This is a genomic window from Halobacillus trueperi, assembly GCF_003386945.1.
Classification (GTDB): domain Bacteria; phylum Bacillota; class Bacilli; order Bacillales; family Halobacillaceae; genus Halobacillus; species Halobacillus aidingensis.
Genome location: NZ_QUAE01000007.1, coordinates 1 through 115,343 on the forward strand (window position 1 = coordinate 1; position 115,343 = coordinate 115,343).

At 43.9% G+C, this 115,343-nt stretch carries 107 protein-coding genes and 1 riboswitch; of the genes, 35 read left to right on the forward strand and 72 right to left on the reverse strand.

The features are described from left to right. Nucleotides 1-238: 238 nt before the first annotated feature. Together DYE48_RS10375 and DYE48_RS10380 are read right to left on the reverse strand one after the other, a co-directional pair. Complete coding sequence (locus DYE48_RS10375) at nucleotides 239-1,684, reverse strand: carbon starvation CstA family protein (RefSeq protein WP_115823560.1); 1,446 nt, start codon at nucleotides 1,682-1,684, stop codon at nucleotides 239-241. A gap of 361 nt (nucleotides 1,685-2,045) precedes the next feature. Further along, nucleotides 2,046-2,213, reverse strand: coding sequence for an aspartyl-phosphate phosphatase Spo0E family protein (locus tag DYE48_RS10380; protein WP_115823561.1), 168 nt, complete (start codon nucleotides 2,211-2,213; stop codon nucleotides 2,046-2,048). 278 nt (nucleotides 2,214-2,491) lie between these two features. Between DYE48_RS10380 and DYE48_RS10385 the strand changes: the two genes are divergently transcribed. Then, nucleotides 2,492-2,872 carry a RidA family protein gene (locus DYE48_RS10385; RefSeq protein ID WP_089653413.1) on the forward strand — a complete coding sequence of 127 codons (381 nt, stop codon included), beginning with the start codon at nucleotides 2,492-2,494 and terminating at the stop codon, nucleotides 2,870-2,872. A 99-nt stretch (nucleotides 2,873-2,971) separates the two neighbouring features. On the opposite strand, the gene DYE48_RS10390 is transcribed toward DYE48_RS10385, so the two are convergent. Continuing rightward, nucleotides 2,972-3,202 carry an excisionase family DNA-binding protein gene (locus DYE48_RS10390; protein ID WP_115823562.1) on the reverse strand — a complete coding sequence of 77 codons (231 nt, stop codon included), beginning with the start codon at nucleotides 3,200-3,202 and terminating at the stop codon, nucleotides 2,972-2,974. Between the two features lie 116 nt (nucleotides 3,203-3,318). Here DYE48_RS10390 and DYE48_RS10395 point away from each other — a divergent pair, with 116 nt between their 5' ends. From DYE48_RS10395 to DYE48_RS10415, 5 genes are all read left to right on the forward strand, one after another. After that, nucleotides 3,319-4,167 (forward strand): DUF1206 domain-containing protein, encoded by an 849-nt coding sequence (locus DYE48_RS10395; RefSeq protein ID WP_115823563.1) that lies wholly within the window; start codon nucleotides 3,319-3,321, stop codon nucleotides 4,165-4,167. A gap of 231 nt (nucleotides 4,168-4,398) precedes the next feature. Continuing rightward, complete coding sequence (locus DYE48_RS10400; protein WP_115823564.1) at nucleotides 4,399-4,854, forward strand: hypothetical protein; 456 nt, start codon at nucleotides 4,399-4,401, stop codon at nucleotides 4,852-4,854. A 97-nt stretch (nucleotides 4,855-4,951) separates the two neighbouring features. Beyond that, entirely contained in the window at nucleotides 4,952-5,701 is a 750-nt protein-coding gene (locus tag DYE48_RS10405; protein ID WP_115823565.1) for a VCBS repeat-containing protein, read from the forward strand. A 258-nt stretch (nucleotides 5,702-5,959) separates the two neighbouring features. Further along, nucleotides 5,960-6,781, forward strand: a complete 822-nt coding sequence (locus DYE48_RS10410; protein WP_115823566.1) for an STAS domain-containing protein — start codon at nucleotides 5,960-5,962, stop codon at nucleotides 6,779-6,781. A gap of 12 nt (nucleotides 6,782-6,793) precedes the next feature. Then, nucleotides 6,794-7,786 carry a Gfo/Idh/MocA family protein gene (locus DYE48_RS10415; protein WP_115823567.1) on the forward strand — a complete coding sequence of 331 codons (993 nt, stop codon included), beginning with the start codon at nucleotides 6,794-6,796 and terminating at the stop codon, nucleotides 7,784-7,786. Between the two features lie 35 nt (nucleotides 7,787-7,821). On the opposite strand, the gene DYE48_RS10420 is transcribed toward DYE48_RS10415, so the two are convergent. Further along, the gene (locus tag DYE48_RS10420) at nucleotides 7,822-8,304 is read right to left on the reverse strand and encodes a GNAT family N-acetyltransferase (protein ID WP_115823568.1); all 483 of its coding nucleotides are present in this window, start codon (nucleotides 8,302-8,304) and stop codon (nucleotides 7,822-7,824) included. 100 nt (nucleotides 8,305-8,404) lie between these two features. Next, nucleotides 8,405-9,706: a Na+/H+ antiporter NhaC family protein gene (locus DYE48_RS10425; protein WP_115823569.1), complete on the reverse strand. Its 1,302-nt coding sequence runs from the start codon at nucleotides 9,704-9,706 to the stop codon at nucleotides 8,405-8,407. A gap of 315 nt (nucleotides 9,707-10,021) precedes the next feature. Between DYE48_RS10425 and DYE48_RS10430 the strand changes: the two genes are divergently transcribed. Beyond that, nucleotides 10,022-13,048, forward strand: coding sequence for an efflux RND transporter permease subunit (locus tag DYE48_RS10430; protein ID WP_115823570.1), 3,027 nt, complete (start codon nucleotides 10,022-10,024; stop codon nucleotides 13,046-13,048). 186 nt (nucleotides 13,049-13,234) lie between these two features. On the opposite strand, the gene DYE48_RS10435 is transcribed toward DYE48_RS10430, so the two are convergent. Further along, the gene (locus tag DYE48_RS10435) at nucleotides 13,235-14,617 is read right to left on the reverse strand and encodes a YjiH family protein (RefSeq protein WP_115823571.1); all 1,383 of its coding nucleotides are present in this window, start codon (nucleotides 14,615-14,617) and stop codon (nucleotides 13,235-13,237) included. A gap of 188 nt (nucleotides 14,618-14,805) precedes the next feature. On the opposite strand from DYE48_RS10435, the gene cypC reads away from it, so the two are divergent. Beyond that, a complete protein-coding gene (cypC, locus tag DYE48_RS10440; RefSeq protein WP_115823572.1) occupies nucleotides 14,806-16,056 on the forward strand; it encodes a CYP152 family fatty-acid peroxygenase CypC in 1,251 nt (416 codons plus the stop codon). A 50-nt stretch (nucleotides 16,057-16,106) separates the two neighbouring features. On the opposite strand, the gene DYE48_RS10445 is transcribed toward cypC, so the two are convergent. Together DYE48_RS10445 and DYE48_RS10450 are read right to left on the reverse strand one after the other, a co-directional pair. Continuing rightward, on the reverse strand, nucleotides 16,107-17,168 hold the full coding sequence (locus DYE48_RS10445) for an AI-2E family transporter (protein WP_115823573.1): 1,062 nt from the start codon (nucleotides 17,166-17,168) through the stop codon (nucleotides 16,107-16,109). 358 nt (nucleotides 17,169-17,526) lie between these two features. Then, nucleotides 17,527-18,276, reverse strand: a complete 750-nt coding sequence (locus tag DYE48_RS10450; RefSeq protein ID WP_115823574.1) for an STAS domain-containing protein — start codon at nucleotides 18,274-18,276, stop codon at nucleotides 17,527-17,529. Nucleotides 18,277-18,551: 275 nt separating this feature from the next. Between DYE48_RS10450 and DYE48_RS10455 the strand changes: the two genes are divergently transcribed. The 3 genes from DYE48_RS10455 to DYE48_RS10465 all read left to right on the forward strand — a co-directional run bounded on the left by DYE48_RS10455 (nucleotide 18,552) and on the right by DYE48_RS10465 (nucleotide 19,721). Continuing rightward, entirely contained in the window at nucleotides 18,552-18,707 is a 156-nt protein-coding gene (locus DYE48_RS10455; protein ID WP_089653454.1) for a Fur-regulated basic protein FbpA, read from the forward strand. 28 nt (nucleotides 18,708-18,735) lie between these two features. Next, the gene (locus DYE48_RS10460) at nucleotides 18,736-19,038 is read left to right on the forward strand and encodes a MerR family transcriptional regulator (protein WP_115823575.1); all 303 of its coding nucleotides are present in this window, start codon (nucleotides 18,736-18,738) and stop codon (nucleotides 19,036-19,038) included. A 152-nt stretch (nucleotides 19,039-19,190) separates the two neighbouring features. After that, nucleotides 19,191-19,721, forward strand: coding sequence for a YceI family protein (locus DYE48_RS10465; RefSeq protein ID WP_115823576.1), 531 nt, complete (start codon nucleotides 19,191-19,193; stop codon nucleotides 19,719-19,721). A 49-nt stretch (nucleotides 19,722-19,770) separates the two neighbouring features. Here DYE48_RS10465 and DYE48_RS10470 read toward each other — a convergent pair whose 3' ends face one another. The 17 genes from DYE48_RS10470 to DYE48_RS10545 all read right to left on the reverse strand — a co-directional run bounded on the left by DYE48_RS10470 (nucleotide 19,771) and on the right by DYE48_RS10545 (nucleotide 37,865). Next, a complete protein-coding gene (locus DYE48_RS10470) occupies nucleotides 19,771-21,075 on the reverse strand; it encodes a DUF4179 domain-containing protein (RefSeq protein WP_115823577.1) in 1,305 nt (434 codons plus the stop codon). Beyond that, nucleotides 21,062-21,580, reverse strand: a complete 519-nt coding sequence (locus DYE48_RS10475) for a sigma-70 family RNA polymerase sigma factor (RefSeq protein WP_115823578.1) — start codon at nucleotides 21,578-21,580, stop codon at nucleotides 21,062-21,064. Before DYE48_RS10475 ends, DYE48_RS10470 begins: the two co-directional genes overlap by 14 nt. 239 nt (nucleotides 21,581-21,819) lie before the next feature. Then, complete coding sequence (locus DYE48_RS10480) at nucleotides 21,820-22,143, reverse strand: CHY zinc finger protein (RefSeq protein ID WP_115823579.1); 324 nt, start codon at nucleotides 22,141-22,143, stop codon at nucleotides 21,820-21,822. A 24-nt stretch (nucleotides 22,144-22,167) separates the two neighbouring features. Further along, nucleotides 22,168-22,341 carry a hypothetical protein gene (locus DYE48_RS21145; protein ID WP_167449485.1) on the reverse strand — a complete coding sequence of 58 codons (174 nt, stop codon included), beginning with the start codon at nucleotides 22,339-22,341 and terminating at the stop codon, nucleotides 22,168-22,170. A 96-nt stretch (nucleotides 22,342-22,437) separates the two neighbouring features. Next, a complete protein-coding gene (locus DYE48_RS10485) occupies nucleotides 22,438-23,631 on the reverse strand; it encodes an MFS transporter (RefSeq protein WP_115823580.1) in 1,194 nt (397 codons plus the stop codon). Between the two features lie 15 nt (nucleotides 23,632-23,646). Continuing rightward, on the reverse strand, nucleotides 23,647-25,278 hold the full coding sequence (locus tag DYE48_RS10490; RefSeq protein ID WP_115823710.1) for an SLC13 family permease: 1,632 nt from the start codon (nucleotides 25,276-25,278) through the stop codon (nucleotides 23,647-23,649). 213 nt (nucleotides 25,279-25,491) lie between these two features. Further along, a complete protein-coding gene (locus DYE48_RS10495) occupies nucleotides 25,492-26,772 on the reverse strand; it encodes an exo-beta-N-acetylmuramidase NamZ family protein (RefSeq protein ID WP_115823581.1) in 1,281 nt (426 codons plus the stop codon). Between the two features lie 62 nt (nucleotides 26,773-26,834). Beyond that, nucleotides 26,835-28,937 (reverse strand): glycoside hydrolase family 3 protein, encoded by a 2,103-nt coding sequence (locus DYE48_RS10500; RefSeq protein ID WP_425269298.1) that lies wholly within the window; start codon nucleotides 28,935-28,937, stop codon nucleotides 26,835-26,837. A gap of 331 nt (nucleotides 28,938-29,268) precedes the next feature. Then, the gene (locus tag DYE48_RS10505; RefSeq protein WP_115823582.1) at nucleotides 29,269-30,588 is read right to left on the reverse strand and encodes a Na+/H+ antiporter NhaC family protein; all 1,320 of its coding nucleotides are present in this window, start codon (nucleotides 30,586-30,588) and stop codon (nucleotides 29,269-29,271) included. Nucleotides 30,589-30,724: 136 nt separating this feature from the next. Then, nucleotides 30,725-30,832, reverse strand: a riboswitch (SAM riboswitch). Nucleotides 30,833-30,903: 71 nt separating this feature from the next. Continuing rightward, a complete protein-coding gene (locus tag DYE48_RS10510) occupies nucleotides 30,904-31,980 on the reverse strand; it encodes an ABC transporter substrate-binding protein (RefSeq protein WP_115823583.1) in 1,077 nt (358 codons plus the stop codon). Nucleotides 31,981-32,004: 24 nt separating this feature from the next. After that, nucleotides 32,005-32,778, reverse strand: a complete 774-nt coding sequence (locus DYE48_RS10515) for an ABC transporter ATP-binding protein (protein ID WP_115823584.1) — start codon at nucleotides 32,776-32,778, stop codon at nucleotides 32,005-32,007. Nucleotides 32,779-32,800: 22 nt separating this feature from the next. Next, nucleotides 32,801-33,622: an ABC transporter permease gene (locus DYE48_RS10520; protein ID WP_115823585.1), complete on the reverse strand. Its 822-nt coding sequence runs from the start codon at nucleotides 33,620-33,622 to the stop codon at nucleotides 32,801-32,803. A 205-nt stretch (nucleotides 33,623-33,827) separates the two neighbouring features. Continuing rightward, complete coding sequence (locus DYE48_RS10525; RefSeq protein WP_115823586.1) at nucleotides 33,828-35,342, reverse strand: coiled-coil domain-containing protein; 1,515 nt, start codon at nucleotides 35,340-35,342, stop codon at nucleotides 33,828-33,830. A gap of 22 nt (nucleotides 35,343-35,364) precedes the next feature. Then, the gene (locus tag DYE48_RS10530; protein ID WP_115823587.1) at nucleotides 35,365-35,670 is read right to left on the reverse strand and encodes a hypothetical protein; all 306 of its coding nucleotides are present in this window, start codon (nucleotides 35,668-35,670) and stop codon (nucleotides 35,365-35,367) included. Further along, nucleotides 35,648-36,229, reverse strand: coding sequence for a hypothetical protein (locus DYE48_RS10535; protein WP_115823588.1), 582 nt, complete (start codon nucleotides 36,227-36,229; stop codon nucleotides 35,648-35,650). The genes DYE48_RS10530 and DYE48_RS10535 overlap by 23 nt, the downstream gene beginning before the upstream one ends. Nucleotides 36,230-36,296: 67 nt before the next feature. Continuing rightward, a complete protein-coding gene (locus tag DYE48_RS10540) occupies nucleotides 36,297-36,989 on the reverse strand; it encodes a BMQ_0737 family morphogenetic spore coat protein (protein ID WP_115823589.1) in 693 nt (230 codons plus the stop codon). Between the two features lie 216 nt (nucleotides 36,990-37,205). Then, nucleotides 37,206-37,865, reverse strand: coding sequence for a BMQ_0737 family morphogenetic spore coat protein (locus DYE48_RS10545; RefSeq protein WP_115823590.1), 660 nt, complete (start codon nucleotides 37,863-37,865; stop codon nucleotides 37,206-37,208). A gap of 173 nt (nucleotides 37,866-38,038) precedes the next feature. Here DYE48_RS10545 and DYE48_RS21010 point away from each other — a divergent pair, with 173 nt between their 5' ends. Continuing rightward, entirely contained in the window at nucleotides 38,039-39,103 is a 1,065-nt protein-coding gene (locus DYE48_RS21010) for a hypothetical protein (protein ID WP_147299275.1), read from the forward strand. Further along, nucleotides 39,100-39,540 carry a M67 family metallopeptidase gene (locus tag DYE48_RS10560; RefSeq protein WP_115823593.1) on the forward strand — a complete coding sequence of 147 codons (441 nt, stop codon included), beginning with the start codon at nucleotides 39,100-39,102 and terminating at the stop codon, nucleotides 39,538-39,540. Before DYE48_RS21010 ends, DYE48_RS10560 begins: the two co-directional genes overlap by 4 nt. A gap of 308 nt (nucleotides 39,541-39,848) precedes the next feature. On the opposite strand, the gene DYE48_RS10565 is transcribed toward DYE48_RS10560, so the two are convergent. The 4 genes from DYE48_RS10565 to DYE48_RS10580 are packed head-to-tail and all read right to left on the reverse strand — an operon-like array spanning nucleotide 39,849 to nucleotide 42,556. Continuing rightward, nucleotides 39,849-40,550, reverse strand: a complete 702-nt coding sequence (locus DYE48_RS10565) for a hypothetical protein (protein ID WP_115823594.1) — start codon at nucleotides 40,548-40,550, stop codon at nucleotides 39,849-39,851. Continuing rightward, the gene (locus DYE48_RS10570) at nucleotides 40,547-41,296 is read right to left on the reverse strand and encodes a hypothetical protein (RefSeq protein WP_147299276.1); all 750 of its coding nucleotides are present in this window, start codon (nucleotides 41,294-41,296) and stop codon (nucleotides 40,547-40,549) included. The genes DYE48_RS10565 and DYE48_RS10570 overlap by 4 nt, the downstream gene beginning before the upstream one ends. Further along, entirely contained in the window at nucleotides 41,265-42,182 is a 918-nt protein-coding gene (locus DYE48_RS10575; protein WP_115823596.1) for an ATP-binding cassette domain-containing protein, read from the reverse strand. The genes DYE48_RS10570 and DYE48_RS10575 overlap by 32 nt, the downstream gene beginning before the upstream one ends. Continuing rightward, the gene (locus tag DYE48_RS10580; protein ID WP_115823597.1) at nucleotides 42,179-42,556 is read right to left on the reverse strand and encodes a GntR family transcriptional regulator; all 378 of its coding nucleotides are present in this window, start codon (nucleotides 42,554-42,556) and stop codon (nucleotides 42,179-42,181) included. The genes DYE48_RS10575 and DYE48_RS10580 overlap by 4 nt, the downstream gene beginning before the upstream one ends. A gap of 167 nt (nucleotides 42,557-42,723) precedes the next feature. On the opposite strand from DYE48_RS10580, the gene DYE48_RS10585 reads away from it, so the two are divergent. Continuing rightward, nucleotides 42,724-44,058, forward strand: coding sequence for a short-chain fatty acid transporter (locus tag DYE48_RS10585; RefSeq protein ID WP_115823598.1), 1,335 nt, complete (start codon nucleotides 42,724-42,726; stop codon nucleotides 44,056-44,058). A gap of 202 nt (nucleotides 44,059-44,260) precedes the next feature. Further along, nucleotides 44,261-45,394, forward strand: coding sequence for an alcohol dehydrogenase catalytic domain-containing protein (locus DYE48_RS10590; RefSeq protein ID WP_115823599.1), 1,134 nt, complete (start codon nucleotides 44,261-44,263; stop codon nucleotides 45,392-45,394). Nucleotides 45,395-45,532: 138 nt separating this feature from the next. Here DYE48_RS10590 and DYE48_RS10595 read toward each other — a convergent pair whose 3' ends face one another. Continuing rightward, nucleotides 45,533-46,885, reverse strand: coding sequence for a hypothetical protein (locus DYE48_RS10595; RefSeq protein ID WP_147299277.1), 1,353 nt, complete (start codon nucleotides 46,883-46,885; stop codon nucleotides 45,533-45,535). 465 nt (nucleotides 46,886-47,350) lie between these two features. Between DYE48_RS10595 and DYE48_RS10600 the strand changes: the two genes are divergently transcribed. The 3 genes from DYE48_RS10600 (at nucleotide 47,351) to DYE48_RS10610 (ending at nucleotide 50,222) form a co-directional block, all read left to right on the forward strand. After that, a complete protein-coding gene (locus DYE48_RS10600; RefSeq protein WP_115823601.1) occupies nucleotides 47,351-48,151 on the forward strand; it encodes a CAP domain-containing protein in 801 nt (266 codons plus the stop codon). A 418-nt stretch (nucleotides 48,152-48,569) separates the two neighbouring features. Beyond that, on the forward strand, nucleotides 48,570-48,833 hold the full coding sequence (locus DYE48_RS10605; RefSeq protein WP_089651428.1) for a hypothetical protein: 264 nt from the start codon (nucleotides 48,570-48,572) through the stop codon (nucleotides 48,831-48,833). Nucleotides 48,834-49,124: 291 nt separating this feature from the next. Beyond that, nucleotides 49,125-50,222, forward strand: coding sequence for an oxidoreductase (locus tag DYE48_RS10610; RefSeq protein WP_115823602.1), 1,098 nt, complete (start codon nucleotides 49,125-49,127; stop codon nucleotides 50,220-50,222). A 64-nt stretch (nucleotides 50,223-50,286) separates the two neighbouring features. On the opposite strand, the gene DYE48_RS10615 is transcribed toward DYE48_RS10610, so the two are convergent. The 4 genes from DYE48_RS10615 to DYE48_RS10630 form a co-directional block, all read right to left on the reverse strand. Next, nucleotides 50,287-51,507 (reverse strand): hemolysin family protein, encoded by a 1,221-nt coding sequence (locus tag DYE48_RS10615; protein WP_115823603.1) that lies wholly within the window; start codon nucleotides 51,505-51,507, stop codon nucleotides 50,287-50,289. A gap of 299 nt (nucleotides 51,508-51,806) precedes the next feature. Further along, nucleotides 51,807-52,577, reverse strand: coding sequence for a SurA N-terminal domain-containing protein (locus tag DYE48_RS10620; protein WP_115823712.1), 771 nt, complete (start codon nucleotides 52,575-52,577; stop codon nucleotides 51,807-51,809). 193 nt (nucleotides 52,578-52,770) lie between these two features. Continuing rightward, nucleotides 52,771-53,241, reverse strand: coding sequence for an NUDIX hydrolase (locus DYE48_RS10625; RefSeq protein WP_115823604.1), 471 nt, complete (start codon nucleotides 53,239-53,241; stop codon nucleotides 52,771-52,773). Beyond that, on the reverse strand, nucleotides 53,234-54,283 hold the full coding sequence (locus DYE48_RS10630) for a MerR family transcriptional regulator (protein ID WP_167449486.1): 1,050 nt from the start codon (nucleotides 54,281-54,283) through the stop codon (nucleotides 53,234-53,236). Before DYE48_RS10630 ends, DYE48_RS10625 begins: the two co-directional genes overlap by 8 nt. 257 nt (nucleotides 54,284-54,540) lie before the next feature. On the opposite strand from DYE48_RS10630, the gene DYE48_RS10635 reads away from it, so the two are divergent. Then, nucleotides 54,541-54,801 carry a hypothetical protein gene (locus DYE48_RS10635; protein WP_089651434.1) on the forward strand — a complete coding sequence of 87 codons (261 nt, stop codon included), beginning with the start codon at nucleotides 54,541-54,543 and terminating at the stop codon, nucleotides 54,799-54,801. Between the two features lie 638 nt (nucleotides 54,802-55,439). Here DYE48_RS10635 and DYE48_RS10640 read toward each other — a convergent pair. The 3 genes from DYE48_RS10640 to DYE48_RS10650 form a co-directional block, all read right to left on the reverse strand. Then, on the reverse strand, nucleotides 55,440-57,866 hold the full coding sequence (locus tag DYE48_RS10640) for an EAL domain-containing protein (protein WP_167449487.1): 2,427 nt from the start codon (nucleotides 57,864-57,866) through the stop codon (nucleotides 55,440-55,442). Between the two features lie 115 nt (nucleotides 57,867-57,981). Beyond that, the gene (locus DYE48_RS10645) at nucleotides 57,982-60,177 is read right to left on the reverse strand and encodes a Z1 domain-containing protein (protein WP_115823607.1); all 2,196 of its coding nucleotides are present in this window, start codon (nucleotides 60,175-60,177) and stop codon (nucleotides 57,982-57,984) included. A gap of 88 nt (nucleotides 60,178-60,265) precedes the next feature. Next, complete coding sequence (locus DYE48_RS10650) at nucleotides 60,266-60,703, reverse strand: YkvA family protein (protein ID WP_115823608.1); 438 nt, start codon at nucleotides 60,701-60,703, stop codon at nucleotides 60,266-60,268. Between the two features lie 268 nt (nucleotides 60,704-60,971). On the opposite strand from DYE48_RS10650, the gene DYE48_RS10655 reads away from it, so the two are divergent. After that, nucleotides 60,972-62,231 carry an ATP-grasp domain-containing protein gene (locus tag DYE48_RS10655; protein WP_115823609.1) on the forward strand — a complete coding sequence of 420 codons (1,260 nt, stop codon included), beginning with the start codon at nucleotides 60,972-60,974 and terminating at the stop codon, nucleotides 62,229-62,231. 29 nt (nucleotides 62,232-62,260) lie between these two features. Next, nucleotides 62,261-64,222 (forward strand): hypothetical protein, encoded by a 1,962-nt coding sequence (locus tag DYE48_RS10660; RefSeq protein ID WP_115823610.1) that lies wholly within the window; start codon nucleotides 62,261-62,263, stop codon nucleotides 64,220-64,222. 364 nt (nucleotides 64,223-64,586) lie between these two features. Here the strand turns inward: DYE48_RS10660 and DYE48_RS10665 are convergent, their stop codons facing one another. The 3 genes from DYE48_RS10665 to DYE48_RS10675 form a co-directional block, all read right to left on the reverse strand. Next, entirely contained in the window at nucleotides 64,587-64,784 is a 198-nt protein-coding gene (locus tag DYE48_RS10665) for a cold-shock protein (protein ID WP_089651440.1), read from the reverse strand. 172 nt (nucleotides 64,785-64,956) lie between these two features. Then, the gene (locus tag DYE48_RS10670; RefSeq protein ID WP_115823611.1) at nucleotides 64,957-65,277 is read right to left on the reverse strand and encodes a hypothetical protein; all 321 of its coding nucleotides are present in this window, start codon (nucleotides 65,275-65,277) and stop codon (nucleotides 64,957-64,959) included. A 51-nt stretch (nucleotides 65,278-65,328) separates the two neighbouring features. Then, the gene (locus DYE48_RS10675) at nucleotides 65,329-66,540 is read right to left on the reverse strand and encodes a GNAT family N-acetyltransferase (protein WP_167449488.1); all 1,212 of its coding nucleotides are present in this window, start codon (nucleotides 66,538-66,540) and stop codon (nucleotides 65,329-65,331) included. Nucleotides 66,541-66,676: 136 nt separating this feature from the next. On the opposite strand from DYE48_RS10675, the gene DYE48_RS10680 reads away from it, so the two are divergent. Then, on the forward strand, nucleotides 66,677-67,639 hold the full coding sequence (locus tag DYE48_RS10680; RefSeq protein ID WP_167449489.1) for a GGDEF domain-containing protein: 963 nt from the start codon (nucleotides 66,677-66,679) through the stop codon (nucleotides 67,637-67,639). A gap of 15 nt (nucleotides 67,640-67,654) precedes the next feature. Here the strand turns inward: DYE48_RS10680 and DYE48_RS10685 are convergent, their stop codons facing one another. Further along, a complete protein-coding gene (locus DYE48_RS10685; RefSeq protein WP_425269299.1) occupies nucleotides 67,655-68,518 on the reverse strand; it encodes a pirin family protein in 864 nt (287 codons plus the stop codon). A gap of 48 nt (nucleotides 68,519-68,566) precedes the next feature. Beyond that, nucleotides 68,567-68,995, reverse strand: a complete 429-nt coding sequence (locus tag DYE48_RS10690; protein ID WP_115823615.1) for a MarR family winged helix-turn-helix transcriptional regulator — start codon at nucleotides 68,993-68,995, stop codon at nucleotides 68,567-68,569. A 144-nt stretch (nucleotides 68,996-69,139) separates the two neighbouring features. On the opposite strand from DYE48_RS10690, the gene DYE48_RS10695 reads away from it, so the two are divergent. Beyond that, nucleotides 69,140-69,574: a hypothetical protein gene (locus tag DYE48_RS10695; RefSeq protein WP_115823616.1), complete on the forward strand. Its 435-nt coding sequence runs from the start codon at nucleotides 69,140-69,142 to the stop codon at nucleotides 69,572-69,574. Between the two features lie 180 nt (nucleotides 69,575-69,754). On the opposite strand, the gene DYE48_RS10700 is transcribed toward DYE48_RS10695, so the two are convergent. From DYE48_RS10700 to DYE48_RS10730, 7 genes are all read right to left on the reverse strand, one after another. Continuing rightward, on the reverse strand, nucleotides 69,755-71,200 hold the full coding sequence (locus DYE48_RS10700) for a protein adenylyltransferase SelO (protein ID WP_115823617.1): 1,446 nt from the start codon (nucleotides 71,198-71,200) through the stop codon (nucleotides 69,755-69,757). A gap of 118 nt (nucleotides 71,201-71,318) precedes the next feature. After that, a complete protein-coding gene (locus tag DYE48_RS10705; RefSeq protein ID WP_115823618.1) occupies nucleotides 71,319-72,167 on the reverse strand; it encodes an amidohydrolase family protein in 849 nt (282 codons plus the stop codon). 1 nt (nucleotide 72,168) lies between these two features. Further along, complete coding sequence (locus DYE48_RS10710) at nucleotides 72,169-75,246, reverse strand: GNAT family N-acetyltransferase (RefSeq protein ID WP_115823619.1); 3,078 nt, start codon at nucleotides 75,244-75,246, stop codon at nucleotides 72,169-72,171. Between the two features lie 262 nt (nucleotides 75,247-75,508). Then, nucleotides 75,509-76,246, reverse strand: a complete 738-nt coding sequence (locus tag DYE48_RS10715) for an amino acid ABC transporter ATP-binding protein (RefSeq protein WP_115823620.1) — start codon at nucleotides 76,244-76,246, stop codon at nucleotides 75,509-75,511. A gap of 9 nt (nucleotides 76,247-76,255) precedes the next feature. After that, nucleotides 76,256-76,954, reverse strand: coding sequence for an amino acid ABC transporter permease (locus DYE48_RS10720; RefSeq protein WP_115823621.1), 699 nt, complete (start codon nucleotides 76,952-76,954; stop codon nucleotides 76,256-76,258). Continuing rightward, entirely contained in the window at nucleotides 76,941-77,768 is an 828-nt protein-coding gene (locus tag DYE48_RS10725; RefSeq protein WP_115823622.1) for an amino acid ABC transporter substrate-binding protein, read from the reverse strand. Before DYE48_RS10725 ends, DYE48_RS10720 begins: the two co-directional genes overlap by 14 nt. A gap of 176 nt (nucleotides 77,769-77,944) precedes the next feature. Next, the gene (locus tag DYE48_RS10730) at nucleotides 77,945-78,931 is read right to left on the reverse strand and encodes a DUF3231 family protein (RefSeq protein WP_115823623.1); all 987 of its coding nucleotides are present in this window, start codon (nucleotides 78,929-78,931) and stop codon (nucleotides 77,945-77,947) included. 169 nt (nucleotides 78,932-79,100) lie between these two features. Here DYE48_RS10730 and DYE48_RS21150 point away from each other — a divergent pair, with 169 nt between their 5' ends. After that, nucleotides 79,101-79,274 (forward strand): hypothetical protein, encoded by a 174-nt coding sequence (locus DYE48_RS21150; RefSeq protein ID WP_160916167.1) that lies wholly within the window; start codon nucleotides 79,101-79,103, stop codon nucleotides 79,272-79,274. 134 nt (nucleotides 79,275-79,408) lie between these two features. Here DYE48_RS21150 and DYE48_RS21155 read toward each other — a convergent pair whose 3' ends face one another. Next, nucleotides 79,409-79,552, reverse strand: a complete 144-nt coding sequence (locus tag DYE48_RS21155; RefSeq protein ID WP_167449490.1) for a hypothetical protein — start codon at nucleotides 79,550-79,552, stop codon at nucleotides 79,409-79,411. Between the two features lie 43 nt (nucleotides 79,553-79,595). Then, entirely contained in the window at nucleotides 79,596-80,060 is a 465-nt protein-coding gene (locus DYE48_RS10735) for a divergent PAP2 family protein (protein WP_115823624.1), read from the reverse strand. Nucleotides 80,061-80,206: 146 nt separating this feature from the next. Between DYE48_RS10735 and DYE48_RS10740 the strand changes: the two genes are divergently transcribed. Then, entirely contained in the window at nucleotides 80,207-80,986 is a 780-nt protein-coding gene (locus tag DYE48_RS10740) for a DUF5995 family protein (protein ID WP_115823625.1), read from the forward strand. 48 nt (nucleotides 80,987-81,034) lie between these two features. On the opposite strand, the gene DYE48_RS10745 is transcribed toward DYE48_RS10740, so the two are convergent. From DYE48_RS10745 to DYE48_RS10760, 4 genes are all read right to left on the reverse strand, one after another. After that, nucleotides 81,035-81,463, reverse strand: coding sequence for a cell wall hydrolase (locus DYE48_RS10745; RefSeq protein WP_115823626.1), 429 nt, complete (start codon nucleotides 81,461-81,463; stop codon nucleotides 81,035-81,037). A 73-nt stretch (nucleotides 81,464-81,536) separates the two neighbouring features. Then, complete coding sequence (locus DYE48_RS10750) at nucleotides 81,537-82,232, reverse strand: phosphatase PAP2 family protein (protein WP_115823627.1); 696 nt, start codon at nucleotides 82,230-82,232, stop codon at nucleotides 81,537-81,539. 558 nt (nucleotides 82,233-82,790) lie between these two features. Next, nucleotides 82,791-83,846: a M14 family metallopeptidase gene (locus DYE48_RS10755; protein WP_115823628.1), complete on the reverse strand. Its 1,056-nt coding sequence runs from the start codon at nucleotides 83,844-83,846 to the stop codon at nucleotides 82,791-82,793. A 203-nt stretch (nucleotides 83,847-84,049) separates the two neighbouring features. Continuing rightward, nucleotides 84,050-84,511, reverse strand: a complete 462-nt coding sequence (locus DYE48_RS10760; protein WP_167449491.1) for a UPF0158 family protein — start codon at nucleotides 84,509-84,511, stop codon at nucleotides 84,050-84,052. Between the two features lie 331 nt (nucleotides 84,512-84,842). Between DYE48_RS10760 and DYE48_RS10765 the strand changes: the two genes are divergently transcribed. Next, nucleotides 84,843-85,901: an SDR family oxidoreductase gene (locus DYE48_RS10765; RefSeq protein WP_115823630.1), complete on the forward strand. Its 1,059-nt coding sequence runs from the start codon at nucleotides 84,843-84,845 to the stop codon at nucleotides 85,899-85,901. A 98-nt stretch (nucleotides 85,902-85,999) separates the two neighbouring features. Here DYE48_RS10765 and DYE48_RS10770 read toward each other — a convergent pair whose 3' ends face one another. Continuing rightward, nucleotides 86,000-86,455 carry a flavodoxin gene (locus DYE48_RS10770; RefSeq protein ID WP_115823631.1) on the reverse strand — a complete coding sequence of 152 codons (456 nt, stop codon included), beginning with the start codon at nucleotides 86,453-86,455 and terminating at the stop codon, nucleotides 86,000-86,002. Beyond that, on the reverse strand, nucleotides 86,452-86,844 hold the full coding sequence (locus DYE48_RS10775) for a hypothetical protein (RefSeq protein ID WP_115823632.1): 393 nt from the start codon (nucleotides 86,842-86,844) through the stop codon (nucleotides 86,452-86,454). Before DYE48_RS10775 ends, DYE48_RS10770 begins: the two co-directional genes overlap by 4 nt. Before the next feature lie 225 nt (nucleotides 86,845-87,069). Between DYE48_RS10775 and DYE48_RS10780 the strand changes: the two genes are divergently transcribed. Beyond that, nucleotides 87,070-88,854 carry a S9 family peptidase gene (locus DYE48_RS10780; RefSeq protein ID WP_115823633.1) on the forward strand — a complete coding sequence of 595 codons (1,785 nt, stop codon included), beginning with the start codon at nucleotides 87,070-87,072 and terminating at the stop codon, nucleotides 88,852-88,854. Between the two features lie 40 nt (nucleotides 88,855-88,894). On the opposite strand, the gene mmuM is transcribed toward DYE48_RS10780, so the two are convergent. The 5 genes from mmuM to DYE48_RS10805 form a co-directional block, all read right to left on the reverse strand. Continuing rightward, a complete protein-coding gene (gene mmuM, locus DYE48_RS10785) occupies nucleotides 88,895-89,833 on the reverse strand; it encodes a homocysteine S-methyltransferase (RefSeq protein ID WP_208639652.1) in 939 nt (312 codons plus the stop codon). Between the two features lie 38 nt (nucleotides 89,834-89,871). Further along, entirely contained in the window at nucleotides 89,872-90,435 is a 564-nt protein-coding gene (locus DYE48_RS10790; RefSeq protein WP_115823635.1) for a hypothetical protein, read from the reverse strand. A gap of 130 nt (nucleotides 90,436-90,565) precedes the next feature. After that, complete coding sequence (locus DYE48_RS10795) at nucleotides 90,566-90,946, reverse strand: DUF4870 domain-containing protein (RefSeq protein WP_115823636.1); 381 nt, start codon at nucleotides 90,944-90,946, stop codon at nucleotides 90,566-90,568. Between the two features lie 229 nt (nucleotides 90,947-91,175). After that, nucleotides 91,176-91,790: a class D sortase gene (locus DYE48_RS10800; protein ID WP_115823637.1), complete on the reverse strand. Its 615-nt coding sequence runs from the start codon at nucleotides 91,788-91,790 to the stop codon at nucleotides 91,176-91,178. A gap of 343 nt (nucleotides 91,791-92,133) precedes the next feature. Continuing rightward, on the reverse strand, nucleotides 92,134-94,341 hold the full coding sequence (locus DYE48_RS10805; protein WP_115823638.1) for an ATP-dependent helicase: 2,208 nt from the start codon (nucleotides 94,339-94,341) through the stop codon (nucleotides 92,134-92,136). A 197-nt stretch (nucleotides 94,342-94,538) separates the two neighbouring features. Between DYE48_RS10805 and DYE48_RS21160 the strand changes: the two genes are divergently transcribed. Further along, the gene (locus DYE48_RS21160) at nucleotides 94,539-94,712 is read left to right on the forward strand and encodes a hypothetical protein (RefSeq protein ID WP_167356014.1); all 174 of its coding nucleotides are present in this window, start codon (nucleotides 94,539-94,541) and stop codon (nucleotides 94,710-94,712) included. Nucleotides 94,713-95,335: 623 nt separating this feature from the next. Here DYE48_RS21160 and DYE48_RS10815 read toward each other — a convergent pair. Beyond that, the gene (locus DYE48_RS10815) at nucleotides 95,336-95,833 is read right to left on the reverse strand and encodes a hypothetical protein (protein WP_115823640.1); all 498 of its coding nucleotides are present in this window, start codon (nucleotides 95,831-95,833) and stop codon (nucleotides 95,336-95,338) included. 127 nt (nucleotides 95,834-95,960) lie between these two features. Here DYE48_RS10815 and DYE48_RS10820 point away from each other — a divergent pair, with 127 nt between their 5' ends. Then, the gene (locus DYE48_RS10820) at nucleotides 95,961-97,127 is read left to right on the forward strand and encodes a DUF4317 domain-containing protein (RefSeq protein WP_115823641.1); all 1,167 of its coding nucleotides are present in this window, start codon (nucleotides 95,961-95,963) and stop codon (nucleotides 97,125-97,127) included. Between the two features lie 211 nt (nucleotides 97,128-97,338). Here DYE48_RS10820 and DYE48_RS10825 read toward each other — a convergent pair whose 3' ends face one another. Continuing rightward, complete coding sequence (locus DYE48_RS10825; RefSeq protein WP_115823642.1) at nucleotides 97,339-97,938, reverse strand: class I SAM-dependent methyltransferase; 600 nt, start codon at nucleotides 97,936-97,938, stop codon at nucleotides 97,339-97,341. A 164-nt stretch (nucleotides 97,939-98,102) separates the two neighbouring features. Between DYE48_RS10825 and DYE48_RS10830 the strand changes: the two genes are divergently transcribed. Next, the gene (locus tag DYE48_RS10830; RefSeq protein ID WP_115823643.1) at nucleotides 98,103-99,287 is read left to right on the forward strand and encodes a cation:proton antiporter; all 1,185 of its coding nucleotides are present in this window, start codon (nucleotides 98,103-98,105) and stop codon (nucleotides 99,285-99,287) included. Nucleotides 99,288-99,373: 86 nt separating this feature from the next. Here the strand turns inward: DYE48_RS10830 and DYE48_RS10835 are convergent, their stop codons facing one another. The 6 genes from DYE48_RS10835 to DYE48_RS10860 all read right to left on the reverse strand — a co-directional run bounded on the left by DYE48_RS10835 (nucleotide 99,374) and on the right by DYE48_RS10860 (nucleotide 105,716). Beyond that, the gene (locus tag DYE48_RS10835; protein ID WP_115823644.1) at nucleotides 99,374-99,700 is read right to left on the reverse strand and encodes a four-helix bundle copper-binding protein; all 327 of its coding nucleotides are present in this window, start codon (nucleotides 99,698-99,700) and stop codon (nucleotides 99,374-99,376) included. A 73-nt stretch (nucleotides 99,701-99,773) separates the two neighbouring features. Beyond that, entirely contained in the window at nucleotides 99,774-100,445 is a 672-nt protein-coding gene (locus DYE48_RS10840; RefSeq protein WP_115823645.1) for a response regulator transcription factor, read from the reverse strand. After that, entirely contained in the window at nucleotides 100,420-101,817 is a 1,398-nt protein-coding gene (locus DYE48_RS10845; RefSeq protein WP_167449492.1) for a sensor histidine kinase, read from the reverse strand. The genes DYE48_RS10840 and DYE48_RS10845 overlap by 26 nt, the downstream gene beginning before the upstream one ends. Before the next feature lie 82 nt (nucleotides 101,818-101,899). Continuing rightward, nucleotides 101,900-103,927: a heavy metal translocating P-type ATPase gene (locus DYE48_RS10850; RefSeq protein ID WP_115823647.1), complete on the reverse strand. Its 2,028-nt coding sequence runs from the start codon at nucleotides 103,925-103,927 to the stop codon at nucleotides 101,900-101,902. 23 nt (nucleotides 103,928-103,950) lie between these two features. Continuing rightward, entirely contained in the window at nucleotides 103,951-105,435 is a 1,485-nt protein-coding gene (locus tag DYE48_RS10855) for a multicopper oxidase family protein (protein ID WP_244199411.1), read from the reverse strand. Between the two features lie 26 nt (nucleotides 105,436-105,461). Next, on the reverse strand, nucleotides 105,462-105,716 hold the full coding sequence (locus tag DYE48_RS10860; RefSeq protein ID WP_167449494.1) for an SHOCT domain-containing protein: 255 nt from the start codon (nucleotides 105,714-105,716) through the stop codon (nucleotides 105,462-105,464). Between the two features lie 267 nt (nucleotides 105,717-105,983). On the opposite strand from DYE48_RS10860, the gene DYE48_RS10865 reads away from it, so the two are divergent. Further along, a complete protein-coding gene (locus tag DYE48_RS10865; protein ID WP_115823650.1) occupies nucleotides 105,984-106,619 on the forward strand; it encodes a YdhK family protein in 636 nt (211 codons plus the stop codon). Nucleotides 106,620-106,851: 232 nt separating this feature from the next. On the opposite strand, the gene DYE48_RS10870 is transcribed toward DYE48_RS10865, so the two are convergent. After that, on the reverse strand, nucleotides 106,852-108,222 hold the full coding sequence (locus tag DYE48_RS10870) for a hypothetical protein (RefSeq protein WP_115823651.1): 1,371 nt from the start codon (nucleotides 108,220-108,222) through the stop codon (nucleotides 106,852-106,854). Nucleotides 108,223-108,591: 369 nt separating this feature from the next. Between DYE48_RS10870 and katG the strand changes: the two genes are divergently transcribed. The 3 genes from katG to DYE48_RS10885 all read left to right on the forward strand — a co-directional run bounded on the left by katG (nucleotide 108,592) and on the right by DYE48_RS10885 (nucleotide 112,424). Beyond that, the gene (gene katG, locus DYE48_RS10875; RefSeq protein ID WP_115823652.1) at nucleotides 108,592-110,826 is read left to right on the forward strand and encodes a catalase/peroxidase HPI; all 2,235 of its coding nucleotides are present in this window, start codon (nucleotides 108,592-108,594) and stop codon (nucleotides 110,824-110,826) included. A gap of 166 nt (nucleotides 110,827-110,992) precedes the next feature. After that, nucleotides 110,993-111,295: a hypothetical protein gene (locus DYE48_RS10880; RefSeq protein WP_425269300.1), complete on the forward strand. Its 303-nt coding sequence runs from the start codon at nucleotides 110,993-110,995 to the stop codon at nucleotides 111,293-111,295. Between the two features lie 175 nt (nucleotides 111,296-111,470). Beyond that, nucleotides 111,471-112,424 (forward strand): calcium/sodium antiporter, encoded by a 954-nt coding sequence (locus tag DYE48_RS10885; protein WP_115823653.1) that lies wholly within the window; start codon nucleotides 111,471-111,473, stop codon nucleotides 112,422-112,424. Nucleotides 112,425-113,123: 699 nt separating this feature from the next. On the opposite strand, the gene DYE48_RS10890 is transcribed toward DYE48_RS10885, so the two are convergent. Further along, on the reverse strand, nucleotides 113,124-113,552 hold the full coding sequence (locus DYE48_RS10890; protein WP_115823654.1) for a hypothetical protein: 429 nt from the start codon (nucleotides 113,550-113,552) through the stop codon (nucleotides 113,124-113,126). Nucleotides 113,553-113,858: 306 nt separating this feature from the next. On the opposite strand from DYE48_RS10890, the gene DYE48_RS10895 reads away from it, so the two are divergent. Continuing rightward, nucleotides 113,859-114,584 carry a polyphosphate kinase 2 family protein gene (locus DYE48_RS10895; RefSeq protein WP_115823655.1) on the forward strand — a complete coding sequence of 242 codons (726 nt, stop codon included), beginning with the start codon at nucleotides 113,859-113,861 and terminating at the stop codon, nucleotides 114,582-114,584. Nucleotides 114,585-115,343 lie beyond the last annotated feature (759 nt).

Below are 115,343 nucleotides of genomic sequence, written 5' to 3' on the forward strand. Positions count from 1 at the left end.
ACGGTAAAGGGGCGGAGGGGAATGGGGAGACTCCTGTGGGAAAAAAGTGCATGGTGAGACCCCGCAGGACGCAGTCCGAGGAGGCTCACCGCGCTCCCACGGAAAGCGACTCATTCCCCGCAGCCCCCATCCACTCAACAAAAGTCTCGAAACTGAGTCTTCCACAATCCTGCCATTATCTTTAATAAGATGGAAAATAATAAAAGCCGCTTAGCCTTGGGGCTAAGCGGCTTTTGTATCATCCTGCTTTTGAGGTGATGACCGTATCTTCTTTTCTCACTTTCTGTTTGATCACTTGCCATACGAACCATGTTAGTACGACTAGCCAGATGATGGATCCTAAAATCATGGATGTGGAATACTCCATCCCAAATCCTTCAGGAGCGTAGAAAATATACGAACTTACTACAGCTGTCATGAACAGGGCGGGAACACTGCAGATCCAGTGGAACTTGTGATTTTTCAACAAGTACATGGCTCCTGTCCAAAGCATAACTGTCGCAACAACCTGATTGGACCAACCTACATACCTCCAAAGAAAGCTGTAATCCATTTGCGTTAACAGGAACGTCGGAATTGCAACCGGGATTGCGAATAATAGAGGTGTCCATTTTCCTTCGAATTTCTTTTTACTGACCTGACGAGCAAAATCAACGAGCATCATACGTGAAGAGCGCAACGCTGTATCCCCCGTAGTGATTGGAAGAATGATGACCCCAAGAACGGCAAGAACTCCACCTAGCGTACCAAGGGTAGTACTGCTGATTTCGTTAATAACTCCGGCTGGTCCTCCCTCTGCTAGTGCCGTTTGCAGACCTCCTGTGTTTCCGAAGAATGTCATACCGGCTGCTGCCCAGATCAAGGCAATAATTCCTTCAGCGATCATGGCACCATAGAACACTTTTCTTCCTTCACTCTCTTTTTTCAACGTCCGGGCAAGAATCGGGCTTTGTGTACTGTGGAAGCCGGATATAGCTCCACATGAAATTGTCACCATCAGCATCGGCCAGATCGGTAATTCATCTGGATGGAGATTGCTGACCGTCAGATTCGGAATCGGGTGATCAAAGAAGAACATCCCTATTCCAATGGATACAGCCATGAAGATTAAGATTGCCCCGAATAACGGGTACACTTTTCCGATGATTTTATTTATAGGTAGAAGAGTGGCAATTAAAAAATAGGCAAAAATGATAATCACAGATGTAAAGAATCCGAGTGGCGTAATTTCTGCCATCAGTTGAGCCGGGCCTGCCGTAAATGCTGCGGCTACCAGGATCATAAGGCCGATAGATAAAAGATTGATAACCGAACGGGCAGGACGGCCTAAGTATTTCCCAACAAGCGTCGGGTATTGGGCTCCGTCATGCCGAAGGGAAAGCATTCCTGAGAAATAATCATGCACAGCTCCTGCAAAGATGGAGCCGACAACGATCCAGATAAATGCCACAGGGCCGTACAAAGCTCCCATTACTGCTCCGAATATAGGACCAAGCCCAGCGATGTTTAATAGCTGTATGAGACTCGCTTTCCACCAGCTCATTGGCACATAGTCAAAACCATCGTTTCTTTCAAATGCAGGGGTCTTTTTCTGATCATTAATGCCGAAAATTCGTTCAACCACCTTTGCATAAAAAAGATATCCGACGACAAGTAAAACAATAGATGCGATAAACGTGATCATCGCTGAGCCTCCTTTCAAATTTGAATGTAAGAAGTATTCTAGCGTTGTTCTTGTCGAATCACAACCCATTATCTGAATATTTATTTTTTTATCTTTTTTTTCTTAAAAATAAAGCGATTCCAAGAGTATTCACTAATGTTATTTCTCTACAGTCTTTTATAAGTCTGAAACCGAAAATTAAACATAAAAAAACCTCCTGCGCAACTCGCAGGAGGTCCATGATTGTTATGTAACCTGCCACCCTATAGAAATGGTTAAGTTTCCCGCAGTCGTTTCGATTGCTAGGGTGGCATTGATATTAAGATACCATAGTGGCTGTAGGGATTCAAACACACATGGCCCTATGTACATTTCATCTAATTTAATTGGAACATTGGTATTTTCTCTGTTCACTAAAACGATTCAATAGATCATCTAATTCTTGTGAAATTTTCAATAGCTCATCATCCGTAGGGTTATTGTTATAGATTTCATACATGCGCGTTCTTAATTCTTCTATTTGTTGCTCTAACCGTACTTTATAAGGCATAATTTCATCTCCTCCACTCGTACCTTACCCTAAATAAACGAATCTAAACTACTATTTTAAAATAATTTTAAAACATAATAATTTTTCTGATTATTTAACTACGCTATACGTATTATATCGGACAAAAATATTTCGAAATAAGTCTTTCTCGTCATTTTCTAGTTGTTCTACGGAGGTTCTTTAGGTATATTGTCGATATTTCCCGGGTAATGATTCTATTTCTCTATCACAAAAATCGTGATAGGATGAATGAAAACCTACATAAAGGAGTGTCAGTCATGTTTAAAGCTGTTTCAACGAATCAAGCACCAAGTGCGATTGGTCCATATTCTCAGGCCACAGACCTTGGACATATCATTTTTATTTCTGGGCAAATCCCTCTGGATCCGGAGACGATGGAATTTGTCTCTAACGATATTAAAGAACAGACACACCGTGTGATGAAAAACATTCGTGCGATACTTGAAGAGGTAGATCTCTCTTTCAATAATGTTGCGAAAATGAACATCTACTTAGACTCGATGGATGATTTTGCTGTAGTCAATGATGTGTATGCAAGTTATTTGAGTGAGCCTTATCCTGCTCGCGCAGCTGTAGAAGTCAGCAAACTTCCTAAAGGTGCAAAAGTGGAAATAGAAGCCATTGCTACGCGAGATTAAGTCTATATTCATAATATTCGAAAATCATAATGTTTTTCTGTCCACATTCTTCTAATAGAAGCAGAGCTGAAAAAGCTCTGCTTCTTTTATTTCATTTCACTAATCTTCATCTTTAACATCCGGATCTTCCGGGAGAGGTTCGCTCAGGTATTCCTGAATCATTTTCCGGTAGTTTTCCATCTGTTCCAGATGGTTGTGGAATTGATTTTTATTGATCAGATACTGCCGCCCATCATGAATGGTCTTAATTTTATGATTCAAGATCAACTGCCGGACATAGTCTTCAGGAAGCTCAAGGAATTCTGCTGTTTCTTTAACTGTTAGATACATGATCCGTCACCTTTCTTTCCCTTGCATTATATCATTTCTCTTTTTACGGAAAGTTTCTTTTTCTACAAATGTGGGAATTACATTAAAAACTATTCTAGCGAAATGAGAGGGATACTATGGCTTCTACGATAACAACAAACAAGAACAAGCGCTCAGAAGCAAGCGAAGAAATCAAACCATGGGTGCGGAGATTCGGAAGGACCGGTTTCATGGCCAAGGGGATTGTTTATGCCCTTATCGGAGTATTGACCCTGATGGCCGCTCTTGGATTCGGCGGGAAAACAACCGGAACGACAGGGATGTTCCGCTCTCTTGCCGGCGTCGCTTTTGGAGAAATATTACTTTGGATTATTGGCATCGGTTTGATCGGATATATCTCCTGGCTCGCGATAAAAGCCATCATGGACCCCAACCATGAAGGAACAGATGGGAAAGGGTTGATTACTCGAATTGGTTACATTGTAGGTGCCATTATTTATGGTTCCCTGGCTTTCAATGCAATTAAATTTGCCCTCAATGCTGGTTCCAGCAGTGGAAATTCAGAACAGACGCTTTCAGCTAAACTCTTGTCTCAGCCTTTTGGTCAATGGCTTGTCGGGATTGTTGGAGCTATTGTCATAGGGTATGGTATTTATGAAATTTATCAAGGAAGTACAGGACGCTTTATGAAAAAGATGAATACACTGGAAATGGACCGCCATAAAAGGAATGTAGCAGAAAAACCAGGTAAATTTGGATTATCAGCAAGAGGAATTGTACTTGCACTCATCGGATTCTTTTTCATTCAAACTGCCTTGTCCGCAAATCCTGATGAAGCCAAAGGTCTGGACGGAGCACTTTCTGAAATTGCCCAGCAGCCTTACGGACAAGCCTTACTAGGTATTGCCGCCATTGGATTGATTTTATATGGTATCTACCAAATGGTACGTGGACGATATGCTCGTATGAATTTTGGGAAAAAATAATTTCCATCAAAAAAAGCCTTTCCTCCAGTGAGGAAAGGCTTTCGACTTTTGTCGCGAATATACCGACGACCACATTCGTCGTTTAGCTTTTATAAAAAGCATGTACTTCGTCTTACACAAACAGCTCATCGCTCATATAATATACCACGATTCTTCCTGAATAGCAAACCAAGGCGTTCATTCGTCTTCTTGTGCTATACTAGGGCTACAAAAATACCTCAGGAGGAACTTATGCTTACATTTGAAGAAAAACTGAACATCATTGAAGAATTTCCTGAACTTGAAAAGAAAGAAATCTCCCTTGGAAGAGTGAATTTCCATTATGAAGAAAGCGTGTATGATAAAAAAATTGTCGTTTACCGGCTCCATCCGAATGGCAACGGATTTGTTTATGCAGGTGAGATGGATGACTATGCTACGGACGACAAAGGGATGGTCAATATTAAGGAGATGAGCGCCGATGAACTCCGCACGTTAATCCGGGAAGCGATCGAATCTTTGTCCCTCTCCCCTGCCGAGAAAAATCCAGTGATGGAGGAATGGCTGAACGCCAACGATCAGTCGCTTGTTCTTATGCGTGAAGAAGATGGTTTTCATGTGTACGCTGAAGAACAGTTGGAAGGTACGTTCAATTCCTATGAAGAAGCCGTGAACTTCCTGGAGCAAGAAGGCTTCAGCCGTCTTTAATATACCAAGAGCCGTTTTATACGGCTCTTTTTTAAGGTACAGTACTGTCACACCTCGCCCATTCTGCATAAAGTATTGAAAAAAGGTGGCTTTTTTCATGTACACGTACCCCTATTTCTACAGGCAGCAACAGCCCTCAGCAACTTCGAACATCCTCTCCTATGCCAAAGGGGATGTGAATGGGGACTTCATCGAAGACCAAGTTTTTCTAGTCGGAGAAAAAACACCGGATAGTCCGTATATCACGAACATTACTCTGGTCATTCAGGATGGACAAACGAACCTTTTCTATAATGTCCCATTAAAAACGAACATGGGATATCAACCGCGTCTTTTTCTTGGGGACTTCACAGGTGACGGCGTCGATGACATCTTGATTAGCATGGATTCTGGTGGGAGTGGCGGTTTTGGATACTACTATTTGTTTTCATTTATAAACAACCAACCACAGGTCCTCTTTGACTATGAAACGTTCGATGAAGCTTATGAATATGAAGTCAATTATCAAAATCAGTATAAAGTTGAAGTTCTAAACAAAACGCTCGGTCTTTCTTTTCTCATCGACCTCAGCAACAGGGACTCTGAGTATCTATCAGAAATTTATAATGAGAACGGAACATTAAAAGCACCACTACAAGGCTCCGTATCTGGTTTGAACACCCTTTACCCCATCGATTTTGACGGAGATGGGGTTTATGAATTGTTCGCTTTTCAACGTATTATCGGCCAGTATAATGCGGATGGATTAGGATCTGTTCAAACCCCGCTTACGTGGAAGGGCAATGACTTTGTCCCCTTCTTTGATAATCAATATGTGGCTGTCCTAGGAATGAGTACAGACGCTTAACAAGCAATATCTTTTCTAAACCTGGCATGCTTCCTATCCTTTGGGGTACCAGGTACGTTGATTCTATCCTACTGTACCTGGTACCACATTCACTACATTCAACCGGTTTGGTACCAGGTACATGATGGGCGTTCCTTGGAACCTGGTACCTTTTCATTTCTGTATCCACGGAAAATTCTGATGAAAATCTCCCAATAATCGTTATACTAGGATAAAATGGGGTATAAGAAAGACTAACGTTAATGGAAGGAGAACGATATGGATCGATTAAATGAACGTTTAGCCCAATATTTTCATGATAACCAAACCGCATTAGTAAACGAGTTACTCCCGAAAACCTTGGACAAGCTGCAAATCAACTATACAGATCAAGATCTGAATTATCATTTTGAAATGCTTCGTCTACTTCTTGACCGCGTAGCTAAAAGCCTTTTGCAGCATCCAGATGAAACAAATGCAGCTGCCATCGGCTATGACACCGAAAATTACCTCTACTCTAAAGGAGTTCTTTTGAAACAGACCGTGGATGTGTTGAGTGTCTTCCGTCTTTCTCTCATGAAGCATATGCGGAGTTCGAACTTGATCCAGGAAGCCAAAATTGAAGAAGGGTTCGTCGTTGCAGAAGAAGTTGTCACAGCATTTGACGCGGCTATTCGAGCGACGACAGACAGTTATAACAAAACCAAAGAAAGAGAACATGAAGAAATGGAGAAGCATTTGAATGCTGTCTCTACCCCCGTCGTCCTTATCGATGAATTTCAAGCTGTTCTTCCATTGGTTGGGGAATTTTCCACGGAACGTTTCGATGTGGTGAAAGATCACACGTTACATAAAGTCAAAGAGCATGGATTACGGCTATTATTCATTGATTTTTCAGGGATCGCTACGTTCAATGAAGTTTTTATTAATGACTTGTTCAATTTAACAAAAACCATTAAGCTGCTGGGAACAAGAACGGTGCTGACCGGAATTCGTACAGAGATGGCCATTGCGGCGATCCAGTCTGAAATGAATTTTGAGGAACTGGAGACCTTCAATGATCTCAAGCAGGCGCTGATTACAATTAATGATAACCAGTAAGGAGTTGGACCGATGATTCGTGTAGCTTTATTAAGCAAGTGGCACGTACATGCCGTGGATTATGCACGAGAAGCTTCTGAAAACCCCAATATTAGCATCTCGAAAGTTTGGGATGAAGATGTGGAGCGGGGCCAAGTGTGGGCCAAGGAACTCGAGGTACCTTTCGATGATCAACTCGAACGCGTGCTTTCAGACCCTGAAATCGATGGTGTCATTGTCACAAGTCCAACAAATCTTCATAAGGAAATCATCATGGCAGCTGCCAATCACGGAAAGCATATTTATACAGAAAAAGTCCTCTCTTTCAGTAGAAAGGACGATGAAGAAATTTTCTCTAGTTTGGAGAATGCCGGCGTTAAATTTATGATTTCTTTACCTAGATTGACTTCTCGTTTTTATCTATATGCCCAAAAGGTCATAGATGACGGGGTGCTCGGGACCGTAAATATGATCCGTTGCCGTGTTGCACATAATGGAGCCGTACCAAATGAAGACCATCCGAATGGGTGGCTTCCTGAACGCTTTTTTGACAAGAATCAATGCGGAGGCGGGACGTTGATCGACCTCGGTGCCCACCCGATTTATTTGGCGAACCGCCTCGCCGGAAAACCTACGGCCGTATCTGGCCGTCTTCATTCGCTCATGGGGCGGGGTGTAGATGACCACTCTGTCGCCACCGTAGAGTATGAATCTGGTATTCTTGCGGTGTTGGAAGCGAGTTTTGTCTCAACGGGAAGCCCTTTTCAGCTCGAGATTTACGGGACGGACGGGACACTTATGGTTGAGGGAAATGAAACGCGAATTAAAAGCAGCACCCATGGGATGAATGAATGGACGTATCCTGACCTCCCAACGGCAATCCATTCCCCTCTGCAACAATGGGTGGACGACATCCTCCATCAAGAGAAACCGACCATTAAGAAAGAAGATGCCTTTCAGTTGACCGCTGTCAACGAAGCAGCCGCTCTTTCACACAAACATGAAAAAAGAATCACGAACAAATAAAAATGCCTGCCCATCATTGCCGTGATGGACAGGCTTTATTTAAGCTCTTTTTTCAATGTAACCAATGGCCTTATTTTACCTCTGAACCATTCTTCTGTGACTTCCCCTGTGGGTACAAATCCGTTCTTTTCAAAAAAACGCAGGCTCCCTTGGTTATCCTCGTACACTTCTGCAAAAACGTTCTCCATACCAAAAAGAATATAAATCTCTTCCAAGAATAATTGAAGCGCCTCCGTTCCTACACCACAATTCCTCTTTTCTGCGATGACCATTCCGATAAAATCTCTTTCTGGGGTGCGGAACAATTCTAACTTACCAATTAAGCGACCATCCAGAACCACAGCTTTCATAAATAGATTCGGCTTTTCACCATTGAAGTAGGCTTCATACGCTTTTAAAAATTGTTCATATGTACGCGGGACATCCACACCTGTTTGAACTTGTAATTTTTCATCCATTTCCCACTCATGCAACACTGCGACATCACTGCTGTTAATGTCCTCGATGGAAACTTCCATAAATCAATCTCCTCTTTAAAAATAGACCTTAATTATAAATTCAGTACCAGACGGAACGCCTGGTACTGTAAATATTCCCTATCCTATTATTTTGAACCCATTAATTTCGAACCGTAAACCTTGGAAATCGAAACAGGATAGCCAGAACTCCTGAAAGAGCAAGCAGAATCGGATAAAAACAGTATGGGACAATACTGACTGGCGATATACTTGCCACCCCTGCCACGGACAAAATTTGAGCGCCATACGGAAGCAAGCCTTGGACAGAACTTGAGAAGATGTCCAAAAGGCTCGCTGACCTTTTAGAGTCAATCTCAAACCGTTCTGAGATTTGTTTAGCAAGCGGACCAGCTGTCATGATGGAAATCGTATTATTGGCAGTAGATACGTTCACGGCGCTTACCAATCCTGCGATACTAAATTCTCCACCTCTATTCGAATGAGCGCCTCGACTTATTTTGTGAATCAGAAAATCAATGCCTCCATTTTGCCGAATCAGTTCAACAAGTCCTCCTAGCAGGATGACAAGCAAGGCCAATTCCTGCATGCCGGCAAAACCATCCCCTAATAGGGTCACGAATTCCATCCCTGAAAATTCTCCCATAAAGAGGCCGATCAAGCCTGCAAAGCCGATGCCTCCCATAAGGACATAGATGACATTGATGCCCATAATAGCAAAAATAAGAACTCCTAGGTACGGCAACACTTTTACAATGTTAAACGGATGTTCATCCTGAAGCGTAGACGCTGCATCCATTGTGAGAACACCAAAAATAATAGCCGTCACAACCGCAGCCGGAAGAACGATAAAGAAGTTTGCTTTAAATTTGTCCTTCATTTCTGTCCCTTGTGTACGGACAGCGGCAATTGTCGTATCAGAAATAATGGATAGATTATCTCCAAACATCGCTCCACTGACGATTGCTCCCATTGTCAGGGCGGCTGCGACATCTGTCTGCTCTGCAATGCCCATTCCAACAGAGGCCAGAGCAACAATCGTCCCCACAGAGGTCCCCATCGAGATGGAAATGAAACAAGCGATGATAAACAAACCGACAATGAGCAAGTTCCCTGGCAATATACTCAAACCTAAGTTGACAGTTGAATCAACAGCTCCCATCCCTTCAGCGACCGTAGAAAAAGCACCGGCCAATAAGAAGATGATCACCATCAAAATAATGTTGGAGTGACCTCCGCCTTCCGTCAATTGTTGTAATTTCGTTTGGAAAGCTGTTTTTCTATTCATGAAAAGGGCAACAAGAATCGCGGCGAAAACAGCCACCAATACAGGCATTTTATAGAAGTCACCGGTCAGTATTCCAGACCCGATGAACAACAGGATGAATACCCCGAAAGGAATCAGCGCCCATCCGTTCCCCTTATTCAACTCTTTCGTTTCCATAAAAATCCTCCTTAGTCAGGATTCGTTCATAAGGTCTAGTAAGAAGCAGAGAGACCTTAATAAGCTCTTTCATACTCTACAACACACGAAGATGAGATATCAAGTTCTAAGAAGTGTTCTGGCCAAATGGAAAAAATAGGTCCAGAGACGTAAATGAAATACGCCCAAAGCTAAAGGTGAAAATTATCTAAGTCGCCTATGCTTAGAATGTGCAGGAACTATTTGTAAAATTTTTATCTGAATGAAAAATTTCCCTCATGTTTACATGAGTTCAGGATATAATTAATTTCGTGTCACGATAAGGAGGAGAAGGATATGAGAGTACTGAAGTTTATTTTGCAAAGGAAAATCTTAATTGGACTTGTAATGATGCTCATCCTCATCATAGGTGGTTATGCCATGTTGAACATGGACGAAGAGCTTCTTCCACCTCTTTCTATGGATAGCGGATACATCAATGTTGATGCTGGCAGCCAACCGGCAGCAGAAGTCGAACGTACGATTACAAACCCCCTCGAGAGGCAGCTGGAAAGTATAAAGGAAGTGGAAGAAATACGGTCCACCTCTTTTGACGGACGAAGTTCCATTCAAATGACCTTTGAACGCGGGGAAGGTCCCGAGGCCATAAAAGAGGCAGAAGCCATAACCAATCAAGTCACATCTTCCCTTGCTGTGGATCGGGTAGAGGCTGGGCAGTATGGGACGACTCAAAGCTATCAATTCTTTCTAGATCTTTCAGGTGGAGAAATGGAAGAAATGAGTGAGTTTGCTACAAATACGCTCGAGCCAAGACTCGAAGAGCTCCCTGAAGTACGCGATGTTGACCTCATGGGCATTCAAGAAAATGAAATGGTCGTCCAATTTAACCAGCAGGAGTTAACAAATAGAGGGTTACAATTGGATCAAATCATTCCCCTTTTACAACAAGCGGATGAGGAGGTTACTTTAGGTGAATTATCTAAAGAAGAGAACACTCCATCCCTCCGGTGGAAATCATCGATTGAACAAGTCAGTGACTTAGAAAACATCAGCATTCCTACCCAAGCAGGATTCATCCCACTTCAAGAAATCGCTACAGTGACACTACGACCTCAAGAGCAATCATCCTTTGTATGGAAAAATGGCGCGAAAGATTTTCTTTTTATCCAAGTCGGAGGATCCGATAACTTCACCGACATTGAAACGGCCTCTGCTGTAAGGGAAGAAATAAAATCAATGGAAGACGAAGGTCTCTTTGAGCGTTTTCAAATAAACGAAGTCGTCGCTCAAGCCGACTATGTAGAAGAGTCCATTAGCGGCGTGACAAGCAACATCCTCGTCGGAGGTTTGATTGCCATTGCCATCCTGTTCATTTTCCTACGAAACTTAAGAGCCACTTTAATCATCAGTATATCCATTCCTACTTCTATTCTGCTTACACTCGCTTCCATGTGGATGCTCGATTACAGCTTGAACATGCTGACACTCATCGGCCTTGGGCTTGGAATCGGGATGATGGTCGACTCTTCTATTGTCATTTTGGAGTCCATTTACAATAAGAAAGAAAGCGGAATGAAAGGGATGGAAGCCGTTACTTCGGGTATAAAAGAAGTCGCTACCGCTGTTCTTGCTTCCATGATGACAACGATTGTCGTTTTCCTCCCTATTGGTCTCCTTGGAGGAGAAATGGGGCAATTCATGATTGTTTTGTCGATTGTCGTTGCTATTACTTTAATCAGTTCTGTCATCATTTCTTTTACGTTGATTCCATCTCTGGCAGAGAAATTTATGAAGCTGAGCAATAAGAAACAGATCAGGCATGAAGGACCTATTCTAAAGTTCTATGATCGACTGGTTTCCTGGACCGTTAGAAAAAAACGTCACAGTCTTGGCGTCCTACTTCTTTTTGTGACATTGTTCGCAGGATCCCTTTTCCTAATTACGAAAATTCCAATGACTATTATGCCAGACGTTTTCAATCGCTATGCCGAATTGATGATTGATGTGGAGGAAGGATTGTCCCAAGAAGATAAACAAGAACTTGTGATGGCGGTCCACGAAGAATTGGAGAAGATTGATGATGTCGAATCAGATTATGTCATGGATAACGGTGGGATGCTATACACCATTATCAACATGACGAAAGAAGACGACATTACCACAGAGCAAAAAGAAGTGAATGAACAGATTTTCAAATCCCTTCGTTCTTTAGAAGAAAAGTACCCAATCAATCAAGTATCTAGTGTGATGGATGGAGGCGGCGGGAGTCCTGTCCAAGTCCAAATAAAAGGAGAATCTTTCGAAGAATTACGAGCAATATCTCAGGATTTCAAAGAAAATTTAGAAGAAATCGATGGAATTGTGGCCAGCCAAACTTCCATCGATCGAACTGCAGAAGAAGAGCTCATTCAAATTGACCAGAAAGCACTTGAGGATGCAGGCTTGAATGAATGGCAGGTACGTCAGACGATTCAGCAAGCATTCCTTGAACAGCCGATCAGTGAGCTTACTATTGATGAGAAAGATGTACCATTACTCGTGAAATGGGAAGAACCGACAACGTCTAAAGAGTCCTTGCTTGGTATCACGATTCCTACAACAGACGGAGAACAACCCCTTTCAACCTTCCTAACCCTTGAGACAATCGATACACCGAATGAAATCAATCATGTAGATGGAGAACGATATATTTCAGTGACTGCTGATATTGAAGAGCGCGATCTTGGATCCATCAACCGTGACGTTCAAGAGCTTATCGATGAATTTGTTACACCTACTGGATATAATGTGACGCTTGCGGGTGATTTAGAGGCCCAACAAGAAGCTATACAGGAAATGCTTCTCATTTTGGGCATTGCTATTTTCCTTGTCTATCTCGTTATGGCTGTCCAGTTCAACCACCTGTTCCACCCGCTCATCGTCATGTCCGTCATTCCAATGACAGTGGTCGGTGTCATCCTTGGTTTATTCCTAACTCAAAGAGAACTTAGCGTCATGTCTGCCATGGGCATTGTTATGCTGATCGGAATCGTCCTGAACAATGCAATTCTTTTCATTACGAGAACGAATCAGCTAAGAAAACTTGGATGGGACGTAGAAACCTCCCTCACCCAATCCGGGAAAGACCGATTGCGCCCGATTTTCATGACCAGTCTGACCACAGCAGGCGGAATGTTGCCTCTTGCTCTTGCCACCGGATCTGCAGGCAACTACCAAGCACCGATGGCTACAGTCATTATATCCGGGCTTCTTTTTGCAACATTCATTACTTTGTTACTGATTCCGGCCATCTATCGCTTATTCACAAGATCAAGAAAAAAGAAAACAAAGATCAACGCTTACCCAAAAGAATCAGCTATGTAATAACCCCCAAAAACAAGAAAGGATGAGCGAAACCTATCCATGTAATGACCTCCCCTATTGTAAATAAATGAGGCGCAGCTGAATTTTCAGCTGCGCCTTTTTATTACCTAATCCTACTAGGAATAATCCAATTCATGATTCAAGCTGCAGGAACCCCACATCATCAAAACCATCCCTTTTCTATTTCTAAAAGAATAAGAGATGAGCGAGTAGTGCTGCAATCGGTAGAGTAATGACCGTACGCTGCAGGAAAATTACAAAAAGCTCAAAGAAGTTGATCGGAATTTTCGACTTAATTAAAAGGATGCCGATCTCAGACATGTAAATGAGCTGCGTCAGTGACATGACCCCAATAATGAAACGGGTCAGTTCTGATTCAATTCCGCTTCCAACCACAGCGGGTAGGAACATATCTGCGAATCCAACAATCATCGCCGGTGCGGCCTCTGCAGCTTCTGGTATTTGCAGCAGATTCAAAAACGGAATGAACGGGTAGGAAAGCCATGTGAATATTGGTGTGAATTCCGCAATAACGAGCGCGATGGTTCCAAGTGCCATCACGAGTGGGATCAATCCGAACCAAATATCCGCCACATTGAACATTCCTTTTCTCACGATGGATCCAGCGCTTTTCACCTGATCCGCTTTGGCTACCGCCTGGTCGAGACCGAATTTGAACGTGGATGTCCCTTCTGGCACGATTTCATCAATCTGTTTCCCTACCGGCTCGTGATACGTTTCTTTTTTCAAGGAAAGCGGTGGAATTCTCGGGCAGATAACAGCGGCTACCACCCCACAAACCACGACCGTGAAATAAAAGGATACAAACATATGGTCAATCGATAAAAACTTCGCAATCACAAGACTGAACGCAATCGATGCAATCGAAAAGTTACTCGCAACGACTGCCGCTTCACGTTTGGAATAGTAACCATTTTCATACTGCTGGGTGGTCAATAGCACACCTACCGTCCCACTCCCCATCCACGATGCCATCGCATCTACAGATGAACGACCAGGCAGCTTGAACAGTGGATGCATCACTTTTCTTACGACCGTTCCAATCAAGTCCATCAAACCGAATTCTAGCAACAGCGGCATAAATAAACTGGCAAATAGAAACCAGACCATAAGTACAGGAATTAAATCATAGAGGACAACGCCCCCTGTCAGTTCAGAACCGATAAAGGAAGGGCCCGCCTCGAGGAGCGTCAGGATAGCAAAAGCTGCTCCAAGGAAACGCAAACCCATCCAGAACGGCCCGACATCAAAAACATTCGCAATGAATGGATGGTTTCTTATTTTGCTGTTCGAGACTTTGACCCCGACACTCCCTATCGCAGAAAGCGAGATCACAATGGTCATGAACAAAGGAATCCAGGGGCCGATCGTCGCTTGAAGCCCATCTGCCATCAAACCGAGTCCGATCGTCACCCGTCCATCGACAGAGATAGGGACGAGGAATAGTAGAACCCCGACCAAAGATGGTAGAAAAAATTTCATCCATTGCTTCGTTGTATAGGATGTAGATGTTTGAATACTGCTTACTTTTGACTGTTGAATAGCCATGATTCGTCCTCCTCTGTCATTTTTATGCATAATTAAGTATAAATAAACAGCGTGTGATAGTTAGTAACTATACATTTTCATGCATGAAAATTCAATAGTTTTTATGAAGTTTTGTAAGACGGTTTATCCAGGTAAAGAAAAAGGAATAAAGAAGACTACGAGATTGCTAGTAAAGGAGGCGTTACATAATGACGGTCAAAGTGCCGAAAGACAAGACGATCGACAATACACTCGCGATTTTTAAAGACGGGTACAACTTCATACCAAAGCGGGTTCAAAATCACCATTTGGATGTGTACGAAACGAGAGTTCTAGGAGAAAAGGTGGCCCTTCTCAGCGGAATCGAGGGGGCAAAGCTGTTTTACGACACCAGTCGTATGAACCGGAAAAATGCTCTCCCCAAGAGAGTCTTGAAAACTTTATTTGGTGAAGATGCCATACAGACGATGGATGGGGATGCACACACTCATCGCAAATTACTATTCATGTCATTGATGACTCCTGATGCCCTGCAGGAACTGTATGAAATCACAACGAAAAACTGGGCACGTTTCACAAAAAAGTGGAGCAGCATGAAAAAGGTGACGCTTTACGACGAGTCTCGGGAACTACTTTGCCGGACAGCGTGCGAATGGGCCGGCATCCCATTAGAAGAAAAAGAAGTGAAGAAAAGAACGAGAGATTTGAGTAACATGATCGATGGATTCAGTGCGGTCGGGCCGAAGCACATTGAAAGCCGGAGAGCACGCAAACGGTCGGAGGACTGGATGGAAGATCTAATATTACAAGTCCGGCAAGGGAAACTTGAAGCAGAAAAAGGAAAAGCCATTCACGAGATGGCTATGCATCAAGATTTAGAGGGCCAACCCTTAGACGCAAGAATGGCGGCAATTGAGGTGTTGAATGTGATTCGTCCACTTGTAGCCATTTCTAAATTCATCGCATTCGGCGGTGTTGCCCTTCATGAATATCCAGAAACACAAACGCGCGTCTCTCTCGATGATGAATATTTATTTCGATTCGCACAGGAAGTCCGTCGTTATTTCCCTTTCGTTCCTTTTCTCGGAGCGAGGGTCGACCATGATTTCACATGGCAGCAATACCCGTTTAAGAAAGATCAACTTGTCCTGATCGACATTTATGGAATTAACCATGATCCCAAAATTTGGGAGAATCCGGATCAATTCAATCCTGAGAGATTCATCGACTGGGATGGAGGATTGTTCGACTTGATTCCTCAAGGCGGAGGCGGATATTATAAAGGACACCGTTGTCCAGGAGAATGGCCGACCATTGAAGTATTGCAAGCCAGTTTCCGATACATGACCAAACACTTGGGTTATGATGTGCCGAAACAAGACTACAGCTACAGTTTGAAAAAGATGCCTTCCCTGCCGAAGAGCGGTTTTATCATAAGCAATGTCCACTTCAACAATTGACTATTAAAAGCTAAAAAACGTCCAGGAATAAATCCTGGACGTTTTTCTATTCAGGGATGATAGAGTCGGTAAAAATCATACCCGTGTTTCAGCAATACTTTCAATACGGAATAAGTAGGTACAGCGATAATCATTCCGACCACCCCATACAATGGTGCTGCCACAACAAGTAACAGAATGACCGTTAACGGATGGATATCCAAGCGTTCTCCAAAGACCAAGGGGGCAACCAAATTCCCCTCTAATTGTTGGACAACAATGAACGTGATAATCACATAAATAGCCATCGAAGGTTCCTGCATGAGAGCGACTACAATCGCCGGAATCGCACCAATGACAGGCCCGACAAATGGGATGACACACGTTAACATCACAAAGATCCCAAGTACCAAAGCATAATCAAGCCCGATGATGACGTAACCGATATACGTCAGCACACCATCCACAGCAGCGATTGTCGCTTGTCCGATAATATAAGAAGAAACCGTATAGTCTAAATCTTTGAGCACCTTTTCCCCGCGTGGTTTATGTTTCTCAGGCAAGGCCCTTTTTAAGAAAGGAATCAGTTTGTGACCATCTTTTAAAAAGAAAAACAAAACGAACGGAACGATAATCAAGACGGTAGTCGCCCCCGCGATGGTCGAGAAAACACTCATCATGTGTTCCCCGATCTGTTGAGTCAATCCACCGAAGTATTCCGTTACTCGCTGCTTAATGGAAACAACGGACACCATCCCCATATCGTTTTGCTCCAGCTTTTGACCCGCCTCTTCTGCTGTCTGTTTTATTTTTTCAGGTAGCTTCGATATATCCGTAATCTGTTTTTTTATGGTATCTGCTAAAAATCGGATTCCCCCATAAATGAGAACCCCGATCAGTGCAAAAACAAGCAGAATGGCAACAGGGAGAGGTAAAAACTTTGATTTTGCCATAAAATGCACGGCAGGTCGCAAAATATAAAAAAGGAACCCAGCAATTAGCAATGGATAAAATAACGTTCCAAAGATCGTCTTGATGGGATTCAAGAGCTCTAGTTTTTCTAAGAAATAATACAGGATGAGTATAAGTATAGCTGCTGTGATGTACTTAAAGAATGAATGTCTGATCCACATGTTCCTTCACCGTCCTTTTACACCATTCATTCACTAAATGGACGGATCGTAAACTATTGATCCGAAGTGATGACGAAAAATCCACCATTTCATTATAGCTTCCGATTGTTGAAGACTCAGTTTCGGGACTCTTTCGGGTTTCGTTGCTGGGTTGAGCGTCAGGGGTGGTTGGGAAGCTACTCGCTTTCCTGTGGGGGAGTGGCGCGCTCCCACGGAAAGCGACTCATTCCCCGCAGCCCCCATCCACTCAACAAAAGTCTCGAAACTGAGTCTTACACAATCCTGCCAATTAGTTGAATAAGCAACCTAACCAGGTTCACTTCCTATGTAAAAAAGACCTGCCTGCTGGCAAGTCTCTTTAAGAATCGTGCTGTATGATGTACCGTAATCCTGCATACGTATTTTTGAATGTTTTAAGCCCTTTGCCAAAGTATTGGAACGAAAGGGCAAGCTTTGGTGTAATACCTACCACCAGACATTCTGTTCCTACCAATTGCAACGATTGATTCAGTTGCCTTAAGTGTCTGCTGAACTGGTCATTGAATTTATGGATTCCACTCAAATCAATCAAGGCGTATTGAATATCACCTTCTGTACATTCTTTCAGGAGAGAAGAAATGAGATGATCCACTCTTTTTTCATCCAAATCACCAATAAGCGGAACAGCTACTGCATGATCCCAAACTTTTAAAATAGGAATCGAAAGCGACTCAATGAGATGGTCCTTTCGCTCCTCTTCTTCAGCCTTCGTCGTTACATCCATTAACATGATGGTATAGTAGCTTGTTTCCCCCTCGTTATTTTTCATTGGGGTAATTACCGTATCTGCGACGAATTTATTCTTAATATTAATTCTCACTTGATGTTTCTCAGTCAGCCTCTCCATACGATCCCGTTGTCTTTCCGGGTTGGTATGAAACTTGTCCATATTCTCTCCAATTAAATCATCCGCGCGCTCGTATCCGAATAACGGAGCAATTTTCGTGAAAAGATTTTTGGCCTCATCATTCATCCACACCAGATCATAATTGAGATCTGCAAGCAAGATGCTCTCTCCTATGCTATTCAGCGCATCTGTCATCGTTAGAGCTGAAGTCATCAAAGCCATCCATGCTCCCACCTATCCAATTATTTTTTCTTTATTATAATATCAATACCTTCCCAGAGGTAGAGGTGAAAAAAGTCGAATGTGTTTATGTCATGAAACATAACATTATCATTATTTTATGTTAGATTTTCTAACATATTAAGTGACATACAAATAAATTTCCGCTATTCTATATTCATCAGATAAGAATAGGAGGAGAGCATGGTCCTTTTTCCAACCCGACGATTCGTTATGCCAAAGAAGCAAATATTTCACACATACGGGAGTGAACCTTAATGAAAAACCATCTGAGGACCGCCGTTGAAAGTATGAAAGAACATTACATTCAAAAACTTATTGATGCAGGGATGTATCAAGCCTCTGATGAAATGCTCCAGTCGTTAACATTAACGGAGCTCGAAGCTCTCGCTTCAAGGGTCGAACGACCATAAGGAGGTGTAACATCGAGGAGGAGAAGTGATGTCATCTTACAAGCACAAAAAAGTCATTTCGATTGGTACGGTCAACGAACTCACAGGCCTCTCCCTCAGGCAAATACGTTATTATGAGGAGCGGATATTGATTTATCCCGAACGTACCAAAAGAGGAACACGCAAGTATTCTTTTTCTGATGTTGAAACCCTCTTGCAAATTGCTGACAAACGAGAGGAAGGTGTACAAACGTACGAGATCCGAAAAGATTTACAGTCTTCCAACAAAGGAAAGGTGATGGAACGGATGCTTCGCGGGCAATTAAATGCCCATTTTCGAATGAACAAATGAATTCACTTACAGGCAGCCCGGACACCCCTAGGTCCAGGGCTTTTTTTTGCACACTTTCAATATCTCGATATAAAATATCTTGACTTCGAAATAAATAGAGCGTATAGTTTTATTTAGAATTCAAACTATTTTATTTCAAAGGAGAATGTAAAATGACTAATTTAACGTTGGATCAAGTCCACAGCAGCTTGAATTTCCAAATTAAACATATGATGGTATCAAAAGCGAAGGGTGAATTTGAAACGTTCGACGTGGAATTTTCCGGTGACCTCAATGATCTACCTTCAGCTCAAGTGACCGTTACTATTCCGGTAACTTCTATCAATACAGGAAACGAACAACGCGACGGCCACCTTCGTTCCGGCGACTTTTTCGAAGCCAATCAATACCCAAACCTCGTGTTCCGCAGCACTTCCATTAAGAAAGTATCGGGTGATGAATTCGAAGTGACCGGTGACTTCACAATTAAAGGGATGACACATCAGGAAACCTTCACGGTTGAATATAACGGGACGTCCAAGAGCCCGATGGATGGCAGCACGATTGCAGGCTTCGATGTGAGCGGAAAAATAGATCGTGAAGCATATGGGTTAACCTATAATGCGGCTCTTGAGACAGGCGGTGTGCTGTTAGGGAAAGACGTTAAATTCGAAGGAAACTTTGAGTTTGTTGTAGGAGAATAAATTTACACCATCTAAAAAAGCTGAGTCTAACTAGAGACTCAGCTTTTCTTCATTCTAATGGGATTTTAATTTCTTTTTCCAACCAATGAGGGTAGGAGGAGAAATCGATCCGGATGGGACCTTTCACTTCTTCATCAAAGAATGTATGAACTGTTTTCGGTCCTTCCACCAGTGATTGCACTTGTTGACTTGATGGATGAAGAGTGTTCCTTTTCTCATCCTTTACGCTTGAGAATCCAATATTTCGTGAGACTTCTTCATCAAATTTTATTTCAAAAGCGGAAGTGGATGCTTCAGTCAGTTCAGCGATTTCTCCAGGTTGATAGAGAATTTTCTCCGACTCAAGGTCAATCTCCATATACTCTTTTTCCTGATCTGCAACCATCACTTTTGAAAAAGTGATCGCTAAAGATTCCGGTTGTTCAAAATAATTACTCTGTATATAAAACGTCATCTCATCATTTTCCGGTCCACCGGATGCAGTAACTCCGTTGTTAATCCCGGACCAAACCTCTCCATTTTCTCCTTTTAACTCCAGGTCTTCGATTGATAGAAGTTCGGTTTCATTTTCTGGATGTTCTCTCACTTTAATGGCTGTTCTTAGTGGGTGGATCTTCACATTTTCAATAACGAATTGTTCTCCCTCTATGGATACCGTTTCTTCTAAGGTGTACTCTTTTGATTGTGCATCATTTTTGGCCGTGAAACTCACAGCGAATTCCTCTTTTACAAAAGAACCATCGATGATCCCACTTCCTGAGATGGATAAATGGAAGTTCTCTATCCCGCCCATTCCCTCTTGCGTATAAACCTCCATCATTTGCATGTCCTTGTTTTCTTCTAACTCCCTGCTGTTATAGGAAACAGACTTTGGTGGCAGCTCTTCACCGGCTCCAGTCGTTAACTTCGGAGTACCTAACCTAAGGTTTCTATGTTCCCCGACAGCTTCCAAAGTGTAAAAAATCACCATGCCGTAGTCATCCCGAATCACACCTTCCAGGGAGAGTGTCAAATCACCCTTTTCATCAGTAATCCCTAGAGGCTGAAAGTGATCGGCATCAATGGCAGCCTGTTTACTCTGATCTCCTTGAATAAGTTGAACAATTTTTTCCATACCGGGGACTTGGGAGACTTTTTCAGCAAAAGCCGGAGAAGCACGAACTCCGCCAAATAGAACAAAAAGAGCCGCCACAGCGGTAAGAACGGGCCAAGCAAATTTCCTTAACCGTCGTGTCGGACGCTTCGTAGCCTGATGAAAACCAAGGTCTACCGCTTCGTCTAATTGTTCATCATCGATATGTACCTGGTCATACATTTCTTTCCAATTAGTCAATTCTCTATCAAGCTTGCTCATGTTGCTCCTCCTCTCCCAGTTCTTGTTTTAGCTTAGCCAGCGCTGTATAAAGGCGTGTCTTCAACGTATTTTCTTTTACATTCATAATCTTGGATAACTCCCGGAACGTAATGCCATGAAAATACTTTAAGTAAACAAGCTCTTGCTCTTTAGGTTGAAGAGAAGAAATGGCCTCTTCCAAAGCAATCCTTTCTGTTTCATCTCTTCGTTCTTGGACAGGGTCAACATACTCTCGGGTATGAATGCGTTTCTTGTGCGTTAAGAGATCTTGGCAATAGTGAATCGTGATACGAACGAGCCAAGTCTTCACGTACAGGGGTTTCCTCAATTGATGGCGCTTCTGGTACGCACGAGCGGTCACTTCCTGCAAGGCCTCTCTTGCATCTTCTTCATTTTTCAAAAAAGCGAGCGCCGTTTTATAGATGTCCGTTTTATAGTTCTTCATCATGATGAGAAAGGATTCATCATCGCCGTTGATTGCTTTTTCTATGATGGAAACTTCCAAAGAGTCCCCCTCCCTTTTCTTTTTCTATCTATTAGACAAAGTATTTCAAAAAAAGTTTGGATTTTTTGTGAGGATTTTTTTAGAGGGGTTTAAGTCACTTTGATTTCAAGTTAGGTCACTATTAACGCAGATAGGGCACTTTGAGTCTGAGATAAGTCACTTTCACCTCCCTTGAGTTAGGACACTTTCCCCTGACTCCTTGCCGCAGATATGAAAAATCCGCCCACGAAGATGGACGGTTACATCTCAAAATATAGAGGATAATGCAGGCGGCAGCCCTCATTGAATCCATGATGACACACGGGGCATCGGGGCGAATTCATATATTCTTGAATGGTCAACTCATGGTTGCAGCTGCCACAAAGAATAGCGCGTTCTTCCCACAAGCGCTTCGGCCAACGCAACGGTTCATGATCCGCCCGTTCCTGATGGCATGAATAACACGCATAATATTCCCCACAACAATGAAAACGGATGGCGATGACATCCACCTCACTGTGATAGTGTACACACCGCGTCTGGTTATCTACCTGGTTCCCTTTTACGAGAGGTACCCTTTCCATTTGAACTCTCCCCTTTACACACCTTTATCTATCTTCACGATGGGAAGCATGATCCATTTTCTCATGCAGTCGGTCCAATGAAACTTTCATTTCATTACGTTCAACCTCTTGCTTTTCCATCATTTCCTCTAGCTTTCTTACTTTAAAAAATAAATAAAGCATGATGGCAAATTCAGCCACATAGATGATCCAACCCACAAAAAGCTTCCTACCATTCATTTTCCTCGATTATAACATGGACAATTACCAAAAAAAGGTGTACCAGGTCATCCAGAATATGGATGACCTGGTACCTCATTCGTCTTTATAGAGTGGTAAGAAGATAAATAAAATGATGAGCAGAAGGGTGACACTCAATACTCCTGTCCATTGGTAGCTTTCCCAGAGGGTTCCGATGGCTGTACTGCCGATGGCTACTCCTAAGTAATAGCTGATCAAGTAGAAACCTGACGCTCCACTCTTATGGTGGGTGGCGGATTTGCTGACAAGGGCAGCGGCCATGGAATGAGCGACAAAGAATCCCATGCAAATGAGAGACAGTCCTACGAGTACAAATGTCCCAGATGGAAGCGCAGTTAGTGCCGCACCAACGATAAGGATGGTCACACCAGTGAACATCACTTTCTTCAAACCAATCACATCAGAAACCCGGCCGGCAAGTGGAGGCGCGAGTACTCCGAAAACATAAGCAAAGTATGTGAAGGCAATCCATTTTAGGGACCAGTTGAACGGATCTCCCTGTAAATGAAAAGGGATATAAGTCCAAATCGCCGTAAAGACAATTTGAAGGAGAACCCCCATCAAGAACAAGACGAGCATCGAACGGCTCTTCAAATGGACAAGCATCCCTTTCAAATCATCACTGATGGCCTGATCTGTTTTTTCGAAGAAGCGCTCTTTTGGAAAAAGGACTAAAAATAGAAGAGCAGATAGCAGTCCGAAGGCAGCAAAGATATATAACGTCGACTGCCAGTTAAACAAATCCGTCACGTACCCACCTACGACTCTTCCTCCCATTCCTCCCAAGGCATTGCTGGAAATATATAAGGTCATAGCCAGACCCAAGTGTTTATGAGCCACCTCTGCTCCTAAATATCCCATCGCCGCAGCAGGGATACCAGCTAAAAAGAACCCCTGTATAAATCTCACTACAACCATCCACCCGAATGTCGGAGTGAACGGCAAAAGGATGAGGGTTCCTGCTGTTATAAACAAGGAAACCTTCATGACGGCCGCACGGCCATATCGATCGGCAGAAAAACCAAGAATGAATAGACCGACGACCATGGCGATGACACAAGCTGACATGAGTAAACTGGACTCTGTTGCCGACACTTGGAATTGGTCTGTAAACACAGGGAGTAAAGGCTGAAAAACGTACAACGTTGAGAAAATGGATAAGGAAGCCAACATTAAGGCAATGGTGACGCGCCAAAATTCACTTTGTCCTGGCGTATAGGGTTGTCTGTTTTTTTGTAAGGCTTCCATATCCATCATCCTCTGTTATGAGTTAAAACGGTCGGGAAATGTTGTGAGATCGATGCCCCAAACGAATGGCAGGTAGAAATAAATAGCGATTGTGATCAAAATGACGGCTGCAATATTCAGCCACAGCCCGGCTTTTGCCATGTCTGGAATTCTCAGATAGCCACTTCCGAAAACAACGGCGTTCGGTGGGGTTGCAACAGGCAGCATGAAAGCACAGCTTGCTGCTACACCCGCTGCAATCATCAAGCTGTAAGGGTGGACCGAGATAGCACTGGCTAAAGAGGCCATAATCGGAAACATCATCGTCGCTGTAGCTGTATTGGATGTAATTTCCGTTAAGAAGATGACTAGTGCTGCAACGATGACAACGATCAAAATTAAACTGACGCCCTCTAAAATCGTTAGCTGCGTCCCAATCCATTCGGCAAGCCCTGTTTCCTGAAATCCTGCGGCAATAGCAAGACCCGCCCCAAACAGAAGCAGGATTCCCCACGGGAGTCCTTTCGCTGTGTCCCAATCCAGGAGGTAATCCCCTCTTTTGTTCTTGGAAGGAATGAGAAAAAGGAGAATCGCAGCACTCATCGCGATCATCGTATCGTTGATATTTTCATTGATGTGTACTAGGAAAAATGATCGGGATATCCACGCCACCGCTGTCACAGCGAACACGGTCATGACGATTTTTTCTTCTACACTCATTAGCCCGAGCGCACGCCTCTCTTCCCCAATCACTTTTCTGCCACCAGGCAGTTCTTTAATTTTCATAGGGAAAGCAATTTTCACTAAATAAAACCAGGCAAGTGCTAAGAATAGAATCGTCAACGGAACACCGAACGCCATCCAGCCAGCAAAGCTGATCTCAATTCCATAGGTTTGTTCAACAACAGCTTTGAAAATCGTGTTGGGAGGTGTTCCGATTAGTGTGGCAAGTCCACCAATAGAAGCACTATAGGCGACCCCGAGCATGACAGCTTTTCCGAAATTGAAATTGTCGTGATCGACCGTTTCCCCTTTTTTCTTCAACTGCTCAGAAGCTTGGTAGATGACCGCCATGCCGATCGGGACCATCATCATTGCCGTCGCTGTATTGGAGATCCACATCGACAACGTCCCCGTTGCAACCATAAAACCAAGCACGATTTGTTCTGTGCTTGTCCCTACAGATGCGATGATGAACAAGGCCATCCGCTTATGCAGGTTCCACTTTTGCATAGCAAGGGCAATGAGGAAACCACCCATAAAAAGGAATATCGTATTATCGCCATAGGAGGAAGCCGTTGCCCCACCGTCAAGTCCTCCGGTGAGAGGAAAAAGAATCAGCGGCAGAAGGGATGTCGCAGGAATCGGAATCGCTTCTGTGATCCACCATGTGGCAATCCAAACGGTACTGGCCAAAACAGCGACAGCACTCTGCGATAATCCGTCCGCTTCTAGAAACAGTAGTGTAAGCGCAAACAAAACCGGCCCTAAAAAAAGCCCTACTTTTTGGCGCGTATCAAAGGATGGGCCCGGGTCATGCCCTTCCGTCTTTTGGTTCGTCTGCGTCACCGTCGAAGATCCGCCGCCATTTCCCGTTACCGTAAACCTCAATAAATCCTTCGCCTCGTAGTGCATCGTCCAAAGGCGGCTCCACGCCCCACTTAACATTGATTGTGCACCCATGCTAATTACCTCACTTTCTATTTGTCAAATATGTATGAATATTTACAAATTTTATCATAAAGTGCTTCTTCTTGTAACAAATTCGCATCCACTTAAGACCGATGACTCAACAACTGCCGCTTACTGGAAAAAATATACACACCAGGTCATCCATAATATGGATGACCTGGTGTGTCAAATTCTCCCTTATCACTTTTATTATTTTTTATAAAGGAGGTAATGTTTTCTTACTTTGTTGAAGTCTTTGAGCTCATCTTCCCATCGATCTTTCATGTCTTCGACGGATTCGCCGTTTTCGATCGCTTCGCGGATCCAGCCATTCCCGACTAAAAGGTCAAAGAAGGAAACGCCTGCTGAGTTTTCTGCACGGAACTCGAAGTCTTCCGGATACATGTCATGAATCGTCTTCACAAGATAGACTCCCGTTTCCACAGCGTTGAACTCTTCACGGTCAATTACGTGGATCTGCACCCCATGCGTCAAGTCCCCTGCATGCTTCGAGAAGGATGGTGTAAAGGATGCTGCTCTAAACCTTACCCCTGGTAAGTTGTAGGCGTTCATCTCTGCCGCCAGATCTGTACTATTGATGAAAGGCGCGCCAATCAATTCGAATGGTTTCGTCGTTCCGCGGCCTTCCGACACATTCGTCCCTTCAATTAAAGCCGCTCCTGGATAAACAAAAGCCGTATCCACGGTCGGCATGTTCGGTGAAGGTGCAACGAATTCAAGACCTGTCTCGTCATAGTCCATGCCGCGCTTCCATCCCTGCATTTCCACAACCGTCAAGTCCGCACCAATTTCAAATTCCTTATTGAACAACTTCGCAAGCTCTCCGACCGTCATGCCATGGCGAAGCGGGATCGGGTAGTTTCCGACGAAGGACTTGTAATCTTCATCTAGCACAGGTCCTTCTACCTTTTCTCCACCCAGTGGATTCGGGCGGTCCAGCACGATGAATGGAATGTCATTTTCTTGAGCCGCTTCCATCGCATAAGCCATTGTGTAGATGTACGTGTAAAAACGTGTGCCTACATCCTGGATATCAAACAATAACACATCGATGTCTTCTAACATTTCCGGGGTCGGTTTGCGTGTCTTCCCATAAAGACTGTACACAGGAACTCCTGTTTTTTCATCAATATAAAAATCCACATACTCTCCAGCCTGAGCACTGCCTCTGACCCCATGTTCCGGGCCATACAACGCCGTAAGGTTGACATCCTCATCGTTGTGTAACAGATCTACGATGCTGTTCAAGTTTTGATCAACTCCGGTCGGGTTTGTAATCAGCCCCACATTCTTGCCTTCAATCAATTCTTTTTCTTCATCTAAGAGAACTTCCACCCCAAGCTTGAAAGGTTCTCCTTTTTTATCGTGCCCTTTGTGCTTCCCAGGGTTGCCATTATGATCAGCGAAAACGACCGAGAACGTCGACCATGTCATGATTAAAATGACGCCAAGCATCAACCATTTTTTCAAAATAACCCTCTCCCTTTTGATTATAATGAAGAAGGGCAAGAAGCCCCTCTATGTTCACACTGTTAATAGCTCAATCCCGTACCATACTCAAACAATACGCCACCATCTGTACCCGGAATCGTCACAGGCAATTGTCCGGTCGGGTTGTTTTCGCCGAAAATCGTAGCGGCTGTTGCTTCAAAGCTTGCATCTCTGAATCCGTACTGTGCGATGTAAGCATCCACGCCCGGATATGCCATAACATCATAAGGGTTTCGGATACCAACACCGATCACTTCTGCATCTGTGCTCCCCATCACCTCTTGCATCAACTGCATTTGAGAATGGTTTGCCGAACGCGTGGACACATTGTACGTGTATGTTCCGAAAATGACTTTGTCCGCTTCAGCTACCGTCTGTTTTTGCTCAGCCGTCAGCTCACTTTTACTCGTGCTGATCAAGGTCGGGTTTGAATGATGCGCGGAGACAGCATCAGCAAGGTCAGCGATAAATGTGTTCCCAATCACCACTACCTGTTCATCACCTGATGCGTCTAAAGGCAGGACACCATCATTTTTCACGAGTGTAATCGAGCGCTCAGCCGCTTCTTTTTCAACAGCTTTATGCTTCCCAGAGCCGACGACTTCTTCCGCTTCTGCGATTTTCTCCTCAATTGGTTGAGGCGTTTCTTCTTTAATGATACCTCGGTTCAACTTCAATGTAAGGATCCGTTCGACAGAATCTTCAATCGTAGCCATTGGAATTTCCCCAGACTCTACAGCCTCATAGACCCCTGCAGCAACTTCCTCGAGACCTACAGGCATGAGCGCAATGTCTGTTCCGGCATTGATCGCACGAATAACGGCATCGACCGGTCCGAAATGGTCAGCGATTGCTTTCATATTCAAAGCGTCCGTGACGACAACACCTTCATAATTCATCTCATCACGCATTAATCCAGTAAGTACTTTTTTAGAAAGCGTAGCAGGAAGTGCAATTTCAGTACCATCTTTCTGTGAAATCACTTTTGTATCATCAATTTTGGGGAATGTGATATGTGCGGTCATAATCGCATCAATCCCCGCATCCATTGCCTGTTGGAACGGATACAGTTCAACTTCCTTCAAACGTTCAAGGTCGTATGGGACTTCAGGAAGCCCAAGATGGGAATCAGTCGCCGTATCCCCATGCCCAGGGAAGTGTTTCGCCGTCGCAGCTACTCCGTGCTGTTGCAGGCCTTTCGTATAAGCTACACCCATTTTTCCGACGAGCTCTGGATTTTCACCAAAAGAACGAACGCCGATGACAGGGTTATCAGGATTATTGTTCACATCCATGACGGGGGCAAAGTTCATGTTGATGCCGAGGGATTCAAGTTCAGCTCCGATTACTGAACCTACATCTTCAGCAATTTCTTCCGAACGAGTGGCACCTAAGGCCATATTTCCAGGCATGTCCGTTCCTGATTGAAGACGTGTCACAATTCCGCCTTCCTGGTCGATCGTCATAAGCAGGCCGTATTTTTCTGAAGCCGCCTGATAATCGGAGACAAGCTTCGCTGTTTGTTCCGTTGTCACAACGTTTTCACGGAATAAAATGACTCCGCCAAGATGATATTTCTGTACCATCTCCTCAATTTCAGGGAGCATTTCCGTAACGTTTTCTCCTTCCCACTTCCTGAAGTCAGGCATGAGCATCTGACCAACTTTTTCCTCCATCGTCATGTTGGCAAGTGCATGTTGAACGAGGTCATAGCGATCACCGTCCTGCTTTTGAATGGTCGGTTTGAAATTCGGTTTCCCTTTTGTTGAGCGGTCCGGTTTAAAATCAAGCGCAATCCGATCTTCGAAATCGCCATTCGATACCGTCACCCACGCTCGTCCCGGCTGCCCTGTAAAAGTGACTGTACCGTCATCCTCGACGGTGGCAACGTTTGAATTTTTCGATTTCCAAACGAGTCCTTCATTCACCTTTGTGAAATGTCCGTCTTCATACACGTTCAGTGCGGAAAGAGTAAACTCATTCCCTTCCATCGTTACATCTGCCTGCGGTACATTCTCAAAGATGATTAAATCCGATAATCCGTCATCTTCAGAAGCTTCCACCTTTGTACCCATCAACCACGACGGCAGCATCATGCCAATGGTCAGTGTAAAGATCAACATCCATTTGCCCGCCATTCTCATTCGCCATTCCTCCTTGATTTATCTATTTGTAAAAGGTGCCTTCCTATCCAAAAAGACCCTTTTGCAAAACATTTTTCTAAAACAAGTGCCATTATAAAGTCGGTACAGGAGAAATATTGTTGTAAACGTTTACATTTTGTAATAAAAGCGTAACGGAAATAGATATAGTCGTCTATACCACTTAAGGCCCTAATCGTTCTCTTTTTACCTATTTTCCAAAGCTTTCCTACTATTCCAATCGACTCATTTTAAAATATTATGACAGATAATTTTAAAATAAGCGTAAAAAAAGTACATAAAAAGAGGCACCCAAATCAGGTGCCCTCCCCTCTTAAGAGGCGTTTTTTAATTCTCTTTTTCCTTTTTCAACAGTGAATTTCGGATATCTGAAAGCAATGGCTAAAAGCCCGGCCACGGCTGTAAGCAGCGGATAAATACAAAACGGAACAATCGCAACAGGAGAAATGCTCGCCACACCCGCTACCGCTAAAATCTGTCCGCCATAAGGAATAATCCCTTGAACAGAACTGGCAAAAATATCGAGAATGCTTGCAGAGCGACGCCCTTCAATGCCATATTCATCAGATATTTGTTTGGCAAGAGGCCCTGCTGTAATGATGGAAATCGTATTGTTCGCAGTAGAAAAGTTGACGGCCGTCACAATCCCTGCGATGCCGAGTTCCCCGCCGCGATTGGAGTTCACTTTCCTGCTCACGGCTTGCAGCAAAAATTCAATGCCTCCATTTGCTCGGATCAATTCTACAAGTCCACCCAGCAAAATCGCAATCATGGCAAGTGTCTGCATATTCGTAAATCCATCCCCTACGAGAGTTACAAACTCCATGCCGGAGAATTTTCCAAGCGCAAGTCCAACTCCACCGGCAAAAACAATCCCTCCAATAAGAACAAATATAACGTTCACCCCAGCAATCGCGAATCCAAGGACACCTAAATAGGGCAGGATTTCCACAATGTTGTACGTGTAGTTCTCCGACAGACTAGCTGAGGCATCTGCCGTCATCACACCAAAGATTACAGCCGTAACAATGGCTGCGGGAAGAACGATGAAGAAATTCGCTTTGAACTTCTCTTTCATTTCTGTTCCCTGTGTACGTACAGCAGCAATGGTCGTATCCGAAATGACAGAAAGGTTGTCCCCAAACATCGCACCACTGACAATCGCCCCCATCACCAAGGCAAGTCCGATGTCTGTCTGCTCCGCGACACCCAATCCAATTGGAGCAAGAGCCACAACCGTACCCGTGGATGTTCCCATGGAAATCGAGATGAAGCAGCCGATGACAAACAATCCGACGACCATCCAACCGCCCGGCAGGTAGGTTAAGCCGAGATTGACAGTCGATTCAACCGCTCCCATTCCGGATGCCACGGCAGCAAAAGCCCCCGCAAGCAGGAAAATGATGACCATTAAGATGATGTTCGGATGTCCTCCCCCTTTCGTCAGCTGGGATATTTTCGTTTGGAAATCCGCTTTACGGTTCATAGCTAACGCGACTAGGATCGCTACGAACAGGGCGACAAGTACAGGCATTTTATAAAAATCCCCTGTGATGATTCCTGATCCAATGAAAAGTAAAATAAAAATCGCAAATGGGATAAGTGCGAAAGCATTGCTCAATGGTTTTGTCATAATTTGACCTCCTTTTTATATAACTCATCAGAATAGTTGGTTTTATCCCGAGAAAAGTTCCTGATCCACAAGAAGGTCGCAAACAAAAAAGAGCCTTCTCACATAAGAAGGCTCTTGAATCGTATACGTTCATTCCTTCTTATCTCTCAAGTGATCATCACTTGCTGGAATTAGCACCGGCCAACCGATGTTGGTGGTTGCTGAAGCTTCACAGGACCAGTTCCTCTGCTTCTCTTGATAAGAATTATTCAATTGAGTTAATGGTTACTTTACAATAAAAACCATTCGATGACAAGTGTTTTTTCAGAAAAAGTGTTATCGATCATAACGCCCGATGACTTCCATCGCTTCTTCAGACAAAGAGGTGTCGATGGCATCATTGAAGTCAATATCTCCACTGATGGCGCCGTTCGCGTCATACATCTCGAATTGTTTCTTAATATCATCGATAAACATTTCCCCGTTCGGGTCGAGCCCAGTTACGCCTACTTTTTTCCACACGTCAGCGTCTTTCAATGCCGTATGCTTAGTCATGATATCAACCACTTCATCAAGGCCTTCATCGTGAAGGAACGCATCATTGTAATCGCGCACACCCTTCAGGTAGGCCGCCATAAAACGTACGGATACGTCGGTTTCTTTTTCGATAAAATCAGGCGACCCAAGCACCATCGCAATTTGTGCATCCGGAGCGAAATCTGTGGCGTCACCGAAACGAACGTGCAGATCCTGCGCTTCCCCTTGAGTGATCAGTGGTTCAATTTGAAGAGCGGCATCAATCGACTTGTTGCCCATCGCAGCAAGCATGTTCCCAAAGTCAGACATGAGGACAAATTCTACATCGTCTTCGGTCAGCCCAGCGTGTTCAAGCATGCGCTGGAAGATATAATCATCCACGGCGTTTCTCGATGAAACAGCAATCCGCTTCCCTTTCAAGTCGCTGTAATCTTTGATTTCATCCTGTAGATCTTCACGAATGACAAAGCTGAAATAGGAGCTGCCATCAAAATAGTGGCCTTTATCGGCAATAATTTTCACATCAATGCCCTGGGCAATGGCATTGAAAAAGGATGCCGTTGAAACGCCGCCGGCAATGTCTACTTCGCCCGCCGCCAGCGCCGGAAGCATGTCGTCACTATTGGCGAATGTCGTGAACTTGATATCTATGTTGTAATCATCAAAATAGCCTTTTTCCTCAGCGATATAAAACCCGGCTCCTGAGGCAGCTCCATCTTCGGCAATGACAACCGTCGTCTTCTTGTCTAATGGAGCAAAGTCACCGTCAGGATTTTCAACACTGCCCGTGTCTTCCCCATTCTCACCAGAAGCACAGCCGAACAACACAAAGATGATAAACAAAAAAGAAAACAGATGACATACTTTTTTCACCATGGGATTCCAATCCCCTTTCTTTCACTATTTACGCGAACGCTGGACTTCATCCTGAAGATGATTCCAAATCTCCACAAAATGTTCCGCCATCAAAGGATCCGCCCGTACCTGCTCCATATTCCTCGGCCTCGGCAGATCGATCCGCTTCTCATCAATGATCGTGCCGGGCTGCGAGCTCATTAACAGAATCCGATCGCTAAGTAGGAGCGCTTCATCTATGCTATGGGTGATAAATAAGACCGTTTTCTTCGTCTCCGACCAAATATTCAATAGTTCTTCCTGCAGAATGAATTTATTCTGCTCATCGAGCGCGGCAAAGGGTTCATCCATGAGGAGAATTTCCGGATCGTTCGCAAACGCTCTGGCAATGCTGACGCGCTGTTTCATCCCGCCGGACAATTCTTTCGGATAGAGCTTGGCGAATTTATCGAGCCCCACCTTATTCAAGTAATAAGCCGTCCGTTCCTTAATCACGTCTGCAGGCAAATGTCTCATCTTTAACCCGAAATTGACATTGCCTTCAACGGTCAACCACGGAATGACACCACGTTCCTGGAAAACCATCGACTGCAGCGGCCGTTCTTTTTTGCTCTTCGCAATCGAAAAAGATCCCCCGCTCGGCTTTTCTAAATCAGCCAAAATTCTTAAGAGCGTCGTCTTCCCGCAACCGCTCGGTCCGACGAGACAGACGAATTCCCCGTCCGCAATATCCAGTGAAATATCCTGGAGTGCCGTCACACGGCTCTCTTTTTTATAAAACACCTTCGTTAAATCCTTAATCGATATTTTAGCCTCCATCCCCTGTCGCTCCTTTCATCAGTTAGCGCCATGGCAGCAGTTTGGCCTGCAGTCCTCGAAGAATAATTGAGAACAAATAGCCGAAGAACGAAATGAGCACAAGCCCGACAAACATCTCTTTCAATAAAAAGGCTTTATACGACGTCCAGATCAAATACCCAATACCTGAGTTGGCTCCCATCATTTCCGCCGCGACAATCGTCAGAAGCGCAATCGCCTGCCCCATCTGAATCCCTTCAAGCATGACCGGCAGCGAACCCGGTAAAGCGATTTTAAAAAAGAACTGCTTCGAATCTGCGCCATAATTTTTCGCAACATCCAAATAAATGCGGTCGATGTTCACAACACCCGCTACCGTATTAATGACGACAGGGAAAAACACACTCCCGGCAATCGTCACCACTTTAGAAACTTCCCCGACACCGAATAAAATGATGATAATAGGCAGAAGCGCAAGCGTCGGAATCGGCATTAACGCCATGATAAGAGGTGACAGGAAATGCCGTATCGGACCGTAAAGCCCCATGAGGAGACCAATCACAATAGCCGGTATGACTCCGAGCAAAAAGCCTGCGAAAATACGAAACAAAGAAATCCCGACATGATGGAACAGCTCTCCGCTCATCCCCATCGCCCAGAACGTTCCGACGATTTCTGTCGGTGGGGGGAAGAACCGGGCATCAATCAGTCCCGTTCTTGATAAAAACTCCCATAGCAATACAATGAAGATCGGCGATGATATGGTCAGTATCTGCTTCAGACGATGCTGCATCTGTCGCTTCTTCCATTCTTTTTTTTCCATTTGTAAAGGGTCGATCAAAGATTCCCTTCGGCCATCTTTCATACTCACCACCTCTACAGCTAATTTATGTGCTTACGCCCAATTGTGTGAAAGACTCGATTTTGAGATATAAGGAGAAAATACTAAAAGCAACCAATCACAGTCTACAGGGCGGTTTCTGATACATAGAGGATGGCTGGTTTCTCATGCCAGAGAAGTTTATGGGCCCATGGCGTTAATAAAAAAAGAGCACCACCATGTGGCACTCTTACTCTATTTCATCCATGCTATCTTCAAGTTCATGAATATCACTGGTGAGCTCCTCCAGCTTCTGCTCCAACGCTTTGACGATCGCCACCTTCCCATTCATCGGCTGCCTTTCTCCAAAAGAGCCGCCTAGCAAAAACTGCATCTGCTTTTCCATATCAGATAAAAGCGCTGTTTCTTCTGCCTTTTCTTTTTCCAGCGCCAGCTTCTGGTGTTCATATTGATCTTTCCATTTCTGATTCTCTTCTTTTAAACGTTCCATTTCCTTCTGCAAAAGATTTAACTGGGAATGATATTCTTCCGACTGCTTCTTCCATGCAGACTGTTTATTCTCAAAATGCTCCGCAAGCTGTTTCTTTTCACTGATCGAACTCTCACAGTCTGACTGGAGTTTTGTAATTTCCTCCTCATAGTGTTTGGCCTGCTTTTCATAACTTTCCACCTGTTTTTCACACTGATCTTTCCATTGATTTTTATGTTTGATAAGTTCCGCATTTTCCTTTTGTAGATGCTTTATTTCATTTGCTTGTTTCGTACATTCCTGCTCTTTTCGGGAAGTGGTTGATTTCTGTTCATTCAACTCCGAACGCAAAGTCTCCTTTTCCGTCTTCACAACACTTAATTGTGAGCGATATTCTTCCGACTGCTTGTTCCAAGAAACCTGTTTCGTATCCAAAAGTTCCGCCAGCTGTTTCTTTTCATCGGTTAAACTCTCACACTCTGACTGGAGCTTTGCCATCTCCTCTTCATAATGTTCAGCCTGCTTTTTAAAACTTTCTTCCTGTTTTTCACACTGATCTTTCCATTGATTTTTTTGCTTAGTAAGGTCCGAGATTTCATTTTGGAAGTTCTTCATTTCATTGGCTTGTTCCTTACACTCCTGCTCCTTCCGGGAAGTGGCTGCCTTTTGATCATTCAACTCTGAACGCAGGGACTCGTGGATGGCCTGTAACTTAGCAATGGTTTGATTGGCTCCCTCCAACTTTTCTTCCATTTCGTTTTGCGTTTCCGACAAAGACTTCCTCAATGAACCAATCTCTTTATCTGCCGCTGTTTTTTCCCGCTTCCCTTCCTGGTATTCTTTCTGAAGCTGAACATAGCTGACATGGAGGAGATTCATATCTTTCTGCGACTGTGACAAACGTCTCCTCGTCTCACCAAGACCACCTTCAAGATCCTGGACTTTGTAGAGCAAATCTCTTTTCTGGTCTTTCAGTTCCTCACACTGTTTCTGCCAATCCTGCACTTCTTTTTTCAAACTTTCCTCCCGTTCTTCAAAGCGGTTCACCTGCTCCTCGAACCCCTGGATTCGCTTACTGAGCTCCCCTTTAACAGCCGCTTCCTGGTCACTCCACCGTTCCAGTTCTTCTTTCAGCTCAGCATTCTCCACTTTCAGCTGCTCCAGTTGCGAGTAATGGTAATTATCTTGATAGTCCTGGACTTTCTTTTTATATTTGTCCAGTTCAGCTCTATAATAAATCAACCGCTGTTGAAGCTGAATCGGATCCTTTTTCATAATAAAAGCCCCCTATTCAAAGTTAAAATCGCTCTTTCAACATCGTAAGCACTTCTTCAAACGCCTCATTTGCCTTTTCAGACATCCTTTCGACTTCTTGAATGGCAGCACTGAAATCTTCTGGAGGGGATGCATGTGTAGCAGGTACAGATGAACTTCCATTATTCCTTGTCAAATAACTGAGGAGAAGTAAATTCAATGTATGGTTCTCCAAAAATACAAAACTACTGTTTCCCTTATCGTTTTGTTGAACTTCTTGCAGTTGGTTTTCCAACAGCTGCTTCATCAATTGCTTCATTAATAACTCATGATTGTTCTGATCCGTCATTGTTCTCCACCTCCTTCGGCAACGCCCCGTTGAGGTTGATGGAATTCAAGGAAGCCACGCCATCCTTGTTTTCCTCCCAATACACAAATCCCGAAATGCTTCCCGCATAGGATTCTTCCGCGGTCCATCTGATTTGGAAATTGGGAAAAGTGAGCGTTTGACCTGGTGGAATCGTGGATTGTTCTAACGGCTGCAGCCAATACTCTTCCTTATTTTCTTTTTCGTTCAGCCGCTTCCATCCCCCTTGCGCACGACGCGGCATCTTGCTTTCGTCGTAGACAAAACGGCCGGAAAAAGAAAATGGCCCCCCCTCAGAAAGCTTGATACAGAGATAAGGATTCGTAATTGGACGAGAAGCTAAATTTTGAATATGGAAAGATCCCAAGCATAAGTTTTCATCACTTGGTCCGTGGGTAATGCTGAGGCTGTATGTAAAATAGCTGATGAGTGGTGAGGAAGGTGCAGCGTTTTGGATCAGCTCTTTCATTTGATTCAAATGTTCCTGGGTCTGCTGGTGGTAAGCATGAATCTTTGATGTCAGTTCCCTGCTGTCGCTCATCGTTTCCACCCTTTCCGAAAACAAAAATAAAGAGAGGAAGATCCTCTCTTTATCTTATGATTGGCTGTTAGCCATTATCACCATTGTTGCCATTACCGAACGCCGGGAAAACAACCGGGCACTGGTCTGGACGGACAGGGGCTGGGCACGGTGTAGGAAGAACATCGCGTGGCTCACAGAACTCTGCAAGGAATTCTACTGTTACTGGGAATGTTGATTGGATGCTTTGACATGAAATAATGTTTATACGGAGATCAGAAAAGTTAATCCCCAACACCTCATCTAATGAAATCTCACCTGTAGAACATACAAAGCAATCTAAATCTGTGTACGTAACTTCAACATCTGTACCTTCTGGGGCACATAAAACTACTTGTTCGCATCTTGCAATTGCAAGTGGATTTGCTCCTGCTGCTGGAGGAGTACTTGTTAACACTGTCCCATCAGCTAACGTTATTTGAAGTGTAATAATAAAATTTTTTCTAATATTTAATTGTTGAAGTATAACTGGTTCGCCATCGATAACATAAGAACGATCATCTCTCTCCAAAACATCGATAGGGTTCGTTGGGTCAGGCTCTACTTCACACGAAACGGTCGCCCCATCAAAGTCATAAGCAGCTAAACCTGGTAGAAAAGGAATTCCTGTTTCTGGATCAAGAGTAAACTCGAACGACCGTTCTTCCAAAACCCAATCATAAACTTTATCCACGTTAATACATATTAATTCTTGCCCACCATTCAATTTTTTTGCTTGCATCTCTGCAAACACCTCCAAATAAAATATTTCTTTCATTTTTAGCATATGCCTGGTATTAGACGAGGTATGGTTAAAAGCGGATGTGAGAGTAATTTAAAGGAAATGTGCTTTTATCATGCTATGAATTTATCAAATCTATGTTATGTTTCAGTTTAATAAATGGTGACTTATTCCATATCATATGGAAAAAATAAAGAAGAGAGTGACCTCTCTTCTTTATGCACCATTAAAATTTGGGAAGACAACTGGACATTGATCTGGACGAACAGGAGCTGGACAAGGTGTAGGGAGAACATCACGTGGCTCACAGAACTCTGCTAAGAACTCGACTGTTACTGGGTATGTGGATTGAATGCTCTGGCAAGTAGACACTGATACAGAAAGGCTGGTAAAAGTAATAGTTCCAGCTACGGAAACAGTTGCAGGCAAGCCGGCTTGACAAACAAAGCAGTCTAAATCAGTGTAAGTGACCTCTATATCCGTTCCATCTGGTGCGCATAAAGTAACTTGCTCACAGCGAGAAAAAGTAAGATCCTCACTTACATATGAAGTGCCTCCAATCGTAACAACTATATTGACAGTGAAATTCTTTCGTATATTAACTTGTTGGAGAATAACCTGTGTTCCATTAATAATAAATGTTCGATCGTCCCTATCGAGAATATCAACTGGATCAGTCTCGTCATCCTCTGTGGGTGTAACTACACAAGTGACTACAGCATCATCAAAACTTAAACCTGCAGGTAATGTTGGAAAACTAATAGCCAAAGTGGCTGGAGAAAAATCAAAACTTCTATCGTTCACAATCCAATCATAAACCTTATCGACATTCATACAGATGAGCTCCTGCCCACCATTTAAATTTTTTGCTTGCATATTTGCAAACACCTCCAAATAATTATATTTCCTTCATTTGTAGCATATGTTTTGTCTAAGACGAGGTATGGGGTAATAGCGGAAATTTGAAGCATTACTGGAAATTGTGCTGTTGTCACGATTTGGTAATTCTCAAATAGTATATTAATGAACGGGAAAAGGGTGAATGCGAAATGGATAAAAAAATGTTCGATCCGGAAGATTTGCAGGTCATCAAAGCGAAGATCGATTTGTATAAAGCTACCATTGAATCGTTGAAAGCAGAACACCAGGCGTACCAGGAGCTTCTTTTCCAGCACAACCATCAAGAAAAGAAAGAGGAAGTGATACCTTTGAACGAAAACGAGTATGAAGAAGAATACATGGAGGATGAAGAAGCCGAAGCGTATGATTATTTTTCCGAACAGTTCGGCTACCTTCATGAAAGCATAAATGAACTGAGCAGCGAAATGCTTTCCTTGAATGGAAAATTCGATCTTCTTTTAATGAAGCAGGAAGAGCTGATGGAGAATAATGATCTTAAAGGATTGCGCGAAGATATTGCTGAGCTGAAAAAAGCGATACAGCAGCCAAAGGCAGCACCAGCGGCTCCTGTCGATCAAACACCAAAAGGGTTCAGTCAACTGAGAAATATGGTACGACCGGGAACGCAAGTGTATGATCCGAATGACCAGGGTAAATTCCAAGGACCTAGAAACCACCCCTCCCCAACTCGCAGCCAATCCCCTAAATCTCCATCCGGTCTGCCTAGAGGACACAAGCCGCTTTCCTCAAGCAAAAAAAATAAGACCGTCAAACCGAATAAGATGAACACTCAAAAGAAGAAAAAACCAGCATCAAACCCACCAAAACCAAAAGACCCTAATATCCAAAGAAATGATGATCCCGACGCCAGCACTCAACAGGCGGTACCTGTGGAAAACAATCAATTGATGAATACACCTGCTCCTCAGGAGGAAAGCAAAGAAAAATATCCTATAAAGAATGAAACTCCAGAAAACAAGATAACTGAACAACCAACAAAAGAACAGCAGGACTTTTCCGAGGAAAGTGTTGCAAAGAATGAAAAGAATGAAGCTCCCCAAGTGGAGGAGACCAAAACAGAACCAAAAACGACAGAAGAGAATATTCATGAGGAAAATGATTATAAAGCTTCTATAGAAGAAAACAGTGAAGATGAAAAAACGGAGAAGCGGCAGCCAGTGAACGCCTTCTTTTCCCTTTTCCAGCGGGGATGAAAGAAACTCGTCTCCTGGTACCTGCGTCCATTCACCAACAAATGATCGACCAATGCCGTGATAGTCTTCCTTTTGAAGGTTGTGGACTGCTGTCAGGGGTGGGGGAGCATGTCCGTCACCTCTGGCCTTTACCTAATGAAGCTCGGTCAGACAAACGCTTTTTTGTAAGTGAAAGATATGTCGAAGCCGCCATTCAGAAAGCAGCGGAACAAAAGGATGACATTCTGGCCATCTATCATTCTCATCCAACAACATCGGCAAAACCTTCAAGCTACGACATCCTCCAACACACAGATGCACAAGTGTATATGGTCATCGTATCTTTCAAAAACTCTGCACCGGATGTGAAAGGCTATCGTATAATAAATCAGCAGTCAAATTCCATTCCTGTCCATGTTGTAGAGGACGAAAAGCCCTCTCCTTTTGAATCAAAATGAATATAGTATCAGTGAAAGGAGAGATGGATGGTGAGAAGGAAATCCGAAAGAAGAAGTGTTCTCCCAAGAGTAACAAGAGACAAGGATGCTCCGATCGTGATTGACACAAAGAACGGTAGACGAACGGCGGCATATAAGAAATCAGGCGGCTGCTGCGGTAAGCGTCGTTAACTCCAAATTAATTAGCGCCAGAGTCCTGTCAGGAATCGGCGCCTTTCAAAATAGATAGGCCTAACCTCCAAATAAAGCTATCTTATATTTCATATACGGAAAAAGGATCAGCCTCTCACGAAGAGAAGCTGGTCCTTTTATGATGGGTCTACTTCTGTATAAGCATTCTGATCACCAACTACATCCAGTCCTTCTGGAACACGAATATAAAGAGCGGTTCCGTTCCAATGCGAAACCGTTGTATCTCCCCACATCGATCCATTCTCTTTATGAAACAATCGGAATGGAAACTCAGAACCAAACATTTTGTATTTCAGGTTCAATTTCTCCCCTGGATAAATAGAAAGTGTCGTCATATCCATACTCACTGCGGGCATGTACTTTTCTTCCACTTCATACCCATTGATCATCAGCGGTGTCTGATAGTAGAAACCCTCCACGGTCTCTGTTAGGTCATCCGTACGCTCTACAAAAATGTTGATCCCGTTCACGTCATTTTCTAATACTTGAAGAATCAATTGTTCTTCATCAAAAGGAAACGACCATTCATGGATGCGCCATTCTTCTATTTCATCTAACTTCCCCTCTTGAACTGCTTCATAGAATCGCTGAGACTTTTGTTCTTCTTTCTTCTCCTGTCCTTTCAGTTCTATACTCCCAAGTGGAATCGCAAGAAAAATAACCGTTGAGACGACTAACAGGACAGAGTAACTGATGAGCATCCAGAGTCCTGCCTTCCCTCGCCCAAAACCGAACCGGGAACTTTTTTTTATGAGAAGGCTCAAAGCAATGATGACCGCAAGCAATATTAGAATCGGCATGAAAGCTACCACAATCATTGCTTCACCTCCAAACGATTGGAAACGAGGACAGACAATGCATAGAAAATTGTGGTGGCGGAAAGCGTCTTAAGAGTGAACAGCCACGCATTGTTTTCTTCAAAAAAGAATTCAAAGAAATACACCTGAATTTGAAATCCGACTCGCGATAATAAAATCATCAAACCTACCACGACTACCGGCATTACAATGACGAGCATTTTATTCAACTGAACGATCATACCAGCCAAATAACCTAAGCTGCTGAACATAAAAACGATGATAATGGTCGCAAACATCCCAAGCAGCCATGCACTCACATTACCTACTCCCTGGGTAAGAAGCATTTCTTCTCCAGGCAATATAAAATAGGCAATCAGTTTCAAAGCAAAACCGGACAGCAAAGCGGTCAATGCACCGATCACACAAATCATGAACAAAAAAACAATCGTTGAGAGTGTACTCGTCTTCCTGTTCGTAACAAATGCGAAATCATCTTCTCGATACGCTTTCGTCGTTAAAAGAAAAGCCGTCAAAAAGCCCCAAAAAATTGTGAAACCAACAACGATGTCTGCGGTGTAATAGGTGATGTTCACATCGTAGCCTGTTCTCCCACTGCCCATCGAACCGGAACCATTCAATGAAAACAAGAGCCCGAGGAGCTGGATGACAACAAGAGAAGTGAATACGCCTGTATAAGCCCTCCATTTATAGCCGATTTGCTTTTTGACGATTTCAGACGTCTGCACTTCGATCAAAGACATCATCCACACTCCCCTTTTCATTTCGAGATTCAGTCAGATAGATACATAGATCATTCGCTTTGACAGGTGAAACTTGAACCCCTGCTTCTTTCATGCGCTGATATTCATGATCCGTAAGGTCGTTTTTTATTACCGCATAGCAAGTATCAAACGCCTGCTCTTTTTTCCACAGAATCTCTTTTTCCTTTAAAAATGGTTCGACAACGTCCTTTTTCCCTGTGAGACCCACTCCATATTCCTTCAAGTCATCCATGGACATTTGCAGTTTCAAGGAACCTTCGTGAATGACAAGAACCTCTTCAAGCAAATCTTCCATTTCTTCTAAATGATGCGTCGATAATAGGATCGTTCTAGGATGTGCCAAGTAATCCTTCAGCAACGCACGATAAAAGTCTTTTCGGACTGCTGCATCCATTCCTGTCGTTGGTTCATCAAAAATCGTCAGCGGCGATCTTGAAGCAAGGCCGACAATCATGTTGAACGTACTTTCCTTTCCTTTTGATAGTTCGTTATGATGCTGACTCGGATTGAACCCGAAATAATCGAACAATCGCAGAGCTAAATCATGATCCCAATGGTGGTAAAATCGCTTCCCTTCTTCAAGAATCTCTTTCAAAGTGAGCGCCGTCGGGAAGTTCATGGCATCGTCGATATAAATCGCATTCGCAGACACAAACAAATTATTGAACGGTCTTCTCCCATAAACTTCAATAATTCCTGACTTTTCCTTCAATAACCCTGCGATGATCTTCAGCAGTGTCGTTTTCCCTGCACCATTCCTGCCGATCACTCCAACAATCTTATTTTCTTCGACAGAAAAAGAAAGATCGTTCAATGCGTTTTTCCTATAAAAACGTTTATTCAAATCCTTACATTTGATCGCCTTCATCCTTGTTCCCCTTTCCAAGCATCCCTGACTAGCTTTATAAGGTCTTCTTCTGAAAGTTCAAGTCTTCCGGCTTCTGTGACTAGGTCCTCAACTAAGTTTTTCAGTGTCTGATTTTTGCGCTTATCGATAATGATCTGTTTTGCGTGGGTCGAGACAAACTTCCCGAGTCCTCGTTTGTCATAAAGGATCCCTTCTTCCGCAAGCTTTGTCAGACCTTTGGCGGCTGTTGCCGGGTTGATGTTATATAGGTCGGCCAGTTTATATTGCGAATATACTTTTTCATCTGCCTGGAAGTTCCCATGCAGGATTTCACTTTCCAGCCATTCCGCAATTTGAATATATATAGGTTTCATGCCGTCGGTATCGAGAATCAATGTATCGCCTTCTCTCTAAATGAGTGCATTAGTGTTGTAATGTAGTATATGACTATTTCTAACTTTTGACAAGGAAAAAATTACACTTGGGTCTTGATATTTTCTTCTCACTCATAGACACTTAATATGAATGTTGTAAGCGATTACATATTAGGAGGTTGTTTAGGATGCTTCGAGGAATCACAAACTTTTTCGACCGGATGGTGCAGCGTTTCTTGCCAGATGCGTTTTTGTTCGCCATCATTCTCACACTCGTCGTTTTTGGATTAGGAATTTTTTTCACAGGCAGCTCACCAGGGCAGATGGTGCAATTTTGGGGAGATGGCTTTTGGAACCTTCTCGCATTCGCCATGCAAATGTCACTCATCGTTGTCACAGGATACATACTTGCCAATACTCCTTTAGTTAAAGCCGCTTTATCAAAAATAAGTACGCTTGCGAAAACTCCGGGACAGGCCATTTTATTAGTTACTTTCGTAGCTGGCGTCGCTTGTGTGATCAACTATGGCTTTGGACTTGTAGCTGGGGCACTCCTAGCCGTCCACGTAGCGAGACGTGTGCCGAATGTGGATTATCGTTTATTGATGGCTAGTGCATACAGTGGATTCATTCTTTGGCACGGAGGGTTTTCAGGATCCATTCCATTGACCATTGCGACAGAAGATCATTTTTTAGCCGATTCGATCGGTTCCATCGCTATAACGGACACATTGTTCAGCGGAATGAATATTTTCATCATCGTAACTTTACTTCTCTCTCTTCCTCTGCTTAACTTATGGTTGTTAAAATCCAGTGGTGACCTAAGTAAAAACAATCTCGACTTCTTAGAAAACGAAGATAAGGCCGAGCAGCAAATGGCCGCAACAACAGCCGACCTGACCCCGGCCGAACGGATGGAAAACAGCAAGATCATCTCTTACTTAATTGGAGCGCTTGGACTGGCGTTCATCGTCTATCACTTTATTAGGAACGGGTTTGACCTCAATATTAATATTGTGAACTTTATCTTCTTATTCCTCGGCATCCTTTTTCACCAGACACCAAGAAGGTTTTTGAACAGCGTAAATGATGGAGTGAAAAATGCCGGCGGAATCATCATTCAATTCCCTTTCTATGCAGGAATCATGGGCATGATGGTTGCTTCCGGTTTATCTGAACAGATGTCGAACTGGTTTGTCAGCATTTCAACAGAATTCACGTTCCCCGTACTAGCTTTCATCAGTGCCGGCATCGTCAACTTTTTCGTCCCTTCTGGTGGCGGACAATGGGCTGTACAAGCTCCGATTATGATCCCAGCTGCTATGGATCTCGGTGTAAGCACCGCCAAAACGGCAATGGCTGTAGCTTGGGGCGATGCATGGACGAACATGATCCAGCCTTTTTGGGCCCTGCCGCTTCTCGCTATTGCCGGCTTGAAGGTTAAAGACATTATGGGATTCTGTGTGATCATCCTGTTTTGGAGCTTCATTCCAATATCCATCGCCCTTCTATTTTTCAACTAAACACATAAACGCTCTCTTATTAACTATGTAGCAATATGTCAGTATATTGAAAGAATTGATTTTCAGATGTAGATGAATATAAAAAAAGGACGGCTGTCCATGGTTTGGACAGCCGTCCTTTTTTGGTTCATCTATTTTATTATATGTTTCAAAAAACCAATAAAAGGAAAAAGTCCCATACAACATCAAAAGGAGGATCACTATGAAAGGCGTTACCTATCAAGGAAAAGAGCAAATGACTGTAAAAGAAGTGGAAACACCAAAAATACAGGAAAATAGCGATATGATTGTTCGCATAACGGCTTCAGGGATTTGTGGTTCTGATCTCCATTTGTATAAAGGTGGAATCGAGCCTCATGAAGATTATGTGGTCGGCCACGAGCCAATGGGCATCGTTGAGGAAGTCGGTCCAGATGTGAAGAATCTTAAAAAAGGCGACCGTGTCGTCATTCCATTTAACGTCGGCTGTGGCGAGTGCTTCTTTTGTAAGAACCAGATGGAAAGCCAATGTGATGAATTCAACCCCCATGGGGAACCCGGCGGCCTTTTCGGTTTCACGGAAATGTTCGGAAATTATCCTGGTGGACAAGCCGAATACTTAAGGGTTCCTTATGCAGACTTCACTTCCTTCAAAGTACCGGAACAAAGTGAATTGGATGACGAAAGTGTCATGTTTTTATCTGACGTCATTCCGACCGCGTATTGGAGTGTGGAGCATAGTGGCGTCAAAAAGGGCGATACCGTGGTTATTCTCGGAAGCGGGCCCATCGGATTGATGGCGCAGAAGTTCGCGAAGCTGAAAGGTGCCGAACGAGTGATTGGCGTTGATCAGATCGATCACCGTCTAGAACACGGCAAGCGCACAAACAATGTGGAAACTTTCAACTTTAAGAAAGAAAAAAATATCGGTGCACTCCTGCATGAGGAAACAAAAGGCGGCGCTGATGTCGTCATCGATTGTGTAGGTATGGACGGGACAGTACCACAAGAAGAAGAATTCGGTTCCGATTTCGACAATCAGTTCGGAACCATCAGTCCAATCAAGACGGCTTCCCAGGCTGTTCGCAAATTCGGTACGGTTCAATTGACTGGTGTGTATGGGACAGAAGCAAACGGCTTCCCTATTGGAGACTTCTTCTCCCGCAACGTATCCCTGAAAATGGGGCAGGCCCCTGTCATTCACCTCATGCCGAAACTTTACGATATGATTGAAAATAAAGAGTTCGACCCGACAGACATTATCACCCACAGCATGCCTTTGGAAGATGCTGCGAAAGGGTACGATATTTTCGATAAAAAAGAAGATGGAAATATTAAAGTCATCTTGAAGCCATAAAGTTAAAGAAAGACAGGAGCTCAATTTTGAGCTCCTGTCTTTTTTCCATTCAACCTGTTTTGTTCTTACGGTCCTGTTCACGCATCATTTGCTTCAACTCGTCTTTTATATAGGATTTACAACCAGTCGTCAATCACTTTAGGCCCACTTTTGTACATCGACACACAATTGTTGATAAGCCTTCGATTCATCCATCATTTGTTTATCCGCATACACTTTCGAAAGCCACCTTAGCGGCTCGGGTGTACTCGGTTTCAGCTCCATTTCCATTTGGAAGCATTCGATGGATTTCTCAAGCTGTTGGAATCCATAGTACAGTTCACCGAGCTCCTGCATACAATCAAGGTCTTCACGAATTTCATTCATTCGCTCCACTTTCCTCATGAGCGAGCTCTTCTTGGTAAACGACATGAGAGAATCATTGACTTGTTCCAGCTCCATCGTTTCAAGCAATCTGATAATAAATGCATCCAAAAGCGCTCGGGTTTGTTCTGGATGCTGAGCTGTAAGTCGTTTCATGAATGGGAGAAGGTTGTCAGGAGTCTCGTCGAACCGATTTCTTTCAAGTAAGACCTCCACCTGGTTTAATTGTTCTTCATTCAGCTGGAGCTCCCGTTCTGTGTAGAGACGTGCCACTCCCATTACATTTTCATTTGCTACATAGTGTTGGAAAAGGTCTTCAGTTACTGGTTGGAAGGATGGAATAGCTTGAGACATTTGCTCAAGTATGTAGGTTCGGCTATCGCAATCGAAGTGCCTGGAGAGAGAGGCTCGATACGATTGGTAGCTTTCTGGGGTCGGTTGGTTGTAAAAATGTGATAACTGACAAGAGGACGCTTCAATCCAACGATCTTCTTTTTCCAAAAGACGTTGGTGGTCATCAAATGACGTACACGCTTCCTTAAATAATGGGTCGCGTTCCATGAGGGTGTGCGATTGTGCTAAGTATAGATTGGCAAGCTTGCGATAAGAGAGGTCATTGGCCATCTCCTTCACGAATCGGTTATTTGGTGCAAAGTCACGCATCACCCGGATCACACGATAGGCTCCGGACATATTCCCTTCACGACGGTATTGATAAAAGAGTGATTTCATATCTTGGAATAGTTGTTTTTTAGGAATGAATGATTCAAAAAAGGTGAGGATTTTCGCTTGTTCCTGCCTGGAATACGGACGTGCGATTTTCTTTTTCAGCTGAGGATAGCTGATTTTCTGAAGAGGGGCATTCGATTCAATTAAAGCTTGTAAAAATGGATGCTGGGATTCATAAACCGTTCCTTCCTTGAATGCACGAGCCACATAGGAATGGATCTTAAGCCGTGTCGTCCTGACGGCAGTTAGATATTTTTGCTTATAAAAGAAAAGCATATGACATTCGGATTGATCATCGAAAGTTTCAACGAGTTGCATTTGCTCATAAAAGACAACACGGGATGGAACGAGCACTAAATTGTCCTTTTGTTGCTTTACATGAATGGTTGTTGGGTTCATCAACATCCGCCTCCCTCTTTTCTCCACTATACCACACCGGACGTCCGTGTTTAAAATAAGTCTCTATGTAGAAAAAGCTTCTTCAGTTGTTCGCTGAGAGACTGAAGCCTGTCAGGAAGGAAGATGGGCCATAAGGTCGGAGCTGTAAAAAAAACGTAAGTATGCTATTAATATCACTCTAATCTTTGTAAAACAGCTGTCACACTCGTAAAAAACAGACCTTTCTTAAAAGTCTGTCAACCCAGGTAAACTAGTAAAATATCTACATAAAGGATTTTTATTCCAAAAAGGCCTCGTACAATAATTTTTAAAAATCCTTGAGATTAAAGGAAGCATGCTTCACCTTTAAATCTATCAATCCCCTTCTATAATCTTATGGAAATATCAACCTCCTATGTTACAAAAGTTCAGTGGTACGATAGAGTCGTTCCAAAAAAACAAAAGTTTCAAGGAGGAATTTTCAACATGATGAAAAAATCATTGATTGTATCAGGAGCGCTTGCTCTATCCTTACTAGCATCACCAGCTACTTCCCTTGCATCTACAGGTGAAGTGAAGCAAGACGTACAAGTAGAAACGAAGACCATTCAAATAGATTCCGGTCAATTGAATGACTGGATCAGTAAAAATGAAGATGCGTTGAAGAATAATAACCTTCAACAAGTAGATTTCCAATCTTTCTTTGATCAGTTCGCACAAAAATATCAACAAGCACCAGCAGAGCAACCGAAACAAGAACAGCCAAAAGCAGAAACTCCTGTAAAGGAAGAGCCTAAACAAGAAGCACCTGCTCCACAACCTGAAGCTGAACAAGCTCCAGCACCAGAGCAGCCTGCTGAAGAAGAAGTGCAAAAAGAAGAAAACACACAAGAAGAAGCAACATCTGAAGTGTCTGCTTTTGAAAAGCAAGTCGTTGAATTGACAAACCAGGAACGTGAAAAACAAGGACTAGCTCCACTGAAGCTGGACACTGAGCTAAGTGCCGTCGCTAAAGACAAGTCTATTGATATGCAGCAAAACAACTACTTCTCTCACAACAGCCCGAACTACGGTTCTCCATTTGACATGATGAAGTCATATGGCATTGACTACCGTACAGCTGGCGAGAACATTGCCATGGGTCAAACAACTCCAGAAGAAGTTGTCCAAGGCTGGATGAACAGTCAAGGTCACCGTGAAAACATCATGAACCCTGACTTCACTCACATTGGTGTAGGTCATGCAGAAGACGGGAACTACTGGACACAAATGTTCATCGGTAAATAATAGATTTATAGGCAGTTGCCACCGGGACTTCCCGGTGGCTTTTTTTGTGCTATTATTTTGCTTTTTGCGCGGTTCGACTCCTCTTTGGCGCGACTCGTACCCTCTTTGGCGCGACTCGTACCCTCTTTGGCGCGACTCGTACCCTCTTTGGCGCGACTCGTACCCTCTTTGGCGCGACTCGTACCCTCTTTGGCGCGAAAGGTCATCCTTAAATCGGATGACCTTTCGCTTCATATCGTCCAGAAATTCAGCCCCTGATAGATTGGGTTATATCTTTAAATTAGTAGGCAAATTTCACAAAATTGTGAACGAAGGACTTTTTTTCTTTTTTATTTGTCCAAAACCCATTGCAATTAGTCTGAATATTCCATAAAATCAATCATAATTTAACTATATCAAATCAGAAGGAAGTGTTCTTTTGAATACAAAAACGGTGAGTCATCTTTACAACGTCTGCCCCCTTTGCCACGGAACCGGAACTTATAAAGAATATGATGACAGTAAGGCGAACATGATCATGGATCACTACAGCCGCGTGAATCATGCGAGTGAAAAGACTGCTTGGAAAATGGCGGTTGAAGAAACGAGTTACAGCACGGAATGTGGACGTTGTCATGGTAATGGTCACGTACTCAATGACGAAGGTGAAGAAATGTATCGGGCTTTAAAGCAATTTGCATAAAAAATGGATCATCTCTTTGAAGAGATGATCCATTTTTTTAATCCCCCAACTATGGGTTCATCTCTTACACTCGAGGGCAAAAAATTTCTTTCTAAATAACCTCCGTAAATATAGTGACTCATTATCCTCCTCCAATTTCATTTATTATTCCGGAGTGTATCATTATGGAAGTTTATAGAAATTATTAAGGATGGGTAGCCTAAATGTGTCATCGATGAGCACTTACTTTGAAACTGAGATAGTTTGAGAGTACGCTTAAGGATGACTACATCAGGAAAGGTGGATTCTCTCATGTTATTTGACTCTTATCATTTAGATAGCAAACATCTAAACAACCGTTATGTCGTAGCACCCATGACCCGGATCAGTGCCGAAGCGGATGGCCGTGCGAATGACCGCATGAAAAAATATTATCAGCGTTTTGCCAAAGGTGGATTCGCTGCCATCATTACGGAAGGCATCTATCCAGATACGACCTTCAGTCAGGGTTACAACAATCAACCCGGGATCGCGACGGATATCCAGGCAGATGCATGGAAACCGGTCGTGAATGCTGTTCACGAAGAAGGAAGCATCATCATCGCGCAGCTCATGCATGCCGGTGGACAAAGCCAGGGCAATGCATACACCGATGAAACCATTGCCCCATCTGCCATTCCTCCAAAAGGGGAACAACTGGGATTTTATGGAGGGTCAGGTGCATTCCAGACGCCACGTGCGATGGATGACCAGGACTTTTTAGAGGTGAAAAAGGATTTTGTTGCGGCTGCCCGCCGTGCGAAGGAAGCTGGTTTTGATGGAGTGGAAATACACGGCGCCAACGGCTATCTACTGGATCAGTTTTTAACCGATTATTTAAACAAGCGTGAAGATGAGTACGGGGGATCCGTTGAGAACCGCCTGCGTTTTGTGTTGGAAGTCGTAGATGAAATACTCGCAGAAGTAGGAGAAGACTTTATTATCGGGATTCGCATCTCTCAAGGTAAAGTCGCCGACCAAACACACAAATGGGCCGGTGGTGAAAAAGAAGCCGAGCAGATCTTCGGTGCACTAGGAAAGACTGGACTCGATTACATCCACGTCACAGATGGCGATGCGACAGCTCCTTCCTTCGGTGAAGGCTCCAAGACACTTGCCGGCGCAGCTAAGACGTATGGCGGAATCACAGTCATCGCCAACGGCCAGTTGCAGGAACAGGAGCGTGCCGAAAGTCTTCTCGATTCAGGACAAGCCGACCTTGTCTCCATCGGGACTGGTGCACTTGCCAATCCTGATTTACCGAACAAAGTGAGGGACAATGTTGAATTGAATGCCTTCGATTTTGAAAAAATCCTGCTACCACAGGCCGAAGTGAAAGACCATGAACTTGATGTACTAATAAAAGAATAAATATCAAAAAAGACCCGGTCCCCTTTGATAGTGGCCGGGTCTTTGCTATTTTACAACCTCAAAATCATTTAATAATCTGCACTTTTCGCACCATACGCCCTTCAATTTCCAACACTTTGAATGTAAGGTTGTCTTGTTCCAATACATCCCCTTCGTCAGGAAAATCATTGAATTCCTTAATTAGATAACCCGCAAGAACATCTTCCTCTTCCGGAATTTCTGTATCAAAGATGGAATTCAAGCGACGTAAAGTGATTTTGCCATCACAAATCAATTCTGTTTCTGAAATCTTTTCAATGATCGAATCACTCTCGATATCCATTTCATCTTCGATTTCCAAACCGATCATTGCTTCAATGACATCTTCATGGGTAAGAACGCCCTCGGTTCCCCCATACTCATCCAAAACAATCGCCATGTGCTTCTTCTCTTTTGTCATTTTCCTAAACACCCATTCAATCTTATGGAACTCATAGACAACCAGCGGATCTTTGTACGTATAGTCCATAAACGGCTTTTCCGGTTCCATCGCCCATGAAATCAAATACTTGGAGTGAAAAACACCGATGATATCATCAATATCTTCCCCATAGACGGGGTAACGGGTGAAGGGGTGTTGCACGACCATGTCACGGACTTCCTCGAAGGCAGCTTCCTGATCAATAGCAATCATATCGACACGCGGTGTTTTCAGCACATCTTTCACGTTCAAATTATAAAAATCAAGCACACCTTTGATTCGGTGGGATTCCGCTTCATTGAACGTCCCCTCAGAATCCGCGATGTCCACCATCGTGCGAAGTTCTTCTTTTGAAATGGAAGATTCATTAGCCTGTCCTTTTGATAAAGCATTGGTTATAAATCCAGTTAATCGGTTCAGGACAATAGTAATGGGTTTGAAAATGATCACAAAGAAACGAATGACTGGGTAAACAGTCAAAGCGATGCGATCCGGGAACGCAGCGGCCACCGATTTCGGGATGACCTCCGAGAAAATAATAATGATTACCGTCAGTATGGCAGAAGCCAGTCCTACACTGAACCCATATTGAATCGCTAATGTAGTTACAAGCGTTGGCAGCAGAATATTAGCGATGTTATTTCCAATTAAAATAGTAGTGATGAACTCACTGGGATGTGAGAGTAAATCTAATAATTTACCTGCTTTTTTATCGTCTCTCTTCGCTCTCGATTGGAGCTTCATTTTGTTAGCTGCCGTAAGAGCCGTTTCACTTCCTGAGAAGAAAAGCGACACAAACAGCAGAAAGATGATCGCAATGATCACAGGGCTATTCCTCCTTGAATGATGGCACAATTTTTAAGTGAGAGAGATAGAAGATGGCCTTCCCCCTCCTTTTTCACGTTATACATTCTTAAAAGTAAAAAAGATACACACGAAACGTAAGTAGCACCTATTGTACACTACATTCTTTTCCCTTAGAAGAAATATGAAAACTCCACCCTTTGCTCAACCAAAATATGTAAGACCTGGTCACCCATTTTATGGGTGACCAGGTCTTACATTATATTCCAATCAAGCACAAAAAAACCAGACCTTCAAAAGGTCTGGTTTTTGTTCGTTCATTATAGGTTAACTGTAACTTCTGCATCTTCACGAAGCTTATCAACGAGTTTTTGTGTGGCTTGTCCTTCTTTTTGACGAGTCAACTGCTGTTCAATCGTTGGTTTTGCTTCTTCATAAGATGGTACTTCTTGTTCCGTATCCATGCTTTCTTGCTGTTCTTTCATTTTGTCATAAGCTTCTTTGATTTCTTCCTCTGAAGGTTTCACATCTCCAGATTCTTCAGCAATCAACTTGTCAATTTTAACTTGTGTCTGAATTTGAGAGCGTACTTCTTTCTCACTCATTCCCTGTTCTTCAAGCGCTGCGAGAAATTCGTCAGCAGAACCGACTTGCTGTTGCTTCGCCAATTCCTCAAGGGTCTGGTTCACCTCTTTCTCAGAAGCTGTGAATTCACGGTTATCCGCTTCCTGCATCAACAGCTCTTGTCCAACCAGGCTTTCGGCTACTTGCTTCTTCAATTGATCCTGATCAAGTTCTTGACCTGTCATTTGAGACTGCATCGCTGCTTGTTGGAACTGACCTTTATAAGTCGTTTCAAACTCTTCTTTTTTAATTTCTGTACCATTTACACTAGCGACAACTTCCGGTACACCTTCAAGGTCCGGCTCAGGTGCTTCCGGTTGTTCACCTGATTCTGCTTGTTCTGTTTTCTCTTCTTTTTCTTTTTCCTTATTATCAGAAGCGCCTTCTTCATCGTTACCGCAGGCTGCTAGTAAGGAAACGAACGCTACAAATAGTAAACTTAATAACCACTTTTTATTCAATGTCATTTCTCCTTTATTCATCGTTGTGTTAGCCATTGTAACACGGAACGACCGTCTGTAAACACACCCATATCGGTGGTCACAACTCCCTTCTCATATAAAAGTTGTTCAGAACACTGTCATGACAAGGCTTCTTCAAGGAATATTTTGTCTTTCTTACAAATGTGGAAAATTTGTGGAAAGTAAGAAAAGGTTTTCATCAGCGAATCACCGGTATACTTACTCCTTTAAGCCAATCTCGAATAAACGGGGCTTGATGAGGGTTCAGAAGATTTTCATGGATCTCCTCAGCATGAAAGAAAGCCTGCCTCTTACTCTCGTGGTTCGTCGTCAGTTTCCCCTCATAGGAGCTGCTGCGAAAGACGATCTGCACACTGAACACTCTGTCTCCATTCTCATAAGTAGCAAAACCACTTTCACCTGAATAAATGCCGTATAAATCCATCGACTTCATGTCCAGCCCGGTTTCTTCCTTGACTTCCCTTTTGACGGCCGAGTCGAAGGTCTCTCCAATTTCAAGAAGCCCACCCGGAATCCCCCACACGCCATGATCCGCACGTTTTTGCAGGAGGATGCGCCCATGGTCATCCTCAATGATTGCCCCACAACCGACTGTCAGCAATGTTTCATGGCCGATCATTTGGCGCATTGTCTGAATATAGTCATTCATTAGTTGCCCTCCTTTCCATCTTTTGAGCATATAGCAGATGGAGAATCGGATTGAACTGGTGAGCTTCCACATCATATCCGTGATCTTCCCACCATTTGATCAAGCGTGAACGATCAGCATAGTACTCATCTTCAATCGCCTCCACCGCTTCTTCGTTTCCTGACCCTTGATAGCTCTCCAGGACACTTTTTCTGTCTGACTCATCTCTGAACATTAAATCGGCAATGACTACTCGCCCGTGGTCACCCAGGATCCGGTCAATCTCTGCAAGAGCAAGATCCTTATCCTCATCTGTTAAATGATGAAGCGCATAGCTCGAGACGACGAAATCCGTCTCTTTATCGTTTAAGGGAAGAGAAAGAAAATGACCAAGGCGTGTTTCCGCTTTAGGGTGTTTCTCTGCACATACCTTCAACATCTCTTTCGACTGATCAACAGCAATTATAGGAAGGCCCTGCCGCAAAAATAGTCCGGTCAAGTTCCCTGTACCTGCCCCGATATCTACCCCTCTCTCCCCAGATGATGCATTCACCCATGCATGAGCCATCGTAAGAGCCTCGTTATAATGCTCATGAACATTGAAGCGATACCCCGTTGTTTTGATGTTGTCGTCGTAATCTTTCGCTTGATCATCAAAATTCCAGCGATCGCGCCAGTTGGTCCGTTTCTCTTTTAAACCTTTTAGATCACGTGCCATATTCATCATAAGTTCCTCCACACCTACCTTCTCACTCTTCTCAATCATACGGTCTATCGTTGCCACCATATCTCTGATCTGCAGCATCTCTTCATAAAGCAATGAACGCTGGGTATGTAAATAATCTGTGAAATTATCATTCTGTTCCAATGCCTTCTTAATTTCCTTCGTAGATAACCCGACCTCTCTCAAAGCCAGAATGGTACGCAAATCCCTGACATCTTCTACTGTGTATATACGGTATCCATTGCTCGCTTTTTCCGGTGCCATCAATCCTTTTTCTTCGTAAAATCGAATGGTTCTTGTTGTAGTTTCTAACTTCTTCGCTACTTCCGTAATCTTCATGAAGGAATCCCCCTTTTCAAACCCCACTGTAAAGGGTAACGTTACGTAAAGGTAAAGTGTATTTTCAAAAAAATCTTCCATTAAAATGATACTCACTCAAAAACGACTAATAATCTAGTTCTCTTGTTCATAAGCTTTAAAGGTTAAGTGAGAGAGTGTCATAATTTTCGGATAGTAGTTGAAAATCACTGTGAGCTTTTATAGTATAATGGTAACAAACAGTTTCATAGCTTTGATTTCCTTAGAGGAGTGAGCAAATGTTAAAAGAATCTGACTTTCCAACAGAAGAATTAAGAGACCAATGGATCAAGGTACGGAATAAGAAACTGGAGGAAATGGCCCAGTTCATCCAAAGATACTTCCATCTCACAAAAGTCAGAGAAAACCCGGGCAGTTATGAAGTTCAAGGGTATTTTTATCAACCTGGATTTGGTGAAGTACGCATGGCGTTCGAATTCAGTTACGAGAACGTCGCCAAGTTCACGGACTTATTTGATGAGCCCATTGAAAATAAGTAATAAAAAAAGACCCATATCCTGGGTCTTTTTTTCTATCACAAAAATCAAAGAGTTAAAGAAATACTCCCTATTCTTGATGACTCAGTTTCGAGACTTTTGGTGAGTGGATGGGGGCTGCGGGGAATAGCTCGCTTTCCGCGGGAGCGCGGTGAGCCTCCTCGGACTGCGTCCTGTGGGGTCTCACCATGCACTTTTTTCCCGCAGGAGTCTCGCCATTCCCCTCCGCCCCTTTGCCATATAAGTATCTAGAAACCACATCCGGAATAAGCTGCTTTTATGCACATGGTAATTGGAGGGGAATCAACTCCCAAGGACGCTATTACGTATGCGAAAAGGTTGTTATAGTGAGCTTTATGCTTAAAACACCAGGATAGTGGAAGGCACCCTCTCACAGTGAAGGGGTTCGTTTCCTCCTGCATCGAATGGGGTGGTTGGGAAGCTGCGAGACTCCCGTGGGAGAAGGAGATAGGCGAGATCCCGCAGGACGTAGTCCGAGGAAGCTCGGCGCTCCCCCACAGGAAAGCGAGTTGCTTCCCAGCCACCCCCACCACTCAATACGGCAAACGAAACCCGAAACATCTCGAAATCAAGTCTTCAAGAAACCTGCCATATCCTTTAATAACAAAGCTATGTGCTTATTACATAGCCACCGATCGAGTTAAAAGAGCACTCGCTTCTGTTTTGCTTAACGGCTTACTGAAGAAATACCCTTGATATTCCGCACATCCGCGGCTGCGGAGGTAATCCAGCTGAGCTTCTGTTTCCACCCCTTCGGCAATGACACTTAACCCGAGCCGGTCCGCTAATTGAATCACAGTGTCCACAACCGCTCTGTCCTTTTCATTCTCATGAATGGTCTGAATAAAGGAACGGTCCACTTTCAATGTATCCAACGGAAAGTCCTTCAAGTAACTGAGTGATGAAAATCCTGTCCCAAAATCGTCCAATGCAAGTTGAATCCCCATCTTTTTCATCCGGTTCATCACCGGGAGTGCCTGTACGGAATCCTGTACAATACTTTCAGTAAGCTCGATCTCCAGATGTTCAGGTGCTACCTCTGTCTGTCTAAGAACACTCTCGACGGTAGAAATGATGGTTGGATCCATGAACTGGATTGCTGATAAATTGACACTGATTCTTTCCAGGTCATGTCCTTCATCCATCCATTGACGAAATTGTCGACAAGCTTCGAACAAGATTTTTTCTCCGAGAGGGACGATCAATTTCGTCTCTTCGGCAAGGGGAATAAATTCATCAGGACTTATAAAACCAAGATCCGGGTGGTGCCAGCGAGCCAGGGCTTCAAAGCCAATAATTTTTCCGGAAAAAACGTCCAGCTGGGGCTGGTAATACACATCAATGCCTTCCTGTTCGACGGCTTTTCTCAGCCCGTTTTCCAGTTGGAGTTTCCGAGTGATGTGCTGATCCATTTCTTCTGTATAGAAGCAGTACTGGCTTCCCCCATTCTGTTTCGCTTGATACATCGACGTGTCGGCACGTTTGATCAGCAAATCGGGTGTGGTGCCATCATTTGGGTAGAGGCTGATACCAATAGAACCTGAGATGTATAGATCCCTACCTTCTATTGTAAAAGAAGCAGCAACTTCGTCTATGATCGACTCAGCGATCTTTCTTGCGTCTTTCGCACTTGTATCAGGAAGAACGATAATAAATTCATCCCCGCTCTGTCTGGCCAGGTAATCCCCTGCAGACAATCGGGATTTGACACGTTCAGCTCCTTCATTCAACAATAAATCACCCATCCGGTGTCCATAGACATCATTGATCTGCTTGAACCGGTCAAAATCCAAGAACATGACAGCAAGGCTTTCGTGCTCCTGAATAAACCCTGACAAATGTTCATAAAGAGCCCGACGGTTAGGTAAATGAGTGAGGTCATCTTTATAGACCAGTTCTCGAATACGTTCTTCATTTTTTACCCGTTCCGTAATATCCCGGATGATGCCTGTAAAATAGGTCCTTCCTTCGTCTTCCACTGTCGATAAGGAAAGTTCCACAGGAAAAGTGGATCCATCTTTATGTAAGCCTTCAAGTTCTACGCTTTTCCCGATTACATGGGCATTCTTTGTTCGATTAAACCTTTCAATGCCTTGTTGATGTGCATTCCGATATTGTTCGGGCATCACTTTCGTTAAAGGCTCACCAATCATTTCATCTGCCATATAGCCGAACGTACGCTCAGCTGATTTGTTCCAGGCCAACACGATCCCTTTTTCATCGGCTGTTACGACGGCATCATTAGCAGATTCCAGGATGGAGCGGTACATTTGGTTGGCCACATCCAGGCGTGTATTTGTCGTTTCCATTTCCGTATCAAACTTGATCAATACAATCAAAAAGCCGATCGTTAAAAGGGCGCCTCCCGCAATCATCCATCCAAGCATAGTCGGCTCCACTACGGGACCGCTGGTCAGAGAGGGACTGCTTCCATCCATATAAAAGGCAGCGGACTCCATTCCTGTGTAATGCATGCCTGAGATAGCCATCCCCATAAATATAGAACTTCCCCATACTTTCAGCTGACCTTTCGTGTCATCGACCTTCCCTTTTTGTGCGTACAAGGAAAAAAGGCGTAACCCTACAAAGGAAACAGCTAGCGCAATGCCACCGGACCCTGCCACCAGCCATGGATTGTATTCTATAAAGGCATTCATCATCATGGCTTCCATCCCGATGTAATGCATGGATACGATGCTCAAAGCAATGAGCACCGCTCCCGTAAACCGCCAGACCTTCTTATCCAATCCTTTACTGATAATAAAAAAGGCGATGAAACTGGATGCCACAGCAGCTAAAATGCTTAGTACAACTAAAGCAACGTCGTATACTACAGGCATTCCCATGTCATAAGCAAGCATGGCAATAAAATGCATCGACCAGATGCCGCCACCGAAAGTAAGGCTCCCTAGTGTCAGCCATTTATATCTTGTACGATGAACGGAGGCCATCCGGGTCACAATTTGTAAGGCTGTATAAGAAGACAAGATGGACACGACGACCGATAAAAGCACCAACCATCCGTTATACTCACCGAACACTTCCATTGCTTCCACCTCCATCCTTTTTCGACACCGTTATTTTTCTCCCATTATACATCAACCCGTATGAATCCAATAGAAAAAAAGCCTGTCCAATCGGCCCATTGGTCAGGCTTCTTTCCTATTCTTGAATAGTCTTATTTGCGTACACCGTGGGAGCTGTCTCTGCCTGCGCAACGAGGACAGGCCACCAAAATGGCGCCCCGCGCCAACCATGTTCTTTTTTTCCTTCCTGACGAAGCATGATCAAAGCCGGGTATTGTTGAGCAACTTTCCTTGCCACTGTCAGTTCCCCAGTTCCTTTACCTGGGGTATCAGGAGAGTTTTCGAACTTTCCATCCTGTTTATATCGACGAATCTGCCTGTTCGTTTTTGTAAGCAACCAGACAAAAGCATCTTCCTGTGCCTCAGAACTCAAGTAATCGAGGATTCCTTCATATTCATCGAGATGAAAATCATGGCCTGTTTCCATTTCCAGCGTCTCATGGACGAGCCGGAGTATTTCCTTAGCACTCGTTACTGGAATAAGATAGGCACCATCTTTGGTGACAAGAGCACTGTTCATAGCTTTTTTGACAAGCTGATCGATCTTGCGTATCGTCTTTTCGATATGCGTTTTATACCCCGTTTGGAAACCGACAGGAAGCATCCGCTTGTGTGGTTTAATCATCGTAAGGCTTGATAAGAGAATTTTGTTAGGGTTACAAGGCATAATCATATCGTTGAGATCTCTTTGAATAAAAACAATGCCTTTATGGTGCCCGCCACGTTCAAAGGCGTTCCTCAGTTCCCTATCGAACTCATGAATCCGTTTCATGACGGCGTAGATCTTTTGTGTCGTGTAAAAGCGGGTCACGGCAAGATCAGCGGCGGGTCTTGCTCCATACATACGGGAGTGTTGTAAAACCGTATCCTGCTGGAAGGATTTCGGGTTCCTTCCATAGAAAAAGCCGATCAGATTGTGTATCGTCACACCCCGGTCAAGGATTTGCCCGCCAATAAAAATGTTCATTGGAGCTCGAAGCTTCAGCTCCCCTTTATGATCAAGCAGCTCGGTGACGTCTTTTTCCGAATTGACGACACTACTGACGATATATTCTTCATCCAAAGAATGACGGACTTCTTCATACACATCTTCAAAAGAAGGAGTCGGGGTCTTTTTCAATGTTTTCACCGAACGGATAAGGTCATCATAAGAGTCACGGACCAGTTTATGGAACTCCTCCGATCCCAATCGGGCGGCCTCAATAAGTAATGCTTCAAAACCCTGGATCAATTCGGCTTGCCAGGCATGCGCATTTTTTCCACGTTCGGTGTGGATGATAAAGGAATACTTTTGTTCACTTCGGCCTCTCATCCGCTGTTGAAAACGACGGATGCTCGCACCTACGATGAAATTCACAACCGCCTTCCTGATGTTCGCAATATTTTTCTGACTCAACAAACGGTCCATCTTCACTCGACGGCCATCCATCTTTTTCATGACCTCCAGCTCTTTTTCCTCTACTTCATGGTATAGATAGGAAGCAAGGTGACCGTCCTTCTCACTTTTGTCAAAATAGACATCGCCACCGATATAACGTTCGTGGACAGGCACAAGCTCTGTGAACGCCGGGCGGATCAGTTCGAACACTTTCCCTTCATGGACCTTCATTTCTTCCGGCTGTAAATAGAGGGAATAAGGGGTCGCGGTTACTTGTAAAAAGGCTGGGCGGTCGAGCGTTTTTCTAAGGTTATTGATTTTTGATGCAATCACCCGCATCTGTTTGACGTTTTGCTCACGCTTGTATTCATAAGCGACACTAGCGAAGTCGGCTTCATCATCAATGAAAAGCACACGTTTATTTTGCAGGGATGGATATTTTTCCATCACCGCTTGTTGAAGACGGTCGAGATTGTGCGTCTCCTTTTTCACGATCAGAGCCAGTTTTTGAGATAATTCATACTTTCGTAGATTATCAGGCATGTTCATAATATCAAAAACCTGCAGGGCATCCTGTTCGATTGCCCCTTCGAACTCTTCGTGAAGGCGGGCATACGTCTGTTTGACGAGCGCATTCGTCCCTTTCGTCAAAAGGATCACCATATCAAAACCATGATCATACGCGAGTCCCATCACCCCGATAAACGTACGAGTCTTCCCGGATTGAATTTTGCCAAGCAGCATCCCCGGGCGGTGCTCGGTCGTGTCTCTATCTTGAAGTTTCGCCATCGTCCGCAGCATACACTCTCGAACAGGCTGTTTATATTGATTCTTTTTATTTAAATACTTGAAAAAGGCTCCATCCGTTTTCAAGTGTTGGAATGTTGCTGTCATTGTATCTTCTCCCTTTTACAAAACACGCTTATTATACATGATTGTGGAACATGAAAAAAGCAAGGAAACCTGGAAATGGTCTCCTTGCTTACTCATCTTTCTGTACAGGGTCTTCCAACTCTTCGAGATCCACTTGACCGTTAAAGAGTTTTAATAGTCTTGCTTTCGCCTGTTCTTTCACCTGTTCATCAATATGAGAGATCACTTGATAGACAGCATAAATGATAACCGCACTATCATCTGTAAAACCAACGACCGGAATGAAATCCGGGATCACATCCACGGGGAGTATCAAATATCCTAATGCCCCCGCAATCGTCAGTTTTGCCTTCTTCGGAGTATCAGGGCTTTTGAAGGCGTAATACAACAGCAAACTATAATAGACGATTTTCGTCCCGATTCGACTGCTGTACGTACGAAGCTTTTCTCCATACTCTTTCTCTGAAAAATAAGCACGTCCCCGCTCCACCGCTTTGCGAGGGTCAAGGTTTTTTAAACGGTCCTGATAGGTCTTTTGTTTTGTCATAGGCACCTTCCTTTTTTCAGTACTATACTTTTGACGAAAATCACTTCCTCTAAACTTATTTAATCCATGATTCGTTTTATTTCCCGGGAAATCGACGCTCTGGAAAGGAACCCTAGACAACCTCCTGGTATGTTCATTGTAGAAGGAACACTAGTTTTGTCGAATGCGCGAATAAAGCTTACAGTTTTTGGCCTGTTCTGATACTTTAAGAGTAACAGTGTCAAAGTTTCCTATACTTATATTTTCACTGACAAAGGAGAGGTTCGAAATGGATCTAGATCAACTTGAATTGAATGCGACTGTAGATGAGACGGTTAAAACAAAACCGTATTATACGGCTTTAGTCGGCTGGAGTGTGCAGGCTATAGAGGCTGCAGCTCGCATGAACCGTCCATTCGTCGTTGTCGGACCTGCAGATTTTGAAACGTATGCAGAAAAGCACGAGATTCCGTTTGTAGGATGGGACTTTAATAAGCTCAATGAAAGCTCTGATCATTTGTATAAGCAGCTGAAAGACATGGGTGTCGAACTTGCTGTTCCTTTATATGAAGAATGTGTGGAATGGGCGGGTGCTCTGAACGCTCGTTTCCGTGAAGACCCTCGTGTATTCAACCGTTCTTTATTGCTTCGCGACAAAGGGATGATGAAGCGGAAAGCTCAAATTTCCGGCATCAAAGTCGGCGTTTTTGAAGAGGCCCACGAGAAGGAAGACGTTCAACGTTTCTTGAAACGCGTCAACGAAGCTTTGTTAAAACTAGAAGGAGATCACCTCGACCCGATTCACGTCAAACCCTTGGACAAGGCAGGCTCTGTCGGTCATTTGGCGATCTATAATAATGATGATATTGAACGAATCCAGGATACGGATTTCCCACTATTGATGGAAAGTCATCTTGACGGACAGGAATTCTCGTGTGAAGCGTTCATCCATAAAGGTAAAGTGCGCTTCCTCAATATTACGGAATATGTGAAGCTTGGCTATTCCAACTTCGTTCCGGCTTCCCCGAGCTTAGAGGAAAAACGTCCACTGATTGAACGTGCGGTTCAACAACTGGTCGACGCTTTCGAAATCGAGTACGGCGTCATCCATCCCGAATACTTTATCACCCAGGACGGAACGCTTCACTTTGGAGAAGTGGCTGCCCGCGTACCTGGAGGTCATATTTTCGAGTTGATTGAGCGCGCTTATGGATTCAGCGCCTATGAAGCCCAAATCCTTTGCAGTGATCCGAATACAACAGAAGAAGAAATCCGCGAATTTTTCCCTGATCCTTATGATTATCAAAACTACGCTGGGTGCCTAATGGTTCACCCGAACGTGGATTATGTGGAAGATTTGAAGATTCCTGAAGAGCTTGAGGACCACCCGTACTTTGAGAAGCATGATATGTTTACCCCTCCTCAAGGAAAAGTAGCCGAACGTGTCGGCTTCGGAAACCATTATGGAACGATCTTTTTCTATGGCCGTGACAGTGAAGAAATGACCGATTTGCTGAAGACATACGAGCAATACAATTTCTACGTATAAGCGCAAGCGATAGAGAAAGGAGAGGTTTTATGCCTCAAACGACGAGCGCCCTTGTCGAACGTTTTATCTATGCTTTAGACGAATTAAATAAAGCTCCATCCTTCGCCAAATCCAAGTACCAGACGGATGTCTATCAGGAGGCGAACCGTCTCATTGAAGCAGAGGATGGCTTTGAAAATTTATATCAGCATGCCGGTCGATTGGAAGAAGCGGGTGTATTTCAAGATGGCCCTTGGGAAGCAGCGGAAAAACTCCAGCCTCCCCTTGTAGCAGGTTCGTTGAAAGCGAAGGGGCTGCCTATGATCATCGAAGTCCTCAGCGAACTGCGTATGCTCGCCATCGCTAAAGGACAAGCGACAAATCCAAATGTTTCGCCTAAAATGGCTGAAGAGTTTTTGAATGAAGTGATGGTTCTGAACCTGAATCTGCTGTTCCCGGATGCCAGTGAAAGTTCCAGGATTGAAAAGCATGAGAATGATGAAAAAGCAGGAAAGTTGTTTCAATTCCTATCTACTCATCTTTCCTCAAGCGCTCTGATCCAAACGCTCATTAATGAAATCAAACGTCTCACAGCCCAACGTCCGATCATGGTGAAGCGAATTGTGTCCATGATCAAAATGGCGAAGGAAATGCTCGACCAGGATTCGGATGAGTCAGGGAAGACAGAACTGAAACAATTCATCGCAGCCATCGAAGGGCCTTCTAAACTGAGTGCTCAGTTCAATGACGTCCATGCGTACCGTTCCCAATTGAAAACACTCACACGTACGGACCTTATTTCTGAAAGTGTCGCACTCGCTCAATCCATGCGTGAAACGGGACTTGTCGCTCCACACCATGCTACCTTGATTCGATTTTTGAGTAAAAGAAACCCTGCGCTTCTCGCCTATGCGTTGAACTTGAACAGCAAAGGCAGCGCGAATCTCGAGGAGAATCGTGAACTTGTGATCCAGTTGATCCGGGCTTCGATCTTCCCGGCGACCCGCCAGGCAATTTACGGCCTGTCGATGTTACTTGAGCGTGGGGTGCTGTCCCACTCCCCTGTTGCGCCAGGATTAAGGCGTCTGGTGGAGCTTGATATTCGTCCGGATGTACGAAATGCTCTGTATTCGACAACGAATACAGGCGAAGGGGTCACAGCGAACAGCATCCTTGTAGCTGGCACGATCCAAGTGCTCGGTCAACCGCTCGGTGTCGGTCAAGGGTTCAATCCAACATGTCAAGCAGCCCGTGGCATCAGCTTATGGGCCCAGCACGCCCCAGGCTTCTTGCTGGAAATCATTCCACGAGCTGCGCGTGATGGCGATTTGGACTTCACATTCGAAGGAACACCGATTCATTCCAAAGAGCTAAAAGGCGGACTTGCTCCAGACCTTGATAAAGAGCTCGATCCTGTATCCCTAGTCCTCGTACCACACCTGGACAAGATCTACAGTGAAATGATGACACGTGTTGCTTTACGAGGAGAAGACGGACACCGCTGGGTCAACCCGGCTTTTTATGGGAACTGGGTGCAGAAAGGATTCAGCTCCGTGTTCGATCCGATCACCGGATACGTGCTGGATTATCCTGGATTCGTCAAACTTTTCTACGCCACACATCATACGGAATACAATGATGATTATGAATTGATCTACCCCAATCCTGTCGGCATTTTTATTACGAACGTGCACGGCAAACTGCTCGGTCTCCACGCCGTTTCGATTACAAGAATCGCAAAAGATCCGAGTGGTGAGGAAAGAATTTACTTTTATAACCCGAACAATGACGGCTCTCAAAACTGGGGGCAGAATATTGAACCAAGCGTCATTGGAAATGGCGAAATGGAAGGCGAAAGCTCCTTACCATTCCATGAATTTGTTTCAAGGTTATACGCTTTCCACTACAACCCTTACGAACAGGGGGATGCATACGCAGTGGAAAATTCCATCGTCGATGGCATCCGTCAACTTGCTCAGGAAAGCTGGGGAAAAGATTATACGTGGGTGTAAAATTAGAAAGAAGCCAGACTCTTCACTAGAGTCTGGCTTTGTTTTGTTCATTGAGGTATAGCGGGGAAAGGTTTATTAGTAGCTTGTGCTCTTTTATTAGCAACTTCAGGTAATATATTAGCAGGTTAGGCACTTTTATTAGCAACTTCATGCCATATATTAGCAGCTTTCATAATTTTATTAGCAGCCTCTGATTTTATCAGTCGCTCTTAACCTTTTATCAGTCACTTTTCTAGATTTATCAATGGGTTTAGCGTATTTATCAGCGGCTTTTACACTTTTATCAGTGACTTCCCGAAATATATCCGTATTTCACTAATATAAAAAAAGACTTCCGAACGAGTCGGAAGTCTTTTTGTCTTACTTATTTTTGAACGTTAGCCGCTTGTGGGCCACGGTCGCCTTCAACGATTTCGAAAGAAACTTGTTCGTTCTCTTCTAGAGTTTTGAATCCTTCGCCTTGAATAGCAGAGAAGTGTACGAATACGTCGTCTTGACCTTCTACTTCAATAAATCCGAAACCTTTTTCTGCGTTGAACCATTTAACTGTACCTTGTAACATGTTGTTACCTCCTGCGTGGATGACGATCCACATTGTATTACTATAATTGCTCTGCCTATTCATTCAAGACGAAAGTCACTTTCGAGTTCCTTTAGCTTTCATTCCTAACCGAACAAGAATAATTAACTTTATTATATACCCATATCCAAGCCGCGTCAACCATCGCACAAAATTATTTTTTATCCAATAGCGGAACGGTTTCTTTCCTAAAATACACGCGCAGCAGCTGCTCAAGCTTCACTCCGGGATATTTAACCTGCAATTTCTCTTCAAAATTCTTTAAAGAAATTTTTCTTTGTAACTCCAAAGCGTACACGCTCATATCCATAAAGTCAGCAAGAGCAACGAGCTCTTCATGTGAAAGCGGAGCGGTGTAAATGGTTCCTACTGGCTCTCCTACCCTTTCATACCGTACCCGAAAAGCCTCGAGAACTTTTGCAAAAGGGCCTCTTTCAAAATGCTCCACGGCTGCGAATACATTTTTCTTTTTCATCGTTCCATCTCCCCACACCTAGATCTACATGTTATATAGGTATGGTTTCTGTTAGAAAAATGTCCAGCATTTCGGCTGTTCCGGATGTTGAAAGAGATCCACGGCACGTCCATCACTGACAGCCGCACCGCTTCTTAACAAACTCGACAGTGATACACATCCCATCATTAAGGAAGAGAAATGGGCGATATCAATTTCAATGGTCACTTTGGCCTCTTTATCTGTCGACTGCGGTTTTCCATTAGTAAACTGCCAGACCGATTCGTGCGTTTCATCTAAAAAAGAATCCTTCACTTTCCAGCCAACCCTAACCGTATCCGTTCCGAAACAGACCTCTCCTATTTTTTCAAGAAATGCAGGAATATCCAATATGCGATACATCAATCCCCGGCCTTCTTCACTGACTTTATGGTAGATGGAAAAGATGAGCTGTTCATCAACATGGACAGGGTCATTTAGTGAATAAGCAAATTCCTGGTCAAACGTCGGGAAATAGATGGAGCGCACCTGATCTTTTTGATTATGTAGATATTGAATAAGCGTACGATAGGCTTTTGTAGAGGTGTGGAAGAAGCTTTTCACATGCAAATCGTTTTGTAAAAAGTGGCCGCCCTCTTTGAATTCAAGCGTCACGTACCCTGTCAGCTTGCCCTCTTCCCTCACCCCGAATGTGTGAAGCTCTTCTTTTTCGAGGAAAGCGAATCCGTACGGAGGAATAACCGTGGCCCCATGATTTTCTTCTGCCCATGTGTCATAACATGCTTTTACTTCTTCCTGATGTTTGGCATTCAATACTTCGACCTTCTCACCTTCATCGTAAGTTGGAAGCTGCGAGGGATGAAAATGGTAGGTCGACAACCGCGGTCCCAATCCAAATCCCATTCGCTTATAAAACGATGGCTGGAACGGGTACAAGTGGGCGATGATTTGTCCTTTATCTCCGGCTTCTGCTAGGAATTGCTGAATGATCCGCTTCGCATGCCCTTGTTTTTTGTATGGAAGATCGACCGCTACGGTCCCAATTCCACCAGCTTTCACTTGCTGCCCATATACATTCATAACGTGGTCATAGGCGATATATCCACCAACAAGCTGTTCTTTTTCATAAAGACCGATCGTGTGAATGTCATCCTTCTGAGCCATTTTTCGCCGGTGTTCCGTGTACCTTTCCTGCTCTTCTCGAGTATTTAATTTCATCCCTGGGTAACAGCGTCGCGATATGTCTGTAAAAGCTGTGAAATCTTCTACTTTTTTAAAATCCATTCCATTTCCTCCTTCATAAACAATTCTGTACATCAAGTCTAGCATTTACCAAATATTTCATCTATTCTATTATATAGAACCTGTTCTTAAGTCCAAGGACATAAGAATCACAAAACCTTTTAGGCAGGTGATGAAAATGGAAGGCTCTATCCCATGGATGAAGTTAAACCATACATACGCTCAGGCTTTACACACGATTATCCCAAAGGTTATCGAAGATCATTTGCTGGATATGAGTCATATAAAAGAATTCAGAAGTTATGTAGAACACTATCCTGACTATTCCAGCCATTTATCCCAAACACTGCACAGGTCCTGCGACGCCCTCTTCCTACCAGAAAAAGAGTATGAAAGGTATATAGAGAAAGACTATGAAGAAGGGGTCCACGTAGGGATTGCTTTTGCTGAACGCAACTATTTCACGATTGATCTGATGCTCCACCTGACTCATAGTACTCGAATGTGCAGTATACAAAGAGTCCTAAAAGCGATCAAAGATGTGGAAACGATTATCGATTCCTCGCCAATCATTGAGCGCTTTTTTGACATTACGAATAAGAGGCAGAATTCGTTTTTTAAAGGATACATAAATGAGCAAAACAAAAAGCTGAAGCATCAAAGCATAAGAGATCCACTAACATCATTGTATAACCGCAGGTATTTTTATCCGTATGTAAAAGAAGAACTGGTAAGGGCTCAGAAAGAAGACTTTCCTATCACTCTGGTCCTTGTTGACTTTAATAACTTTAAAGAGATCAATGATCGTCGAGGCCATCAAGAAGGCGATCGTGTGTTGAAAAAGTTCGCCAGATGCCTTTCTAACATCCACGAAGGTTTTGACGGCGCTTTCCGATTCGGAGGGGATGAATTTGTCCTTGTCCTGTCTGGGTGCAGTGAAGATACCGCAGAAAAATTAGCCCAGAACCTTAATGAAACGATTAAGCAGATCGAAGAAGGCGCATCCATTTCCTATGGCTTGATCCAACTTCCAGCTGACTCTTTTATTGAAGGTTTAAATTTAGATATGTATCTCAATCTGGCTGACAAGCGAATGTATGAAAATAAACAGTACACCAAAAAAATAAAGACTCCTGAATAAACAGGAGTCTTTTTATCATACAGCAGGAGGTCCGAATTTCCCTTTGCGGAAGTCATCATATGCCTGTTTGATTTCTTCCATTGAATTCATGACGAATGGTCCGTGCGGGACAATTTCTTCCCCAATCGGTGCACCAGAATAGACAAGCACCTTCGTTCGGCGCTTCTTAGAGACGAGCTTTAACTCACTGGTTCCTTCCCCTTTTTCATTAAAAGAAAGTGTACCGACCCCATGCTTTTTCAAATTCACTTCATTTTCCCCTGCCACAACATCTCCTGCAAGAACGTATAGGAATGCATTGTGGTTTTCAGGTAGATCAAGGGTAAAGGTTGCTCCTTCAGATAGGGTGATCTCACTGAGCGTAATGGGAACGATGGAGTTCAGTGGTCCTTCCACGCCGGCAACATTCCCAGAAAACACTTTCACCTCTCCCCCGTCAAAAGGAACGACAGGAGCTTTTTCTCCATATACATTTTGGTAAATGGTTTCGGTGTTCTTCTTGTCTTTCGGAAGGTTCAACCATAGCTGGAGGGTATGTGCAACGTCATCTTCCACACCGTCTTCTGCATGTCTTGCCGCCCAGCCTGCATTCATGTACTGAACGTCACCAGGCTCAAGAATATCGCGGCCTCCTGCATTATCAATGTGTTCCAAACGTCCATCGACGACATACGTGACGGTCTGGAATCCACGGTGCGGGTGATCCGGAAATGTTCCTTTTTTGAACCAGTCCTCGGCCATCAGGATGAATGGATCGAAATCGCGCCACCTGTCTGCGGGCAAGACCCATCCTTTTTGAATTGCAGGAAATCCCATCTCTTGATATTGGACGTACCAATGATCATTTACTTCTCTTTGAAAGTTTGCCATGTCAACCATCCTTTCAATTAGTTGCTATATCTACTATCTGATTAAAAAAAGGGCTCCTCACCCTTCAATATTGTTTTGCATTTTCCTAAGGAGCCGGTCCAATTCTTGCAGTTCTTCTTTTGAAATCCCTTCCGTCACAGCGTCATTGAAGGCTTCTGCGACAGGTACGACTTGTTCTTTCAACTCCCGTCCTTCTTCCGTCAAATAAAGTTCCAAAGAACGTCTGTCTTCTGTACAAAAGTTCCGCTTGATGAACCCTTTTTTCTCAAGGTTCGAAGCCATCCGGGCAATGTTCGTCTTATCTTTTTTCAAATGATGAGCAAGCTGATTTTGCGTCATGCCGTCCTTTTCCCAAAGCAGCATCATAATCAAGTTCTGCTCGGGGGCAAGGTTGTAAGGCTGCAGCTGTGATTTCACATAGCTCGTCAGCTTTAAATCCGTCTGGTGAAGCTTGATGCTAATATAATCTTGAAAACTTAAGTTCATATGCAATCTCCCTAAATAGTTGCTATACATACCATTATAATCAGACCAAAGTCCTCTGTCAAAAGCTCTGACCATAGATTACCAGAACATTACGCCTGGAGTTATGCTAAACTTTTAGAGAATAAACGAAAGGAAGTCACCGTTATGGAAATCATCCCCTATACGTCTGCAGGATCACTAAAGCTCAACATGAGGAAAGAAGAAGTTAGAGAAGTTATGAATGAACCACCTATCGAGTTCGTTCGTGATGAAGATGAATTAACTTCCGACCACTTCGTGAAGTCTGGGGTATTCTCCTATTACAAAGAAGATGAAGAAACAAACAACGCATATGAATTTACAGCTCCCGCCGAGGTCACCTGCAAAGGGATCTCATTCCTAAATATGAGGGAGAGGAAAGCGAAGAAACTCTTTAAGAAGCTTGATCCGGATTTTGTCGACTTTGAGGAAACCTTTATTTCCCTTGAGCACGGGATAAGTTTGTTCTTCATGAATCATAAGGTCGAAACCGTCCTCGTCTTTGAACGAAACTATTATGATGATCTGTTTGAAGAACTAAAAAAGTTGGATGAGATATAATGGGCCAGGGCTGGACCCTGGCCGTTTTGTTGTTCGGTCATTGTTAAACATTCGAGTTATTTGTCATTTCGGTCGAGTTAAGGCACTTTGATTTCCCGTTAAGGCACTTTTAACTTGGGTTAAGGAGCTTTCGACTTGAGTTAGGGCACTTTTTACCTTTTCAGCTATGACGTAATTCGCTCAAGTCCCGCAGAATGTCCGGTAAGGTTGGTCAGATGGTTCAGGTAATTCTGCATAGGCTTCCTGCTCTTCAGAGTAAGCGTAAGGATCCGCCAAAACAGAAAGCAGTTGTTTCACAACACTGAAATCTCCCTCTTCCACCGCGGCTTCAAGCGCTTCTTCCACCCGGTGATTACGCGGAATAATGGAAGGATTCGATTTTTTCATTAATTCGTGGACATCCGCTTCACTGCTCTCCTGACGCTCCAAACGCGCCTGCCACTGCTTGTACCAGTTGGTAAACGCAGGCTTTCCATAGAGGACTGTTTCATTTGGCCGACCAAGAGTTAGTGCACGGAAGGTGTTGGTATAATCCGCTTCGTTCTTTTCCATAATCTCCAATAAATCTTCAATTAAAGGTTGGTCCTGAGCTTCCTCTGTCACCATTCCCAATTTTGCCCGCATCCCGTTGAGCCAATAAGTGTGATAGTACTTTTCATACTTGGCATGCGCTTCCTGGGCCATTTCCACAGCCTTCTCCTGATTTTCATGGAATAGCGGTATAAGAGTTTCTGCAAAACGAGCCAGATTCCAAGCTCCAATCGGGGGTTGGTTCATATAGGCGTAGCGGCCTTGGCGATCAATCGAACTGAAAACAGTTTTCGTATTATAGGTGTCCATAAACGCACATGGACCGTAGTCGATCGTTTCTCCACTGATGGTCATATTATCTGTATTCATCACGCCGTGAATAAACCCGATGAGCTGCCACTGTGCAATCAGGGACGCCTGCCTTTCAATCACTTTTTCGAAAAAGGTCAAGTAAGGCTGGTCTGAATCAAGAATTTCAGGGTCATGGCGCTTGATCGCATAATCGGCAAGGGCCTTCAGCTGGTCGTGGTCCTGGAGACCGGCCGCATATTGGAATGTCCCGATACGTAAATGACTGGAAGCGACTCGGGTCAGTACAGCACCAGGAAGAAGGTCTTCCCTCTGGACATACTCCCCTGTCGTCACAACAGCGAGACTCCGGTTCGTCGGGATCCCTAATCCATGCATCGCTTCACTGATGATGTGTTCCCGCAGCATTGGACCGAGCGTCGCTCGTCCGTCACCCCCGCGGGAAAAAGGCGTACGTCCAGATCCTTTCAACTGGATATCGAAGCGCTCATCCTCAGGCGTTACCTGTTCGCCAAGCAATACCGCTCTTCCGTCGCCCAGCATCGTAAATTGACCAAACTGGTGGCCGGCATAAGCTTGTGCGATCGGTTCCGCTCCTTCTGGTACTGCATTACCTCCAAAAACAGCGGGATCCGGTTCTGTATTTAAGCCCAGCTTTTCTGCGAGCGCCTCATTATAGAGAACGAGTTCAGGCTTCTCGACTTCAGAAGGGCTCGTTTTTGTATAAAAAGAATCCGGGAGCTTTGTATAACTCTGCTTCAGATTCCATCCTTTTTGTAAATTCATAAAAATCTCCTTTATCGCTTCAGTCGTTGCCTCTACCATATCATAAGTGGTCCCCCGTTTTCTTTCACTTAGGCATGGATAACTGGAAAGCCCGCCCCTCGATTCAGGGCGGGCTTTCTCACATTAGCTTTTCAATTCTAGGAAAAACACGGCAGGCATTCTCATAAAACACATCCTCCACATGCTTCGATGGGATAAAAGCACCGATAAATTCTGCGTAATCCTTGATCGGAACGAGTGGCCAATCAGAACCGAAAAGCAACTTCTCGTAATGATCACAATAGGTCAACGCATGGCGGACATGGTCGAAATGATTATCTACAAGCCTGGCATCCAGTTCTTTTTTCGTTCCAACGAGCCAGCCGGATAAATCGGCAAACATGTTCCGGTTTTTATAAACGACTTCTGCTCCTGTCAGTACCCATGGATCTCCGAGGTGTGCCATGACAAAGTTGACGTCCCTCCTCGCTACTGCGACTTCATCTAATGTCAGCGGATGAGAATACTTTAATAATCCTCGTTCTGAATACGTATCTCCTGTATGAAAAACAACAGGCACCTCGTACGCAGCAGCAAGGTCATACACAGGCTGATAGATGTCGTCATAGGCGTAAAACGGATAGTAGCCGAGATAGATTTTAATACCAACGGTCTCGGCTTCTTGAAGCTTCGTTTCTAATCGGTCCATTGCTTCCTGATTCAAGCAGAAAGGATTAACCCCCGGACACACCCCCAATCCAGGTGGCAAAGTCTCATCCAAATCAAGCCCCATGGGGGTCTGAACTTGGCGGTCCGGAAAGCCTTCCTTCCCTTCGGTCACGCCCATCGCAATGGCAAAAACAATATCACCATCTTTCATCTCTTTGCGAAGTCCTTCTTTTGTATAATCGACACGGGATAAGTCCTTTCCCGTGTCTTTAAAACTTTGGATGCTGGAAAAATGGATATGGGCATCAACGATTTTCATTTCATATCCCCTTGAAAGAAATCCGGTGGAACGGGTGCTGCTTCCATGGTTCCTCATGTTCACCTATAACAAAAAATGTTGGCCGAACAGCAGCTGCCTTTTGTGATGAAGCGGACCATTCGTGAACAGATTCCACGAGGAAAACGTCCTGGTTCATATACATTTCCGCCTGCTTCCGCGTTTGGGAGTGGACCATCATCAGGTGATCCTTTTTCCCATCCGAACCGATGACAACAGATGGGCCGGATTCGAGCTCATACTCCTCCACTCCAGCGTAATACGTATGGAAAACCCCTTCCGTCGGGATTCGAGCATAGCATAAGGATAAGTTTTCATCCGGTTTCAAAAAGGCTTCCAGCGCTATTTTCTCAGCAGCAAAAGTACGAGGAGCTCCCTGCTCGATTTCTGCATAAACGGCTACGACCGGCACTTCAGGCAATGTCAGGGCATATTGTTTCAAGGTTACACCTTTCACCTTTTCATGTTCATGGAAGGTTGTAGCCAGACAAATTCCCGTCCAATGATTGCCGTCCTGATCTTCTTTCGATACGGATCCCACTTTCGTTTCTTCCTTCATCATCGAAAAAGGACTCACACCATCCATGACATAGCGCAGTCCTCCGCCCCATGGGTTCCACCAGCTTCTCGGACCTGCTTCTGGATACTGGTGATGAAGGAACTCGCGCCCTTGATGACAAAGGGAGTAGATCCCAGGAAAATAAGAAGGCGAGGCTGTAAACGTCAATACACCGTTATCGACCGTCCAGCGATCTTCTTCTTGGCTGACATTCACCTTTTGATCTCCCTGGACGAGCTGACAAGTAATGAAATCAGCGTTTCTCCCTTCAGAACGGAAGGTGCCAGTTAAAGTAGTTAGACCAGGACGCTCGTGGACAATCGGCACATCAATGGCGGTCACACCATCCTCACGCTTCACTTCTTTCCTATACAAATTTGCGTCATTTTCAACCGTCAACGTTCCATACACATGCGGAGTCAGTAAAGACCGGAACGAATGCGTCACTTCATCCCCTGTTTTTGAGACAAACCCTTCTTTCGGTACCACCTCAAACACTGGCTTCTCCGGAAGCGGATTCACCTCTCCTAAAACCATTTCGCGCCAGTCGGACCAATGAGTGGTAACATTCACACCAATCTGGATCGGTCCGCGACAGATCTTTTGCCCTGATGGAAGCTGGTCGAGGGGGTAATCAAAAGCGAAGCGCCAGTCATCTTTCCTCCCCGTTGCTTCTTTCGGCCACGCGATCCCGAACGTATCGCCAGCACGGTTTGTCGTATAAAGCCATCGTTCTGAAAGATCTTTATCACGCAAGTATTCCGTGTAAGGGATCAACGCTTCCGCACCAATCACCACGCCGTCTTTTTCAGGAAGAGTGAGAGCTTTATATTTCGGAAAAACAGGCTGCAGCAAATGAAGATTTTTGTAATCATTATCCCCGTTATTGATTAGCTCGTGATGGAGCTCGACAAGCCCGTCGCCATAGATTTTGTAATAACTGTTCAACACAATCCCCGGGAAGGCCTCAGACTCAAGGGAGGTTTTCACTACAAAGGCTTCCGCCAGCTCAATATACTCGACCGACGTCGCCATCTTTTTCGAAAATTCCTCACTGAACGGATGGCCAAGCTTTGGAGTCATAAGAAGAAGAGGGTCTTCTTTCGACCTGACCGATCCTATAGAAACCATATGATTTCTTTTCTCGATACGCACATAATAAGGACCATTGTAGCCATACCATTCCGTATCGGTATCTCCACCAAATTTCCCACCGAATCCCGGAAAAGCAAGCGCGATCTTTGTACGGAAGGAAAAAGCACGGCCCTCCTCTGTACGTCCCTCAACTTCCACTTCCTCATTCAAAAATCCATTCTTCAACAATTCAACAGAAACCGGAATGGTGGCGCGCCCTTTGCCTTCCACCTCGACCTCCACCGATGATTCCGACCACTCGATTACTTTTTGGCGAGGCCACTTGATCGTCCATATCGTCTTTTCTTCCATACGGCTTTCCACATCCAAATAAAGCGTTCCCTTTTGCCGCGGGCGCCAATATTTTTGAACCGTACGGACATCCACCTTCCCTGCCTGGAGAGGGAAAACCCCAGTTCTCAATGGAAGACGTTTGCCATTGATCGTGATATCCGCTCCGATGACAGGGTGGGTTTTCCACGGGCTTGGCTCTTGGTCCGGTACTTGAACTTGGACGCTGGATGAAGTACTCCATTCGGACTCTACCATTGTCTCTTCATTCAAATCTTCGTTTACAAGTGGTGAGGAATTTCCAGACAATGATACTTCGAGACCCTCGCTCGTAAAATTCTCTACCTGATAGGTTACAGGGTAATCTTTGTTTTCCAAAAGTTTAAAATCAGGCACTTCCATCTCTACCTGCCAGTCATTCGTCTCAATGAGAGAGATGCCACGCCCAGTACGTTCAAACTGAACCCGCACAAACTCCTCTCCTGCTTCCCAGCGGTATTCATAAAAAGTGAAACCTTTTTCTTTCCTTCCATCAGGCTTAATTTCAATCGGCCTCACACTTGTCGAGTACCAATCATGCTTATCAAAAAAAGGTCTCAACGCTTCAATCTGAAGCACCTGTGGCATGAAGTTCATCAGATGAGTCGCATCATCCCGATCCTCCCAGAAAAAGCCGCACTTTTTATAAAGCGGCACCGCCTTTGTATTTCCCGGCCATGTAAAAAGATCAAGACGCGGCCAACCATATTTGACCGTTTGATCTATGGCTTGAAGCAGCAATTTTTTCCCGATCTTCAACCCCTGATATCCTGGATGCACATTCAAAAGCGGAATATAAAGAGCTCCTTTATCTTCCTTATACTCCGAAAGTCCACAATAACCGACAACTTCCTCGTCAACTACAGCAAGGAATAAATGAAGATTCGTAGATTCCGCTTCCTTTTCCACGACGTCCTCTGCCGTCGTGACAACCGCATCACCACCCCAGTTATCACGGCTCTCATTCCACATTTTCGCTACCCCTGCTGCATACTTTTCTTCATACTCTACAATGCTTACACGCTCTAATATCTTCATAGCATTTCCTCCAACGTATGTAATGGAAAATACTTGCTCACTCACAGTTTATGAGTTTATGACTAGGAAGTAAAGAATATTCAAACAAATCAAAATCTAACAACCTAACTCTAGGTATTAACGCCCTAACTCAAGGGAATAGCGACTTAAAGATCAATCATAACGCCCGTTCTATGAAGAATAGCGACCTAACGCTGAAAATTAACGTCCTAACTAGATACATGAAAATTCCTCAAAAAAAGCCAGGCAGAATCGCCTGACTTTACTTCCGTATCCTGTTCAAGAACTGTTGCGTACGCGGTTCTTTCGTCTGTTGGAAAATTTGTTCAGGGGTCCCCTCTTCGACAACTTTTCCCTGATCCATGAAAATGACCCGGTCGGCCACTTCTTCCGCAAAGCTCATTTCATGGGTGACAACGACCATCGTCATCCCTTCTTCCGCAAGTTCTTTCATGACATCAAGAACATCGCCGACAAGCTCAGGGTCAAGTGCTGAAGTGGGTTCATCGAACAAAATGACTTCCACTCCCGTCGCGAGAGCACGGGCAATGCCGACACGCTGTTGCTGTCCTCCTGAGAGTTGATGAGGATAAGCGTCAAGCTTCTCACCAAGGCCCACTTTCGTTAAAATATCCTTCGCTCGTTCACGTGCTTTCGCTTTGGATATCTTTTGGACAGTCACAGGTCCCTCCATCACATTTTCCAGTGCGGTGAAATGCGGGAAAAGGTTATGGTTCTGAAACACCATTCCGGTTTGTTTCCTGAATTCGACGATTTGCTTTTTCTTCAGTGGTTTGGAAAAATCCATCCTTTGTTCTCCGATGGTGATTTCCCCTTCTTCGGGCGTCTCCAGGATATTCAATGAACGGAGCAGCGTCGTTTTTCCAGAACCCGAGGGACCGATGACAACAACCACTTCCCCGCGCTCGACATCCATATGAATGTTTTTCAGTACGTGCAAATCTCCAAAGGATTTATTGAGGTCTTTGACGGTAATCATGGCAGCCTCCTATTTTGCGACATATTTATCCAACCTGTTCTCTACACGATCCTGCACGAAGGAAAGACCGATACAAATGATCCAGTAGATCACCGCGGCTTCCGTATAGACGAGCAGAAAATGATAGTTCGTTGCCGCGATTTCCTGTGCTTTTCGGAACATTTCCGTGTACGTAATCGTTGATGCCAACGATGTATCTTTAATCAACCCGATGAACGAGTTCGACAATGGGGGGATTGATACTCTCGTTGCCTGGGGCAGCACGACACGGCGCAAGGCCTGGAAATTTGTCATTCCGATGGAGTGAGAGGCTTCCCACTGCCCTTTAGGTATCGACAAAATGGCCGCACGAATAATCTCAGAATTGTAAGCGCCCATATTCAACGAAAAACCGATAATGGCTGAATACAACGGGTTAATCGTTACCCCGACAGAGGGGAGCCCGAAGAAGATGATGAACAATTGTACAAGCAAAGGTGTACCGCGAATGATTGACACATAAACGCGTGCTATCCATTGGAGAACTTTCATATTGGAAAGCCTCATGAGAGCGGTAATCACAGCCAAAACCAAACCGATGGCAAAGGTGATCAGCGTCAGCGGAATGGTATAGTAGAAAGCCCCTTTCACCAAAGGGAGAAAAGAGCTCACAATAATATCGATATACTTTTCCATTTCAGGGTCTGTAAAGATATTACTTAGATACATCTTCACCAAACCACTTCTCGGAAATTTCAAGGTATGTGCCGTCGTCCTTCATTTCTTGAAGGGCTTCATTGACTGCTTTTACAAGATCTTCATTGCCTTGACGGAAAAGCAGACCACTTTGAGAAGCATCATCTTGACGGGCAGCGATCTTCACAGGTGCATCCTCTCGGTTGTTCAAATAGTCAAGCACAGACAAACGGTCGTTGACAGTCGCCTCCACACGTTTGGTGGCAAGCAGCTGCATTGATTCATTGAATCCCTCAACACTAGTAATTTCTGCTCCATTTTCACGGGCAATGTCCGCGTAATTACTTGTCATCGATTGGGCAGCATTCACACCTTCCAAATCTTCAAAGCTTCCAATGGATTCATTGTCTTTATGAGTGACGATTACTGCAGAAGATTGGATATACGGGTCAGAGAAAGAATATTCTTCCTGGCGCTCTTCCGTAATACCGACTTGGTTTGCAACCATATCGAAACGTTCCGCATTGAGACCAGCGAACATGGAATCCCATTTCGTTTCGTTGAATACAGGCTTGACCCCAAGACGCTCGGCCACTTCACGCGCAATCTCTACGTCAAAACCCGTTAATTTATCATTTTCATCGTGGAAGGTGTACGGCCGATACGTTCCTTCTGTACCGATCACCAATTCTCCACTTTCTTGAATTTGTTCAAGCAAGGTCTGCTCAGACTCGCCAGACTCATTCCCTTCATCTGAAGAAGTCTGATCATTTTCCTCACTGCTCCCACAAGCAGCGAGAACCACCGCTAAAAAACCTATAAATAAAAGCAAAAAGAACTTTTTCATATCAGGAACCTCCTTAAAACCAAGTAATTTTATATGTTTTATTGCTTTTTTGATATTAAAGGATAAAGGGAGGGTTGTCAACATCGAAATCTTGACATAAAAAAAGGTGTGAGAATTCAACTTCTAATTACCCTGACATTAAAAAACCTGACTAACAAATGTCAGGTTTCATTTCTCTAATGTTTAATGGTTTGTGGCGGCTCTTCCATCCACCCATGCTTAATCATGATTTTAGCTCCCTCATGGGCATACTCAAAAACATCCTTCATAAAAACGGTCAATTTCACAGGTAGATCATTCCGTAGACTGAAAGCTGTCCCTAGAGAGTTCCCGCCCAGTGAAAAACTACAAAACAAGCTGACACAATACATCATGAGCTTATCTGAAAAAGGAGGTATTTTGGAAGTCGTAAAATTCCCTCCTGCTGTTGAAGGCACTTGAAGGTCATTTTGTAAAAACACTTCGCTCATTTCCTTTACCAGACCCTTAGCTAACTCCCCACCTTTGTGAAAATAAGTGCTTATCTCTTGATGCGTGGCGCTTTGAGCAAACCCAAAAATCATCTGCATCCCCGTAATATTGGATTCAATTGAATGGTGGATATGGGCGATTTCGACTGTGTTCAGCGCCCGTTTTCCTTTTATAGGATTGAACATGCCTAAATAATTTGTCCCTTTCGCATGCTCCACCTGCTTTTGCACCGCTACATAAGGAGATTTTGGAAGATAACCTTTGGTCAATAAAAATTGCGTACAATCGTCATAGCATTTTTGAGTAATCTGGGTCAGCTCCTGATACAACAACGTGACATCTGGACGATAAGACATCGTTAAATTCAGTGTGTGCATCCCCATAGTGATTTCTTCCACCAAACGCAAGAACATGATGTCAAAACCATTATCGAAAAGCTTCGGGACACCTTTATTCACATCTTCTTTTGTAAAACCGATGGGAATAGGCAAATCTTCCGCCCGATACATGGATTCGATTTTCCCTACATATGGCTGCATGGTTGATCTTAAATTCGTCATAATTTGTTTCGCTTCAGGATCGTCCGCTTGTTCTATAAAATATTCAAGCATCGTAAGAATCATCGTCTTCTGCTGATAAGTCATCCATAAAACTCCGATTTCGGATGAAGATAAACGAGGGCTTTCCGGCATTTTGAACTCCTCCAATTTGGATTGCATTCAGTCATTCACTGCAATATCCGTGCTTTTTCCTTAGTCTTTTCAAACTGTTCTGATTCATTCATTCATAAAGGTAAAAAGTAAGACATAGGGAGAGGATTCTTGGAGAAATTAAGAAGGAACCATAAGGAGGATGATGATTATGAGTAAAAATAGTGAAAGCAGGAAGAAAAACAACCCTAAAGGCAGGGACCGCGGATCTGCTAATCAGAAGCTGCAGGCAGCTCTCGAGGGACGTAACAAAGAAGACGATCATTTATCCGCAGCGTATATGAACAACAATACGGCAGCTGTTGATGTGAACGAAGAACAATAAGAACAGAAGCTGAGGACGCTGGAGCTGCATGTCGCTCCACAGGGCAATATGTCCACAGTTACAGCTCGAAATGCTATCACTTCGTAGACCCAAGGAAAAGGCCTGCCCATCAACGGGCAGGCCTTTATTTATCATCACTTTTGATTTTGTTTACGGGCAAGCCTTTCTTTCACCTGATTGTAGGAAAGACCTGATTGTTCATTTCTCCGTTTCACTTCACTCACATTCGTTCCAGAGCTTGCAAACACATCTTTTCCAGGATTGTTCGATATGTTCATTCGAATCACCTCCTGGTCTTACTTTTCGCTCTTTTGGTTTGCTTTATCCTTCGAGCTTAGCAGAAAAATATCCGAGAGCTGCTCCAAGAATAGCCCCGCCAAGCACTTCAATCGGTTGATGACCGAGAAGCTCCTTCAATTCTTTATCACGCTCAACAAATTCAGAACTCGGAAAATCACCAGAAATCGCAGCAAAGTTATCTTCGAGATCATTGACCAATTGCGCGATTTCACCTGTATGACGCCTGATTCCTTGAGCATCATACATAACGATCACACCGAAGGTCGCTGCGAGGGCTGTTTCCGTATGACGTGATCCCTTGTTGGCAGCGATATAAGTCGCAAGCGCCGAAACTCCAGCCGAGTGGGAGCTCGGCATTCCACCTGTTGTCGCTACCTGCTTCACATCCCATTCTCCAGACACCTTTTTATGAGTAATAATTTTTAAGGCTTGTGCAATTCCAATTGCCGATAGGGCTGTAATGACCCCTCGATTCATCTTATCCATTTTTGACCCTCCAGTTCATCAACATCTATATATGTTCATACCCTGTGTGTTTGGTTTTATTCAGAAGAATGTAAGAATCATACGTACTCTCCTCATAGAATAAGGTGCTATAATAGATATAAATGACTACTTGGGAGGGTGGGCCTTTGAGAACGGTACAAAGCTCTGAAGAAGTGTCGCAAACCCTGGACCTTGTCATCCTTCAAATGGAAGAACGTTTGAAAACATTGGAAGAACACAATGATTTCAACAGCGTCTTTCAACGGGTTTATCTTTTAATGACGAAAGAAATGCAAAAAAGGCTGGCTGCTGATTTCTTTACCGATCCTATTTGGATGGAACGCTTGCTGATCCACTTTGCTGACCGTTATTTCCAAGCCTTGGACAATCTCCAATCAGAAAAAGAAGATTCGAGATGCTGGACACTTGCCTTTCGTATGGCCGAACAAAAACAAACGTTTGTTTTGCAGGATGCTCTTCTCGGCATCAATGCCCACATCAACTACGACCTTCCCTTAGCCCTTCACCACATCATTTCAAAAGAAAAAATATGGCCGGACTCCCGTCTTATGCTGCACCGCCGGAAAGATCACGAACGAATCAATGACGTTCTCGCCGAGCTTGTAGACATCGTCCAGGATGAACTTTCCGCTCATTATGCCCGCTTCATTAAATGGATGGACCGACTGCTGCGACGGCACGACGAAAAACTTTCCTCGTTTTTCCTTAGCCATTGCAGGACGAATGTATGGTACAACACCGAACTTCTCCTGAACACGACAAGCCTTGAACAATTTAAGGAAGAGCAACAGCGCATCGACCAGGAAGCGTATCGAATCGGACTTGAAATCGCAACCTTCCACTCCCGCCGCTTTTCTTTTACGAAGCATTTTGTTCCCTTATCAAGAAAATACAAATGGTTTTAATAAAAAAAGCTGACAGGCTCCCTTTCCGCCTGTCAGACTTATTCATGATTAAAAGGTATTATAAATTTCATCACATTCGCCCGCCACAGGCTCATAAAAACAGTGAGATTTGTATCTTCCAACCTGACTCTGGTCATACCACGTCGGTGGGCAGTCTCCGTCTGGTCTGAAGTACCATAAACTGTACTTCGCCGGCCAGGTCCTATATCCCTTCACGTTTCTCCGTGCCAAACGTTTTTCACTTTCCCGCGCTCTTTGGTAGTACATGCCATGCTGCAAGGCTTCAAATGCTTTCGGTTGATTGATCACCTCTGGCAATGTACTCACCCCTTTGAAATCTGAACAATTCGCTCTTGCGCGATTCACGGTCACAGCCCCTACATGTAACATCCCCTGCTTCCCTTCACCGACAGCCTCCGCTCGCAGCAATCGTGCCAACATGTCAATATGTTTACTTGGAGCTTTAATAACAGCCATGTGGCCGCCCCCCCTTTTTTGCTCGCTCTTTTATATCTATTCATAAAAAGGGTGAGCATGAAAAAAGACGGGATTATGACAACCTTTGTCTCCTCCGTTGATGCCAAAGAGTCACTTCAAGGGAAGTAAGACAAATGAGAAGCCAGGCTATCCCAAACAAATAGCCTGCAACGACGTCTGTAAAGAAATGCACCCCTAAATAAACACGACTGATACCGATAAGCATTGCGATGAGGGACAAAACAATATTGATCCCCCATTTCCACTTTGGTTCAAGTTTACTGATTGCGAAAAGGTAGATGATGAAACCATAAAAAACGAGTGCGCCGGACGCGTGACCGCTCGGAAAACTGGATGTCGCACCGTGATAATTGCCCTTGAACTCAGGTCTGGCACGACTGGAGAATGACTTTAATCCTGCCGTAAGACCACTGACGCCACCCATAGCCAAAATGAAATAAACACCGACCCAGCGACTGAATGGCGAAAAAAACAACAAATAGACAGCCAGTATGAGTGAAACAATGACCATAAAGATTACGGACCCTGCCTTAGAGATAGCTTTTGCCAGCGGCTCTGCTCCTCCAAAGGAAGTTGCCCGCACTAGATTGAAAGCTTGCTGGTCAATGGCGAACTTTTCCTTCTGTAAAATGCTGTGGGTCAAATCAATAAAATAATAAATGCTGATTCCAAGTGAAAGGAATCCAACCAGAATAAGTAATACAGATGTGACGGATAAATCCGAAATTTTCGTTCCAGAAAATAGCATACCTACTTCACCTTCTTTTTCTTTCGTGATAAACCATTCCCCTACCTGGTGTAAATAAACGGCTCACCACTGAATAACTCTAGTTTCCCCATACTTAGAATTAGAAGGAATAATATAAGGTGGAGGATTTCAGCTATGCAATATGTCACTCCTGTCTTGAGTCGCCGGTGGTGTGATTAAAGAAGAAAAGTGTAAGTCCGCCTTTGAGAGGGCATGAGTCGCGCGTTGGAATGCTGGGTCGCGCGTTGGAGGGCTGAGTCGCGCGCTGGAATGCTGGGTCGCGCGCTGGAATGCTGGGTCGCGCGCTGGAATGCTGGGTCGCGCGTTGGAGGGCTGAGTCGCGCGCTGGAATGCTGAGTCGCGCGCTGGAATGCTGGGTCGCGCGTTGGAATGCTGTATCGCGCGTTGGAGAGCTGAGTCGCGCGCTGGAATGCTGGGTCGCGCGTTGGAGGGCTGAGTCGCGCGTTGGAATGCTGAATCACACGCGGGAAGTCAGAATTGCGCTCGTAGGAAGCAGGATATAAAAAAGGAACTCCCTAAAAAGGAAGTTCCCTTACATTATTCTCCATCGTAGTTACTCTCAGGTAACGTATCCCAAAAAGAAGGATCAGCAGATTCAAGCGAACCATCTGCCAGAGCCTCCAGTGTAGCTGTCATAGCAGTCACCGCTTGCTGGATCAAATATCCATTACTCTTCTGGCCAAGGACATAATCTTCACGATAATGGTCGGCCATTCCTCTCATTTCAAATAATAGGGTGGAGATGCCATATTCAGCAGCCAGTCCATTACGGCTGATCGTCTGTGCCGTTCCACCAGGATATTTGGAAAGAAGGCCATAACCTTTGGATTCAACGGCGTTGTAGACGACAGCACCCAATTTCTTCGACTGTTCACGGACCTCTGGATCTACTTCTGAATTTGTCGGATATAAAATAGAACCAGAAACAAGCTCACCTGTATCCCCAAGCGTCACCTGTGTCCCCTGGTGATGCAAGTCGATCATATAATCAGGACTGTATTTCTGCAGCACCTCTTCATGCAAAGCCTTCGTTTCAGGCTGCTTGCGATCGACATGGTCACGGTTCAAATCTACCTCGTTCGCATTATAACGTGTGTGCGTTCCTGATACGTAATCATCCAAAGAGAAGTTCACATCCCCTTCCGCTCCATCTACATTCAACCTTGGAGCAATGAGAACATTCACGTTTTCAAGGATATTTTTCACGCTCTTCCCGTTAGATGTCAAATATTTGATGACTTGCAACGCACCTTCTGTCGTCAGCGTTTCATTCCCATGCTGCTGGGTAAGAAAAAGGACGGTCGGCTTGTCTTCATCCATGGCGCCGAACTTCGCTAAATATAAATCTCTTCCTTTTACGGACTGCCCATACACTTCAAGTTCAAGTGCTTCTGAACGCTGATCAAGCTTATGTAAGAAATCAGCCATCTCTTCATAAGAATGCAGGCGTTCATTTTTGATCGTTTCATTTCCATTGTAGTTCGGTCCATTCGCTCCGTTGTCTCCAGCCAGAACGGTTCCACTTCCCGGAATCAATCCACCTGTTGTTAAAAGTGTACCTGTTACAGCTACCGTCAATAATTTCTTTTTCATCAAATGCCTCCCAATTTATAGGTTATTTACCAAATACTTCATTCTTTCAGCAAAAACCTGCTTGAGCAGACAAAATGAACAAAAGTGACTAACCGTTTTTATCTGGATCTCCAATATGTATACATTCCGAACTAGGACCTCCCACCTCCTTTGCAAGTAAAAAAAAGAATCAGCTCCCTGAGGGAAGACTGACTCTTCACTGCCTATTCTTCATAAGGAATGTCATTTTCTTCGCACCATTCCCTGGCGATCTCCGCATACCAATCTGACTTATACTTGTACCAATCCTCCAACAAGCCGTGATATTCTATATGCTCCCGGAAGCGGCGGAAGGCCCCGCTTCCACGGATGGCATTCAGAACCTGTGTCCTGACTTGTTCATCTTTAATAGAATAAGAGAAACTCTCTATGATTTCGTAGTCATGAATATCCCACTTAGAAGGCAGTTCCACAAACCTCTCTTCATTATGGACCACCATTTCCGCACTTTTCCAGTCCTCGTCCAGCCAATCTCCACGTGTCTCGTAAGGCTCGCCCATCTCCACTTCATCATACATTCCTGGGGGGAAACGAACGACTTCATACGTTTCCCGATCAAAAAATGCCAAATATTCTTCCATGCTCATCTCTAATTCATCAGCAACCTTCCTCAACTTTACGCCCACATGTACTCCTCCTTTTTCATCCATTAGGCTAATTTGGTGAACCCCAGCATTATTTGTATTTTTCACCACTGCCACACCCTTTTTCTTGTGTTTATTCTAACATGTAAGGAACTTCATGCTCAGAGAGTAATCAGTAGATGATCATCAGTGGGCAGCTTCCAATGTTTTCTCATACTTTTTTCACAACATTCCGTTCGCTATATGTTATCCTTGTATCCACTACGAATGATAGCTAGAGCTGGACATTGTTATAGATTTGGAAATCTTTCATTCTATTATGAACAACACAGCTGTTATATAGACACATGAATGAAACATCGGAGGAGCTAACATGAACATATTGCTTACAGGAGCTACAGGCTTTTTAGGAAAACAACTAGCCTTGAAATTGCTGAAAGAGGGCCATAACGTCTATGCCCTGGTAAGAAGTCTGCGTAAAGCGGAAAACCTTAAGGGGGACATTCCTGCAGACGCCAAGGAAAAGCTCCACATCATCGAAGGCGATTTATCTCTTAAAGATGCGGGAGTCAGTGAAGAGCAACTCCTTCATTTGCGAGATCAGATTGACACGGTTTACCATAGCGCTGCCTTCCTTTCTTTTGATGAAAATGAACGTGAGAAAACCTTCAAAATCAATGTGGACGGTACAGAGAATGTGCTTCATCTTGCGCAGGACATTCATGCTGCAAACTTTTATTATGTAAGCACAGCCTATACGCTTGGAATGAAACGTCATGCCTCGGAGCAGTTACACGAAAAGGAGCAGACGTTTGTGAATGCTTATGAAGAAAGCAAATGTCACGCCGAACACCTTGTTCTAGGCTACGATCATACGTTAAATATCAAAATTTTCCGTCCCTCCATTATTATCGGAGATTCGAAAACCGGAGAAGCGGACACGAGTTTCGCATTGTATGGAGTCATTCGCGGCCTTGAAATTCTTAAGAAACGAACAGAACGGAAAAAGGAGCTGCAGCACCAAACGTTTAAGTTCTTATGTACAGGTGAGACCAGTCAAAACTTCGTCCCTGTCGACTATGTGGTGGATGTACTCACTGCCGCTCTTAATATGGATCATCCCAAAGCCATCTATCACATTACGAATCCTCATCCGCCGACCAATCGTTTGTTATTTGAAATGATCAAGGAAAAGCTTGATTTTCACAATATCGAGATGGTCCCGTCCGATTACGATGGTGAATTAACGAAGGAAGAGCAGGTATTCAATGCTCCGATGAGCGTATTCCGTCCTTATTGGAATAAAAACATTCGTTTTGACGACAGTAACACACAGGAGCTTCTGAATAAGAACGGAATGTCTCGTCTGGTTATGGACAAAGCGATGATCGAACGCATTCTTTACGGAAACAATACAACAGCCAAAGCATAAAATGATAAAAACGCAGAGGAGAGCTGTTATCCTCTGCGTTTTATATTGGTAAAGGCTTTTTGAGAGACTATCCCAAATGATGAATTCACTGAAAATGCCTATGCTTTGACGTTCAGAAAATGGTTGGATACACTCTCTGCAAACTGCGAACACGCATTCAGGTCTTCTTCTGTATCTGGATTCATTTCAATTTTCAATCCTTCTGCAATAAGATCCGCACCCGCTTCTTTCAAATGATCTTCCAACAGATGGACAGCTTCACAGAAACGAGGGTACACGGGATCACCGGATCCGAACACGGCTGCTGATATTCCTGTTAAATCAACATCAGCCAGCTCATCATAAAAATCCTCTACTTCATAGGGTAAATCCCCATCGTTCCATGTATAGGAGCCAATAAGTAAACCATCATACTTTAATAGCGAAGAGACTTCTATGTCTTCTAACTCGCGCATTTCCACCTCATGGTCAGAGTCTAAATGAGACTTTAAAAGGTCAGCTATATCCTCTGTATTTCCAGACATACTGGCAAAGCCAATCAGGATCTTCGTCATGACTTACTCCCTTCTGATACAGCTTCATGCGTATATAAATTCTTCATCTGTTTATATGCTTTCGTATACATTTGGAATAAACCCTCATCTCGAACATGTAGAGCCTGATCAATTTTGTACGCTTGGTAATTCAGTTGCAACTCTACATCCATCCAAGTCATCAACACCCGTTTTTGATAAAGTTCATCTATAAAACGTGCAGACATGTTGAAAGGCTCTTCACTTTCTGTCTGGACGCTGACGTTCCACCCGTGGCTTTCTATATAAAAAGGATCGTTCAACACATATAAGCGCTGGCCTTTTTCAAAGCGAATCGTTTTGTGACAGCCACAACCTGCATTAAACCTTTCATATCGGAAAGGTTTAATGACATATAAACAATGTCCCATGCCTGGCTTCACTCCCTTTGTAAGTATATAAACATATTAATTGATAACGATTATCATTGTCAATTGTTATTTGATATTCTTTGAGCAGCTGTTTTATGTATATGGTGTGGAGCAGAACCGTTCGCTCTTTTGTCGATTACTCCAGTCACATGCGAGACAAGGAGGAATCAAACAAAGGAATGTCGAAACTTGTTAAATGACAAAAAAAGGAATGGAGTTTTGTACATGTTAAATTTCCCGCACCCCGATGTTGAACAATTTTTTCAAACATATGGAATAGAGACATTTGCCGTAAGTGCGGATGAATCTCAGCTTGTCTTCAGTACAAATTTGAATGGCAAATACAATCTATGGGCGATGGATCTTCCGAATACTTTCCCCTATCCACTAACGTTCCACAATCAAAGCTGTGAGCACGTCACCTACGATCCTAAAGGGAAATTCATGATTGCTGTTGTGGATGAAGATGGGGATGAAAATGGACAAATTTATGCCATACCGCCTGAAGGAGGCCCTCTCCAACCTGTACGTAAAAAAGATGGTGCCCGCCACATCCACCCCTTTTTATCAAAAGACGGAAAGCAGCTGTACTATACATCAACAAAAGATGACGAAACGTACATGAAAGGCTATCGCTTTAACTTGGAAACTGAAGAGGAAGAAGTCATCGTCCATGGTGAAGGTGGGATGACGGTTCTGGTCGACAAGAGCCCGGAGGAAAAAAGCTTCCTCTATATGAAAGCTTTTTCGAATACATACCAGTTGTATTATGTAAAAACAGGAGAGGAAGACCTTCTTCTTACCCCTTCACCTGAGCCTCAGCACACGGTATCCGAAGCGGTTTTCGTTTCCGAACAGGAAATCTACTTGCTCACCAATTATGAAAGTGACTTTTCTTACCTCGCCCGCTTCAACATTGAAACGAAGTCTTTTGAAAAAGTCGTGCACGCAGAGGCGGAAGATTTAAAGCACATGAAGTATGATCAAACGACGGAGTCCCTGTATATCATCAGTGAAAAAGGTGTACGTGATCAGCTCTACCGTTATAAGCTGCGCGAGAAGCAACTCGAAAATCTGGAGTCCCCCGTAAGTGTCATCGATCAATTAGTCATTGCTGATTCTGGAACGGTGTACCTTCGCGGTGACTCTGCGACGGTACCTGCTAACCTATATAAACAAACTGAAAAAGACTGGGAACCGTTAACGAAATACGGCGTCCCAGGCGTGAATAAGGAGTATTTGATATCACCTGATTATGTTACCTATGAATCTTTTGACGGCTTAGAAATAGAAGCTTTACTGTACCGTCCAAAACCAGAAAGAGATAACGGCCATATGATTTTTTGGCCTCACGGAGGCCCACAAGCTGCGGAACGCGCTTCCTTCCGCTCTCTCTTCTTGTTTCTCGTCCATGAAGGATACAGTCTTTTCGCTCCGAACTTCCGGGGCTCGACAGGATATGGACAGGCATTTGAAAAAATGATTGAGGGCGACTGGGGACATGCTCCCAGGCTCGATAACGTCGCTGGTCTCGACTGGTTGATCGATGAAGGGTACGCAACGAAAGATAGCATACTGTTGATGGGCGGCAGCTACGGAGGCTATATGTCTCTCCTGCTTCATGGCAGACATCCGGACTATTTCAAAGCGGTCGTCGATATCTTCGGCCCCTGCAACTTGTTCAGTTTCATCGACTCCGTACCTGAACACTGGAAGCCAGCCATGGCCCAGTTGGTCGGTGACCCTGAAAAAGATAAAGAAAAGCTCGACGAAGACTCTCCGATCAACTACCTTGATACGATGACTAAGCCGATGCTCGTCATTCAGGGAGCAAAAGACCCTCGCGTAGTCAAAGCGGAATCCGATCAAGTCGTTGAAGCTTTGAAAGAGAAAGGAAGAGACGTGGAATACATTGTCCTGGAGGATGAAGGGCATGGTTTTTCCAAGAAAGAAAACGAAATTCTCGTGTACAGGAAAGTACTAGAATTCTTTAACCGCCAAATTCAATAGAAACAAAAAGAAGGGCTCATTTCAGCCCTTCTTTTTGTTTCTATCTTTTCATTTTCCACTTTTCTGCCAACACGCGAATGTGTTGGGGAGTCGTCCGGCAGCACCCGCCGATGAGCGAAGCACCTCTTTCAACCCATTGTTCGGATGCATCATCAAAATAGACTGAAGAACCTTCCCCATACCACGTGTTGGAGTCTGGGTCATACGTTTCGCCGGAGTTCGGATACATAAGCAATGGCTTGTCTGTATGTTTTTTCAGGACCGCCACCGCCTCTGCCGCTATTTCCATTGGTGCACAGTTCACCCCGACTGAAGCGACTTGGCTGCTATCATTCAGCTCTTCAGCACACGTTCGAAGAGGCGTACCGTCGCTGATTTCTTTTCCATTTTTTAATGTAAACGACATCCAGGCATACGTCTCCGGAAATTCGAATAATAATGTAGCCAATACTCTCGCCTCTTGAAAAGAAGGGATCGTTTCCATTGCTAGGAGATCTGCTCCCGCCTCCACCAACGCCTTCATTCTGGGACGATGAAAATCGACCAACTGTTGATCAGTCACCCCGTAATTCCCTGTGTATTCTGATCCGTCTGCAAGATAAGCTCCATAAGGACCGATCGAAGCGGCCACTAACGGTTTAACATTGTTACCATAAGAACCTTCTTCCCAGTATTCATCTCTGGCGCTCCTGGCAAGCTCAACCGTTTTCTTGATCAACGATAACGATTGCTCTTCGGAAAAGCCCCGTTCCGCAAAGCCGGAAATCGTCGCCTGGTAACTGGCGGTAATGGCACAATCCGCTCCCGCTTTGAAATATTCTTTATGTACTTCCTTGATGTCCTCCGGATTTTCCAACAGCACTTTCGCTGACCATAACGGATCGTCCAAGTCACAGCCATAAGCTTCAAGTTCTGTCGCTAAAGCGCCATCCAGAACCATGACAGAATTTTGTTGAAGAAATTTCTCAATGGGATTCATGTTCAACTTTTGCATCTTTCATTCCCCTTTCTAAAGACCTACCTTGCATATCTTTCCATAATCTCATAGAATGGTTCCCATTCATCAGGAAAACCATTGTCTCCTGACTTTACGATACTCCTTCCATCCCTGAGCAATTCTAAACTCCATTGCGTTCCATCCATAATTGGAAATTCACTAGAATAACGAGATTTCCAGTTCAGAAGATTCACCGATTGGATTTCAGCGATGATACGATCGACCGAGGTTTTCCTCAATTGCTTAACATAAACCTTTTCTCCTCCCTCATTCCGGTGCCCCCATTTCATATCTCTTGTTTCTAAGTTGATTTCAACGAAAAACTCCCCTTCAAAGAATCCCCCTATGGAAAAGTTGATTCCTTTTATACGGGCATAAGCTGCCTCTATGGCTTCACGTTTATTCCAACGATATCCGCAATCGTTACAAGAATATTCAGGTCCATCAATCAGAACACAGCAACCGCCCAGCACGACCTTTCCTTCTTCTACTTGTTGGTAAGCTTCATAGGTTGGTTCCCCATATAAAATGGTGGCTACCTTTTTCGAATGACATCTGGGGCATTGTTTATAAGTGATCGCCATCCGTATGTCCTCTCTTCTCTGACTTCTTATTCAAATGCTTTTTTCACATTTCGACACCTTACCGATTCACTCCTGCTAAAAAGAAGAAACTACCATCCAAGGGAAGATGGTAGCCTAATAGTCATGTATGTCATTTTGCCATTTTCTGAAGCTGTTCTTCCGCCATTTTCCCTGTCACCGGTAAATGGTATCTTTCCCCCTGATACGCTTTCACCATCAACAATATCCATAACACCAAAGAAACTGGAGCCATTAATAAGCTGACAAAAAGTCCGATAATCGGAATGAAATTGACGACAAAACCAAAAACAAAAAAGAAACCAAATAAGATTACGGACTGCATGGCATGAAAACGAATGAATTCATTTTCCTTTTCAATGAGAAGGAAAACGATGCCGCTGATAAAGCCGAGCAAATAGGCAAGCAGGCCTCCGACATTTTCCTCTAACCCTGTAGAAGATTTTTTCTCTTCCTCACTGCCTGAAGTTTTCGTTTTTGATTCTTGATCCACCTTCCACCCTCATTTCAAAATAGTTTTTCAACCTAGCACATATGCCCCCTTCCTTTTTACTAATACATATCCGTTTGATTAAAGAGTATGACCAGGATGGTATTAAAACTTCGGTTGATTTCAAAGCATAATTTAATTTTAAGAATAGGATTCACGCACCAATCTCTTTTTCCTCACACATAACAAACTAAAAAACCTCTCCTTTCTTCACAAAAGGAGAGGTCTGTCATTATTTTATCTCTTGCTGCTTCACTAAATCTGCTTGTACGATAAAACGCTCAGGTGCAGAACCGGTAAAGTCAAACGGATAACGAATGGTCAATGTCAACGTCGGAGATGATTTCGGGACCAGGACCGATGTATCTTCCGCGTCCGTCACCCAGATGCTATTGATTTGATATTCATACTCGATGTTGTTTTCCGTCAGGTAGATAAAATCCCCTTCCACTAAACCATCAAGCCCTACGAAAGTCGTCTCCCTGTGACCGGCGAGTGCGGTGTGGCCACCTTCGGAAGGAGATGTCGTAAACGACGTATCATACATTCCGATTCCTTTTTCTAACGTGTCTGGATCAGAACCGTAATACACAGGGTACTTTTTGCCAAGTTTCGGAATCGTCAACTCTCCCATCCCTTCACCGTTTTCATACGTTTCAGCAGAAACATGGTCCACGGTGTAGGAAGAGTCACCTGGATTTTTAGAAACCGAAGAGCTTTGGCGCAACTCCGTCTGTAATTCTGGGTCATAGGAAACGACGTGACTTTGCATCCACCATTGGTAACCGTTCCACAAAACCACCAAGAGTCCCAGTGTTATGAAGGTGATGCTAAGCTTTCGGATCATCAGACTTCATCTCCTTTGCGTTCAAGTGAAGGATTAGATTTTCTTCTTCTGAACAATAGAAACGCGCCAGCCCCGACTACGAACGTTCATGCAAAATACCGACCGGTAAGAGAGACTCGTTTCCGCGAGTGGTGCACATTTTTCATCACTTCGGGAAAAGATTTACCTTCTATGATCTATGTTATAGGTTTTTTATTAAGTGAACGATAAGCAGAGGTGAAAGAGGTGTAAAAGAATGTTAATGTGACGGTTAAAGAAGGAAAGTTTCCAATTAAGTTCCTGATTAAATATAAAAAAAAGATGCCTCGATCCTATGGACCTGGCACCTTCTGGGTGGGTTCTATTAACGTTCCATACTTTCTGTACTCTTACTCAACAATCCATTGTCTAAACAAACCTCTAACAACAGTTCTTTGTAACCTGCTTCTTCAAATTGGATGCCGATCTCGTCGGTATCATATTCCTTGATGACACCGGGACCGAACTTCCGATGAATGATGGGTTTTCCAATCTCCACCTCATCCAATTGGAGCAGGTTTTCATCTGATAAATCAGGAGCTTGACGCTTTGGTTTTTTCAGCGTCTTCTTCTCTCCTTCCGGCTGAAGAATCCTCCTCACGTTCATCAAAAAAATCGATTCAGTCACGCGTTCACTGCCTTTGTAGCTGTACGTCAACAACTCAAGGTTTGTCCTGGCGCGCGTCATTCCAACATAGAAAAGGCGGACGGCTTCTTCCATTGGTCCAGCTTCCTTATTTCGGTACGTTTCCATATCATCCTTCGACGGAATGACGCCATTAACGAGGTCGATCATGTACACTTTGTCATATTCAAGACCTTTAGCACTATGGAACGTTGTCAGCGTCAGAGGGCTTTTGTTTTTATTGTACTTCGACGTTTGAAGAAGCTTCTCCAACTCCTTTAAACGATCAGCAAAACCTTTCAGTGAGCCTAATCCCTCGGCAATCTTTTCAAGGGTGTTCAAAATGTTCATCAAGTGTTCGGCATTGAAGCCGAATTTATCGGACATCTTTTGGAGCGCATGATCGTAACCAAGCTTTTCCCTGATCGTGCGGATCGCTTGGGCGGGCTCCATTTCGTTGATGTCTTTAAACAGCTTTTTTGCCTTTTTAATGTTCTTCGATTGATAGTCAGGCAGGTCCCTTTCCAAAAGCCGATCGAAAACGGATGCTTGGCTATTTTTCTTTTTCAAAAAGAAAATCTGCTTTTTCGAAATGTAAGCATTGAACTTCGTATGAATCCGCTCGAGAATATCGACGCGGCGATCATTGTAGGAGAATCGCATAAAGTTCAGGATATCCTCTACGACCCAGTGTTTGAAAAACTTCGGATCGATGTCTTTCATATAAAAATCAATGCCGGATTTATCGAGCTGATCAGCGATCGGTACAGCCGATGCGTTATTGCGGTAGAGAACAGCCACTTCTTCTCCCGGCTCTCTTTTTTTCAGCTGTTCCGTGAGATACTTCAACTGCTTTTCATAGTTGCTCAAGTTTTTGACCTCGATTGGAGTGTGCGCCTCATTTTCCGTGAACATTTCTTTTGCATACCGCTTTTTATTGCGTTTGATGAACTGGTTGGATACCTTCACAATGTCCTGAGATGAGCGGTAATTCTGGGACATCGTCAGAACGGTTCCGGTCGGATACGTTTCTTCAAAGTCCAAGAGTTTGTCAACATCCGAACCGCGCCACATGAAAATCGACTGATCATCATCCGCTACGACACAAAGGTTGTTCTGTGGTTTTGCCAACAATTCAACGATTTCATGCTGAACCAGCGAGTTATCCTGACTTTCATCTGTTAAAATGTATTCAAACTGCTGCTGATACTTGGATAGGATTGCTGCATCGTCCAATAAGATTTGATGGCAATACGTGAGCATATCATCAAAATCAAGCAGCAACTTAAACGGATCCTTTTTCTTAAATGCTTCATACGATTGATAGATGTCCGCTGCTTTTTTCACCTGACAAGGGACCCGCTCGAGCTCTCTCCCTTCAATCATCCGGTTCTTCACAAAACTGATGTACCTCATCAGCTCGTCCATCTCATCGTCCGTCATCTGCACACCATTTGTATCTTCATATAACTTTTTCAAAATGAACTTCTTATGAAGAGGAACCTCTGGCCCGTCCCAGCCTTTTTTCAATTCTTCATCACTTATATTTCCTTCAATCAGCTGGAAGTCTTGACCATTCTTCCGTAATGATTCACGGACCACTTTGTAGGCGAAACTGTGGATGGTGGAAAAGTGGACCTTTTCATTCGTCAGACCGGAAAAGAAACGATCGAAACGTTCTGACATATCTCGTGCTGACGCTTTACTGAACGTGACCGCCATGATCCGATCCGGCTCTACTTTTTTCTCGAGGATCAAGTAACCAATTTTCATATTCAGTGTCGTTGTTTTCCCCGATCCCGGTGACGCAAGCAAAAGCAGCGGCCCGTCCGTGTGCACCACCGCCTGTTGCTGAACATCGTTCAAAAGAACACCCGTCTCTTGTTCCATCCGCTCAAAAAAATCCATTTCTGTCCTCCTCCTTTCCGATCAACTTACAACGAAAAAATAGATGGAAGAAGGCACACACGCTTCTTCCATCTATTTTTTTCAACTTCACTTATTATACATTGGATTTCTTATCGTTTCTAGATGAATTTCACCACTTCCTTACATGAGAAATACAATTCCGTTTCATAATAAAAAGGAGACGGAGGTGAACAATCATGGCGAAAAGAACAAAGAAACACGATGCTGAGCAAAAGAACAAAAAGGGATTTGACCCGAAAAAAGCCGATACTGAATTTTCTCAGGAATTCGGCAGCGCAGCAGCTAACGAGGCTCACAAACAAGAAGCGCAAAAAGCACGCAAATCGAAAAAAGCAAAACAAGATAACTAACACAAAAAGGGTTCCTTCATTAAGGAACCCTTCTTTTTCGCTATTCCCTTAGCTCCCTTTTGTTGAAGACTCAGTTTCGAGATGTTTCGGGGTTCGTTGCCTGGGTTGAGCGTCAGGGGTGGCTGGGAAGCTACTCGCTTTCCTGTGGGGGAGCGCCGAGCTTCCTCGGACTGCGTCCTGCGGGATCTCGCCTATCTCCTTCTCCCACGGGAGCCTCGCAGCTTCCCAACCACCCCATTCCATGCAGGAGAGAAACGAACCCCTATACCAAGATAGGACGTCTTGCACGTCCACTTAGAAACGGGCATAAAGCGCTTTATATCAAGCTTTCACGCTCGGAAGGCAATCGGGGGAGAGTTTTATATCATCTACTTCGTTTGAGCATACAAGCAGTTTTTTGAAAAGTGGTTTCGAGACACTCCCATGGTAAAGGGGCGGAGGGGAATGGCGAGACTCCTGTGGGAAAAAAGTTCATGGTGAGACCCCGCAAGGCGTTAGCCTGAGGAGGCTCACCGCGCTCCCACGGAAAGCGAGTCATTCCCCTCCGCCCCCATCCACTCAACAAAAGTCTCGAAACTAAGTCTTCAAGAAACCTGCCATATTCTTTAATAACTAATTGAGTCTTAAAGTAAGAAAAACAGACTAAAAAATAACACCAATGTCCAAAAGTAAGATAGGTTTACGGTTCGTTCGGGTGACTGCTCGAACCGTTTTCTTTTGTGCTCAAAAGAAAAAATAAATAAAAATATTAAGAATAGAAAATAGGATAGGAAAACATAGAAAAGAGAACGCACCTGTTCAATCCACCCTCCTATGGGGCCTATCGTTCCTCCCAGTAAAAACAAGACGACAGAAGTACCTCCGATGAACATGCATATGGAGGGCATATACGTCCAAATGGACTGTTGGAATTTATGTCCTTTTTTCGCCTCGAACAGAAATAGTATGTAAAAACCAGTGATGAAGAGGATGAGGACCAAAAACGTTATCAGCGGAGAATACACAGCTCCCTCTCCTCTCGTGATTTCCACTCCTATATGACCAAGAAGGGTAGACTCGAGGATCCACATAATTAAAGCCATTCCAATGAATGCGAAAATTTGATAGATGGACCATTTCATAACTTCACCTCCTTTGCCTTTACGTAAACCACCGCTCCTTTGTTTCAATTTCTGGGTTGTTTATATTTTCTCTATGTTAAAATAAGAGAACCAGAAAAGGAATGACCAATTTAGGAGTGAACGATGGATGGACAAAAAAGACATTGCCGGCATCCGCAGGCAGCTTAAAGTGGATAATGACCTATTGAAAATCAAAAATATTTTCAACGTCTATATCATGAAAGAAACAACAGAAATTTATCATCATCAGAGCCAGCCATTTGAAATGCTCGATAAAGATCAGCAAGAGCTCTATATGAACAATTTCAAAAAGCTTCTCACCGGGCAGCTCGACGAAAAACTGTTCGAACTGAAGTTTCAGCGTGAAGCCGAAGACAACAGCCAGCTGATTTTACATAAAGGTCTTCTAAGTAACCATGTGGACGACTGGAAGGAACAAATGCTTCAGATGACGGAAAAAATCATCCGCGATCATCCGTATGAAAAGGATGTCGTTATCTCCTTCATCCGTGCTGAGTATATGAAGCCGACAAGACGCCGCAGCGAAGAATCAGAGGAAAGCAGTCGCGACGCCGTTTATTCGAACCCGTTCATCCTCTGCAGTATCAATAAAACCGAAGATCCGAAAAAAGAAATTCAGTTCGACTATATTGAGAAAGAGTTCAAATATAAAATTGAAGTCGATCCTGTCATCGATTTGAAAAACCCGATGACCGGCTTCCTTTTCCCAGGAATTACGGACGGGGCTTCCGATGTAAACCACATCCTCTACTATGCCGGGAAAGCGAACGAACCGGACTATCGTTTCATTGAAGACGTGTTAAACGGGGAAGAAATCATGACGGCGAAAGAGGATAAAGCCATTTTCGAAGAAGTTATCCGTGACGTCGTCGGGGACCAATTGAGCCCTTCCACCCTCGCCAATGTGTATGGGGAAATCAACCGCACCGTCGAGGAAAACGAAGACGATACCCCGCCGAAGCTTGATTACAGAGATGTCGAACGCGTATTAAAATCGAGCGGCGAACAGGTCGATTCAGAAAAAGTGAAGCATGCTTTCGCCCAGATTACCGACAATGAAGGATATGAACTGAAAGCAAGCAGTATCGTGCCGAAATACAATTCAAAATCGATTAAAATTAATACAAAAATCGCCAACATATCGATCAGCCCCCAGGACCTGCAGTATGTCAGACAGGTCAATTACAAAGGCAAACGCTGCATTATGATTGAAGTGGAAGAAGATGCCGAGGTTGATGGATTTAAAATGCTGCCGGAGGCTTTTGGAGAATAAGCGCCAAGCGACGGCACCTAGAGACAAAAAGAAATCCCTGCTCCCCTTTCAGAATGGGGAGCAGGGATTTTCACGAGTCTTGGTTGATATTTTTCATTTTTGATTGATATCTTTGAATTATAATTGATATATTCGATTTTCAATTGATATCTCACAACTTTAATTGATATCCGTAATCTATCCACTTTCAGTTATGGCAGGGCTCGTTTCCTCATACTCGAATGAATGCCTGAATCACATGACCGACACCTGTATGCCGTTCCCCTTCAGTCCGGTCCGCTTCACCATAGTAAAAATGCAGGCATTTGTACTCACTGATCCAGTGCAGAACATCTTCAGGCGAATATAGCATGCGTTTATCTTTCGGACCTCCGGTACCATAAGCAAGCTGGTCCTCAGAATAGACTTCAAAGAGGACAACCCCTCCAGGTTTTACCGACCGTATCATCTGCTCAATAAGAAACGATTGGCTCTCTTTCGGCACATGACCGAAGACCATAACCGCTGCATCAAACTGGCCGGCTTCCATTTCTTTTTTCGTCAAATCCGCCTGAACAGTATCTATATGAACGCCCTCTTCTTCTGCCAACTGTTCAGCTTTGGTCAGCCCTTCATCCGATTGATCGAATACCGTTACCTGATGTCCCTGTTTCGCCAGGTGGACAGCATTTCTTCCTTCCCCCTCCGCGAAACAACCTACGTGTCTGGCTTCTTTCAACTGTTCAGTAATTTCAACTACGAACGTATTCGCTTGTTTCCCGTACACATACGTTTCTTTTGAAAAGCTCTCATTCCAAAACTCTTTAGACACTCCATATACCCCCTTTTGTATATTGCTTTTATCATAAGCATAGCACGTGTTCACTTTCTTATGCGAAAAAAGCAGCTTGATATCCTATAGTTTATATAAAAGAAGTTTCATTATTTCTTCCAAAGGATAATGGCAAACCATACATAGAAAAAGGAGGTTCGACCATGTCCATCACACAAGGAATCCTACTATTGTTCATCGGTTTTTTCATCTTCACACTCGATAAAAAGCAGGAAAACCTTCCTGTACCCACGGTTCTTGTCTTTATTGGATTCGGTTTATCTTTCATCCCTTACTTTTCTTCCATCGAAGTGACAGAGCATATGATTTATCATGTGTTTCTCCCCGCTCTCTTATTTGTTTCCGCCTACCGTTTTCCGGCGGATCAGTTTAAAAAGCATATGGGCTTCATCCTTTTTCTAGCCACTGCCGGACTTCTGTTGACAGTGGGTATCCTGGGAGGGCTTGTCTATATTCTGAGCGGACCTTTCCTTTCGCTCTCTATCATCGGTTCTTTACTGCTTGCTTCCATCCTAACGCCAACCGACCCTGTTTCCGTTGTGTCGATCTTAAAAAATTCTACGGGCGATGAAAAGATCGCGGATGTCGTTGAAGGGGAATCCCTTCTGAATGACGGGACAAGCATCGTGATGTTCTCAGTGCTTCTGAGCATTTATACGAGCAATGAAGATTTCTCTCTCTTCTCATTTACGAGCGAGTTTTTAGTCGTTTCCTTAGGTGGAGCTTGCTTGGGGATCGTGTTCGGCTGGTTGATGAGTAAGGGCGTTCATTACACCCACAACAAAGAATATCAGGTGATGCTAAGTATCGTTGTGGCCTATGGAATATTCAACCTGGCGGAAGCCACTGGAGTATCTGGGGTTCTCGCAACAGTATCGGCTGGTCTTATGCTTTCCTTTGAATACGGTCGAACCATAAAGGAAGAACATTTCAAAGAGTCATTGGACGGTTTTTGGGGCATCGTTGAGATTTCGCTGCTTTCTCTATTATTTCTACTGATCGGTATCAAAGCCGCTCCCTATTTGAGCACACCTGTCTGGGGATTTGCTTTTCTCGTCTTCCTGCTATCGATGGTCGTCCGGTTCCTCATCATTGCAGGCAGTACAACCCTTTTCCCCCATTGGCGGAAAGAAATTTCCTGGCGTGAATCAACTGTGATCTCATGGTCCGGCCTGAAAGGAACAATGTCCGTGTTTCTTATTTTAAGTTTTCAAGTTCAGCAGACGGGTGGTCATGAATTGTTTCTATCATTAGCTTTTGCGACGGTATTGATTTCTCTCGTCATCCAAAGCATCGGGGTCTATCCGCTTTCAAAGAAATTGCTATAGTCTCTCCTTCATTAAGGTACCTATATAAAAAAATTCTCTACAAAAATAAAATCAGATCAGCTCTTCAGCTGATCTGTTTTTTTAGGTTACGCAATCTTTCTACAAGCATCGGCACACTCTTGGCAAGCTTTCGCGCATGCTTGGCAATGGTCATGATCATGCTTCGCGCATTCTTTACCGCAATCATCACAAATTTTCGCACATACAGATGCTAGTTCCGCCACATAAGGAGTACCTCTCGTGATCGCTGCTTCTAAGTATCCACAAATATCTGCACACTCACGATCCAAACGAATACACTCAGCCATCATTTTCACGTCTTCTTCTTTAAGACAAGCATCATAACAATGATTGCATGCCTCCATACATTCATGTAAAACCTTAAGCGTTTCCTGATACTGCTGGTGAGCCATAAATTAATTCCTCCTTATTATTTTGATCTTACATAGTTATAATACCCAGTACCCGTATAAGTAAACTTGTTTTTTACTTATTTATCCATTTGTATCCGACACCCCAGACCGTTTTCAAGTGGTCATTGATCGGGAAGCCTGAGCGACGGATTTTTTCACGGATGTGACGGACATGGGAATCAATCGTTCTTCCCCCTGTATCTGATTGAATGCCCCATACGAGATCGAGCAGATCATTCCTATCATAAACATGGTTCGGATGTTTAAGCAGTAGGCCTAAGAGTTGAAACTCTTTCGGTGTCAAAGAAATTTCCTCGTTCCCGAAGTGCAATTCGTAAGTATCACTATTCCACTCCAAACCATTCACTTGGATCGAGGACTGCGGATTTTCTCTCCTCAATAAGGCTTCTATTCGAGCAATCAGGATCTCTTCATCGAAAGGCTTGGTTATGTAGTCATCCGCTCCTGTTTTCAATCCACGGATGACGTCTTCTTTCTGATCTTTAGCGGTCAACATAATGATTGGAACCTTACTGAAGGTACGTATTCGCCGGCATGTTTCCATTCCATCCATATCCTTCATCATAATATCCAAGAGAACAAGGTCGTAAGAGTAGATTCGCAGTTCTTCCAACCCTTCCGTCCCGCTTCTCACTTTGTGAACCTCATATCCGTGAGGGACCAAATACAGTTCTAATAAGTCCAACATTCGCTTTTCATCATCGACTAAGAGTATTCTTTTCATCGTTATCTTCCTTTGGCCAAGTGATTGAGATCGTCAATCCTTCTTCATTAAAAGCTTTCACGACTCCCCCGTGCAATTCAACGATTTCCCGTACAATGGAAAGGCCTAGTCCTGTTCCTCCGATTTCCCTTGACCTGGCTTTATCAACACGGTATAACCGTTCGAATAAGTAAGGCAGAGAGTCTTCAGGGACCCCGGGCCCGTCATCAGATATCCTGATGATCACGTGCTGTTTTTTTGTTTCCGCTGTCATCTTTATCGTTGTCTTTTCTCCTCCATAACGGAGGGCATTTTCCACGATGTTATGAATAACCTGTTTCAATCGCATAGGGTCCGCATAAACCTTCGTATTTGGCGGAACATCTATGAGCAAATGGGTTTTCTTTTCCTTCAAGACGGGATACAGATGATTCTTTAATTCTTCGAGAACCAAGGAAACGTCCACATGTTCAGGTTCAATAGCAAACGTATTTTCATCCATTTTTGCAAGCTGAAAAAGTTGCTGGACCATGTCCGTCAAGTGAGTCGCTTCTTCTTTTATGATGTTCAAATAGTGATCTTTATCTTCGGAGGATGTCTTCTTTTTTGCCGCAACATCTGCATAGCCTTTGACATAAGTGAGAGGCGTCCTCAGTTCATGAGCGATTGCAGATAAAAAATCGTGACGCTCTTTTTTTATTCGTTCAAGATCTTCGGATAATCGGTTGATCGAAGAGGCAAGAACCCCCAGTTCATCATTCGGATGTTCATCCAGATACTCTTCCACTTTTCCGGTACTCAAGTTCTCTGTCACTTCTTTCATCCGAATAAGGGGACGGGTAATAAATTTGGACAGAGCGACAACGATCAGAATCGTAACCAAGATAAGAACGGCCATAACGAGGACAAACTGGCGGGTTAGATGACCAATAATGCTCCGAATCACTTCTGAAGGAGAAAACATGAACACATTTCCTATCTGTTCATTCTCCACGATGATTGGAGAGACTGTAGCCACATAGGGCTCTGTCCTCCATTCATCTTCAATGACCCTCTCCTCCTCTTCTATCTTTCCATCAATCGATTCATAAAAGATATCCGGATAGCCTTCTTCATTAAACGATTCCGATAAAATGTTTCCATCTCCATCTGTAATGATCACCTCTGTAACAGCTTCAGATTCCATCAAGGCTACATGAGCGAGCGTTGATTCATCAAAATAATTTTCTAATACATCACGGTGACCGGCACCGCGCGTCAATAACTCCTCCATCACTTCATTGATTCGATGGGTAGAAACGGTTGTATATAATACTGCAAAAAGCAAGAGTTCGATTAAAATCATAGAGATAAAGAAAAGTAATCCTAATTTGATTGATATTTTATGCTTCATATAACCTCTCATTTTTAAGGGAAGGACCTATTTATTTTAATCCTACCCTCTATTTGTGCAGAATCTGTGCAGGAAACAGAAATCAGGATGCTTTGAGAAGTTTTGCATTAATCGCCACAATCACTGTACTCAGACTCATGAGCACAGCTCCGACTGCAGGGCTTAATACGATTCCGACAGGAGCAAGAACGCCTGCGGCCAGTGGAATCGAAAAGATGTTATAGCCCGCTGCCCACCATAAGTTCTGGACCATTTTCTTATAGGTGTTTTTCGATAAGGTTACGATGGATACGATATCTCTTGGATTGCTCTTCACGAGTACAATATCCGCTGTTTCCACCGCCACATCGGTTCCACTTCCGATAGCGATCCCTACATCGGCAGTCGCGAGAGCTGGCGCATCATTGATCCCGTCTCCGGTCATGGCCACTTTTCTGCCTTCTGCCTGGACTTTTTTCACTTGATCCGCTTTGTGATCCGGCATGACTTCCGCATACACTTCATCAATGCCGATCTGTTCAGCCACCCAGTCGGCCACTCGTTGGTGATCCCCAGTGAGCATGATGGAACGGATGCCTCTTTCTTTCAATTCAGATACAGCCTCCTTCGCAGAATCACGGACCATATCAGCTAAGGCAATCATTCCGAGATAGGTGTCATCCAGGAGGACAAAGACGACCGTTTTTCCTTCTTCCGATAAGCGGCTGAACGTTTCCTGATCATAGTTGTATTCGTGCTCTTTCATATATCCCGGGCTCATGACTTTCACTTCTTTTCCGTCCACGGTTCCTTTCAATCCTTTTCCAGTAACGGAATCAAAGTCTTCCACTTTTCCAAGAGAAATCTCCTTGTCTTCTGCTTCCTTCAGAATCCCTTGAGCCAATGGGTGTTCAGAGTTCTGCTCTGCACTCGCTGCCCAGTAAAGGAGGTCTTTTTCATCATCTTTTTCTGTAATAAGGTCGGTCACGCCGAACTCCCCTTTTGTAAGTGTCCCTGTTTTATCAAAAATAACGGCATCCACGTTACGTGCATTTTCGAACTGTGTCCGGTTCCTTATAAGGAGCCCCTGTTTTGCAGAGAGTGAAGTGGAAACTGCGACAACCAGAGGTGCTGCCAATCCTAAGGCGTGAGGACATGTGATGACCATGACAGTGACCATACGCTCTAAGGCTACATCCAATGAAAAACCTAAGGCGAGCCACACTACAAACGTTGTGATCCCCGCCCCCAGAGCCAGGTAGAACAACCATTTAGCCGCACGATTAGCGAAATCCTGTGCTTTGGATTTTGAGTTTTGTGCTTCTTCCACAAGTGTGATGACTTGGGATAAATAGGTGTCATCTCCTAACTTTTCTACCTCCAGCGTGAGACTTCCTTCTTTATTAATGGAACCGCCGATCACTTCTTCTCCCTCTTCTTTCTCTACCGGCACTGACTCGCCAGTAAGCATGGATTCATCAATCGCTGATTTCCCATCTATAATTTTTCCATCAACCGGAATTTTCTCTCCCGGCTTCACGAGTACACGATCATTCTCTTTCAGTTCATGGACGGGCACATCTTCGACTTGGTCGTCCTCTGTCAGGCGGTGGGCCTCACTCGGCATCAGTTTTACCAATTCCTGTAGAGCATTAGAAGCCCCCATCACGGACTTCATCTCAATCCAGTGACCCAGGAGCATAATATCGATCAAAGTAGCCAATTCCCAAAAGAAGTTTCTTCCCGACCATCCGAATACGACGAGGGAACTGTAGGCATAAGCCACGAATATGGCGAGTCCGATCAGAGTCATCATACCGGGATTTTTATTTTTCAATTCATCGAGGGCCCCTGTTAAGAACGGCCACCCTCCGTAGAAGAAAACGAAGGTAGCTAAACCGAATAAAACATATTGATCAAACGGGAATGTGAAGCTGAATCCCAAAAGCTCTTGAATCATAGGTGAAAGGACCAGAATAGGTATTGTAATAATTAATGATATATAAAACCTTCGTTTGAAATCATCGATCATCGCTCCGTGATCATGACCTTCGTGAGAATGATCATGGCCCTCATGAGACTCTTCATCATGATGTTCTTTATGTTTTTCATGAGAATGTTCTTCACTCATCTTTTAAACCTCCGTTTCTATTATTAAGGCTGATTCGTCTGATTCAGCTCGAAAGGTGAAAAAACACTTGTATAATCCACAATGGTTACCATGCCACGATCTGCGTGATTATTATCATGACAATGGAACAACCATTCCCCTTTATTGTCCGCTTCGAAATAAATCGTATACGATTCTCCAGGTTTCACGTTAATCAAATCTTTCACGACCGCTCCTCCATCTTCTGCTTCCACCTGAAAACGATGGCCGTGCAAATGCATCGGATGATTTAACCGCCCTTCATTGGTGATATCCACTTTCACGATGTCTCCTTTTTCCACTTGAATCGGAGGCGTTTCAGGAAAAACGCGGTCATTAATCTGCCAGATCATCCCTTCTCCCATGTTCATCCCCATACTAAGGTTCATATCATACGATACGTCCACATCCGGTACGGTATCGAAAAGCAGATCCTTACTCGCATAAGAAGTACCTTTGCTGGTTGCAGGGTCTTTTCCAGTCACTTGTAGATTCTCTCCACTGGAATCCGAAGAGAGGACAGGGATCTGCATATCCTGAGAGTTTTCAACCGAAGGCATTTCTCCAATGATTTCATCGTCCTTTCCCTTCGTGTATAAGACATCAATCCGTTCACCTGGGGCGATTTCCAACACGTTTCTTTCCCCTGAACTTTGCACAGGCTCCGCATCGACAGCGAGCATTTCCATGGACCCTTCAGGAAAGACGAGTCGGTGAAGCTGGTATCCGGCATTGACGAAGCGAAGCCGCGCTGTTTCTCCTTCTTCCATTCTCAAAGGATCGATCGCATCTCCCGCTTTGCCGTTCACTGTGAATGTATCGTACATTTCTTTTGTATCTGCTTCACCATCTCCCTGCATCGAACCCATCATCATTCCACCCATATTCGTCCAGTTCTCACGGTCCTGGTTAACCGCCCATTCGTCTAAGATGAAAACCTCATCATGTTCCGGTTTCTCCCCTTTTTCTTCAACAACAAGCGGCCCATATAAACCCTTGTCTACTTGGAGAGAACTATGTTGATGTGAATGATACCAATATGTTCCTGCGTCTTCTGCTATAAATTCATATGTGAAGGATTCCCCCGGTTCTACAGCATCCTGGGTCACCCCCGGAACTCCATCCATCCGATTGGGGAGAATAACCCCATGCCAATGAATGGTGACAGGAACTTCTAATTCATTGTGCAGTTCCACTTGAACAAAATCGCCCTGTTGAACACGTAAAGCCTCACCAGGGACCGTTCCATTATAGGTCCAGGCATTGACGGATTCCCCCGTCTGTATTTCCCAATCTGTTTCCTTCGCCGTTAGCTCAAATTGTTTTGTAGGCCGGCTGCCGGCATCAATCGGTTGAATGTCCAGAATACTTTGTCCTTGTTCACTACTGTTTAACTCCCCTGCGCTCTTCTCCTGCATAAATGGAGATTGAAAGAATACCCAGACTCCTACAGCAATGAGCGCTATAATCATGAATGATCCAAACCACATCCGTTTCACCACTTCTACCTCCCACATCACTCATCCAATTTCTTCTTCAAACGATCATATTCTTCTTCTGTGATCTCCCCACTTGCTAAGCGTTTCTTCAACACATCTTTTGAACTCGATTCTCCTCGCTCCTTATCATTAAATTCTTTTGCATTCGGTTTCATCATCCATCTGGCTATAAGAAAAATAGCGATGATAAGAATCAGGAAAATCAAACCAAAGCTAAAAAATCCTCCGAAAAAGCTGTTACCCATTCCGTTACCATCCATCATTCCGCCCATCATCATTCCTCCTTTTCTATAATACGTATACCACGTAGTGTATATAAATAACACACGTAGGATATTCCTTAATCAATGTAGCGTTTATTTGTCTATACCCGCCAATTGTGCAGAATTTATGGATTTTTTATAGACTTTTTCTTCAACCTGTTCTTTTACCTTTCTATCCTTGGAATCATTTTTCTCTGTCTCAAGCATTGATCTTTTTCTTAATGGGAAGAATTTGATATATTGTTGTTCACTACCAATAGAAAGGAAGGGATTCGCATGAAAAAACGTTACGGGATTTCCCTATTGTTAAGTTTGATTCTTCTCTTGAGCGCGTGTGGAAATGAAGAAAATCAGGGCAATGAAGAAAGTAATGAAGAAGCAGCCAATGAAGAGGAAATAAATCAAGATGATAGCAGCCAGGAAAACATGGAAGATGATCATTCTATGGAAGAAGGGCACAGCCATAACATGTCCAGTGATGGTGAAATTCCAGATGGATTGGAAGAGGCAGATAACCCTGCATTCAATGAAGGCGACCAAGTGATCATCGAGGCCGAACATGCTGAAGGTGATGAGCCAATGATGAAAGGGGCGGAAGCTACGGTCACAGGAGCTTTCAATACGACTGCTTATGCCGTATCCTTCACCCCTACTTCAGGCGGAGAACCTGTGACAGATCACAAATGGGTCATACACGAAGAGCTTGAAGAACCTGGAGACGCTCCCCTTGAAGAAGGGACGGAAGTGACGCTTAACACTGATCACATGGAAGGCATGGAGGGAGCAGCAGCGACCATTGATTCAGCCGAACAAACCACTGTTTACATGCTGGACTTTACAACCGTTAATGGCGATCAGGAAGTCACAGACCACAAATGGGTGACAGAAGCCGAACTGCGTTCACCTGAATAATGCGGAACCTTTTCCATACCTTATTTTCAATTATGCAACAAGCGCTGATTAAGAGAATCAGCGCTTTTATTTTTTGTGATTCCTTCCTGATTGTTGGTCGTAGGGCCTGTTTCTCGTTCGCTAAGGATCAAACCAGCTTCCCAAAGAGTAGAGTTGGTACATAAAAATCTGGACAAAAAAAGATTGATAGAATTTCAACATTCTATCAACCCTTATTATCTGATATTTGAATTTAATAAACCAACAGCGTGAGTAAGGAAATGCCTATTCCTAAGAAACCAAGCAAGATACTGTACGGCAGGTTTCTGAGCACAATTTGGTACGGATTCATCCGTAAGGCTACAGAAGTAATCGTCACAATCAACCCATAAGGGGCGGATGGTACTGTCGCAATCGCACAGGCAGACAGAAGGATCGTCAGCGTAACCTCTGGAAACGTTCCAATCAATAGTTCACTGACACCTCCGAAGATTCCCATCGTTGCCAGCGGATGGACTCCTAACAGCGTCATTACAAGGAAAGCGGCCTGGATGAAGAGCATAATGAGAAGTGGACTTCCTTCAAGCGCAATAAGCGGATCCTGCAAATATTTCAAGTATGGCGAAGCGTTCAACGTTTCCGTCAAAAAGGAAAGGGCGAGCAGGAGAACGATAAAGTTGCTCAAGTGGTTCGTTTTCCATTTCCATGTCGGCCAGCCGATCTGCAGGAAACTTCTTTTCCGCTTCACGAGCACAGCCCATGTGAAAGCGAAAGGGAAGATCGATACGGTCACAGCAAAAAGAAAGTCCAGCTGAACGACGTTTCCTAAGAATACGACCACCGCTAAAAACAGGACGAGCGCGACAACGAACTGGACCAGTTTTTTACGGCTTTTCCCGGTCCCTTTTTCTAATGAAGGTGATTCGATCTGGTGTTTACGGAACATCATTTTACCAATGAATGAATCCATCGAAATCCCAAGAACCGCGATCAACAGCATCCATGGCAGAACCTCTAGATAGTTCGCCCCGGTAATGAAAATCGAGGTCGCAAGCAGGATTTCAAGCGGGCTCCATAATAAAGCAAGCGAATACCCCCGCAGTGTCGCCATTAAAATAAAACTGTTCTTCACTTTCGTTTTTACATCTTTCAACTGTTCCTTCAGCAAGTCCTGCGAGATGGTGGCAGAAGACAAGTTCAGGAAAGCGGCCAAGGATACCATGGTCACTTCACTGCGGACATACAAGGAACCTAGTCCTTTGACGTTAGTTCCTAATAAGGATTGCAGAAGCTTGTTATACCTTCCCGCTTTAACGACACTATTCATCCATGGAAGCATGGATAATAGGAAGAGGAGTCCAATGTTCCCGGCAAAGAACGAAGGAATCTCCTGGAATGTCGTATCGCTCGAGAAAAAGAAAAACGCTCCAGCAACTAAAAGCACCATCCCTAAGATCTTGAACACACGATCGGCACGAGGGAAACTGATCGCCAGCATGACGATTCCTAGAATTCCTATGATGGTATATAAGGTAGAGTTGCTCCAAAACACGTGAACAACATTCAAGGCAAAGACGAACGAATAAAATATGTATAAGTAGTTGGATATGTGACGCACAATCATTCCCCTATCTCATCGGCTGATTTTCTATGTTTGCTCGGGAGCATCGTTTACTAGAATCAATGCTTTCATGCTATACACAATGGGAATATTTTTCAATGAATTTGTATTTAAAAATGCGAAGACTTTCTCTTGAATTTATGCGTTCATGTATGCCGTGATCTCATCCCTATCCCTTTCTTCCAATGCTCCCTCCTGCTTCATAGACATTATAAATCTACTAAAATATGATTCACTTTCATCTCCTATTAATGAAATAAAATTTTTTCCAGTAAATCAGAGGGTTCTTCCTTTCAAAATTCGCGCCTTTTTATTATAATTATAATCTAAGACCGATTATAATTTTTTCACAAATATAGGAGGGTATCATTCATGGACAAAAATGAAATGCATGACAGCCAAGCTGGTAAGTGTCCCGTAACCCACGAAAAAACGAAGGAAGAAAGTGCGGTAACGACAACGAAAGTCGGCACAACGAACAAAGACTGGTGGCCGAACCAGCTCAATCTGCATATTTTACGTCAGCATGATAAAAAATCGAACCCAATGGGAGAAGACTTCGATTATGAAGAAGAATTCAACAAACTTGACTATTACGCCCTGAAGCAGGACTTGCATGAGCTGATGACAGATAGTCAGGACTGGTGGCCGGCGGATTACGGACACTATGGTCCCCTCTTCATCCGTATGTCCTGGCACGCAGCCGGAACCTACCGTACAGGAGATGGACGCGGTGGTGGTGCCACAGGTACCCAGCGTTTCGCACCTCTGAACAGCTGGCCGGATAACGCGAACCTTGATAAAGCCCGCCGTCTGCTATGGCCGATCAAGCAGAAATATGGCAATAAAATATCATGGGCAGATTTGCTCGTACTTACCGGAAACGTCGCGCTTGAATCCATGGGCTTGAAAACTTTTGGATTTGGCGCAGGCCGTGAAGACGTCTGGCATCCAGAAGAAGATGTCTATTGGGGAAATGAAAAAGAATGGCTCGGCGACAACCGTTACTCCGGTGACCGTGAACTCGAAAACCCGCTCGCTGCCGTGCAGATGGGACTGATCTATGTAAACCCTGAAGGTCCTAATGGCGAACCGGATCCGCTTGCGAGTGCACGTGACATCCGGGAAACATTCGCCCGTATGGGGATGAATGACGAAGAGACTGTTGCTCTTGTCGCTGGTGGTCACACCTTCGGTAAAGCTCATGGTGCCGGCGACCCTGACAAAGTCGGTGCATCCCCTGAAGCGGCTGACATTGAAGATCAAGGCTTAGGCTGGATGAGCTCTCACGGTAGCGGAAAAGGCCGCGACACGATCACGAGTGGTGTAGATGGTGCATGGACAGCGAATCCGACCGTTTGGGACAACGGCTACTATGATCTTTTGTTCGGATACGAATGGGAGCTGACGAAGAGTGCAGCAGGTGCCAACCAGTGGGCTCCGGTCAATCCTAAAAAAGAAGACATGGCTCCGGATGCAGAAGATTCATCTGTAAAAGTTCCTACCTTTATGACAACAGCTGACATGGCTCTGCGTATGGACCCTGATTATGAAAAAATTTCACGCCGTTATCATCAGAACCCGGATGAATTTGCTGATGCCTTTGCACGTGCATGGTTCAAGCTTCTTCACCGTGACATGGGACCAAAAGCAAGATATCTCGGACCAGAAGTCCCTGATGAAGACTTGATCTGGCAGGATCCAATTCCTACGGTTAATTATGAGTTGACGGACGCTGAAGTGGCAGAGTTGAAAGAAAAAATCCTCGATTCCAGACTTTCAGTGAGCGAACTTGTGAAAACGGCCTGGGCTGCAGCAAGCACGTATCGAGGCTCTGACATGCGTGGCGGGGCGAACGGTGCCCGCATCCGACTTGCTCCACAAAAAGATTGGGAAGTAAACGAACCACAACAGCTTTCCAAAGTGCTTGCGGTTTATGAAGGTATTCAAAAACAGTTCGATAAAGAAGTCAGCCTTGCTGATTTAATCGTCCTGGGCGGAAGCGTAGCCGTAGAAAAAGCGGCCAAAGATGCAGGTGTCGAAGTAACGGTTCCATTTGTCTCCGGCCGTGGCGATGCCACCCAAGAACAAACCGATGAAGAAAGCTTTGAAGTCCTCGAGCCGATGGCTGATGGATTCCGTAACTATGAGAAGAAGAGATATACGTTGAGCCCCGAGGAACTGCTTGTCGACAAAGCACAGCTTCTTGGTCTTTCTGCACCTGAGATGACTGTACTTGTTGGTGGTATGCGCGTACTTGGAGCAAACTACAACGACACAGACTACGGCGTATTCACAGACAACGTCGGTACACTGACGAACGACTTTTTCGTGAACCTTCTTGATATGGGAATCGAGTGGAAGCCGAGTGATTACAACGAATACGAAGGACGTGACCGTCAGACAGGCGAGCTTGTCAGAAAAGCAACACGCGTCGACCTCGTCTTCGGATCCAACTCTGTCCTGCGTGCGCTTGGTGAAGTGTATGCTCAGGAAGATAACAAAGAGAAATTTGTGCACGACTTTGTTGCGGCATGGGTAAAAGTGATGAACGCGGATCGTTTTGATTTGAAGAAGAAGAAAGATTTGGCTTATCATAACGCGTAAGTAAGAAGCAGGAGGCACACTTAGCCTCCTGCTTTTTTGTTATACTCACGATTCAACAAAAGCAACGGACCACGCTTTCATAGATATCTGCTATCATGGTAGGAGGAAATGATTCTACTGTTGCAAGTAGACGACAAAAAACGTCCCCCGCTTAAAGGAGGTATGCTTGGTGGATCGGAGCCATGAAGAAGAAGTCATTCGTAATTATCAAAAAGGCGAAAAAATGATGATTTTGCTTTTTGCCCAGTGGTGCATCAACCTCGACCTGGACCCTATAGCCATTTATAAAGAGGCCTATCCATATCAAGAGAAAAATAAAGAACTGGTCGATGCCCTGGAGCTGACCGTCCCAAAAAAGGAGTCGGATCACATTGATTCTGAAACTCTGCTTGAAGTGCTGTCTCTCTATGGAAATGACGACCTCGCTTTTGTTGTATCTGATTTAATGATCCGTAAAAATGTAAAGTAAATAAACCCAAAAAGAAAGCACCTTGTCATGATACTACCTGGGCATTCGGTAAGGTGCTTTCTTTTGCTGTGTTATTTGCGTAGCAGAATTGCTGTAGTTCTCCTACTTTTCAACGGCAACGAATGAGGGTATGGGAAAACTAGTAAAAAGTAATAAAGGAGTTTGATAGGCGAATATGGCATACATTTTATTAATTGTCGGCTTTGGCTTATTGATTAAAGGAGCCGATTTATTCGTTGATGGGTCTTCAAACATTGCCAGGCTACTCCGTGTACCTCCTATTTTAATAGGGTTAACTATAGTAGCTTTCGGCACAAGCTCTCCTGAGGCGACAGTCAGCATCATCGCAGCCTTACAAGGAAATGCTGAGATTTCGCTGGGAAATGTTGTAGGAAGTAATATCTTTAATGTCACTTTAGTTGTAGGGATAGCCGCTTTCCTATATCCATTAATGGTAGAGAGCGAAACAACGAAAAAAGAAATCCCATTTGTATTGCTCGCTAGTGGAGCTTTACTCGTACTTATTAGTGATATGGAGTTACAAGGTCTAAGTGAAAACTTACTTACACGTAGTGATGGCATCATCTTTTTATTGTTCCTATCTATTTTTATGTACTATGTAATTGAAGTAGGGATGAAAAGTAGAAAAGAATCGACACATGAAACCATCCCCTCTAATATAAAGTGGGGAAAAAACAGTCTTTTGACGCTGGCAGGTTTAATAGCTATTATTTTTGGCGGCGACCTGGTGGTAGACAGCGGCACAGAAATCGCCTATAACCTTGGGATGAGTAAAACTTTAGTGGGATTAACCATCATTGCGATTGGTACATCCCTTCCTGAACTTGTAACCTCTATATCCGCTGCATTGAAGAAGGAAAGTGGCATCGCACTAGGAAATGTTGTGGGAAGCAACATCTTCAATATTTTATTTGTGCTGGGGGCTTCCGCTGTCATTTCGCCTTTATCTGTAAATGGGAAAATCTTTGTCGATGTCATGATTATGATCGCACTAAGCTTATTATTGTTTCTATTCTCAAGGACCCATTATAAAATCGGAAAAACAGAGGGTTTCATCCTTGTGGCCATGTATATCATTTATCTTGTTTACATTATTTTGAGAAACTGAAATTTCCAGTGGTTATTAAAGGGAAAATCACTTTCGTCTTTGAAATTCTGAAATGAAAAAGCCCCGGCACTATAGCAGTGCCAGGGCGGAAATAAACAACTTAGGTGACCCAACCATGTAAGAATCATCCTTGATTCTACACATTTTTGAGATTCAGACTAAGAAGGACAATTCTTCTGAGAATTCGTTTCCTTTTCCGGTTAAGCCTCATTTGCCTTCCTTCCACCTTTCATGATTCGCAAATGAAAGGTGAAAACCAGCTAAGAGAATTCTCTTTGTTTCCTTACGCAACGCTCAATCTAATTTCATTGGGGGATTGTCTTACACTGACCTCCACGACCTGCCATCCGCAGGCCTTCTTTTTTCACCTGTCCCTTCTCTCAGGACTTTTACCATCCTTAAAAAATGGATGAACGTCCTTCTGTTGACGGGGACTTTCGTTCGTATGGAAACGAACTCGCGATGGTTGAGTCACCTAAGTTGTTTATGTTTTTTTGTTATCTTCTTTACACTCTTATTATACCACCATTTACGAATTTGAACGCTGGAAGTTGTGTCCGTTCTGTAAACGTTTACGTTGAGGTTTAACCAACAGTGGGGTTCCTTTTTATAAACGATCTCTCACACGTGAAGCAATCCATTTTGTAAACTAATCTTTCGAGCCTGCTTCTAGTTAATTATATATCAGCGGTTACACCTTCACCGTTTGACGGGGTGATTAGGTTTGTTGATATCAATGACCCCATTGTCTACTGGATCAGATTGATTCCCACTGACTACAACGTGATATTCCCAACTCCCCCATACTGGAGTTCCTTCACCTGTGTAACGGGGATCTGTTTCATGAACAATAAGGTAAAAATACTTTTCCCCGGTTTCCATATTCTTAATGTGATTGGTCATCCACCCACTATCGAGATAAGGGTCCCCTCCAAAGTCGCCACGGTATTGAACTTTGTAATGATACACACCAACCTCTTGAGTATACATACCTGTTACATCTCCCACAGGAATACTGCCATCATCTGTCTGATGACCAGGAACGACACCACTCTTTGCTGACACCCCTGATGTCATTAAACTCATAGCAAAAACTATCCCCAACCCAGCTGTTATTAATTTTTTCATGTTTGAGTTTCCTCCTTATATCCTTACTCTTTAATCAATCCCTACTTGTTCTAAGTATGTCTGCTTCGTGATGAACAGAAGATTAGTTTACAAATGGATATACAAATAGTAGCACAAATAAACAGAATACTTTGTAATTTATTGTCGAGTTTTTAATAAAGAGTTAGGAATAAGGTCCTTCATTCCATCGAGGTCAAAAGAAAATCCCTCTCATTTTCAGGATCATATTCAAAAGGATTCAGGCTATTCCTGATGAATATGTAGAGAAAGGGGTATAAAAACAAAAACTATAAAGGAGAGGAATGTATGCTGGAATCTGTAGATCTATCCTTGAACATAGACAAAAAGCAATATAAAGAGGAAATGAAACAGACTCAGTTGAAGTTACTCCAGTTACAGCGATCCATCTACGATCAACAGTTAGGCGTCATTGTTGTTTTTGAAGGCTGGGATGCTTCCGGAAAAGGAGGCGCCATCAAACGGTTAACGAGCGGGCTCGATCCCCGGGGATTTGAAGTACATGCCATTGGTGCTCCTTCCACGAATGAACAGAGGCACCATTACCTCAAACGTTTCTGGAATAAGATTCCGCCGTACGGGAAGATAGCGATCTTTGATCGTTCCTGGTATGGCCGGGTTCTTGTGGAAAGAGTCGAGAATTTCGCCTCTGTTTCGGAATGGAACCGAGCCTATAACGAGATTGTTCAATTTGAGCACCTACTTGCTCAGGATCGATATGTCGTCATCAAAGTATGGCTGCACATTTCTAAAGAAGAACAATTGAAACGATTTCAAGAAAGAGAAGAAGACCCTTTAAAAAGATGGAAAATCACGGATGAGGACTGGAGGAATCGTTCCAAGTGGGAGATGTATAAAGAAGCTGTAGAGGATATGTTTCAGCACACGTCTCCTTCAGAAAGCAAGTGGTATATCGTAGAAGGAGAAAATAAACACTATGCCAGAGTGAAAACCAATCACATCATTATACAGGAGATTGAGAACAAATTAAGGGATTTAAATCCTTCTATGTAACCGTGCCTGCCTCCCTCTTTCATTAACATCTCGGATACAATTCCGGTACATAAAAAAGCCCTGGCACTTAAGAAAGTGCCAGGGCGAAAGTAAACAACTTAGGTGACCCAACCATGTAAGAATCATCCTTGATCCTACACATTTTTTTGGATTCCAGACTTTCTCGTAAGGACAATTCCACGGAGAATTCGTTTCCTTATCCGGTTAAGACCAATTTTCCTTCCCCTTCTTCTTCCTTAACTTCAAAGAAGAGAGAAAGCACCAGCTAAGGAAAAGCTTTTTCTTTCCTTACTCAACCCTCGATCTAACTTCAATTGGGGTTCGTCTTACAAAGACTTTCCCGCCACCTACCATCTGTAGACAGCTGTATCACCTGCCCCTTTCAAGACTGTTTTTTCATCCTTATGAAACGGATGAACATTCTTTCATCGGCGGTAATTTTCGTTCGTTTGGAAACGAACTCGCGATGGTTGAGCCACCTAAGTTGTTTATTTGTTTTTGTTATCTTCTTTACACTCTTATTATATCACCATTTCCTGATTTCAACGATCTCAGTTGTGTCAACTTTGTAAACGTTTTCTTTTGAAAAACGAAATTACCTGCTTTCCGATTTGCGATCATCGAAACTCCTAATTCCCCCTCACTTAAAAACACCGTAGCTTAATTAACCCAACAGCTCCTAATTGATACTTTTCCAAACCATTCACCGTCTACTTCCCCACGCTTAAAAAAGAGCACCACCCTCGATAAGGGTGAAGC

Coding starts and splice junctions, on each gene's coding strand:
- DYE48_RS10375 (WP_115823560.1), bottom strand. CDS start 1,684: ATGATCACGTTTATCGCATCTATTGTTTTACTTGTCGTCGGATATCTT.
- DYE48_RS10380 (WP_115823561.1), bottom strand. CDS start 2,213: ATGCCTTATAAAGTACGGTTAGAGCAACAAATAGAAGAATTAAGAACG.
- DYE48_RS10385 (WP_089653413.1), top strand. CDS start 2,492: ATGTTTAAAGCTGTTTCAACGAATCAAGCACCAAGTGCGATTGGTCCA.
- DYE48_RS10390 (WP_115823562.1), bottom strand. CDS start 3,202: ATGTATCTAACAGTTAAAGAAACAGCAGAATTCCTTGAGCTTCCTGAA.
- DYE48_RS10395 (WP_115823563.1), top strand. CDS start 3,319: ATGGCTTCTACGATAACAACAAACAAGAACAAGCGCTCAGAAGCAAGC.
- DYE48_RS10400 (WP_115823564.1), top strand. CDS start 4,399: ATGCTTACATTTGAAGAAAAACTGAACATCATTGAAGAATTTCCTGAA.
- DYE48_RS10405 (WP_115823565.1), top strand. CDS start 4,952: ATGTACACGTACCCCTATTTCTACAGGCAGCAACAGCCCTCAGCAACT.
- DYE48_RS10410 (WP_115823566.1), top strand. CDS start 5,960: ATGGATCGATTAAATGAACGTTTAGCCCAATATTTTCATGATAACCAA.
- DYE48_RS10415 (WP_115823567.1), top strand. CDS start 6,794: ATGATTCGTGTAGCTTTATTAAGCAAGTGGCACGTACATGCCGTGGAT.
- DYE48_RS10420 (WP_115823568.1), bottom strand. CDS start 8,304: ATGGAAGTTTCCATCGAGGACATTAACAGCAGTGATGTCGCAGTGTTG.
- DYE48_RS10425 (WP_115823569.1), bottom strand. CDS start 9,706: ATGGAAACGAAAGAGTTGAATAAGGGGAACGGATGGGCGCTGATTCCT.
- DYE48_RS10430 (WP_115823570.1), top strand. CDS start 10,022: ATGAGAGTACTGAAGTTTATTTTGCAAAGGAAAATCTTAATTGGACTT.
- DYE48_RS10435 (WP_115823571.1), bottom strand. CDS start 14,617: ATGGCTATTCAACAGTCAAAAGTAAGCAGTATTCAAACATCTACATCC.
- cypC (WP_115823572.1), top strand. CDS start 14,806: ATGACGGTCAAAGTGCCGAAAGACAAGACGATCGACAATACACTCGCG.
- DYE48_RS10445 (WP_115823573.1), bottom strand. CDS start 17,168: ATGTGGATCAGACATTCATTCTTTAAGTACATCACAGCAGCTATACTT.
- DYE48_RS10450 (WP_115823574.1), bottom strand. CDS start 18,276: ATGGCTTTGATGACTTCAGCTCTAACGATGACAGATGCGCTGAATAGC.
- DYE48_RS10455 (WP_089653454.1), top strand. CDS start 18,552: ATGAAAAACCATCTGAGGACCGCCGTTGAAAGTATGAAAGAACATTAC.
- DYE48_RS10460 (WP_115823575.1), top strand. CDS start 18,736: ATGTCATCTTACAAGCACAAAAAAGTCATTTCGATTGGTACGGTCAAC.
- DYE48_RS10465 (WP_115823576.1), top strand. CDS start 19,191: ATGACTAATTTAACGTTGGATCAAGTCCACAGCAGCTTGAATTTCCAA.
- DYE48_RS10470 (WP_115823577.1), bottom strand. CDS start 21,075: ATGAGCAAGCTTGATAGAGAATTGACTAATTGGAAAGAAATGTATGAC.
- DYE48_RS10480 (WP_115823579.1), bottom strand. CDS start 22,143: ATGGAAAGGGTACCTCTCGTAAAAGGGAACCAGGTAGATAACCAGACG.
- DYE48_RS10485 (WP_115823580.1), bottom strand. CDS start 23,631: ATGGAAGCCTTACAAAAAAACAGACAACCCTATACGCCAGGACAAAGT.
- DYE48_RS10490 (WP_115823710.1), bottom strand. CDS start 25,278: ATGTTAAGTGGGGCGTGGAGCCGCCTTTGGACGATGCACTACGAGGCG.
- DYE48_RS10500 (WP_425269298.1), bottom strand. CDS start 28,937: ATGAGAATGGCGGGCAAATGGATGTTGATCTTTACACTGACCATTGGC.
- DYE48_RS10505 (WP_115823582.1), bottom strand. CDS start 30,588: ATGACAAAACCATTGAGCAATGCTTTCGCACTTATCCCATTTGCGATT.
- DYE48_RS10510 (WP_115823583.1), bottom strand. CDS start 31,980: ATGGTGAAAAAAGTATGTCATCTGTTTTCTTTTTTGTTTATCATCTTT.
- DYE48_RS10515 (WP_115823584.1), bottom strand. CDS start 32,778: ATGGAGGCTAAAATATCGATTAAGGATTTAACGAAGGTGTTTTATAAA.
- DYE48_RS10520 (WP_115823585.1), bottom strand. CDS start 33,622: ATGAAAGATGGCCGAAGGGAATCTTTGATCGACCCTTTACAAATGGAA.
- DYE48_RS10525 (WP_115823586.1), bottom strand. CDS start 35,342: ATGAAAAAGGATCCGATTCAGCTTCAACAGCGGTTGATTTATTATAGA.
- DYE48_RS10530 (WP_115823587.1), bottom strand. CDS start 35,670: ATGACGGATCAGAACAATCATGAGTTATTAATGAAGCAATTGATGAAG.
- DYE48_RS10535 (WP_115823588.1), bottom strand. CDS start 36,229: ATGAGCGACAGCAGGGAACTGACATCAAAGATTCATGCTTACCACCAG.
- DYE48_RS10540 (WP_115823589.1), bottom strand. CDS start 36,989: ATGCAAGCAAAAAAATTGAATGGTGGGCAAGAATTAATATGTATTAAC.
- DYE48_RS10545 (WP_115823590.1), bottom strand. CDS start 37,865: ATGCAAGCAAAAAATTTAAATGGTGGGCAGGAGCTCATCTGTATGAAT.
- DYE48_RS21010 (WP_147299275.1), top strand. CDS start 38,039: ATGGATAAAAAAATGTTCGATCCGGAAGATTTGCAGGTCATCAAAGCG.
- DYE48_RS10560 (WP_115823593.1), top strand. CDS start 39,100: ATGAAAGAAACTCGTCTCCTGGTACCTGCGTCCATTCACCAACAAATG.
- DYE48_RS10565 (WP_115823594.1), bottom strand. CDS start 40,550: ATGATTGTGGTAGCTTTCATGCCGATTCTAATATTGCTTGCGGTCATC.
- DYE48_RS10570 (WP_147299276.1), bottom strand. CDS start 41,296: ATGATGTCTTTGATCGAAGTGCAGACGTCTGAAATCGTCAAAAAGCAA.
- DYE48_RS10575 (WP_115823596.1), bottom strand. CDS start 42,182: ATGAAGGCGATCAAATGTAAGGATTTGAATAAACGTTTTTATAGGAAA.
- DYE48_RS10585 (WP_115823598.1), top strand. CDS start 42,724: ATGCTTCGAGGAATCACAAACTTTTTCGACCGGATGGTGCAGCGTTTC.
- DYE48_RS10590 (WP_115823599.1), top strand. CDS start 44,261: ATGAAAGGCGTTACCTATCAAGGAAAAGAGCAAATGACTGTAAAAGAA.
- DYE48_RS10595 (WP_147299277.1), bottom strand. CDS start 46,885: ATGAACCCAACAACCATTCATGTAAAGCAACAAAAGGACAATTTAGTG.
- DYE48_RS10600 (WP_115823601.1), top strand. CDS start 47,351: ATGATGAAAAAATCATTGATTGTATCAGGAGCGCTTGCTCTATCCTTA.
- DYE48_RS10610 (WP_115823602.1), top strand. CDS start 49,125: ATGTTATTTGACTCTTATCATTTAGATAGCAAACATCTAAACAACCGT.
- DYE48_RS10620 (WP_115823712.1), bottom strand. CDS start 52,577: ATGACATTGAATAAAAAGTGGTTATTAAGTTTACTATTTGTAGCGTTC.
- DYE48_RS10625 (WP_115823604.1), bottom strand. CDS start 53,241: ATGAATGACTATATTCAGACAATGCGCCAAATGATCGGCCATGAAACA.
- DYE48_RS10630 (WP_167449486.1), bottom strand. CDS start 54,283: ATGAAGATTACGGAAGTAGCGAAGAAGTTAGAAACTACAACAAGAACC.
- DYE48_RS10635 (WP_089651434.1), top strand. CDS start 54,541: ATGTTAAAAGAATCTGACTTTCCAACAGAAGAATTAAGAGACCAATGG.
- DYE48_RS10640 (WP_167449487.1), bottom strand. CDS start 57,866: ATGGAAGTGTTCGGTGAGTATAACGGATGGTTGGTGCTTTTATCGGTC.
- DYE48_RS10645 (WP_115823607.1), bottom strand. CDS start 60,177: ATGACAGCAACATTCCAACACTTGAAAACGGATGGAGCCTTTTTCAAG.
- DYE48_RS10650 (WP_115823608.1), bottom strand. CDS start 60,703: ATGACAAAACAAAAGACCTATCAGGACCGTTTAAAAAACCTTGACCCT.
- DYE48_RS10655 (WP_115823609.1), top strand. CDS start 60,972: ATGGATCTAGATCAACTTGAATTGAATGCGACTGTAGATGAGACGGTT.
- DYE48_RS10660 (WP_115823610.1), top strand. CDS start 62,261: ATGCCTCAAACGACGAGCGCCCTTGTCGAACGTTTTATCTATGCTTTA.
- DYE48_RS10665 (WP_089651440.1), bottom strand. CDS start 64,784: ATGTTACAAGGTACAGTTAAATGGTTCAACGCAGAAAAAGGTTTCGGA.
- DYE48_RS10670 (WP_115823611.1), bottom strand. CDS start 65,277: ATGAAAAAGAAAAATGTATTCGCAGCCGTGGAGCATTTTGAAAGAGGC.
- DYE48_RS10675 (WP_167449488.1), bottom strand. CDS start 66,540: ATGGATTTTAAAAAAGTAGAAGATTTCACAGCTTTTACAGACATATCG.
- DYE48_RS10680 (WP_167449489.1), top strand. CDS start 66,677: ATGGAAGGCTCTATCCCATGGATGAAGTTAAACCATACATACGCTCAG.
- DYE48_RS10685 (WP_425269299.1), bottom strand. CDS start 68,518: ATGGTTGACATGGCAAACTTTCAAAGAGAAGTAAATGATCATTGGTAC.
- DYE48_RS10690 (WP_115823615.1), bottom strand. CDS start 68,995: ATGAACTTAAGTTTTCAAGATTATATTAGCATCAAGCTTCACCAGACG.
- DYE48_RS10695 (WP_115823616.1), top strand. CDS start 69,140: ATGGAAATCATCCCCTATACGTCTGCAGGATCACTAAAGCTCAACATG.
- DYE48_RS10700 (WP_115823617.1), bottom strand. CDS start 71,200: ATGAATTTACAAAAAGGATGGAATCTGAAGCAGAGTTATACAAAGCTC.
- DYE48_RS10705 (WP_115823618.1), bottom strand. CDS start 72,167: ATGAAAATCGTTGATGCCCATATCCATTTTTCCAGCATCCAAAGTTTT.
- DYE48_RS10710 (WP_115823619.1), bottom strand. CDS start 75,246: ATGAAGATATTAGAGCGTGTAAGCATTGTAGAGTATGAAGAAAAGTAT.
- DYE48_RS10715 (WP_115823620.1), bottom strand. CDS start 76,246: ATGATTACCGTCAAAGACCTCAATAAATCCTTTGGAGATTTGCACGTA.
- DYE48_RS10720 (WP_115823621.1), bottom strand. CDS start 76,954: ATGTATCTAAGTAATATCTTTACAGACCCTGAAATGGAAAAGTATATC.
- DYE48_RS10725 (WP_115823622.1), bottom strand. CDS start 77,768: ATGAAAAAGTTCTTTTTGCTTTTATTTATAGGTTTTTTAGCGGTGGTT.
- DYE48_RS10730 (WP_115823623.1), bottom strand. CDS start 78,931: ATGCCGGAAAGCCCTCGTTTATCTTCATCCGAAATCGGAGTTTTATGG.
- DYE48_RS21150 (WP_160916167.1), top strand. CDS start 79,101: ATGAGTAAAAATAGTGAAAGCAGGAAGAAAAACAACCCTAAAGGCAGG.
- DYE48_RS21155 (WP_167449490.1), bottom strand. CDS start 79,552: ATGAACATATCGAACAATCCTGGAAAAGATGTGTTTGCAAGCTCTGGA.
- DYE48_RS10735 (WP_115823624.1), bottom strand. CDS start 80,060: ATGGATAAGATGAATCGAGGGGTCATTACAGCCCTATCGGCAATTGGA.
- DYE48_RS10745 (WP_115823626.1), bottom strand. CDS start 81,463: ATGGCTGTTATTAAAGCTCCAAGTAAACATATTGACATGTTGGCACGA.
- DYE48_RS10750 (WP_115823627.1), bottom strand. CDS start 82,232: ATGCTATTTTCTGGAACGAAAATTTCGGATTTATCCGTCACATCTGTA.
- DYE48_RS10755 (WP_115823628.1), bottom strand. CDS start 83,846: ATGAAAAAGAAATTATTGACGGTAGCTGTAACAGGTACACTTTTAACA.
- DYE48_RS10765 (WP_115823630.1), top strand. CDS start 84,843: ATGAACATATTGCTTACAGGAGCTACAGGCTTTTTAGGAAAACAACTA.
- DYE48_RS10770 (WP_115823631.1), bottom strand. CDS start 86,455: ATGACGAAGATCCTGATTGGCTTTGCCAGTATGTCTGGAAATACAGAG.
- DYE48_RS10775 (WP_115823632.1), bottom strand. CDS start 86,844: ATGGGACATTGTTTATATGTCATTAAACCTTTCCGATATGAAAGGTTT.
- DYE48_RS10780 (WP_115823633.1), top strand. CDS start 87,070: ATGTTAAATTTCCCGCACCCCGATGTTGAACAATTTTTTCAAACATAT.
- mmuM (WP_208639652.1), bottom strand. CDS start 89,833: ATGAATCCCATTGAGAAATTTCTTCAACAAAATTCTGTCATGGTTCTG.
- DYE48_RS10790 (WP_115823635.1), bottom strand. CDS start 90,435: ATGGCGATCACTTATAAACAATGCCCCAGATGTCATTCGAAAAAGGTA.
- DYE48_RS10800 (WP_115823637.1), bottom strand. CDS start 91,790: ATGATCCGAAAGCTTAGCATCACCTTCATAACACTGGGACTCTTGGTG.
- DYE48_RS10805 (WP_115823638.1), bottom strand. CDS start 94,341: ATGGATTTTTTTGAGCGGATGGAACAAGAGACGGGTGTTCTTTTGAAC.
- DYE48_RS21160 (WP_167356014.1), top strand. CDS start 94,539: ATGGCGAAAAGAACAAAGAAACACGATGCTGAGCAAAAGAACAAAAAG.
- DYE48_RS10815 (WP_115823640.1), bottom strand. CDS start 95,833: ATGAAATGGTCCATCTATCAAATTTTCGCATTCATTGGAATGGCTTTA.
- DYE48_RS10820 (WP_115823641.1), top strand. CDS start 95,961: ATGGACAAAAAAGACATTGCCGGCATCCGCAGGCAGCTTAAAGTGGAT.
- DYE48_RS10830 (WP_115823643.1), top strand. CDS start 98,103: ATGTCCATCACACAAGGAATCCTACTATTGTTCATCGGTTTTTTCATC.
- DYE48_RS10835 (WP_115823644.1), bottom strand. CDS start 99,700: ATGGCTCACCAGCAGTATCAGGAAACGCTTAAGGTTTTACATGAATGT.
- DYE48_RS10840 (WP_115823645.1), bottom strand. CDS start 100,445: ATGAAAAGAATACTCTTAGTCGATGATGAAAAGCGAATGTTGGACTTA.
- DYE48_RS10845 (WP_167449492.1), bottom strand. CDS start 101,817: ATGAAGCATAAAATATCAATCAAATTAGGATTACTTTTCTTTATCTCT.
- DYE48_RS10850 (WP_115823647.1), bottom strand. CDS start 103,927: ATGAGTGAAGAACATTCTCATGAAAAACATAAAGAACATCATGATGAA.
- DYE48_RS10855 (WP_244199411.1), bottom strand. CDS start 105,435: ATGTGGTTTGGATCATTCATGATTATAGCGCTCATTGCTGTAGGAGTC.
- DYE48_RS10860 (WP_167449494.1), bottom strand. CDS start 105,716: ATGGGCGGAATGATGGATGGTAACGGAATGGGTAACAGCTTTTTCGGA.
- DYE48_RS10865 (WP_115823650.1), top strand. CDS start 105,984: ATGAAAAAACGTTACGGGATTTCCCTATTGTTAAGTTTGATTCTTCTC.
- DYE48_RS10870 (WP_115823651.1), bottom strand. CDS start 108,222: ATGATTGTGCGTCACATATCCAACTACTTATACATATTTTATTCGTTC.
- katG (WP_115823652.1), top strand. CDS start 108,592: ATGGACAAAAATGAAATGCATGACAGCCAAGCTGGTAAGTGTCCCGTA.
- DYE48_RS10885 (WP_115823653.1), top strand. CDS start 111,471: ATGGCATACATTTTATTAATTGTCGGCTTTGGCTTATTGATTAAAGGA.
- DYE48_RS10890 (WP_115823654.1), bottom strand. CDS start 113,552: ATGAAAAAATTAATAACAGCTGGGTTGGGGATAGTTTTTGCTATGAGT.
- DYE48_RS10895 (WP_115823655.1), top strand. CDS start 113,859: ATGCTGGAATCTGTAGATCTATCCTTGAACATAGACAAAAAGCAATAT.